Below are 98,152 nucleotides of genomic sequence, written 5' to 3'. Positions count from 1 at the left end.
CTTGCCAAGGTTGAGGTCATCGGTTCGAACCCGATGTATCGCTCCAAATTTTGTAGTGTTGATTCATTTTGACATTAAGATGGTGTTTTACTTTTCAGTAATCGGCATCGCAATAAAAAATTGCGTGCCCTGGTGGTGGAATTGGTAGACACAAGGGATTTAAAATCCCTCGACGTTCGCGTTGTGCCGGTTCAAGTCCGGCCCGGGGCACCATCTATTTGATTATTACCTCGCTTGGTATTAATCAAAAGAGTTGTTCTCTTAAAACACTATTGAAGGCGCCTTGGCAGAGTGGCTATGCAGCGGATTGCAAATCCGTGGACCTCGGTTCGACTCCGGGAGGCGCCTCCACTATTCAAAGTTGAAAGGCCAGCAGAAATGCTGGCCTTTTTGCTATCTGAAATTCTAAACCCTCATGCTATGTTCAAACTTCCACGTATGCTCTCTAATCAGTAGCACCACTAGGAACAAGCTATATCAGATCACTTTTGTGCCGGTCTTTTCCTTATGTAAACCTATCATTTGCTAAACAACCAACAGCATCTGTTAACCAATTGCGCCGTTTGTGAGTGGAATGAGTGGGGAATGGAAAAGGGCGACTGTCTTTTGCGTCATTAAATTCTTCATATTTATACATAGTTGCTTATGATCCTGTAACGCTTTCATGAGTTATTACACTTATTATGACCACAAATGAAAATGATTGTCATTTACTTGTGTTACTGCTAACCTATTGTGAAACTTTACAACATCTTATCTAATGCACGAAAGTGTATATAAAACCCCGCTAAACCTTATTAAACCTACGGTTATTCGTTTGCTTCGTATGATAAATTAGCAGATCTACCTCTTTTGCCCTACCCCTTTAGGGTAGTTCGATTTCGTAATTGATTTACATCATATTTTCATTTTCTTTCATAATTCATTATTCGCTCAGTTAAGAAATATATAACCTTCAGGAATTCTTATGAGCAAGATGAAGCTAGTCGTAATCGGTAACGGGATGGTCGGCCATCGCTATATCGAAGATTTAGTCGAGAAGACAGACGTTGCTAACATGGACATCACAGTCTTCTGTGAAGAGCCTCGCGTAGCCTATGATCGTGTACACCTTTCTTCTTACTTTTCACACCATACTGCGGACGAACTTTCTTTAGTTAAAGAAGGCTTCTACGAGAAACACGGCATCAACATGCTGATCGGTGAGCGTGCTATTAACGTTAACCGTGAAAAGAAAACAGTTTACTCAAGTACTGGTCGTGAAATTCAATACGACAAGCTAATCCTTGCTACAGGTTCATACCCATTCGTTCCGCCAATCAAAGGTAACGAAGGTAAAGACTGTTTCGTTTACCGCACAATCGAAGACTTGAAAGCTATCGAAGCAACCGCTAAGAATTCTAAATCTGGTGTGGTTGTTGGTGGTGGTTTGCTTGGTCTTGAAGCTGCAGGCGCACTAAAAGCTCTTGGTGTAACCACGCACGTTGTTGAGTTTGCTCCAAAGCTAATGGCTGAGCAGCTTGACCAAGCGGGTGGTAACCAACTTCGTCAAAAAATCGAACGTATGGGCGTTAACGTACATACAAGTAAGAACACGCTTGAGATTGCTCCTGAAGGCACTGAAGCTCGTAACGTAATGCGCTTTGCAGACGGTACTGAGCTAGAAACTGATTTCATCGTATTCTCTGCTGGTATTCGCCCACAAGACAAACTTGCTCGTCAAATGGGGCTGGGTATTGCACCACGTGGCGGTATCGAGATTAATGATCACTGTCAAACGACAGACAAAGACATCTACGCAATCGGTGAGTGTGCGTCTTGGAACCAAACGTTCTACGGCCTAGTGGCTCCTGGTTACAAAATGGCAACGGTAGCGGTTGACCACGTTGTTGGTAACGAAAGCACATTTGAAGGTGCTGACATGTCTGCGAAGCTTAAGCTTTTGGGCGTGAAAGTAGGCTCTATCGGCGATGCGAACGGTCGTACTCCTGGCTGTAAGAGCTACGTTTACCAAAACGAAGAACAAGAAGTTTACAAGCGTCTAATCGTTTCTGAAGACAACAAGAAGCTGCTTGGTGCAGTAATGGTTGGTGACACGTCTGACTACGGTGATCTTCTACAGCTTATGCTGAACGAAATCGACCTACCAGAACACCCAGATGCATTGATTCTTCCTGCTCATGCTGGTGCTGAAAAGCCAACACTTGGCGCGGATTCTCTTCCTGAGTCTGCTGTTATCTGTTCTTGTTTCGATGTGACTAAAGGCAAGATCGCTCAAGCGGTTGCTGAAGGTCACCACACAATCGGTGATATCAAAGCAGTAACAGGCGCAGGTACTGGTTGTGGTGGTTGTATTCCACTAGTGACTTCAGTACTAAACGCTGAACTTGCTAAAGCTGGTGTTGAAGTGAAGAACGACGTGTGTGAGCACTTTGCATACTCTCGCCAAGAGCTTTTCCACCTAATTCGCATCGAAGAAATCAAAACGTTCGATGAGCTATTAGAGAAATACGGTAAAGGCTACGGCTGTGAAGTATGTAAGCCTCTAGCAGGTTCTATCCTTGCTTCTTGCTGGGGTGAACACATCCTTAAGCCTGAATTAGTGAAGCTGCACGATACCAACGACAACTTCCTAGGTAACATGCAAAAAGACGGTACTTACTCTGTAATCCCTCGTATGGCGGGTGGTGAAGTAACACCTCAAGCACTAAGCGTTCTTGCTGATGTTGCTGCTGAATACAACTTGTACACCAAGATCACAGGTGCACAACGTATCGGCCTATTTGGTGCTCAGAAAGATGACTTACCAGCAATCTGGAAGAAGTTAATCGCTGCAGGTTACGAAACGGGTCAAGCTTACGCAAAAGCACTTCGTATGGCGAAAACATGTGTAGGTTCTACTTGGTGTCGTTACGGCGTTCAAGATTCAGTTGGCCTAGGCGTGATGATCGAGAACCGTTACAAAGGCATCCGTACTCCTCATAAGATGAAGTTTGGTGTGTCTGGCTGTACTCGTGAGTGTGCTGAAGCTCAAGGTAAAGATTTAGGTATTATTGCGACTGACGCAGGTTGGAACATGTATGTATGTGGTAACGGTGGTATGAAACCTCGTCACGCAGACTTACTGGCAAGCGACCTAGACCAAGAAACGCTAATCAAGTACATCGACCGTTTCATGATGTTCTACATCCGCACGGCTGCGCCACTACAACGTACTTCGGTATGGATGGACAACCTAGAAGGTGGTGTTGATTACCTACGTGAAGTGATTGTAGACAACAAGCTTGGTATCAATGACCAACTTGAAACTGACATTGCTGGCCTAGTAGATAACTTTGCTTGTGAGTGGACAGACACTATCAACGATGAAGCTCAACTTAAACGCTTTGCACACTTCATCAATGCTGATGACCGTGATGAAAACGTTGTGTTTGTTGATGATGGCCGTGAACAACACCGTCCTGCGACATTCACTGAGAAACACCCTGAAGCCATTACTTCAAAGCATCAGGGCGACATCATTCACGTAGAATCTGTTTAAGGGGAGACGACATCATGGCATTTACCAAAGTTTGTAAGATCGAAGACATTATCCCAGGTACAGGTGTTTGTGCGTTGGTTGGTGGTGAGCAAGTAGCTGTATTCCGCCCAACGAAAGCTGAAGAAGTATTCGCGATTAGCAACACAGACCCTTACTTCCAGTCAAACGTGTTATCACGTGGCTTGATTGTTGAGCACAAAGAAGAGCTTTGGGTAGCAAGCCCACTTAAGAAGCAACGCTTTAACCTAGCAACAGGTGTGTGCATGGAAGACGAGAACTTCAACGTGAAAGCGTACAAAGCTCGTGTTGCCAAAGGCGCTGTAGAAATCTCTGCTTAATCTTCGGATGAGTAAGATTTGATAGTTCAAGGGTTCTAGTTCTCGATATTGCCTTAACTCGGCAACTAGAGCCTTTTCCTATCCAATTTTAACTTTTAATTTAAACTTTTTAAGGACAACCTTATGTCTCCTGATTACAAACCAGCTGAATTCGTTCAAACGATGATTGATGTGGGTGAAGCGAAAACGAAAACAAGTACTCGCGATCTTCTGATTCGAAGCACTATGGCTGGTATCATCCTTTCTCTAGCGGTTGTTGTTGCTATTACAGCAATGGTTCAAACCGGTATTGGCCTTGTTGGCGCACTTGTGTTCCCAGTTGGCTTCGTCATTCTAAGTGTAATGGGTTATGACCTAGTAACTGGCGTATTCGGCCTTGCACCTTTAGCGAAATTCGACAACCGCCCAGGTATTACTTGGGGTCGTATCCTACGTTGTTGGGGTATTGTTGGTCTTGGTAACCTTATCGGTTCTTTGATTGTTGCTTTCCTTGTTGCAGTATCACTAACGGGTAACTTCTCTTTAGAACCAAACGCTGTTGCTCAAAAGTTCATTGCTGTTTCTACAGGTCGTAGCCTAGGTTTTGAAAACATGGGTATGGACGGATGGATCACGTGTTTCGTACGCGGTATCTTCTGTAACCTTATGGTATGTCTAGGTGTGATTGGCAACATGACTGCACGCACAGTATCTGGCCGTGTAGCAATGATGTGGTTCCCAATCTTCATCTTCTTCGCACTCGTATTTGAGCACACAGTGGTAAACATGTTCCTATTCCCACTAGGTATGATTCTTGGCGCTGATTTTGGTATCGCGACATGGTTGAACTTCAACCTTATCCCAACAATCCTAGGTAACATCGTTGGTGGTCTATTAATGACGTGTGTTCCTCTATACCTAACTCATGCTAAAACAGCTCCTTCTCTAGGCGCTAAGTAATTAGATAGTTCTAGGTTAATGAGCAACTAATAATGTGTGTTAAGCCCCAAGCTGTTGATTTGGGGCTTTTTTGATCTTAACACTCTCTACTTTGATAACCGTGCACCTAAGGCGAGCAATGTGTGCTTGATGATGGTGCAAATGTCAGGGTTTTCCAACGTAATAGATTGTTTTGTTATATAAACTTCTATCTTGATTAGAATTAATCGTAAAGTTTTATGGCAACAACTGATAGTCTAAGAAGTAGGGATATTGGTGATTCATACAACGATGAATCGTCATATAGAATTAAGCTTGAAATATAACAAGCTAACTTTCGGAGCAAAGCATGTCAGAAGTATCGCCATCGAATGTTAAAACAGGAAACACAGGATTTGTTTCATTAGTAGGTGCAGGTCCGGGCGACCCAGACTTACTTACGTTAAAAGCGGCACGAGTGATTCAACAAGCAGACGTGTTGGTTTATGACCGTTTGGTATCAAAAGATATTTTGGCGATGGCTAATCCAGAAGCGGAAATGTTGTATGTGGGCAAAAAGCTCGATCATCACTGCGTACCGCAAGATCAGATCAACCAACTATTAGTGACCAAAGCTCAAGAGAACAAACACGTAGTGCGTCTAAAAGGTGGTGACTCGTTTATCTTTGGTCGTGGTGGTGAAGAGTGTGAAACGTTAGCTGAGAATGACGTGAGATTTGAAGTGATTCCGGGCATCACAGCTGCTGCCGGAGCAACGGCTTATGCGGGCATTCCGTTGACGCACCGTGATCATGCACAAAGCGTGCAGTTTATTACAGGTCACTTGAAGAAAGATGGCGAAGATATTGACTGGCAATCTCTTGCTCAGCACAACCATACCATCGTGTTTTACATGGGCTTGAAAGAGAGTCCGAACATTCAGAAGAATCTACTCGATAATGGTATGCGAGCTGACATGCCAGTTGCGATCATCGAAAACGGTACACGCCAAGAACAAAAGGTGTTTAGAGGTGGGTTACGTGGTTTAGCTGACCTTGCGAGCGTCGCAAAGAGCCCAGCGCTGATTGTTGTAGGCAGCGTGGCTCAGCTCCATGAAAAACTTGCTTGGTTTAACAAACAAGCTTGATCGTTTGACCTTCTAATTGGATCTCTAAGCCACTACTGAGTCCATCAAGAATCAAATACTGCAGCGGCTGCCTTGTCGCTGCATTTCTTGTTGGCGCATCGGCATTTCGTCAATGATATTGGTGATCTGTTTCCAATCTGTTTTGCCACTCCATCGGTGCTTCTCTTTCCCGTCTTTACCAATCAAAACAGCGGTATGTGATCCTTTCGGGATCTCGTAAATACTGGTGACTGCTTCTAAGTTAAACTCTTCTTCTAACCAAGTTGGGACTGTGTAACCACTCTCAGCAATAACCATAATGACGACATCTCGTTCGTCCAATTGACAGTTATTGAGCAACACTTCATTCAGAAACTCTTTAACGATTGAATCTTCCTTTGGAGCGAAATAAATCACACTGCGGTGTGGCAAAGGCTTTGAGTGAGAATAAGCGGGGTAGGCGAGTACTGAATTGATGGTTAAGCTCATGATTATTACCGTGCTGATGGTCAGTAGTTTAAGCAAACTAAACCAGCTACCAGAGTTTGATGGTTGATTTAAAGTTTGCATCGCTTTGGTTGTGTCGATGCTTACGATCGAATTGTGTGTTTGTCGGTGCAGCATTGCCAACCTCCCTTTAAAAACTCTAAGCCTGAGTACGATCTGAACGCTACGTAAAGAAGAAGGTGAAGATCAGAACCACCTAAGAAACGCTCAAAACAAATCCACTTACAATAAGCATAGTTAGGATTACGTAAAGACACTTAGCTTTACGCTAAAGATATTAGATTTACGTTAACGATAGCTGGCAGGTTCATTTTTATTGAGTAAAGCGACTCGCATTTTACAATTGAATAGAATAGGGTATACGGAAAATCTAAAGGTATGAATTTATGGAAAACATAGCAATTTTGGTCGACGTTCAGAACGTTTACTACACGACGCGCGACAAATACCGTTCTAACTTCGACTATAACCAGTTTTGGTATGTTGCCACGGAAGGGCGTAACGTTATTGCAGCTAATGCTTACGCAATCTCAAGCCAAGATCCAAAGCAGCGTCAATTTCATCATATACTTCGTGGTGTGGGCTTTAATGTGAAGTTAAAGCCGTTTATTCAGCGTCGAGATGGCAGTGCAAAAGGCGATTGGGATGTGGGTATTGCGTTAGACGCGATAGAACTTGCTGAGACGGTTGATACGATTGTTTTGGTATCAGGAGACGGTGATTTCGAAATCCTTGTAGAGCGAATCAAAGAGCGCTTTGGCAAGCCTGTTGAAGTGTATGGTGTTCCCGGGTTAACTGCTCAAAATCTTATCGATTCTGCATCAAAATTTGTACCGATTGAAAAAGATTTTCTTCTATAGAGGAAATCGGGCACTTTATAATTGAAATCAATAATAACGATAATTAGAATGCAAACAGTTCTTATTTATCGGTATGTGTAATGTCTCGCGTTTTAGTTGTTGATGATGATATTCAGTTGTGTGAATTACTGGGTGAAGTGTTAGAAAATGAGGGGTATCACGTTGATACTGTTCATTGCGGTGAATCCGCGCTTGAGTTTATTCAATCTCACCCTGTCGATTTGGTTCTACTCGATGTAATGCTTCCGAACCTAAGCGGCATTCAAGTAGCAAGACGTATTTGTCAGCGTTTTGCTACTCCCATTCTTATGCTAACCGCGCTTAACGACGATGCCTCAATGCTCGATGGCTACCAAGCAGGCGCCGACCAGTACATCGCTAAACCTTTCAATGTTCCTGAGCTCCTGACTCGTATAAAGGTGATTTTACGCCGAGTGGGCTTTGAGCGTCAGAGACAATCTTTAGCTTCCTCTAATCACGGCTTGTGTGAACAACTCTCTCGTTTGCCATTAACTGGCACTGAAAAAGACTTGCTTGATTATTTGGTCAAAAATGACGGTATTGTCGTCTCAAAATCTGATCTGCAAATCCATGTACTCAAGAAAGAATTGTGTCCCTTCGATCGTAATTTAGATATGCATATCAGCAATATACGTAGAAAGCTCGTTCAGGCAGGTTTGTCTAAACAACATATAAAAACCGTTCGTGGTAAAGGTTACAGTTACCTAGAGTCGGTCGGAGCATGAGTAAAAAACTGCTGCGTTGCCCTGATTTTATTGCTAAGCGTAAAGACGGACTCACTTTCCAACTGTTCAGTTACCTGACCGTCATTTTGGTGAGTATTTTGATCCTGCAAGGTGTCGCTGAAAGAGCCTTGATGAAAGCGCTGCTTAAAGTCCCAGAATCGGTAAAAGCGGAAATGCTCGACCTTGCTTACCAAGCGAATGTGTTGATCGAAGAAGGGGACATGGATGAACTCGCGGACTGGGGTAATGCTCAGCAGTATTATCTGTTCGTCATTGATAAAGACAATCGTCCGATCACACATCGTCACATGCACCCACATTTTGAATTTAAGCTCAAATACTTAAGAACGTTAGATCACCAACTTAGTGATCGTGTGAGTAAGCCGATCTTCGGCCTACCACTGGATAACGGTAAAACACTGGTTATCCAACTACCGCACCAGTTTCATCCCGCAAAATCTTTTGCGCCATATTCCTATATGCTTAAAGCATTGATTGCATTGGTCGTATTGTCTCTGTTCTCGATTATCATGGCCAAAAGCCTTCAGCAACCGTTGGATAGATTGAGAGAAGCGAGCCGCAGACTGGCTCAAGGTGACTTCACGGTCAGTGTGGTGTCGGAGTTGAACTCCACCACGCGTGAATTCAACGAGCTTGCACACGATTTTGATTATATGACCTTTGAGATTAAATCTCTGGCTGAAAAGCAACGTTGTTTGATTCGTGATGTCTCACACGAGTTAAGAACACCATTAGCAAGGCAAAACCTCGCACTACACCTGCTGCGCAGCAAGGTTGATGATAAAAGCATTGGTTTGCTAGAACGAATGGAAAATGAAACAGAAGAGATGAATAAGCTGGTGGGTGAGATACTTGAATTTAGCCGCTTAGAAACCTCTCGCTATGACTCCAAGTTAAGTTTAATGCACCTTGAGCACTATTGTTCAATGTTGATCGCGCAGATGCAAAACGATTTAAAACCGAATCAAACTTTGATTGGTTCCCTAGAGACGCCGATATCAATGGTGAACGTTGATGAGAGGCTACTGCTTCGAGTCATTGGTAACTTGGTCGGGAATGCCATTAAATACGCGGGTGAGAACGCTCATGTGGTCGTGACGACATACGAACAGGTAATGGATAGACGTTACAGTGTAATATCTGTAGAAGATGACGGTGACGGTATTCCTGATAACAAGATTGCAGGTATATTCGACCCGTTTACTCGTATTGAATCAGCAAGAGACAAACGGTCTGGTGGCTACGGTCTGGGCCTTGCGATTGTTAAAGAAGCGATGGGTGTGATGAATGGACATGTAACTGCTGAGAATAGAGAAGGTGGGGGGCTGAGAGTGAACTTGATGTTCCCAATCGGTGATTAGCTTTCCCTATTGATAATTACCTTAAATTGATAACTGTCCCAACTCAGTAGTACTGACTTAAGCGATACCCAATAAAAACGCCACTGCATCTGCAGTGGCGTTTTTCTTTATGCGCTTTGGTATGGGCTAGGCGTAGCCATTAATTACGCCTTAGCTCGGAGGCAAGAGCGTCAGAGAAACTAGATTATGCCTGTTGGCGCGCTAGCTTAACTTCTTCTTCTTTCTCGCCGGCTGCAGGGTCATTGAAGCGAGACTCATCAAGAGCACCTTCAGACTTCGCCACGATGATAGATACGGCACTATCACCTGTGATGTTTACAGCAGTACGAATCATATCAAGAAGACGGTCAACCCCCATGATTAGAGCGATACCTTCAAGCGGTAGACCAACTTGGTTCAATACCATCGCTAGCATAACAAGACCAACACCAGGGACACCTGCAGTACCAACAGACGCCAGTGTCGCCGTTAGGATAACCATTAGGTAATCACCCATTGAAAGGTCGATGTTGTACGCTTGCGCGATAAACGCCGTCGCAACACCTTGCATGATTGCAGTGCCGTCCATGTTCACAGTTGCACCTAGTGGTACTGTGAAAGAAGCGACTTTGTTGTCTACGCCCATACGGTTCTTAGCCGTTTCCATAGTTACTGGAATTGTTGCGTTCGAAGATGCTGTTGAGAATGCAAACATGATTGCATCTTCCATCTTACGTAGGAACGTAATCGGACTAAGACCTGTGAATCCTTTAAGCATCGCACTGTAAGTCACCAAGCCATGCAACAGCAGGGTACCAGCAAGCACTAAGAAGTATTCTGCTAGGTTCCAAATTGCACCTAAGCCAAGGCCAGAGAACAGTTTCGCCATCAAGAAGAATACGCCGTAAGGAGCAAGGTTCATTAGTAGCGCAACTAGCTTCATGATCACTTCGTTTAGATCAGAGAAAACTGCAGCGATACGTTCACCGGGTTTGCCCGCTGCACTGATTGCGATACCAAACAACACTGCAAATACGATAACTTGTAACGTTTTGCCCTCAGCCATCGCCTGAATAGGGTTGGTTGGGAACATGTCGATGATTACTTGGCCCAGAGAAGGGGCATCCGCTGATTTGAAAGAGCTCGCAGCAGTAAGATCCGCACCAGCTCCAGGTTGGAACAGGTTACCGATAGTTAATGCTAGAGTGATGGCAACGGCAGTAGTACCGATATAAAGTGCAAGCGTTTTGCCACCCATACGGCCAAGAGTTGATAAGTCTTTAAGAGAACTTGTACCGCACACTAGTGAAACGAAGACTAGAGGCACAACAAGCATTTTTAAACTGGCGACAAAGATTTGTCCGCCCACTTCAAAGAGTCCGTTAACGATGTAGTTGTTAACAAATCCGTTGTCTGCAAAAAGGGATTGAATGGCGAATCCCGTTAATATACCTACGACCATACCGAGGATTACTCGACCAGTCAGAGACATAGGTTTCTTGGTATTCATTTAGAACACTCCTTATTATTTATAACTTTGATACCTTTTCAAAGTGAGCAGGAGATTAGCAGTCGGATAATCAATTCGAAAAACAAAAAATGAGTTTGGAATTATAGATGTGATCAAAATCACTGATAATTGTGTAAATTAAACAAATAAAAACAAAATAATTCACTATTAATTTACATCTATCGAGGTTTTTATACATAAATTTGTCGTTTCAAAGGTAGTAAATAAGAAGAGATGATTTTCTTATCAATCTTCACGTCTTCAATTGACTGAACAAATACCGTTGTTTCAAAAAATTCGGTGAAGATAACCAGTCGATTTACGTCCATGAGCCTTAATTATTTGTATTGAATGGTTTTGTTGAACTCCTCAAATATGACTCACCGACAGGCCTTTACAAAACTTTACGAATGCAAAGAATGTAAATTTAATGCAAATGGTAATAGTTATCACTTATATTCACTCCCGAAATAATTCAGTGGTACCGGCAACGGTTCAGCGAACACATCGAATAAATAACAAAGTGTTCGTCTAAAAGAATAAAAGCGGAGTAAAGGACATGTTTTCAAAGAGCCCATTGGCTTTAGTGATCGGCGCAGTATTAGCTTCACCAGCAGTATTGGCAGAAACAGTAAAAACAGACGAGCATATGGTTGTTGAAGGTCGTGACTACGGTTATAAAGCCGACACGAACACAACAGCAATGCGCATGGAGGCGACTCAATTAGAGACTCCGGGACAAGTTTTAGTAATCGATGAGCAAATCATCGATGAACAGCGTGCAACAACGCTTGGTGACGTGCTTAAGAATGACGCGAGTGTAAGTGCTGGCGGTACAAGCCGTAACCGTGAACGTTTCTCTCTACGTGGTTTCTCGGTAGAAAGCTCTTCGGGCTTCCTTAAAAATGGCCAGCAACATTGGTCTCACTACCGTCAACCAATCGAACTGCTAGAGCGTGTTGAAGTACTAAAAGGACCTTCTGGTCTTCTTTACGGTATTTCTGCACCAGGTGGTTTGATCAACATGGTAAGCAAAAAGCCAACTTACGATACGCAAGTAAGTGTTAGCCAAGATATTGGTTCTAATGACCATTCTCGTACAACGGTAGACGTAAGTGGCGCTTTGAACGACGCTGAAACTCTACGTGGTCGCGCGATTCTATCTAAAGAAAGCTACGGCTCTTGGAGAACTTATGGTGACGGAACTGAACCACAAACAGAACGTTTTGTTGGTGGTGTATTCGTTGATTACGATGTAACTGAAGACGTGACAGTTTCTGTTCATTACGACAAAACTAACGACGAAGGTAGCGTAGATTCTGGCGCTTTATACACGCTAGACGGCAACCGAGTAGGTAGCGACAAGCACATCTGGGATGCACAGTGGTCACAGATCGAGAATGATGTTGAGAACGTTGGTTTTGATATTGCTGCTAACCTGACTGATACATGGTCATTAAAAACAGGTTTCAACTACCAAGATTTCGAACGTATTGATATGGAAAGCTACCCAAGCTTTTCAAATATGAATCCTGATGGTACGGGCACCGTGACTCAAGGCGGTAACTACCGTCATGATAAATGGCGTTTCAGAACGGCTTACGTTGATCTAACAACAACCGCTGATCTTGCGGGCGCAGAGCACCAACTATTATTCGGTGCTAATTGGTTAGGCTACAGCTATTACCGTGGTATGGATCGTTTCAGCAGCGGCGAATACGCGCCAGATGCAACGGTACCAGCACCGTCAGTGGGTCCAACATCGCTAGGCAAGATGAGCACTTACGATACTTGGGGTTTCTACATTCAAGATCTGATTACTATCAATGACGAATGGCAAGTTCTTGCGGGCGCTCGTTTCGACCGTAAAGTAAGTGATGGCGTTGCAGAAGAAAACGTAGCACCTAAGCTTGGCCTGATTTACCACCCGGCATCAAACGGTAGCATTTACGCTTCTTACTCTGAAAGCTTTGAACCACAAGGTGTTGTCTCTAGCGGTAGCCGTAACTACACCAACGATGGCGAACTTCTTGATGCCGCGACGGGTGTTTCTTACGAAGTCGGTACTAAGTGGGAGCTGATGGACGAACGTCTATTCGTTTCTGGTGCGGTATTTGATATTACCCAAGAAAACATCTCAATGGATGTAGAAGACACTTCATCAGGCGATTGGACGAAGACACAAGGTGGCGAACAAGTTCACCGTGGCGCTGAGTTAGCAGCGCAAGGCTTTATCTCCGAAAAATTCTCTATGTCTGGTTCTGCAATGTACTTAGATGCTGAAATCACGAACCATGAAACGTATGAAGGTAACCGTCCAGTTGACGTACCTGAGTTTGCAGCAAGCGTTTGGTCTACCTATGCAGCAACAAACGAAGTTGATGTGAACCTAGGTCTTATCTACGAAGGTTCTCGTTACGGTGACAGTGCGAACACTTTCAAGAAAGATGGCTATGCACGTGTAGATATGGGTGCTGCATACACGCTTAAGTACGACGATTCTCTTGATTTCGTAGCGCGTCTAACAGTCGAGAACGTATTTGATAAAGAATACCTAGCGGGTGGCGGTTCAACATCTTCAAACCACCAATTTGCTGAAGACGTAGTAATCGGCGAAGGCCGTAACTACATGGCGACTTTACAGGTAAAATACTAATTTGTTAGTAGGGTACTATTGTTAGCCTAAATACTAAGGGGAAAGTTTCGGCTTTCCCCTTTCGTGATTCTGCTATTCAGTAAAATATCCCTAGTAATGCGAGTGACTTTTAATGATAATGAGAGTGCTTATCAATAATAGTATTTATCAATAAAATGTATTTGACCTTCTTCTATAGTAAATGACTACAATTATGAATCTTTTAAAAACTAGCCTAGCGCTTGCCATCAGTTTGGTTGCAACGTCTTCTATGGCAAACAGCTTGGATCAAGCTCAATCAATTCAAAACAAGACCAATAACGCGTCGGCTTCGAGCCAAAAGGTTATTGATAAAAGCTCACAAGCGACTTTAATGCTGCAAGCTGAGATTGAGCGTCTGCAAGAAGAAGTTAAAAACCTAGAAATCTATCACGATCACCTTGCTGCATTAGTTGAGAGCCAAAACCAAGAAGCTCAAAGCATTGAAGAGCAGATCGAAGAAATCAAATACACACGCCAAGGTGTTGTGCCATTGATGTATCAAATGATCGATGGTCTTGAACAGTTGGTAGAGAAAGACGTGCCGATTAAGAAAGAACAGCGTCTAGAAAGAGTAGAAAAGCTACAAGCAATGATGACTCGTGCTGACGTAAGTGACGCTGAGAAATACCGCCGTATCCTAGAGGCATACCAAATCGAGATGGACTACGGCATTAAGTTGGGTGTTTACCAAGGTCGTGTCGCATTGGCGAGTGATAAAACAATCGAGGCAGATGTTCTGCACCTAGGTCGTATCTCTTTGGTGGCTCGTAACCTAAATGGCAGCCAATATTGGTCTTGGAATCAAACACAAAATCAGTGGCAAGAGCTAGATTCTTCAATGAAATCTGAGCTAGATAAAGCTTACGACATTGCAAGCCAACAAGCGGCGCCAAGCCTAATTACTTTACCTGTTTCTTTAACTGTTGCGGAGGTTAAGTAATGAACTTAAAGCCATTAGCAGCATTGCTTTGCATTACATCACTTTCATTTTCAGCTTTCTCTGCATCAGATACGACGGCTCAGCTCGTTAATAAAGCAAAATCAGAGAGTCGAACTCAAGCTTCTCACAACGTAGTGCGTGAAGCTGATTTCAAAAAGACAGAACAAGAACTGAAAGCGATCAAAGCTCAGCTTGAAGCGAAGCGTACGTCTATCCAAGGTGCGACAGATGTTCTGACTCAAACGTTCAGTGATAACGAAAACAAGCTTGCTCGCTTAGAAGAGAAGCTGCGTTTAGAAACCGGTAGCTTAGGCGAGCTGTTCGGTGTCGTTCGTCAAAACGCAAAAGAACTCGGCGCAGAGCTTAGCTCAACCGTGAATAGTGTTGATCGTGCTGAACACACTGCAACTGTTGATCAAATCATTGATGCTAAATCACTGCCTTCAATGCCACAGCTGACCGGTTTGTGGATGAGCATGGTTGAGCAGATTCAAGCGAGTTCAGAGCTTAGCAAATCTCAAATTGCATTCATTAATGGTGAAGGCAATACAAACAAGGTTGACGCTTACCGACTAGGTTCGATTGGTCTTGTGACAGAGCAAGGCTATGTTAGCTGGAACACTCAGCGTGAAGATGCGATCGCTTACCTTAAGCAACCACAAAATGGTCCAACGTTAGCGTCACTTTCTTCGTTAGCGAATGGTGAAGTATCTAACGTGGTTGTCGATCCTTCTCGCGGGTTTATGCTAGAGCAATTAGCACTTACGCCAAGTTTAACTGACCGTCTACAAGCGGGTGGTGTGGTTGGTAAAGTGATTCTTGGCCTACTAGCTATTGGTCTAATCATCGCATTAGTTCGTGGTGTCTCTCTTGCTATCGCACGCCAGAAAATTCGCGCGCAACTTAAGAACCCTGAGCAAGCGGGTGATAACCCACTAGGTCGTGTTCTTGCGATGTACAACAAGGAACAAAACCAAACGGTTGAAGCGTTAGAGTTGCGACTTTTAGAAGCGGTAGTTGATGAGCAGACTCACCTAGAGAAAGGTCTATCGATGCTTAAGCTATTGGCGGCACTAGCACCAATGTTGGGCCTTTTAGGTACAGTAACCGGCATGATCGAAACATTCCAAGTGATCACTCAGTTTGGTAATGGCGACCCTAAAGTTATGGCGGGTGGTATCTCGATGGCGCTTGTAACTACGGTACTTGGTCTGGTTGCGGCAATGCCTCTTCTACTGGCACACAACATTCTTAGCACTCAAGCAGAAAACATTCGCAATATTCTTGAGAAGCAAGGTATTGGTCTTGTTGCTGAGCAGGCTGAAAAGACCGTTGAATCAAACGCTGTTGTTTCACCAGTTGGGACTGCTGCGTAATGGATATTTTGTCGGCTTCTCTATTACCAGCGAGTTGGTTAACGAGTGACTGGCTGCTGTCTTTATCAAGCTTTATGGAGCAGGGCGGTTTCGTCCTGTGGTGGCTAGCGGCTGTTGTCCTAGTGTATTGGGTGCTTGTGGTAGAACGTGTGCTTTATCTTGCGTTCTACTTTCCTAAGCAACGCCAAGCTTGGATAGCGAAATGGCATGAAAGAGAAGATCACTCTTCTTGGCATGCCAAAGCCATTCGTGAAGGTTGGTTAGGGCAAGCGAGTATCTTGCTTAACCAAAACTTGAATTTTATTAAGCTGTTAGTCGCTATTTGCCCGATGTTGGGCTTGCTAGGCACTGTAACCGGTATGATCTCTGTTTTTGATGTTATGGCGACACAAGGCAGCAGTGACCCTAAATTGATGGCTTCAGGTATCTCGTTAGCAACACTGCCAACCATGGCAGGCATGGTTGCAGCGTTAGCGGGCATGTTCGTTCACGCTCGCTTAGCGAAAGTATGTAACCGCTTAGAATTGAAATTAGAAAAATCTTTAAGGAGTCAACGATGAGACTCGGTCGACGTCATTCTAAAAACGAAGAGGCTCAAATAGACCTTACTTCGATGCTTGATATTGTCTTTATCATGCTTATTTTCTTTATTGTGACCAGTTCATTTGTTCGTGAGTCAGGGGTGGAAGTCAATCGCCCACAAGCTTCTAACGTAGTAAGCCAAAAGGATGCAGGCATCTTTGTTGCGATTACTTCTGCAAACGACATTTTCATCGACAAGCGTGTCGTAGATGTTGAACGTGTCCAAGCGACGTTAGAGCACTTGTTGCTAGAACAACCTGATGCTTCTTTGGTTATTCAAGCGGATGAACACGCTTACAACGGTACTGTTGTTAAAGTGATGGATGCCGCGAAAGGTGCAGGTGTTAAAAACATTGCGCTTGCTGCTGATAAGCGATGATCTTGGAGGATCTTCATAAATGATTCGCCTATTTCTTGCTTTACCGCTAGCGGGCGCGTTGGGCTTAGCGCTGTTTTCTTTCATGGCTTGGATGGTCGATAATGGCCACCAACGTTCACCAGACGATAGCGAGACGTTAAGTTTCAACATGGTAATGGTGGAACAAGAACAAGAAGTTCAAAGAAGACAACGCGCAGTCCCTGAAAAACCAGAAATGCCAGAGCCGCCACCGGAAGCGCAAACGTCTCAGTCACAAGCTGAAGTTACGCCTCTGAATTCGATGTCTTCTTTGCCTTCATTGGATTTGAACACATCCATTGATGGCTTAGCGATTAACGCACCGACATTCTCTGATTTTGGGTCAAACCAACAAGCAATGCCTTTGTATCGAGTAGAGCCTCGTTATCCAGCGAAAGCGCTTAAGCGTGGAGCTGAAGGGCATGTGATTATGTCTTTTACTATCGATGAAACGGGACGTCCAATTGACATTCAAGTCACTGACGCAAACCCACGTCGTATGTTTGAACGTGAAGCGATGAGAGCACTTAAAAAATGGAAATATCAACCGAAAGTCGTCGATGGAAAAGCGATAGCTCAGGTTGGTCAAACCGTGAAACTAGAGTTTAAGTTGGCAAAATGATGAAACATATATGGATATTAGTGGGCTTGTTGTTAATGCCCCTTACAACACAAGCGCAAGAGCTATCTCAATATACTGCCATTCGTGTTCAAAAGGCGCATAAGCTTGCTCAAGATGAACAGGTTAAACAGGCGATTGATGTACTCGCAGGCTTGGAGCTTTCTAAAGGTTACGACAAAGCATACGTAGCTCGTATGTTGGGTGTGTTTTACTGGCAAGATGGCAAAACTGACGCGGCGATTAAGCAGCTCACTTATGCCGTCGATACGAATTTGTTAGTCGATGAGCAAGCTTGGATAACGAAGCGTATGCTGGCTGATTTGTTGTTGAACGATCAGCAGTTTAAAAACGCGCTTCCGCACTACTACGAGTTAGTGAAAACAGCGCCTGAAAAGGAAAAGAAAGACACGCTTTGGATGCGAATTGCACAAGCTGAATACCAAATTGAAAACTGGTCGAAAGTCCTAGTGGCCATCGGTAATCACGACAAGTTCAATTCAAAACCAGAGTTATCACCTCTATCGCTAAAACTGGGCGCACAGCTTCAGTTAAAGCAGTGGAAACAGTCGATTCCTACACTGGAAAGCTTGATTGAACTTCAACCCGAGAAAGATAACTGGTGGCGTCAACTGGTTGGTATTCAACTTAGGTTAGATCGTAATCGTGATGCATTGAACACGTTAGCACTGGCTGATCTACAAGGTGTTGAGCTGAAGAACTCAGATCGCCGCTTGTTAGCGCAGCTTTACGCGAAACGTGGCATTCCAGAGCGCGCAGCACAAGAAATTAGTAAGTTAGATGATGCGAACAGCGATGTTCAACTTCTGGCTGAGCAAGCAACCTACTGGCAGTTAGCGAAAGAGTGGGACAGTGCTATTGAAGTGTGGACGTTAGCGTCTAGAAAAGACACGCAATATCATTGGAATGTGGCTCAGTTACTGGTTCAACAAGGTTACTACGATCGTGCTCTGGTTGTTTTGGATAAAGTGAAAGACAAGAACAAGCAAGCTGATGTTGCTTTAGCGAAAGTACGTTCATGGTACAAGCTAAAGAATCTTGATAATGCTCTTGCTCAAGCGAAACGTGCGAACAACATTGAGCCTTCTTCTGAAGCAAAAGGTTGGATTAAATATCTGACTCAGCTAAGAACAGTGAGTGATAACGGCAACGTCTAACCTCTGATAGCAATACAGAAGACAAGAGAAAGTAATATAGAGAAAAGGGTGTCATTTGATGGTTCAAATGACACCCTTTTTAATTTTGGCGGTTAAAGCTTTTTGAACTTTATCGTTCCAATGCGGCAGTTAAGGCTCGCACATCGTGCCGCTGGACGTAGCACTTTGAATCACGCCGCTGGTATCAGCAACCCAATTAATGGTGCAGTCACGATAAGGGTTTTTGAATGCGTGTACTGTATAACCATTGTCTAACGGTTTCTTGGTTTCAATCCAAGCATAGTTTCGAGACGCCCAAAAACTGATAGGGCGTGACCGTTCGGTGAGATAACGTTCTTGTACATCGGTTATGTCTGAACCGATGTATTCTTGAATATGTTCTTCCGTGCTGATTATTTGGCTAGTGCACGCCGTCACTAGCGCAGCAAAAGCCAAAACAAAAATACGCATTTCAAATCCTTTTAAGCTTCATTAGCTATCATCAAACCAGTGATCAAATAGTCCCAACTTTCTATCCTTAAAGCTACGACTGTTACCTTAAACCCATCTCAATCAAGCATGTTGAGATTGAGCTTTTTTGAGCTTTGACCCTGTTATCAATAACCTCTAATAAAACGAATCAAATCCCTTTAGTACACGTTAGCAAGAATATGCATACAGTTCGATTACTTCCCATGTAATGTTATGTAAATTTTCTTACGCCGCTCGGCAAACGTAAACAATGTAAATTGAATGCCAATACGAATGATTATCAACTAAATTGTCGCCATAAAATTTATAGGTATTGGTTTGTATGTCGTTAAAAAGTAGGGCGGTTCAGTCATGGTCTCGTCGACTTCATGTTTATATTTCTATGGCTCTTCTGTTCGTGGTTCTTTTCTTCTCAGTGACAGGTATAACCCTTAACCGACCTGAGTTATTTGAATCAAGCCAACCCAATATCCAACGCTCTACGCTAACGCTTCCTACTAGTTTATTTACGATCCAAGACGGCCGTTTAAAAGCTGACGAGACAGCCTTTGAAACGTTTCTGTTTGAAGAAGCTAACCTCTCCGGCGTTCCTTCAGGTTTGGACATCTACGCAGAGATCGAAGACGGTGAGTTGCTCATCGGTGAAGTGTCTATGGACTTCAAAGGACCGGGCTACAACGCTTCCGTGTTTGTTGACGTTACGTCTGAATTTGTAGAAGTCGAAACCACGAATTACGGCGTTATCGCATTGTTGAACGATCTGCATAAAGGTCGTAACAGCGGTGAAGTATGGAAATGGTTTATCGATATCACTGCGCTACTGATGATCTTCTTTGTGCTTACTGGCGTGTGCTTACTGTTACCTAAGAAAAAAACACTCAATACCTCCATTAAATGGACGGTGTTTGGGTCTGCAATCTCACTTGCTATCTATTTTGTCGCCGTACCTTAACCCTTAATTAGCTTGATGAAGTGGGTTGATGAATCAGCTTGAAGAACGAATTAAAGGTTAAACGGATTTAAAAGGTTGTTAAACATGAAAAAAATGAACTGGAGCAAGGCGCTTCTTGCTTTATCTCTTTTGCCAAGCCTAGGTATGGCACAAGCGATTCCTGATACGGCAAAACTTGATGTGAGCTTCGAGCTTCCAAAGATTGATACCTCTATGTATGCGCGTCCCTATGTGGCGGTGTGGGTAGAGAACAGCGAACGAAAGTCAGTGAAAACCATTGAACTTTGGGTCGGTAAAGATGAATGGCTGAAAGATCTACGCAGCTGGTGGAGAAAGGTTGGCCGTTACGATCGTGTTCTTGTTGACGCTGTGACATCCGCAACGCGTCCAGCTGGCAAGTACCGTTTCGCTTGGGATGGTAAGAGTGATGATGGCCAAGCACTAGAACAAGGCGAGTACACGGTTCATATCGAAGTGGTTCGTGAACATGGTGGCCGTAACTACCTTCGCCAAAAAGTATCACTCACAGATTCAAACGTATCTTACGAATTAAAAGCAACGGAAGAGACGGGTGAAATCACCCTGAACTACATCGCTAAATAGTAAGTGCGAACAGTAAAACCAAGCTGAACAGAATAGACAGTCGTCATCGTAGGCTCAGATAGAGCGACACGGCTAACAATTATAAATAATGGAATTGAACATGATGAAACAGACAAAAATCAAAGCACTTGCTCTAGCGGGTGTGATGGCATTCGGCCTAGCAGCAACGACAACGGCACAAGCTCACCCACGTTGGATTTTGCCATCTCACTTCACTGTATCTAAAGAAGGTGGTGATTGGCTAACGTTCGACGTTACTGCGTCTCATGGTACGTTTGTTTTTGATAAGCCTGCTGGTAGCGAAAATGCTCATGTCATCATGCCTGATGGTCGCAGCGAGCGTCCTAACTTTGTTATTCGCGGGAAGCGTCGTTCAATCTTCGATTTCTATTTTGAAGAAGAAGGTACGCACAAAGTTGCGATTAACAACGAGCCTTCTTACTACACGCAATACAAAGCTGGCCGTCGTGATACCGTGAAGTGGATTAAAGCGAACAAGGCTGAGCGTGACTCAGTTCTGCCTGAAAAATCACGTGACGTGGTAACGCAGATCAGCTTCACTCGTGCAGAAAGCTACATCACGGTAGGTAAGCCAACGGATTCAGTGTTCAAAATTGAAGGCAAGCTTCTAGAAATGAAGCCTGTGACACACCCTTCAGATATCGTTGAAGGCGAACCTGTGACATTCCAGTTCTTCTACAACGGTGAAATCCAGAAAGACGTGAAAGCGGAGATTACTCGTGAAGGTACGCTTTACCGCAACCACCAAGAGCAGATTGATGTGGTGAGTGATGAGAACGGTGAAATCACGTTTACTCCAGACGTAGCAGGTCGTTACGTAATGAAAGCGAACTACAAAGGTGAGTTGATTGACAACCCACTGGCAGACAAAGCAAGCGCGAACGTTCACCTAACGTTCGAAGCGCTGCTTCAATAGTCTGTGATATCGGGGCTAGATCCCTGATTAAGAATCAAAAAAACTTAAGGGCTCATTTGAGCCCTTTATCGCTCAGTTTACTTCTGAGAATTTGCACTGTGGCTAGGGTACGAACCATGACAATAAAAACAAAACTTAACGCTTTAATGACTCCTTGCTTAGCATTGGGACTTGGTTTCGCTGCATTACCTGCGCAAGCACACTTTCCACTGATGAGCTGCTGGTTTGAAGGTAAGACTGTTGCTTGTGAAGCGGGTTATTCGGATGGCAGCAAAGCGATTGATTACGCAGTTGAGATGTACGATTACGAAGACAACTTGATTGCAAAAGAGATGACAGATAAACGTTCTATCGTTGAATTCCCACATCCTGACACTGAGTTCTACCTTGTGTTCGATTCAGGTCATGAGTTTCCAGTTGAAGTTGATGTTGTAGAGATCAGTGAAAAATGATGATTCAAAGCGTACGTGCTGATACGGGCGGCAGAGAGGGCAAATGGGTAGGACTGATCATTGTGTTCATCCTTTGCTTTGCAACTGTCGCAATCCCATTTAATCAGGCTGAATCCCACGTTAAAGCAGTGCTTGATCATCAAATTCTAGTGACTGATGTTGAACAAGAAAACTTGGCGATGCTATCAGAGCTGCGTTTAGCGCATGAAGAAATCCGTGACCTGCGCATGGACTCAGATGGTGAATGGCCGAGTGTTGCATCACTTAAAGATGAATGGGTTGCCCCGTTTGTAGAAGATCAGAGTTGGAAGCGCAAAGGTTCTCATGCTTGGGTACTGGACGAGCGTGGTTATTACTTTTCTACTCCAAGTGAACAAGCTACGCCTACCGATCATGGTTTTGCGGATTCCTTTATTTTAAATGCGAACAGCGTTTCTCCTGAAATCTGGATCTTCTTGGGCGGTGTAGCGAAACAGCCCGCTACTTTTGACCAACACACGCTAGAGTCTACGGGTTGGAAAATGGTCGTGAACGAATCAGAAATTGAACAGCATCATGAAAGCGATGCTCACTAATAATAAGAGAATTACTATGCGAATTATGACTCTGTTCATGTCGTTATTAGCGGTGTTCATGGCACCCAATGCATTGGCAAAAGAATATAAGATCGACAGCAACAAGCTGACGATTGGTATCACGCTTCAACCTTACTACAGCTACGTAAAAGCAGTAGTAGGCGACAAAGTGAACATCCTTCCTTTGGTTGATGCCGGCTTTAATCCGCATAACTACTTGCCACAACCGAACGACTTGAAGAGATTGAGCCAGATGGACGCCATCGTGGTAAACGGTATTGGTCACGATGACTTCGCGCTTAAAGTGATTTCAGCCGCGCAACGTGATGACCTAGTCGTGATCGAAGCAAACAAAGAAGTGCCTCTACTTCCTGCTCTTGGTCAGTCTGTTGGTCAAGGTGCCGTTAACCCACATACCTTTGTTGGGCTTTCGACAACAATTCAAAAGGTTTACACCATCGCGAGTGAGGTCTCTAAGCTCGACCCTGACAACGCGGCTTTTTATCGTAAGAATGCACGTAAATACGCAAAGCAATTTCGCTTTATGAAGCGCGATGCGATGTTGTCATTAGGTGAGTTAGATACTTCAGGTATGAAGGTCGCGACTACACATAATGCTTATGGCTACATCCTTCAAGAGTTTGGTGTGGATGTTGCGGCAGTAATCGAGCCTGCACACGGTGTTGAACCAAGTGCTAGTCAACTGCAAGAGACGATCGAGAAGATCCGCGCATCAGGCATTGATGTTCTGTTTTACGAGTTAAACATGCCAAACCGTTTTGTTGACACAATTGAAGCGGAAACAGGCGTTCAGCTTTATCGTTTTTCTCACATGACGCACGGTGAATATGAAGACGATAAAGTCGAAGTTGAGATGAAGAAGAACCTAGAGACGTTAATCGAAGCCATGAAATTTGCGGCGGCGAACCAAGCTAAAAGCGGGAACGCATAATGTTAGGTCCATCAATCTCAATTAATAAACTCGGTCTGCAATACGATAACAACGTAATTCTTGATGATATCTCGCTCGAACTTAAGGCGGGCGAGTGCCATGTAATCATGGGGCCAAACGGCGGTGGTAAAACCTCTCTGCTACGCTCTGTTCTTGGTTTGACGCCTTTCTCTGGGCAAATCAATATTCATTGGCCAGAAAAGCCAAGTATCGGTTATGTTCCACAAAAAGCGACCTTCGAATCGAGCTTGCCTTTGACGGTCATGGATTTCGTGTTGCTTAACCAAACTCGAATTCCGCTATTTTGGCGTCGTAAGTCTAAGCAATTGGATCTTGCACTCGCGCAATTGGATCGAGTGGGTATGGCGACACGTAGCGATCGCCGTATGGGACAGTTGTCGGGTGGTGAGCAGCAACGTGTGTTGTTTGCTCAAGCGCTATTGGATAACCCAAGTCTATTGGTGTTGGATGAACCAACGACCGGTATGGATGAACAGGGCGTTCGTTATCTTGAATCGCTGATTCGTGAATGTGTTGACGAGGGTCGCACGATCCTTGCGGTTCACCACGATGTAACCGCAGTACGTCGCCTTGAAGCCAATGTACATGTTGTGAATCGATTCTTGGTTGATAGTGGTCCACACGAACAGGTACTACATCCAAGTAAGATTGAAAGCTTATTCCAGCATTACAGCAGTGGTGCTGCGATGAACAAACCGAAGGAGGTTGCGTAATGGATTGGCTACGACAACTTGCCGTAAGTGGTGTTGAAGCGGGTTGGTTATCTGGCAGCTTCATGTATGCGTTCATGGTCAATGCACTGGTTGCTGCATTGTTACTGGGCCCGTTACTAGGTGGCCTGGGTACTTTGGTGATTGCTAAGCGTTTGGCTTTCTTCTCAGAAGCCGTCGGCCATGCAGCGTTAACCGGTATCGCTATTGGTGTTTTGCTTGGCGAGCCACCAGAAAACCCAATTATTGGTCTGTTTAGCTTCTGTATGATCTTCGCGCTGCTTCTTCACTTTGTAAGAAACAGGACCAACGTTCCATACGATACCTTAGTGGGTGTTTTCCTTGCGCTAGCGTTGGCTGTGGGTGCGGCGTTACTGATGTATGTTGCTCGTAAGATCAATATCCACATGCTTGAAAACGTACTGTTTGGCTCGATTCTTACGGTAACAGACCAAGACTTAGCGATTCTCGCAGGTAGTTGCGCGATCATCATCTTGCTCTTGATACCGACATTCAACCGCATTCTCCTGACTTGTATCAGCCCTGATATAGCTAAGGTTCGTGGTTACAACACCAGCTTTTACGATTACTTGTTTGTCATGATGATCACCTTAGTGACAATTGCGGCCGTGAAGATCGTAGGTGCAGTTCTAGTGGGTGCGTTATTGTTGATTCCAGGTGCGACCGCTCGATTGTTAACTAAACGTATGGGGAGCTTTGTTCTCTTGTCGGCATTACTCGCAACCATCGCATGTTTGGTTGGAACCGTGTTGCCTATGGAACTCAAACTGCCAGTGCCATCGGGCGCTTCAATCATCATCGTTTCTGCAACGTTTTTCCTAGCAGCAACGCTATACCGAATTGTAAGAAAGGCGTAATCATGACTTGTTTAATGAATCGTATCGCTAGCTCAGTAAAAGCAACGGCTCAAGTGAGTGTACTTGGTAGTGTATTAATGGCTGGTTCTGTGATGTCACTGAACGTGAATGCAGAAGACATCCTAACCAGTACACCTGTGACTTATGCATTGGCGACAGAGCTAACCAAAGGCACGGACATTACGACCGAATATCTACCACCTAAGCGCTACGGTATTGACCGTCTGCCGAATTGGTTTGGTACCAAGGGTGCGAGTAAAGTGCTTCAATCGGGTGAAAAGGCGACCGTTGCGGTAACGTTGTCATCGATCTGGCAAGCCGACCCTACGTTTGTATACGCAAGACAAAGCAATATCCGTTTAGTTGAGGTTGATGCCGCTCAAGCGATTACACCGCGTGCACAAGGCGTTGCTGCGCTTACATTGTCGAATGGTGATGTGTCTAAATACGCATGGTTAAACCCGACCAACTTAACACGTATGGCGGCGATTGTGGCTGACGACTTTAAGTTGTTGTGGCCTGCGCAAGCTGAAACGATTGATAGCAACTTACAACGTGTGATGTTGGATGTTCGTGAACTGATCAACAAGCAGCAAGCAGTATTGCTCGACAATGACGTAGATTCAGTATTGTTGCTTTCAGAAAGTTTGGAAGATTTCGCTTCAGGTAGTCAACTGTTTGTTGAAGAGCGTATATTCAAAGCTGAACTGGAATGGACAGAGCAGGACAAAGCCAAGCTTAAAGAGATGTTTTCGGAAGATGATGCTCTATGGTTAGTTACAGCGAAAAAGCCAAGCAACTTGATTAAATCATTGGTACCGAATGAGCGTATCTTGGTAGTGGATTCTGTTGATCGTTGGGGCAGAGCGGGAATCAACGCAAAAGCACCGTTTGCCCGTTGGGAAGTGCAGCCATTCAAAGGCTAACCAGCGCGATTAAAAATGGTAGGATCAAAAAAGCAGCCCAATTTGAGGCTGCTTTTTTGTTCTTGTCTGTTGGCTCTGAAAAGAGTGTCAGACAAGAGGACTGCGAGTATAAACTTACTCTGCAGCTTTTGTCTCTTCAGCTTCAACAGTTGCTTCTACTGAACCTTCAGCTTGCTCTTGAGCTGCTTTCGCTTGTTCTTCAGCTTCCATTTTTGCACGGTCAGCTTTAGAGATGTAGCGAGGCTTGTTGCTACTATGCAGTTTAGAATTCGCCTGTTTCTGCTTCTTTTTTAGAATTTGATTGATTTTTTTCTTACGGTTCATTGCTGCATAGCCTTGTATTTAGTTTAGGCGGTGGAGGATAATCATTTTAGCTCTAGAACTCAATATTTACATGGTATTCAGCAAGGAAAATATCACTATGCAGTCAGTCGAGACCGAACGTTTAAGATTAAGAATGATCACACCTCAAGATGCGGCGTTTATTCAACGACTATACAGCTCAGAAGATTTCCTGCGTTACATTGGTGATAAGGAAATCAACAACACTGAAAAGGCTGTCGAGTACATTGAAAACAACATTCTTAAGATGCATGAAGAGAAGGGTGTCTGTTTGTTGATGGTTGAAATCAAAGAAACTTCAACGCCAATTGGTATCTGCGGATTAATAAAAAGAGACACCTTAGCGTCGCATGATATTGGCTACGGGTTTGCTCCTGAGTTTTATGGTCAAGGCTTTGCCCAAGAAGCCGCGGAGGCGATAATTGAACAAGCTAAGCAGAATGCTGATATCGATCATTTAGTTGCCATCACTACCTCTGATAACATTCGAAGTATCACACTACTGACTAAGTTAGGCTTTGTGTTCGAGCGAGTTGAAGATGTGATAAGCGAAAGCGTTAATCTCAACCTGTACGGTTTCTCATTAGGTAATTAAAACATGTTCCAACATAACAATATTCTACAAGGTGAGCTCGCAACGGAGTACAAAACCGTTATTGCGATGGTGCACATCTATTGCAAAGATCACCACGGTGAAGTTCGTCAGAATAACGCGTTATGTGAGGAGTGTGAGCAACTGTTGCGTTACGCCGAAACACGACTGGATAGATGTCCTTATGGCGAAGCAAAACCGACCTGTAATAAGTGTCCGATTCATTGCTATAAACCAGACCCGAAAGAGCAAATGCGATTGGTGATGCGCTATGCCGGGCCAAGAATGCTACTTAAGCATCCGATATTAGCGATTCGACATCTGATTCATGAGAAACGGAAAGTGCCTGAAAAGCCGTTGCCGAATGTGTCGAACCGCCATATCCGAATGAACAAGAAGTAAGTGGCGCTTTAAAGTAATTTCTAAAGAAATGCAAAAGGTCTGATTTCTCAGACCTTTTTTATGTAGATACGTTTTATCTAAGTTTGAATATAGCCAGGTAACTGAAACTTACGCCGCTTGAGGCTCTTCGTAGGTCACCGTTAGGTTGTTGATCCAGCGTCGGCTCAAGTAACGGTGTGAACAGATGGTCAATTTCACGACTTCTTCTACCAACATTAGACCATAGATGTATTTAAAGTCCCATTCAGCGACAAACGCGCCGTAAACACATACTGGAATGCCCACCATCCACATCGCGATGAAATCCATGCGAAGGCAGAACGCATTATCACCACCAGCACGAATAATACCGTTAATGATCACCATGTTGAGCATGCGAATCACGACCGCAAAGCACATGATCATCATCGCAGGTGAAGCAAGCGGGTATAAAGCGTCTTTGGTCAGGTTTAACCATGACAGAACGTGCTCTTTACCCATAAACAATAGCAAGCCTACAACCGCACCAAAACCAACCACGGCTTTGATGAACGTCAGACCCATACTCATAGCGTCATCAAACTCATCACGACCGAGTGAGTGACCAAGCAACACGGAACACGCTACAGAAATACCAAAGAATATCGAGTAACACAGCGACTCAAAAGGCGCGAGCATAGAGAACACAGCAAGTTCCGTTGTGCCCATGTGACCGAAGATCATTTGGTATGCCATAGTACCCATTGCCCATAACACGGCATTCATCGTTAGTGGCAAAGCAATACGACGGTAAGATAGCCACAATGATGGACGATGTGGTGAGCTAGGCGTGGTTAACAACCAATGTTTACGCATGCGCATGTAGCTATACATCAAGCCGACTTGAATTGCGCGAGCGAGTGTCGTCGCTAGTGCTGCACCTGCTACGCCCATAGCGGGAATACCAAAGGCACCTTTGATTAGAACGAAGTTAAGCGCAATGTTGAGTGCAATGGTCACCGCGCCTAATAGTAGCGGGGTTACGGTGTCACCTGATGAGCGCATGCTTGCTTCTACCACGACCACAATGTGAGTCAGCAGAAGGACAGGGAATCCATACCACAGGTAAGTCGCGCCAAGTTCAATCACGGTTTGATCGCTGGTCTGCAACATCATTAAAAACTGAGAACCAAGAGTGATGATTGCAGTAACAGGCAGCAGAACTTTTAAGCCAAACACCATTGCGATAGATGATACCGTTCGCGCGCTTTTTCGGTCGTTCTTTCCCCAGTATTGAGCGACTAATGTTCCGTTTGCTGAGGCCAACCCTGCCATAATCATAATAGCAACGAAGTGCCATTTTGATGCAATTCCCACAGCCGCAGCTGCTTCCATACCATAATCACTGACCATTAATACGTCAGCAAGGGCAAGAATAGCGACAAGCGCACTTTGTAAAGCAACAGGTAAACCCAGTTTAACGATACGAGGTAAGATGCTCTCTGGCTTGTTATTCATAGATGAGTTAGGGTTGATGTTAGTTGTCATAAGCTCTCCGATTTATGGCAGAACTATAGTGATTTGAGCGAAGTAACAACATGTTTAAAAAACAACAAAACCTGTGCGAATCCGTCATTGATTCAATGAGACCAAAATCAACTTGGCATGATGATGTTTTTCTCGCTGAACAGTGCAAAGAACGTTTTTTGACCGTTGAAGATATTCCAGAGATGAAAAGCTTTGGTGTCTATATGGGCGGCATGGCGAAGCTATATGATGGCTACTGGGTTGAGCGCGAATCCGTTAATGTTCATACGTTGATTTTCACTATGGAAGGTGGCGGCATTCTAACAACCGCAACATCGGTCCAAGCGATTACACCTTATACACTCGTGGTGCTTCCTGCTGAAACCCCATTTCGTTTTGAACTCGATCCTCAATATAATTATTGGAAAATGGCGTGGATGCTGACGCCTGACACCAAGCAATGGCAGCACATAGCAAGTTTAGGACAGGGGATTGTGCCTTTTGGAGAGTGTGAGCAGATCTGGTCATTAATGAACTTGGTTTACTTTGAGATAGGCGGTAGAGCCAGTTACCGTAAGTTACTCTTGAGTGAAATTATCCGAACATTGACGGGGTTTGAGCCTAAGTCGACCAGCACCACTGCACGTGTTCAAGCGCTCTATAACGAAATTGAAAGTAGTCTGCATCAGCCATGGACAGTGGCAGGGATGGCTGAAAGAGTGTTTATCAGTGAAGAGCAACTCAATAGAGTCACCAAGACGCTATTCAACCTCTCACCACGCAGTAAATTGATTCAATTACGCATGGACAAAGCCACCAGTCTACTGAAATATCAAGATTGGTCAGTTTCTATGATTGCTAATCGCTTAGGCTACAAAGATCCTTATAACTTTTCGCATCGTTTCAAAAAGCATTTCGGTTTGTCACCCAGTCAATATCGAAAGAGCCATCGACTTCTTGGTTAGCCTTGCACGATGAAATGAGAAGTGTGGGAGAAGAAGGTTACATATAGGCATGAGTTGAAAAGAGCCCTTCGCTTAGACATAAAGTCTGAACTCGGAGCCCTAATGACACGCATCTAGTGTCTGTCTATTTAAGCTTACTCGCCTGCAATCTGTAGGTGAGAGCGCTTTAGGCTAGCAATCAACATGTAGATCGTTGTAGCAAGTAGAGACGCGAACAGGTAAGTGAACAATCCTGCTTGTGAATCCATAAAGCTGTCTGCAACGATTGGTCCCGCAACAGAACCGATGCTGTAGCAAAGTAGCATGATTTGAGTCACTGACACCAAGTAGCTTGGGTCAAGGTTACGGCAACCTAAGTTAATCGCGATTGGGTATAGCGCAAATGTGGCCATGCCTAATACGAACAAGCTCATGCCTAGTACGTAGAAATCGTGATTGATAGTCAGCACACCAATGCTTGCAACCCCTAGCAGGCAGAACAGAGCCATTAATAACACTTGTCCTACGTGGTGAGATAACCAAGTCACCATCGGCTGTACAGCCATACCACCCATGATAACCAAAGCCATCAAACCACCAATGTCTTCGTGTGCAATGTTACGTTGAGCAAGTTCAACTGGCATCAAGCCGTAAATCGCACCTAGCGTTAATCCGGAAACAATGCAGCCAATTAGCGCGCTGTGGCTTAATTTGCTGATCTGCTTTAAAGACAAAGATTGCGCATCGTGGATCTGTGGTGGAGTTGCTTGTCCGTACATCAGCACAATGATCGCACCAAACAGAAGGGTGAACATTGCGATGAAAGGTACGCCACCAGTAATACCTAAGTAACCGATACCAAGCTGACCAACTGCAGAACCGCCGTACAGTGAACACATGTAGATAGCGAGACGTTTTGCGCGTTGTGACTCGTCACCGCTCATTAGCCAAGACTCTACAATCACGAAGATACCTGCAACCGCCACACCAGCCACAAAGCGAGCTAGTAGCCATACTGCTTGGTGTGGGATCAATGGCAATACAAGGATCGTTGCGATGAACACACTCAATGCGATGACGAACGCATCTTTGTGGCCAACACGCGCAATGGCACGTTCAATCAATAACGTACCAGCCAGTAGACCTGCATAGAATGCACTCGCCAACCAACTCGATAGATCTTTGTCTAAGCCATACTCAGACAGCATTAATGGTAATGAACTCATTAAGTAGCCTGAAGCGATCGCGTAAAAAGACAATGCAATAACAGGAACAGTTATGCGAGTTGTTGGTTGGATGTTGTCCAATGCAGGAGCCTCTGATAGTAAAAGAAACGATGAATTTTCCGCGACTATGGGGGAGAAACTGAATTGGGTAAAACAAATAAAAATGGTCGTTAAGATAAAAGAAATTTATCGACCAACTAAACTAAAATACGGTTGCGATATTTGGTGGTTTGGCGAGATTTTATGCGGGCAAAAAGTCGTTAAGCCGTTGTTCATTGGTGGTTTAATTTAGAAAAAGATTGCAGCGTGATTGTCTTTTTATGATTTGGATTGAGTGGGATTTTAAGTGTTAGACCGTTTCTTTACGGTATTGACGTGGCGAGTTACCACTCCACTTACGAAAGGCATGACGAAAGTTAGCGCTATCAGAAAAGCCAACTCGTTCAGATATCTCTTCAAGACTCATTCGAGTTGAAGAAAGGTAGTGTCGAGAAAGGTGAAAACGAACGTGGTCCAGTATCTTCTGGTAGCTGGTATCGGCTGCTTTCAGGTGACGACGCAGAGTTCGAGAAGACATGCCCAGTTCTGAAGAAATGGATTCTATAGAAGGGTAACATCCTGGCCTTTCAATCAGCATCTGAGAGACTTTCTCTTTGAGGCTACTGGGTGCACTGACTTTTGCCAACATGTCATCACACGATTTTAAGCACATCTGTAAAGTGATGGGGTTGGCGGTAGGAAGAGATGAATACAAGGTGGTTGCGTCGAACTCCCATTCAAGCCGGTCACTATTGAATTCAACCGGGCAGCGGAAAATCTCTGTGTATAGATCGCCGTATTCAGGTTTTGGATAGGGGAAGCGGATCACTTGAGAAGGAAAGGGCTGCTGTAAGACCTCTTCGCACAAACTGTGTATCGCCGAGAACCAGTATTCACAACAAAAGGGCAGTAAAGAATCGAGTTCGATAAGTTGCTCTGCGCGAAAGTAACCAATGTTGTCTTCTACAGACATGGTTTTCCTGAGGACAGGGCCAGCAAGTTGCAGATACTTAAACCCGATTAAAAAGGCATCGAGTAGTGTTTCGCTGCTAAACACCGCATAACCGAGCACGCCGAAATCGCTGAACCTCGCTTGTTGGCCAACTTTAAGCCCCAATCCGTCTTCGTTGGAATTCGCTAACGCATTACTGAACACAGCAAGCTTTTGCGCCAAAGTGATGTGTGTATCGGGTGTGTTGAGTTGGAGAGCATCGATGTTACTTCCTTCGAGCAACTCTTCGATACTGAGAACAGGCGACAGGTAACGATGCAGCAACTGAAGATCCAGAATGCCGAATGCTTGCATGTCGGGTTCGTAAACTGCGGTGTATTCCATAAGCTGCCTCTTGTTGAATATCGATATCTTAACCGAACTTTTAACATTTACGCCTGTTGCTTGTTCTCACTTTCGCAAGCTTGTTCCAAATTTTGGTTTATGTGTGCAAGGTTTTATTGTGCTAGCGCAGGCTGTGTCCGAATATCACCGGTTTTTGTCTTTTTGAAACCTGTTCGAAATGTTATCGAAATGTTGTAATTTATTGGGCTGCACATTGGAGCGTCTCAAACATTTTGCTCAATAACGACTCTTATCTACATGACACACCAATGTGCAGGCTCGTGATGACAAGAAAGAGACTTATTACAACGATTAGAACGTCTACGGTGACCGTCACAAACAGGTCTAAGCCGCACAAGGAGATCATGGATGCACAATCTTGCTGTTAATTTGGAGCGTAGCGCTTCGCTTTTTCCAACTAAAGCCGCTCTGCGTATGGGATCGGATGAAATCAGTTTTTCTCAGTTAGAACAACTTTCTGGAAACGTGGCTGCTAACTTGAAAAGACTTGGGTTGCAGAACGGAGATAAGGTAGCGTTGTCATGCCCGAACGTGACTTACTTTCCGATAGCCTATTACGGGATTCTAAAAGCGGGTTGTGTAGTCGTGCCTTTGAACGCGCTATTAAAGGCGGGAGAAGAGTCTTCTGATAGTTTAGAAAACACAAGCAAACGCTCTGAACAGGTTAAACACAGCTTGAGGTTAGGTGTTTCTGGCGGTGCTTCTATGCCGCTTGAGGTTATACGACAGTTTGAATCTCGTTTTGAATTACCAGTCTTAGAAGGTTATGGGCTCTCGGAAACGGCGCCGGTTGCGACCTTTAATCATATTGATGGCGATCGTTTATCGGGTAGTGTCGGTCAGCCTTTATGTGGCCACCTCATCAAGATTACTGATATACAAGGCAACTCTGTCGCTATGGGTGAACTCGGCGAAGTCTGCATTAAAAGCCCAAGTGTGATGAAAGGCTATTATCAAAGGCCAGAGGCGACAGCTGAATCTATTCGTGATGGTTGGTTCTTAACGGGAGATATCGGTCGCGTCGATGAGCATGGCAATTTGTTCATTGTTGACCGTGTTAAAGACATGATTATTCGTGGTGGGTACAACGTTTATCCACGTGAAGTCGAAGAAGTGTTGATGTGTCACCCCGATGTCGAAATGGTCGCGGTGGTAGGCGAGCATCATGAACATTTAGGCGAGGAGATCCACGCGCATGTGGTTCTTCACGAACATACGCAATGTGATAGTGCCGCCTTGATAGCATGGTGTCGTGAGCAACTCGCCGACTACAAATACCCGCGTAAGGTATTCATTCGTAAAGCCTTACCCATGACAGCAACCGGAAAAATCTTGAAGCGTGAGTTACACCCACTAGAAATAGCGGAGATGGCAAATGGATAGTTATGATTTTATTATTGTTGGCGGTGGTTCAGCTGGGTGTGTGATGGCTTCTCGGCTGTCGGAAGATCCTGATGTGACGGTTTGCTTGTTAGAAGCGGGTGGTAAAGACACCAGCCCATTCATTCACACACCCGTTGGCGTGGTGGCGATGATGCCAACCAAACTCAATAATTGGGCATTCGAAACGGTTGAGCAGCCGGGTTTGAACGGTCGTAAAGGCTATCAGCCTAGAGGTAAGACACTTGGCGGTTCTAGCTCTATCAATGCCATGATGTACGCTCGTGGACATCGCTATGACTACGATAGATGGGAAAGCTTGGGCAATGCTGGCTGGAACTATGAATCCTGTTTGCCTTACTTTAAGAAAGCAGAAAACAACGAAGTCCACCAAGATGAGTTCCATGGCCAAGGTGGTCCTCTTAATGTGGCCAATCTTAGATCGCCAAGCCCTATGTTGGAACGTTATTTAACGGCGTGTGAATCGATAGGTGTACCTCGCAATGAGGATATTAACGGCGCTGCTCAGTTTGGGGCGATGCCGACGCAGGTAACACAGCTGAATGGTGAACGATGCAGTGCTGCCAAGGCTTACTTAACGCCAAACCTTTCACGATCGAATCTCACGGTCGTGACTAAAGCCACCACACATAAGGTTTTGTTTGAAGGCAAGAAGGCGATTGGTGTTGAATATGGTTCTAGCGGAAAGCGTTATCAGATACGATGCAACAAAGAAGTGATTCTTTCCGCTGGCGCGTTTGGTTCTCCCCAATTGCTGTTACTGTCTGGTGTCGGTGCTCAAACTGAACTAGAGACACATGGAATCGAACAGGTTCATGAATTACCTGGAGTGGGCAAGAACCTTCAAGATCATATCGACTTAGTACATTCGTATAAATGCAGTGAAAAGCGTGAAACTTTTGGTATCTCGCTGCAAATGGCCTCTGAAATGACCAAAGCCTTACCACTATGGCACAAAGAACGCCGCGGTAAAATGAGCAGTAATTTTGCAGAGGGAATAGGCTTTCTCTGTTCCGAAGATCATATCGCTGTACCGGATTTAGAGTTTGTATTTGTGGTCGCTGTTGTAGATGACCATGCTAGAAAAATTCATACCAGTCATGGCTTTACCTCTCATGTCACCTTATTGCGACCGAAGAGCTACGGCACCGTAACGCTCAATAGTAATGATCCCTATGATCCGCCTAAGATCGATCCTGCGTTTTTCAGTCATCCTGAAGACATGGAGATCATGATTAAGGGCTGGAAGAAGCAGTATCAAATGTTAGAGAGTTCCGCGTTTGATGATATCCGAGGCAATGCTTTCTACCCTGTGGACGCCAGTGATGACAAGGCTATCGAGCAAGATATTCGCAATCGTGCAGACACTCAGTATCACCCGATCGGGACCTGTAAAATGGGACCTAGTAGCGATTCTTTAGCTGTGGTAGATAAAGATCTCAAAGTTTATGGATTGGATAATTTGAGAGTCATTGATGCTTCTGTGATGCCGACACTGATTGGGGCAAACACCAATGCACCAACCATTATGATTGCTGAGAAAGTCGCAGATCAAATCAAACAGCAATACGGGTTTGGCAAGCAAGAATCTAATATTCAAGCGAAAGGCGAAGCTGTAGTTTTATTCAAGAAGTTAAGTGATAACCATAAATAAAACAGTAGGTTAGATAGTCTTGATTTGGTAAGACTCTCTAACCTATTTTTGTGTGCTTACTTAGAATTAAGTAATGCTAAATCAATAGCTTAACCAATAGTATTACTTAGTTAGTGCTTGATTAAGCCACTGATCAAATAGACCTTTTGGCAGTGCACCGTTAATCGTATCAACACGTTGACCGTTCTTGAACACCATCACCGTTGGGATGCTTCTGATTTGATACATAGCCGCCAGTTGCTGTTGAGCTTCGGTATCAATTTTAACAAATCGAACATCGCCAGCGCGCTCTTTAGCGACATCGCTAAATACAGGTGCGAAACCTACACATGGGTTGCACCATGTCGCCCAAAAATCGACAACGACAGGCTGTGAACTGTTCAAAATTGATTGGAAATTCAGTGACGTACCTTCGATTGGTGCACCGTCTAGAAGTGCGTTTTTGCACTTACCACAAGTAGGGCTTTCTGAAATTCTTTCTGAAGGAACTCGGTTTACGCCACCGCAAGAAGGGCAACGTGTGTTGAATGTAGACATAACTTTCTCTTTTTATTGCGTCTCCGTGCCTAACGCGATTTACGAATCATGTACGGAACGCTTATACTGTTTAAAACAAGAATAAGATACTCAAATAAAAACAAACAATAAACAGGTAAATGATGACAAAATTTTACGCTGAAATTACGGGCTGGGGAAAGTGTCTGCCACCAGCCGTGCTATCCAATGATGATTTAAGCACTTTCATTGATACGTCTGACGAGTGGATTCGTACTCGAACTGGTATCGAAAATCGTCGTATCAGTCATGTAAATACCTCTGAGCTAGCGACCGTTGCTGCTCAACATGCAATGGCGTGTGCTGGTTTAACAGCCGAAGATATCGATCTTGTGATCTTAGCGACGTGCAGTCCAGACTCTCTTATTCCAAATACCGCGTCTAAAGTTCAACAGAACTTAGGCATCAAGAGCGCAGCAGCTTTTGACCTTAATGCAGCGTGTACAGGCTTTATCTACGGTGTTGAAACAGCAACTCGATTGATTCAAGCGGGCAACTACCGCAATGCGATCGTTGTGGGTGCAGAGCGTCTTTCATTCTTCATCGACTGGACCAAGCGTGATACTGCGGTTCTATTCGGTGATGGCGCTGGCGCTGTGGTTTTATCGCGTACTGAAGAACAAGTGGGTTTACAAGAAGCTCAAATCGGTTGTGACGCAGAGGGCCGTGACATTCTAGCAGTACCAAAATTCGGTACGTCTATGGACCGCTTTGCTGCTGATAACGGTTACTGGGATTTTGATTTCGTTGGTAAAGAGATCTTCAAGCGTGCAGTGAAAGGAATGGGCGCTGCAGCACATACAGTATTGAGTCGCACTGGCATCTCAACTGAAAACATCGATGTTGTGATTCCGCACCAAGCGAACATCCGAATTATTCAAACTCTGTGTGATATGGCGGGCATTGAACGTGAGAAAGCGTTTGTGAACATTCAAAACTATGGCAACACGTCGGCTGCGACTGTGCCAATTGCATTGTGTGAATCGTTAGAGCAAGGCTTTGTTAAACCGAACTCAAACATCCTTGTGGCGGCATTCGGTGCCGGTTTAACTTGGGGGGCAGGCCATATTAAGTGGGGTAGCCGTGTTGATCCGTTAGGTCAATCGGACGCTAAGCTTCCAGAAGCAGATAGCTCGGCATTAGAACTTCTAGAGAAAGCCATTTTACACTGTAAAACGCGTCCTAATTCTGAGAATGAGTAGCAGCATGGCGCAAGTTCGTTTTATGACAGAAGCCGACCTCGATGGAGCGGCTTTAGTTCACCAAGCTACTTTTGTTCGACAGCAAAACTCAAAAAATTGGTTACAATGTAACTTAAATGCTGCGCCACGCTTTCTTAACTTTGTTGCTGAAAGCGATGGCGAGATTGTCGGCTACATTATTTGGGTTCAAAAGAGTGGGTTTAGGCCTGAAGCTGTTTTGGAGCTAGAACAACTTGCTGTGTTACCGAGTGCTCAGGGGCAAGGATTGGGCAAAAAGCTGATTCTAGACTCTTTGCCTCAAGTGAAGCAGAAGCTATCAGAGCAGGGCTCGACACTAAAACATGTATTAGTGACCACCAGAGCAGATAACTTTGCACAAAAGCTCTATCAGTCGACATTGGGCGCTCAAGTCGAAACCACGATTTCAAACTTTTACTCAGCCGATGAAGTGCTTATGATAGCTCGCAATGTAGGTGAACGAATCTGATCGCTGAGTTCTTAGAACCATTATTATCAGCGGCATAACTCGATTAACGTTTTATTAGGGGCTTCTGTGGCCCTTTTGTTATTTCTTAGGAAGTATTTTGAAGAAAGTTTTAGCAATTGGCTACGTTTGGCCAGAACCGAATTCATCGGCGGCTGGCAGCCATATGATGTCTCTTTTACGTCTATTTAAGAGACAAGGTTGGTCAGTTGAATTTGCAACACCCGCTCAAGAAACCGAGCACATGATTGATCTCTCTGAAGAGGGCATCACAAGCCAATCTATACAGTTAAATTGCGATAGCTTTGACGATTACATTGAAGAGCTGCAGCCCGATGTTGTGATGTTTGACCGTTTTATGATGGAAGAGCAATTCGGCTGGCGCGTCGAGAAGGTATGTCCCAATGCCTTTAAGCTACTGGATACTGAAGATTTACAATTCCTACGCAATGCTCGACATGAAGCTGTTAAGAAAGAGACAGAGTTAACGAAAGAGCACCTGTACAGTGACTTGGCGAAACGTGAAATCGCTGCAATCCTGCGCTGTGATCTTTCGTTGATCATCTCAAGTTACGAGATGGAATTGCTCCAATCTGAGTTCAATATCGATCCAAAACTATTACATCACCTGCCGTTCATGGTTGATCTCAACACGTTGCCTGAAAGTACGAAAAGCTTTGAAGAACGTAAGCATTTCATGACGATAGGTAATTTTAGACATGCGCCTAACTGGGATGCAGTGCTTCAGTTACAGAAGATTTGGCCGAAGATTCGTAAACAGTTACCTGACACTGAACTTCATATTTATGGATCGTATCCGCCGCCAAAAGCAACCGCTTTGCATAACCCTAAAACTGGCTTCCATATCAAAGGTTGGGCGAAAGACGCTCAAGAAGTGATGGAGCAGGCTCGTGTGTGTGTTGCACCTTTACGATTTGGCGCAGGCATTAAAGGCAAGTTACTTGATGCGATGAAGCTACAGACTCCGAACGTGACCAGTGAAATCGGCAGCGAAGGCATGTTGCCACAAGGAGAACTGCAATGGCCAGGTGCGGTTGCTGATGATATCGACGAATTTGTTGAAGCTGCAGTTGCCCTTTATAAAGATGAAGAGAAGTGGCTTAAGGCACAAAGCCGATGTCATTCAATCCTTGAAGCGCACTACGAGCAGAATAAACTGGGCGACACATTGATTGAGCGATTGATTGCGTTAGAGTCGGATCTTGAATCTCATCGACTGGATAACTTCTTTGGTTCGATGCTCAAACACCACAGCATGGCGAGCACGAAGTATATGTCCCAGTGGATAGCTGAAAAGAACAAGACTAAGTAGCTTACATAATACAACCAATACAACCGAATTAAATCATAAGCCCTTAGGTTAACGCCTAGGGGCTTTTTTCATGCAGGGCGCTTGTTAATTCCAGACTTACAAAACGACACATACTCGCAGTACATTAGCATTGACTAATTTATATTTATTAGTAAACTCTAATTTATAGGTTGTTATGAGTTTATGATGTTTGTGGATAGGAGAGGTTTGTGCTTAGTTTGATTCCTTGGGATGCTTTTTTCGGCGGCATGTTGTTAGGCGTGTCGGCCATTGTTTTAATGTTGGGGATTGGTCGAGTTGCTGGCATTAGTGGCATTGTCAGCCGATTATTGCCAACTGGCACCAGCAACAAAGAACGTAAAGATGCGGATACAGCAAACACCGAAAAACACTGGCGTATCGCCTTTGTTGTGGGAATGGTCGCAAGTGGTTGGCTATTAATTCCGACGGGCTACCAACTTCCGCAGTTAGAAGAGATGAATCTCGCTTTAGTGATTATTGCTGGCCTTCTGGTGGGCTTTGGTACTAAAACAGCGAACGGTTGTACTAGCGGGCATGGCATTGTCGGAATGGCGCGTTTATCTAAACGTTCTATTGTTGCGACCTGTGTATTTATGGGTGTGGCAATCGTAACCGTGTTTATCAAGAATCTGACTGGCTTGGGGGCATAATGAAAAACGCTTCATTTACTATCGTTATCGGTTTGGTCGCAGGTATTCTTTTTGGCTCTGGCATGATCATCTCAGGGATGGTTGATCCTGAGAAGGTACTCGGCTTCTTAGACATTACCGGTAACTGGGACATTAGTTTGGCATTCGTCATGGGTGGCGCGCTATTGGTCTTTGCACCGTTTTATCATCTGGTCATTAAAAAGCGCGCTAAAGCCATCAATGGCGAGCCGTTAGATAGCCGTAACAATCCGTTGATAGACAGAAAGCTGATTCTTGGATCTACAGCGTTTGGCTTAGGCTGGGGGATTGCAGGCTTTTGCCCAGGCCCTGCGGTAACCAGCCTAAGTGGCGGCAACCCGACGGTGTGGGTGTTTATGATAAGCATGCTGGTGGGAATGTGGCTGGCGGATCGTATGAACAAAACGTGTTAGTAGCAAGCTTATAGCTGATTACATTGGCTTTGACGTTATCCGTTCTGAGCTGACCAAGCATAGAGGTTGACTCGCTTTCAGCACGAAAGTCAGTCAGCCTCTTTCTATATTTACTGTTTCTATTATTTTCAGCTATCTACAATCTGCTGTTATCTAAAATCTACTATTTAATAGTCGTTGAAACTGGACAGTGGTCGCTGAGTTTGTAGTCCAGAACATCTTGTGTTTCAAATACCTTCTGCTTTGCAGGAGAAGCATTTAGCGACTCACTCACCACAATATGATCAATAACAGAGCGGAACTGATGTGTGCGATAATTGTTGCGGTTAGAGCGTACCTTACAATCTGCACGGGTCTTTCGTGTCGCTAACTGCGCATCAGTATATTGTGATAACTCTTTCCACATCCAATCTCGTGAGTAAGCGAGGTTATGGTTAAAGTCGCCAAGAATGGCGTAGTCTTCGTTATTGCGCTCTCTTTGCTTTATCCACTTGTTCAGTTGCTGAGCTTGCTCTTTTAAACGAGAGCAATCGCGGTTGGACTTATACGCTCCGCTACAACCTGCCTTTAAATGCACAGACAACATGTGAATGGGTTTAAAGTTTGTTTCTACAACGATATAGCTGGCAAACCTAAGTTTACTGTTGGATGTGGTTTCAAGCGGAAAGTCAGCGTAGTCGGTGAGGGCTACTCCTTTACGAACTGCAAATCCCGTGTATTGGTTCACTTCTTTAAATTGGCGGTTGCTGTTCTTAGATAGCGCCCGGTCAGACATCAATATCTTGTATTGATCACCAGCCACACGCTGAATGGCATTTACGTTATCGACTTCTTGAAACGCAACCACGTCTGCGTCTAAGGATTGAAAATAAGTTGCGAGTTTGTCGAAATCAGCTTGATCACGTTTGTCAGAAAACTTATTCACAGCCTCGTTGGTTGATAACCATTCGATATTCCAACTGGATATGGTCAAAGGTTCAGCAAATGTCTGGCTACTGAGTAAGCAGCCTAACATTATCCAGTTTTGAAGTCGTTTCATGCCAAATATCCCTAATTTTGTCTGCCAATATTGATGAGCCGTTATCCTACAACACTTACCAAAAATTCAACTCTTTTTAGGAGTTTTTTTATTGTTACATTGTTTCTTTTCGACTTGAGAACTAGCGTAATAATATTGAATTGATCTTAGTCAGCGTTCTCTTTTTATTGATCCAAATCAATACTCAAAGTTGGTGGTTCTCGTTAAATACGCCACAATATCTAGTGTTAGTTAAACGATAAATCGCTCTATATAGTGTGTTTGTGGATAAGTCTGTGAATACCTCAAGAGTAAGGAGAAGTGGTGAAATCAATCGTAATCAAGCGTGATGGCTCAAGAGCTCCATTCAGTAGAGATCGCATCCAAGCTGCAGTGGAAGCAGCATCAGACAAAGCCGATAAGGAAATTGCTATTTATGCACTGAATGTGGCATTAGCAGTTGAGTTGAAGCTCGAAGACTACGATGAAGTTCATATCTCTGAAATTCAAACCATGGTCGAGAACGAGCTAATGCAGGGACCATACAAGTCTCTGGCTCGTGCCTACATTGAATATCGTCATGACCGCGACATCGCCCGTGAGAAGCAAAGCGCTTTAACGCGTGAGATCGAAGGTTTGATCGAAGAAAGCAACGTTGATCTAATCAATGAAAACGCGAACAAAGATGGCAAAGTAATCCCAACTCAGCGTGACCTGCTGGCGGGTATCGTGGCTAAACACTATGCGAAAACTCACATTTTGCCACGTGATATCGTACATGCTCACGAATGTGGTGATATTCACTACCACGATCTAGACTACGCACCGTTCTTCCCAATGTTTAACTGCATGCTTATCGATCTGAAAGGCATGTTAACGCATGGCTTCAAGATGGGTAACGCGGAAATCGACACACCTAAGTCTATTTCTACGGCGACAGCGGTAACCGCGCAGATCATCGCGCAAGTGGCGAGTCACATCTACGGCGGCACAACGATTAACCGCATCGATGAGGTTCTTGAACCTTACGTTATGGCGAGCTACGAGAAGCACTTATCGCTAGCGAAAGAGTGGGACATTCATAGCCCAGAAGCTTTTGCTATCTCTCGCACAGAGAAAGAGTGTTACGACGCGTTCCAATCTCTGGAGTACGAAGTAAACACGCTGCACACCGCTAATGGACAAACACCATTCGTGACGTTTGGTTTTGGTTTAGGTGAAAGCTGGGGCTCGAAATTGATTCAGCAATCAATCTTGAAAAACCGCATTGCAGGTTTGGGTAAGAACCGTAAAACAGCCGTGTTCCCTAAACTGGTATTTGCGATCAAAGATGGTTTGAACCACCAGAAGCAAGATCCAAACTACGACATCAAGCAATTAGCGCTAGAGTGTGCGTCTAAGCGTATGTACCCAGACATTCTTAACTACGACAAAGTAGTAGAAGTGACAGGGTCATTTAAAACTCCTATGGGTTGTCGTAGCTTCTTGAATACTTACGAAGAAAATGGTGAGTTGATTCACGAAGGCCGTAACAACTTAGGTGTTGTTAGCTTGAACTTGCCACGTATTGCGATTAACGCAAAACAAGATATGGCTCAGTTCTACGAACTGCTTGATGATAAACTCAAGCTGGCTCGTCGTGCATTAGAAACTCGTATTTCTCGTCTAGAAAACGTGAAAGCGCGTGTTGCTCCAATCCTATACATGGAAGGTGCGTGTGGCGTTCGCTTGAAAGCAGACGACTCTATTGCAGACATCTTCAAGAACGGCCGTGCGTCTGTTTCTCTTGGTTACATCGGTATCCACGAAGCAATGACTGCGCTTTACGGCACAGACGTTCACTTGTACGACGACGGCGAAATGCGTGCTAAAGCGCTTGAGCTAGTGGAGTACATGAAGCGTGAAGTAGAATCTTGGACCAAAGAGACAGGTTATGCATTCAGCCTATACGGCACACCAAGTGAAAACCTATGTAGTCGTTTCTGCAGCATCGACACCAAAGAGTTTGGTGTGATTGATGGCGTAACAGACCGTGGTTATTACACCAACAGCTTTCACTTAGACGTGCAGAAGAAAGTGAACCCATACGACAAGATCGATTTTGAGATGCCTTATCCTGAAATCTCTAGTGGTGGTTTCATCTGTTACGGTGAGTTCCCGAACATGCAGAAGAACATCGAAGCACTAGAAAACGTATGGGACTACAGCTACACACGTGTTCCTTACTACGGTACAAATACGCCGATTGATGAGTGCTACGAATGTGGTTACAACGGTGAATTTGACTGTACTAGTAAGGGCTTTACGTGTCCTAAGTGTGGCAACCATGACTCAACCAAAGTATCGGTAACACGCCGTGTTTGTGGTTACCTTGGTAGCCCAGATGCACGACCATTTAACTTCGGTAAGCAAGAAGAAGTTAAACGCCGAGTGAAGCATCTTTAGTAAGCTCTAAGATTATTAGCTAGCTTATTTAGAAGAGCTACGTTTCAAGAAATATGATTGGTATCGGCGTTATGTCGATACCAATTCTTTCGTTTCAGCTTTTACAACACATCTTCTCAAACTATTAAGTAATCACGAGTTTTCAATACTGCCTTATGAATTATCACCAATATCACCCAATCGACGTTGTAAATGGCCCTGGAACACGCTGCACTTTGTTTGTGTCGGGTTGTGTACACCAGTGTCGCGGGTGTTATAACCAATCGACGCAAAGGTTGGACTCCGGGCATTTGTTTACTCAAGAGCTGCAAGACCACATTATCGCTGATCTCAATGATCCACGAATCAAGCGTCGTGGCTTGTCGCTTTCAGGTGGTGATCCTCTTCATCCTGCAAATGTATCTGAAGTGCTTAAGCTTGTTCAGCGTGTAAAAGCAGAATGTGAAGGCAAAGACATCTGGATGTGGACGGGCTACGAGCTCGACGAACTCGACGAAAAGCAGAGGCAAGTACTTGAATATGTTGATACTTTGATTGATGGTCGTTTTGAGCAAGATAAAGCGGATCCAATGTTGGATTGGCGTGGTAGTTCAAACCAAATTATTCATCGGTTCCGACTCTAGTAGACTTTCGTTAGTTAACGTCAACCTACATTAGTGCAAATTAGTAGCCTCAGCTTCTCTGTTGAGGCTTTTTTATTTTATGACGTTCTAAATTTGTAAATTGATTGAATATTGAACTATATGGAATAGGGAATATTAGATTGCACCAGTCTCAACTAGAGTTATCTCCTAAAAATCAAAACTTTGATGAATTTCTGTTTCTTAAATTGTAAATAAAATGATAACTTGGAGGCCATTACTTGAATTTCAAAGGGTTGTGACTTTCATGTTTTCACATCTACCAAAACCAACTTTAGATCCAATTCTATCTCTTTCTGTTGCTTACCGCGGCGATACTCGTACTGATAAAGTCGACTTAGGCATTGGCGTTTACAAAAACGATCAAGGCGAAACTCCGATCATGAAAGCCGTTTCTATGGCTCAAGATATCGTTGTTGAAACGCAGAAAACCAAAGCTTACGTTGGCCTAGCAGGCTGTGAAGAGTTTAACCAGAGCATGGTTGATCTGCTGCTTAAAGGGACTTCTGCAATGGATCGCGTAGCTGCGATTCAAACACCGGGTGCAAGTGGTGCACTTCGCATGTTGGGTGACTTAATGAAAGTTTCTCAACCAGACACCACGGTTTGGATTTCAAACCCAAGCTACGTTAACCACAAACCGGTGATGGAAGCGGCAGGCTTAAAAGTTCGATATTACAATTACTTCAGTCCTGAAACGAAGCAAGTTGATACTGCAAGAATGTTGGATGACCTTTCAAAAGCGGGTCCATCAGATGTGGTACTACTGCACGGTTGCTGTCATAACCCAACGGGTGCGGATATCGACTTTGAGGCGTGGCAGGAAATTACCAAACTATCGCAGAAAAATGGCTTCTTGCCGTTCGTTGATATTGCTTACCAAGGCTTTGGTGATGGCTTAGAAGAAGACGCAAAAGGTCTTCAACACATGGCTAACAACGTCGAAGAGATGTTGATTACGACATCTTGCTCGAAGAACTTCGGTTTATACCGAGAAAGAACGGGTGCCGCTATCGTGATTGGCAAAAACAGCGAACACGTTGGCAATGCTAAAGGTAAGCTTCTAACGCTTGCTCGTTCAACTTACACAATGCCGCCAGATCATGGTGCAGCTTTGGTTAAAACAATTCTTCAGAATCAAGAGCTAACCTCGATTTGGAAGCAAGAATTGAGTGAAATGCAGCAACGTTTGTTAAATCTGCGCCAAAGTTTATGTGATGAATTGCGAAATACTTATAACACGTCACAGTTTGACTTCATTGAAAGCCATAAAGGCATGTTTAGTGTACTAGGCTTTAAAGAAACTCAAATGAATCAATTACGTGAAGAATATGGAGTCTATGGTGTTGGTGATGGACGCATCAATATCGCAGGCCTTTCCGAATCTCATATTCCTTATGTAGCAAAAGCGATAGCAAACGTTTCAAAATAGAAGGTGACTGAATGTATAATTGGAAAGCGATTGTAGTTTTAATGCTAAGTGGTGGCCTGTTTGCTTGTTCGGCTACAACTCAAGCTCCTGTTGAGCCAGAGCAAAAGCCTCAAATCGAACAACCTGTTGTGGATGACTCTTCAAAAACTGACGCAACAGAAGGCGAGAAAGTAACGGAACCTACTGAGAAGCCTGAAGAAGTAAAACCAACTGAGCCGGAAGTAAAACCTGCACCTGTTGAAAAACCAGTAGAGAAGGTTAGAAAAACAAGTGACGGCAAACTGATTCTTGGTGAAGAAGAGTGGGTGTTTGTTCCTGGTTTAAAAGAAGCGTTTAAAGCACGTGTCGATACCGGTGCAACAACCTCTTCAATCAGTGCAGTTGATATTGTTGATTTTGAACGTGACGGCAAAGACTGGGTTAAGTTCAAGATTGAACACGACGGAATTACAACTGAAGAGATCAGCTTACCAGTAGAACGCTGGGTTAAGATCAAGCAATCAAGCGCAGAAGGCACACAACGACGCGCTGTGGTTGTAGCTTCGATTCAAATTGGCGATCTAAAAGACAAAACTGAATTTACGCTAGCCGACCGAACGCATCTTTCTTTCCCACTTCTGTTGGGTAGAAGCTTCTTTAGAGATGTTGCGGTTGTCGACGTGAGCAAAAAATACGTTCAGAAGAAAATTACTAAATAACAAGTTCTGCTCGTCATCAAAGCTTTTCGTTTTGAAGAGCTATAGTTTCAAAGGTGACGAGCTTAAAAGACTTTTAGTGTTGATAAATGAAATCCCTACCAGTTCTGCTGGTGGGGATTTTTTTATTTACACCCCATAACGTATGAAAAGCATCTAAATGGTCTATGTTTACTATTCGTTTACTGTTTAGCCTCGACAACGTGATCGAGATCTCTATATAATCCGCGCTTCGATTTTTGTTTAATCCATACTTTCGTACTTCTTATTTAGGTTCTTGAAATAGCCTAATAATTATCTGTCAGTACACGCTTAGGAATTAGTTCTTTGATATCTACCGCGAACATCACAATGCAATTTGGCGCAGAGCCGCTGTTTGAAAACATCTCTGCTAAATTTGGTAACGGCAACCGTTATGGTTTGATCGGCGCTAATGGTTGCGGCAAATCAACGTTCATGAAAATCCTAAGTGGCGCATTAACGCCAAGCTCGGGCAACGTTTCTATCACTCCAGGAGAAAAACTGGGTGTGCTAAGCCAAGATCAGTTCGCTTTCGAACAGTACAGCGTTATCGACGTTGTGATCATGGGCGACAGAAAACTTTGGGAAGTAAAACAAGAACGTGACCGCATTTACTCTTTGCCAGAAATGAGCGAAGACGACGGCATGAAAGTCGCAGAACTTGAAAGTGAATTCGCGGAAATGGATGGCTACACAGCAGAAAGCCGTGCTGGCGACATCCTAATTCAAGCGGGTATTGAAGAAGAGTTCCATTTCGGCTTGATGCAGCAAGTAGCTCCAGGTTGGAAACTGCGTGTGCTATTGGCACAAGCTCTGTTTGCAAACCCAGATATCCTGCTTCTTGATGAACCAACCAACAACTTGGACATTCACACGATCAACTGGCTTGCTGAAGAGCTAAACCAGCGTAAATGTACAATGATCATCATTTCGCACGATAGACACTTCCTGAACTCTGTGTGTACACACATGGCAGACATCGACTACGGTGAGCTACGTGTCTACCCTGGTAACTACGAGTACTTCCTAGAAGCATCTGGCTTGATTCGTGAACAGCTTTTAGCAAGCAACGCTAAGAAAGCGGCTGAAATCAGCGAGCTTCAAGATTTCGTAAACCGTTTTGGTGCTAACGCATCTAAAGCAAAACAAGCAAGCTCTCGTGCCAAGAAAATGGATAAGATCACGCTTGATGAAGTGAAATCATCGAGCCGTATGAGCCCATCTATTGATTTTGGCGAAGGTAAGAAACTACACCGTCAAGCGCTTGAACTTCAAGACCTTGGTCACGGCTTCGATGGCGAAACATTGTTTGCCGGTGGTAACTTGCTGCTTGAAGCGGGTACTCGTCTTGCGGTTATCGGTGAGAACGGTGTAGGTAAAACCACGCTGCTACGTTGCCTAGTTCAAGAGCTAGAGCAAAACGAAGGTATCGTAAAATGGTCTGAAAACGCATCTGTAGGCTACTGCCCACAAGATAGTACGTCTGACTTTGATAACGACCTGAGCATCTTCGATTGGATCTCACAATGGCGCACAGTGAAGCACGATGACCTTATGGTACGTGGCATTCTAGGTCGCCTATTGTTTACTGCTGACGATGCGAACAAAAAAGCGCGTAACTGTTCTGGTGGTGAGAAGAACCGTCTGTTATTCGGCAAGCTAATGATGCAAGACATCAACGTGCTTGTAATGGACGAACCAACCAACCACATGGACATGGAAGCAATCCAAGCCCTGAACGACGCGTTGAAGGTTTACACTGGCACGCTTATCTTCGTAAGCCATGACCGAGAGTTCGTTTCTTCATTAGCAACACACATCATCGATGTAAAAGATCAACAGCTAGTGAGCTTCCAAGGTACTTATGAAGAGTACTTAGATCACCAGAAAAAGATGCTGATGGTTAGCTTATAAAGCAAGTCGCTGGCTCAGGTCGTGAACGACTAAAAGCCAGCGAAACTAACAAACAAAAAAGCCCCGAACATTAATATGTTCGGGGCTTTTCTATGTAATACGTTTAGCTATTTATTACTCAGTAATTGAAATCTAGATTAGAATCCGAATCGAGCCGACATTAAGATTTGGTGGCCATATGTGCCGTTATTGCGCATATCAAGACCAACAGACAGTTGATCAGTTGAATGGAAACGAGCACCGATACCCAAAATTGAACGAGTGTCATCGTTGTCGATCAGTTGACCAAGGCGTGCGTTAACTTCAACGTTTGCCATTAACCAAGCTCTCAAGCCAAGGTTAATTTCTGTTTTGATGTGGTTATCGTCATTCCGTTCAATGTTGTGCAGTAACATTTGGCCAGTAACGTCAGCAAATTGACTGATTGGGCCGTTGAATCCCATACCTACCGCTGCATCCCAATCACTTTCAAATTCTGAATCGATACGAGCAACAAAATGAGAGTTCTGAGTGAACATTGTTGTGACTTCACCACCGAAAGTACTTGGGCTAGTACCCATGCGCAGCTCGAATGTGTTGTAGTTAAAGTTGTTTGCAGACGCAGAGAATGAACACAGTGCAGCGAGTCCTAAAAGGACAGTCTTATTCGTGCAACCTAGCATGGTGACTCCATATAAATTGTATTTTGCGGCAGTATAATACAAAAAAGCTTGCAATATGCAGGCCAATTATTTGAAGTCGGTATTTTTATATTAATCGCTTATAGAACCTGGATGTGGTCCACTTCGATTTCAGGTGTCTTACCACCTTCATATTCACCGAAGATACGAACTTTTGTATCAGCGGTCAGTGGTTGTGCTAGGCGGATATCATCATCCAGTTCGATTTGAATTTCACTCTGGCCATCAGAGAAGACAAACGTGTCATTCTTAAGTTGACGAACGATCTTGCCATCCACAATTGCTTCTTGCTCTGCGAACATGCTTGTGTCGGCAAGTAGTGTCGCAACAGAAACGGTTTCAATTGGGCCAGTATAAGCAATAGCGCTTTCGTGCTTGTTGCTGTTGTGGTCACTAGCCATTGCGAAAGTAGGAGCAAGGATAATAGTAGATGCGATAGCTAATACAGTTTTTTTCATGGTGAATCCCTTAATGTTGTTTTTAGTAGAAACGTTTTTCTGAATTTGAAACGTTTCTTTTCGTTAGTACGTTTTTTGTTGAAGCGCCTGTTATCGTTCACAAGCTTCGTTTCGATGGAGCTATTAAACAACACTGGGGTTGAATCCAGAGTGAGTAACACATTCATTTTCCATTCATTTTATTGAGCATCTACTCGGCAATGACGTTAAGATGGTCGCAGAGAAATATTGCCCACTGCTATAAATTGAAAATTAAGAAATTAAGAAATTAAGGATTTAAGTACAAATGCGAGCACCATTAAGTGCCCTTATGGTTCAAGGGACAACGTCAGATGCCGGAAAAAGTGTTTTGGTGGCAGGTTTATGCCGTGTTTTGGCAAGGAAAGGAATCAAAGTGGCACCTTTTAAGCCACAAAACATGGCGTTGAACAGTGCTGTGACAAAAGATGGTGGCGAAATTGGTCGCGCTCAAGCGGTTCAGGCGCAAGCTTGCAATATAGAGCCAACCGTTCACATGAACCCTGTATTGTTAAAGCCTAATTCAGATACCGGCGCGCAAGTGATTCTGCAAGGCCGAGCGCTGAGCAACATGGAAGCGACGGGTTATCATGATTACAAGAAAGTGGCGATGGATACAGTTATCGATTCGTTTGACCGACTTTCTGAAGAATATGAAAGCGTGATGATTGAAGGTGCGGGGAGCCCAGCCGAAATCAATCTTCGTGAAAATGATATCGCTAACATGGGATTTGCTGAGAAAGCGGACATCCCTGTGATCATCGTTGCTGATATTGACCGTGGTGGCGTTTTTGCGCATCTCTACGGGACATTAGCTCTATTGTCTGAATCTGAACAAGCTCGTGTAAAAGGCTTTGTGATAAATCGTTTTAGAGGCGATATCGCACTGCTTCAATCTGGCCTAGATTGGCTAGAGGAAAAAACCGGCAAGCCAGTCATTGGTGTTTTGCCATATCTGCATGGTTTTAACTTAGAAGCGGAAGATGCCATTACCTCTGCTCAAGAGTCTTACGGAGAAGCTAAGCTTAAGGTGGCGGTGCCAGTGCTAACCCGAATCAGCAACCATACAGACTTTGACGCGTTAAGATTGAATCCTTCGATTGATTTACGTTATGTCGGTAAAGGCGAACGTGTAAACAATGCTGATTTAATTATCTTGCCGGGTACAAAGTCGGTAAGAGCAGATTTGGATTACCTAAAAGAACAAGGCTGGGATAAAGATATTCAACGCCACCTGCGCTTAGGCGGCAAAGTGATGGGTATCTGCGGTGGCTACCAAATGTTAGGTAACATCATCCACGATCCTGATGGCGTTGAAGGGGAACCCGGCAGCAGCGAAGGGTTAGGGTATCTGGATACTGAAACGACCCTTACACAGCAGAAAACCTTAACCAACGTACGCGGCACCATGACGCTGGATGGCAAAACAGCACAAGTAAAAGGTTATGAAATCCACGTAGGTAGGACTGATGTCAAAGAAACAGCCTTACCGGTTCAGTTAGAATCTGGCAGCCTAGATGGCGCTGTGAATCAAGATAACTCGATTTTTGGTACTTACTTGCATGGCGTATTCGACAACAGTGATGCGTTGTCGCTTATTTGCGAATGGGCAGGAGCCAACGATGTGACCGCGATTGACCACGAACAGCTTAAAGAGCTGGGTATTAATCGAATCGCTGATGCCATCGAAGAGTACTTAAATCTTGATCTGCTTTGGCCAGAGTTAATTGGCCAGAGTTAACAGCTTAAGCCGCCATTTAGAAGTTAGCTAAAGAACTTAAACGAACAATAGATAAGTGATAACAATGAAAAAGCGAGTCTTCCTTTTAACCATGGCTTTAACTTCGGCATTGAGTTCTAGTCATCTTTTTGCTGCGGAAAAGCTACGAGTTTACGCTGCATCGTCGATGACCAATGCGGTTAATCTGTTGGTTGAAGAGTTTGAGAAAGACCATTCTGTCGATGTGATTCCTGTGTACGCGAGTACATCGTCTTTGGTGCGACAAATCGAAAGAGGAGCACCAGCAGACATTTTTATCTCGGCAAATGAGAAATGGATGACGCATTTAGTCGATCGTAAATTGGTTTATAGTGACAATGTCACAAACCTATGTGAAAACGAACTGGTGCTGATTGCTCCTAAAGAGACATCGGTAACGTTAGACCTATCAAAAGGTGAACAATGGGCTAAACTTCTTACTAATGAAAGGCTTGCAGTGGGTAACACCATGTCGGTTCCTGCTGGTATCTATGCAAAAGAAGCGTTAGAAACGTTAGGTGTATGGGACGATGTGAAAACTCGATTGGCACCAAGTAACAATGTTCGTATGGCCTTAGCCTTAGTCGAGCGCAGTGAAGCTAAGCTTGGCATTGTCTACAAAACGGATGCGTTGCTTTCTAAAGAAGTAAACCTAGTGTCGACCTTCCCATCAGATCTGCACACACCAATACGTTACCCTGTAGCGAAGTTGAGTGATAAAGTTGTGGCAGAAGAGTTCTATACTTTCCTAAAGAGCGAAAAAGCGAAAGACACCTTGAACAGTTTTGGATTTGAAGTGCGTTAAATGATGTATTTATCGGAATACGAATACCAAGCCTTAATGCTGAGCTTAAAAGTCGCTGGGTTTGCAATCTTATGGCTTATCCCTATCGGTATTGGCTTAGCATGGCTACTTGCTAAGAAACAATTTGTAGGTAAGAGCATTGTTGAGAGTATTGTCCATTTACCTTTGGTACTTCCACCTGTGGTTATTGGCTATTTACTGCTAGTGATGATGGGCAGGCAAGGTATCATAGGTTCGTGGCTCAATGACGTGTTTGGTATTGTATTCAGCTTTAGCTGGAAGGGCGCGGCACTCGCTTGTGTGGTTGTGGCGTTGCCGCTGATGGTTCGCTCTATTAGATTGAGCCTAGAAACCGTAGACAGTAAGCTTGAAGAGGCGGCTGCTACATTAGGCGCTTCACCTCTTCGTGTGTTTTTCACGATCACTTTACCCTTGATGATCCCAGGGGTCATTACCGGCACCATGCTTTCATTCGCAAGAAGCCTAGGGGAGTTTGGCGCGACCATCAGCTTCGTTTCAAATATTCCCGGTGAAACTCAAACCATTCCTTTGGCTATGTATACTTTTATTGAAACCCCTGGCGCTGAAATGGAAGCCGCGCGTTTGTGTGTCATTTCTATTGTGATAGCGCTGGGTTCATTGATGCTATCTGAGTGGCTCAACAAAAAGTCAGCACAACGCTTGGGAGGCAATGCATGAGTGCTTTGATCCTCCAATATCAACAACAACTTGGTGAAACGTTCTTTGATATCGACTTGGAATTACCAAGTAGCGGCATTACGGCAATTTTTGGTCGTTCTGGCGCGGGTAAAACCTCACTTATCAATGCAATCAGTGGCCTTAAACAGCCCGATAAAGGTCTGATCAGCGTATCTGGAACCACACTGTTCGATAGTGAAAATGGCATTAATTTGCCGACTCACAAACGCAACGTCGGTTATGTGTTCCAAGAGTCGCGATTGTTTCCACATATGAAGGTGGCAGCGAACCTTAAATACGGTATGAAAAGCGTCGATCAAGCGCACTTTGAGCAAATAGTCTCGCTGTTGTCTTTGGGTTCATTGCTTGACCGATACCCAGCTCGTTTGTCTGGCGGTGAGAAGCAACGTGTGGCGATTGGCCGCGCTTTGTTATCAAAGCCGAGCATTTTGTTGATGGATGAGCCTTTAGCGTCTCTCGACTTGCCTCGTAAGCGCGAAGTGATGCCATTTCTGGAAAACTTATCCGAAACCGTCCAAATACCGATCATCTATGTCACTCATAGCCTCAATGAAATTTTACGCTTGGCAAATCACCTTGTGATTATTGACCAAGGCAAAGTGATTTCGTCGGGTGTGACGGAAGAGGTTTGGGCATCGAGAGCCATGCAACCTTGGCAATCTTTCTCAGAGCAAAGCTCGTTGTTTGAAGCGACATTAGCGGAACACAATGACGATTATGCGCTGTCTCGCCTGATGCTAGGAAAGTCGACGTCGTTATGGGTTCAGAAAGTATCGAGTGAGCTTGGTACGACAGTGAGGCTGCAAGTTAGGGCAAATGATGTCTCTATCACGCTAGAACGGCCGAAAGGGACTTCTATACGTAACATCCTTCCAGTGACCATTAAAAGCGTAGAGACGCACCAACAAGGCACAAATAAGCAGAGTGTCGAGGTCGAGCTAGAGTTAGAGTCTGGGTGCTACCTATGGGCAACCATTACATTGTGGGCGCTGGATGAGTTAAATCTAGAAATCGGGCAGCGTGTTTACGCTCAAATTAAAGGTGTGAGTGTCGCTCAAAGAGATATCGCGGTAACGCATTAAACCTGAGAAGGTTTGCTTTTCGATATTGTCGCGATACTGCCTGTTATAGGTTCTGAAAATTCGGTCTTGATTCCATGATTGGATACATGCGTCATTTTTATACGGTATAACTGCCAGTTTTGCGCCACACTATATGAGTGTTAAAGCATATGATTTGTCGAATCATATGAACATTAGCAACAAGAACATACAGACGTAACGATCGACGAACAGAAAATAGCGGATATAAAAAAGCCGCGTGTTTAAAGAAACATGCGGCTTAATTCTAAGTAGTACTGTTAGCGCTTAGCCTAGTTTAGGCGACTAGCGACTTACTTAGTAAAAACTTCTTTGAAATCACGCTTCAAGATTGCATCACGACGAGCTTTCTTGATTTGTTTAACCATGTCTTTTACACAGTTGTGTAGAACTTGGTCTAGCAGTTGAGCACGGTACTCTTCTTTTTCTTCGTCAGACATGTCTTCTGGAAGTTTAAGAGTAGGGAACTCTTCCATCACGTTAACACCAGCGAAAGCTTGGCTAACTGAGATTAGAGCGTGGAACTGCTCGAAGTTGTCTAAAACATTTTGTGCGCTTGCTGGAAGACTATCCCAAGCTTCGCGTACTGCTTCTTCAGACACTTCGTGAATAGAAGTAACCATAAAGTGCATCTCTTTTGGTACGCCATCAAATTCGATAACTTGACGAAGTTCTGGTGAGATGGTGGTTAAATCGATTTCTTGTTGTTCGTTGTTTGTAGCGTCTGACATAGTATTTCTCTTTAAAAAGAAACAATGCTAAAAAGATCTGTAAAAAAGTCAATATAATATAGAGATTAGGGCATGATTTAAGCCCAAATTTGAGCTACTTTGAATATTCGACACTAGATAAAGGTGATGTGATGATAGAAAAGGGATCTTCAATGCGCATATTGCTGGTTGATGACGTTCAACTAGACAGGATGCAACTTGCTATCCGACTCAAGCAACTGGGTCATATTGTAGAAGCTGTCGGTAGCGGAAAAGAAGCCCTGAGTGTTTATTCTGATTTTGATCCTGAACTCGTGTTACTTGATATCAGCATGCCTGATATGGATGGTTTTGAAGTGGCGAATGAGGTTCGAAGCCGATTCCCAGAATGGGTTCCCATCATCTTTCTTAGTGGTCACGAAGAACCTGAGATGATCGCAAAAGCGATTGACGCTGGTGGCGATGATTACCTGATCAAGCCAGTAAACAAGGTTGTTTTGAATTCTAAGCTGATTGCGATGCAACGTATCGCGCACATGAGACGAGAGCTAAAACAAAGCACAGCCAAACTCGAAGAACTGAACATCCTTCTGCAGCAACAAGCCAACGAAGATGGCCTGACCAAATTGTATAACCGTCGATATATGGATACTAAGCTTGAAGAGAGCATAGCGTGGCACGGAAGACGTAATATATCCATGACAGTCATACTTCTAGATGTAGACTTCTTTAAGCCTTACAACGATAATTATGGTCATATTCAAGGGGATAAGTGCTTACAAGGGCTTGCTAATACCTTGAAACAGCTGTTTGTTCGTGCGGGAGAATTTGTAGGTCGTTATGGCGGTGAAGAGTTTGTTCTGATTCTTAGCGACACAGACAGTGAAGGCGCTAAGGTACACGCGACTCGAGTTAAAGAGGCATTGCATGAGATGAACTACGCTCATGAACACTCAACGGTATCGGATAGAGTGACAGCGTCACAAGGTGTGTTGTCATTTGTGCCAGAAGGTGGCGAATCTATTGCGTCTATTTACGAAAAGGTCGATCAAGCGCTTTATCAAGCGAAGCAAAGTGGTAGAAATACCTTTGTACAACGTAACATTTTGGAGCTTGCGCGTTAGTTGGCGAGCTCTTTTAGATATTTGAATTTATACTTCTAATAGCGTTTGAGCTAGGAAGTGCTTTAAGTGATAAAAGAAATGCCACATTCGAAGTCATTTTCTATGACTAACACATCTTGGACGCTTGCGGTTCCTCTATTTTTTACCGCTTTGGCGACCACTGTTAATGCCAATACGCTATCTGATCTTTTTCGAAAGGATCTAGAGCAGAGCTTTGCCACCAGTGTATTGCTCAACGACACCGATGTTTTCACTTTTGGTATCAATAACTTTGACCCCAATAAAGTGTTTAGTTTGGACAATGAAGACATCGGTTCGAATGATTCGGTAAGTCGTCGCCAAAACATCACCTCCCTGAGTTTGCCTTACACATTTGAATTACCAAGTTACATCGAAGACAACCATCAAGAGGTGACGCTACGCTTGTCTGCATTGCGAATCGAGAACGATGTCGAGTACGCGGCAGCAAACAGAAACGATTTTCAAAAAGAGTCGGTAGTGTCTGGCTACGTCGAATTCGCGAATGTGTCCCAGCTAGACGAATATTGGAGCTTCAGCTCTGCAATCGGTAACCACATCTCTTACTACCGCAATGATTATGAATATCGCGCTTCGTTGCTAAAGCCTATTCAAGACCAACTGGATGGCGTATATCTCAATACTGATGCTTGGGCTTACATCATCGAGCCTAAAATCAAGCTGATGTACGAAGATAAGAATGACTGGGGAAAGTATAAATTGAGCACCAGTTGGCATTACTTTAATGGCATCGGCTGGGGCGAGGCGAATAATGGCAATGTCGGTCATCCTGAAGGGTGGTATATCGCCAATGAAGCCAAGGTTTTCTATGATCTCGTGCGTTGGGATAAGAACATCACTTCGATGTACTCGAGTATAAGACGAATTGATATTGGTGGTGACACCGTGGCATCTATGGGCACCACATCTTACTACGAGGGCAGTGTTGGTTGGTTGCTTAACCCAAACCTGTTTAATGAGTGGGTCGATAACGTGGGAATAGGTTTTACGATTAACTACGGAAGTAGCTTAAAAGGTGGCAGCTTGGTTATATTCTTCAACCAAGATTAAGCTCTTTTTTCCAGTTAAGCCCATACGGCCTCAAATCAATGAGGCTCGTTGAACTTGGAAGTGATAGTTATTGAAGCAGATCGCTATTAATGGCTTAAGCTATTTAGATCTCTAGCACTCAATATCTTTCGCTATCAACTATTGTTAACGGTCAATACACAGTTTGTTTCGACCGGTTTCTTTCGCTTTATACAGCGCTTGGTCAGCAAGCTTCAACACCTCTTCAGGATGTCTGGTGGTTGTACTGTCAGACAATCCAATACTCACCGTCACATTCACCACTTCCGATGGTTTGCCGTTCTTACCACGCTTTTTCATCCCCACTTCATGATCGTCAGGGCGCTCGTGACTATTGCGAATCGTCATGTCGTAGTTTTGAACCTCGGAAATCAGAGCTTGAAGGTGCTCTTTAACTTGTTCCGAATGTTTGCCTTTGAAGATAATCGTGAACTCTTCACCACCATAGCGATAAGCTTTAGCGCCGCCTGTGGTTTCTCTCAGAATGCGTGCCACCAGTTTTAACACATCGTCCCCAATGTCATGTCCGTAGGTGTCGTTGAATTGCTTAAAGTGATCGATATCGACCATCGCCATCGAATACTTACGCCCCAAGTGCTTCATATCGACTTCTAAGGCGTGTCGACCTGGAATGTTAGTCAGTTGGTCATTAAAGGCCATATCATGACTAGCAGACATCACATAGACGATGATCAACGTGCCTGACAGCGAGAACATGGTGCTCGAGATGTACTGAATATCGAAGAAGATGAACGTACAAGAAGAAAGCAGGATAGCGCTATAAACCACAACATCGATAGAGCGGTTATACACCAACACGAGAATGGCAGTAAGGCCAAGCAAGCAAAGGCTATACAGCACTAAAACAAAAGGCAGTTTGGAGAAGTCTCTGACAATAAATAGAAGACCATCACTCCATGATTCAAAACCGCCGGCATGGAAGTGAGAGACGATCAATTGTGCCCACACCATAAACAGAACAAGAACGATGGCGTAGAGCAGCATCGACTTTGAGTTTACGCCGTTATCAGGGAAGGCATAAACAAGTAAGCAAGTGACAGGTACTAATGCCGCAAGTAACGAGAGCTCTAATAGCGTTGTGCCAGTATTGAGAGGCGTTTGTAAGCGAACTTGGATGATCAGATAAGCGACAAGCATGGTCACCGATACCATCGCCATTCGACCTTGTCTGAACGTATGGCATAGCAGAACCGCAACGCTCAATAAAATGTAAGGGAGGTTGCTAGCAAACCCTAAATTTGAGTCCGTCACGAGAATGACGTTGTCCATACCAACGAGCAAAATTGTTAACAGGACTAAAGGGAAGCAAAATCGAAACATGCTCGACGTTACAAAAGATGATGCCATTTATGTGGTGAGCCTAACTATATTGATGATCTTATTATTTAATACTATGCGTAGGATACGGTTAAACAAGCGATTGCCAAGCTTTTTACCTAAATTAGAGCAAAAACATAGTCATAGGTCGCTATTGGTGCAATCATTTTTATATGTATTTTGAGTTGCTATTAACCTTAGAACGAACTACACAGTATATATGAGAAATTAATTAGTCGTTATAGATACTTAACAAAATCTGCTCTGCTGCTCTTACGTTGGCGCTGTCACTTAAAGGGCTTGATGATCAGTTATCATTGAGTGACCTTTTCATTAAGCGACGAAGATCTGTAATGAAGTCAGAGTAAGATTAAATAATACCTAAGTTTCAACTATGGACAGTAAAACCTATAACTGAGTTATAGAAAGCTATTAGGAATTGCATGGTTTCAAGTGACTTTAGAAACGACTGCGACTAGAAAAACCGCTACAAATGGAGGTGTGGTATGCAAATTAGTGTTGATGTACATAACTATATGGAAACTCTGGTCGGTCATGTATTGGCTACCGAGGAATATGTGTCTAGTTATACCAACGAACAGTTGGCCGATCTCGCGTGCTTGGCTTTGGGCCAGCTAAAACCTATCTATATTCGTTTTGATATCGATTTTCTGTCAGCATTGCCAGAAGACAAATTGGTGCTCTATAAACGCAATAGTGAGATCGCGGTCAAAAATGCAGAAAGTATGATTATTGACGATCGAAGACGTGAACGTGACGACAATGTGCCTGTTATATTTAGTCAACACAATTTTGACGATGACGTAGAATTGCAATGGTATGAAAAGCCGTTGTTGAACCGTAAACAGTCATGATAGTTTAGGGTGAATACGGTCATTTAAGGAGTAAAAAAACGTGGGATTCTTTTCTAGATTATTTGGTGGCAAAGAAAAAACCGAACAAAAAGTAGAGATTGAGCCAGTCGAATATAAGGGTTTCAATATCTATCAAGATGCCATTGCAGAATCTGGTCAATACCGTGTTGCTGGGCGAATCGAGAAAGAATTCGATGGTGAAATCAAAACTCACCGTTTTATTCGTTCAGATGTTGTTTCAAACAAACAAGATGCCGATGAATTGATGCTCAAAAAATCGCAGATGTTCATCGACCAAATGGGCGACAATATATTTAGCTAACCAATTAGGGTTAGAATTGATGTTGGTCATAATTTAGAGAGCTTTCAGTGTATATGCTGAAAGCTCTTTTTAGTTTTATGGATAAAGAACAGCTAGTGAGTTGTTATTAAAAGGATTATTTGCAAGTGGTTTGACCTCTTGGTTCGAGACGGTCGTCATTTATCCGAATGAAGCGCTCAAATTCCGTCCAAATCGTTATAAGTAATAACTTTTCCTGTTCTTTGAACAAAACGCTTGAAGTATTAGTTGTCGTTAGATACAAACGAATAAGTCATTCGTGCCAATAGTCAAGGAATAGCTATGCAAATTGGTGTACCAAGAGAAACGCTCGCAGGTGAAACGCGAGTCGCTGCTTCGCCGAAATCGGTAGAACAGCTTCTAAAATTAGGATTTGAAGTTTGTGTTGAATCACAAGCAGGTGCGTTAGCAAGTTTTGAAGATGCAGCTTATGAACAAGCTGGAGCAAAAGTTGTCACCGCAGATGAAGCTTGGAAATCCGATATTATCTTTAAAGTTAACGCTCCGATCGTTGACGAGTCTAAAAATGAAATCGATCTTCTTAAAGATGGCGCAACATTGGTCAGCTTTATTTGGCCTGCTCAAAATCCAGAGTTAATGGAACAATTGTCCAGTCGTAACATCAACGTGATGGCGATGGATTCTGTACCACGAATTTCAAGAGCTCAGGCGTTAGATGCATTGAGTTCTATGGCAAACATCGCGGGTTATCGTGCTGTTGTTGAAGCGGCGCATGAGTTTGGTCGATTCTTCACGGGTCAGATTACGGCTGCGGGTAAAGTTCCGCCAGCAAAAGTACTGGTTGCAGGTGCTGGTGTTGCTGGCCTAGCGGCAATCGGCGCTGCGGGTAGCTTAGGTGCAATCGTTCGTTCATTCGATGTTCGTCCTGAAGTTAAAGAACAAGTTGAGTCGATGGGTGCTGAATTCTTGGAAGTGGATTTCAAGGAAGATACCAGTGCTGGTGACGGCTACGCAAAAGAGATGTCTGAAGCATTCAATAAGAAAGCGGAAGAGCTTTATGCAGCTCAAGCAAAAGACGTTGATATCATCATTACAACGGCGCTGATTCCAGGTCGCCCGGCTCCGAAGCTGATTACCAAAGAGATGGTAGACAGCATGAGTGCAGGTAGTGTGATTGTAGACCTTGCGGCGGCCAATGGCGGTAACTGTGAATACACGGTTGCGGATCAAGTCATTACAACGGCTAATGGTGTGAAGGTGGTTGGTTACACTGATATGGTTGGTCGACTGCCGACTCAATCATCTCAACTGTATGCAACGAACCTAGTTAACCTTCTGAAACTGCTTTGCAAAGAGAAAGATGGCAACATCAAAATCGACTTTGAAGATGTTGTTCTGCGTGGTGTTACTGTGGTTAAAGAGGGCGAGGTCACTTGGCCAGCTCCACCAATTCAAGTTTCAGCTCAACCACAACAAGTTAAGCCAAAAGCGGCCAAACCAGAGCCTAAAGTTGAAGAACCTGTTTCTCCAATTAAGAAAGTGGCGGGTATGGCGGTAGCTGTTGGTGCATTCGCTTGGGTAGCTTCGGTTGCTCCAGCTGCGTTCTTATCTCACTTTACCGTTTTTGTTCTCGCTTGTGTGGTGGGTTATTACGTAGTTTGGAATGTAAGCCATTCTCTGCATACGCCTTTGATGTCCGTGACTAACGCGATTTCAGGCATCATTGTAGTAGGTGCACTGTTACAGATCGGGCAAGGAAGTGGCGTCGTCACGTTCTTATCATTTATTGCCGTATTAATTGCAAGTATCAATATCTTTGGTGGCTTTACCGTGACCAAACGTATGCTTGAAATGTTCCGTAAAGACTAAGGAGTAACAGATGTCTGAAGGATTAGTACAAGCAGCTTATATTGTTGCTGCTGTATTTTTTATTATGAGCTTGGCTGGGTTATCGAAACAGGAATCTGCGCGTGCAGGTAACTATTACGGTATCACGGGTATGGCAATCGCGTTGATCGCAACGATCTTTGGCCCTCACTCTGCTGGTATTGTGTGGATCATCATTGCTATGGTGATCGGTGGTGGTATTGGTATCCACTACGCAAGAAAAGTAGAAATGACTGAAATGCCAGAGCTGGTTGCAATTCTGCACAGCTTCGTAGGTATGGCTGCAGTACTTGTAGGTTACAACAGCTACATCGATCCACCTGCTGCTGTTTCTATCAACCCTGCAGATATTCATGCAGAGCACGTTATCCATCTAGTGGAAGTGTTCCTTGGCGTGTTTATCGGTGCGGTGACGTTCACGGGTTCTATTGTTGCGTTTGGAAAGCTTCGTGGCGTTATCTCTTCGTCTGCATTGAACATCCCTCATAAGCACAAGTGGAATCTAGCGGCTATCGTAGTTTCTACACTACTGATGATCATGTTCGTTAAAGCGGACGGCAGCATGTTCGCGCTAATGGTGATGACGCTTATCGCATTCGCATTCGGTTACCACTTAGTGGCATCGATTGGCGGCGCAGATATGCCAGTAGTTGTCTCTATGCTTAACTCGTACTCTGGTTGGGCAGCAGCAGCGGCAGGTTTCATGCTTGCAAACGATCTGCTTATCGTAACTGGTGCATTGGTTGGTTCGTCGGGTGCGATTCTGTCTTACATTATGTGTAAGGCGATGAACCGCTCTTTCATTAGTGTTATTGCTGGTGGATTCGGCCAAGAAGTGGTTGTGTCTGATGGCGATGAAGAGCAAGGTGAACACCGCGAAACATCAGCTGAAGATGTGGCTGATATGCTGAAAAACTCTAAGTCAGTAATCATCACTCCTGGATACGGCATGGCAGTAGCTCAAGCACAATACCCAGTGCATGAAATCACTGAGAAGCTACGAGCGCAGGGCATTAATGTTCGATTTGGTATCCACCCAGTTGCTGGTAGGTTACCGGGTCACATGAACGTACTGCTTGCTGAAGCGAAAGTGCCTTACGATATCGTTCTAGAAATGGACGAAATCAACGATGACTTCGATGAGACAGATACTGTATTGGTAATTGGTGCGAATGACACCGTAAACCCTGCAGCACTTGAAGATCCAAACAGCCCAATTGCTGGTATGCCAGTACTTGAAGTTTGGAACGCTCAGAATGTTATCGTATTCAAGCGTTCGATGAACACAGGTTACGCCGGTGTGCAAAACCCACTGTTCTTCAAAGAGAACACGCAGATGCTGTTTGGCGATGCTAAAAAGAGTTGTCTAAGTATCTTAGAACATCTATAGAGATCACCTCTAAACAATCTGTAACAACTCGATAAGGAGCTCATTTGAGCTCCTTTTTTTATCTTACGAAAGCGACTCTATGTGTGATCTCAGTTGATACGAAGTTGACGAAGCCTGATGCAAAACTTGTCGCAATTGAGGTTTGGCTTGCCAATCAGCCTACTAGTACGTATGTACAATGTGGCCGTAATATATTGGCCTTTATCTCTGTAGCTCGCCATTCTCAATGTTTTTCATGCGGTTAAAAATTTATCTTTGATAGCGAATGGTATATATTTGGCTGATCTATATGAATTTGCGTTGGTTTGTGATCATCAAAAGAACATTTACTCTTCTTATCGCTACGTTGTCTGTGTCTGCAAACGCATTTGCTGACTCTTTACCTGAGCGTATCGATAATTTCACCAAACTCTTTGATCATGAAACGGCAATCGAATCTTACGATATTCGAGTGCTACAGGCTGATTATCCAACACGTTTGATCATGCCGTCTTCTATGCTGCCACAAACAGCAGAGTACCCGTTAAAAGACATTCAGCGCTTGTACCAGTTATCAAAAACCTGTAGTGGTAAACTGCCGTTAAGCCCTTTGATTACTGAGCCTTTAGTTTTTACTCGTGCAATGTGTAAAGGCACCAAGCTTTCTGACCGTTGGTTTAGCCGTAGTGGTTTGATTCACCCTGGCGGCGGTTCTTATGCGGCACGATACGTTGAGAAGTACCCAGAAAAATTCGACTCTCTGAAGCGCTTTATGCATATTCAAGAGCGACCAAACACCGAACACGATGAACTACTGTCTCGCTTGCAACAAATGGATAGCGAAGCAATCACCGCGCTGTTAGCGGGTGCGAGTATGTTTGTTGAGCTTGATGAGATGTGGGTAAAACGCGGCTACAGATATTACCTGTATAAAAAATCAGTCTGGAACGAAAATGCCACGCTTGCTGGGTTATCGTTTAGCTTGTCTTCAGAAGGTAAAAGCTGTTTTGTCCAGCGTGGTAATGTGTGTTGGGAAATAGAAGATCATTCAGAGCTTCTGCAAGTCGCCATGTTTATCTTGGTTATTGCCAACATCATGCTTGTCTTAGGTTGGGCGGTTTACCGTTGGAACAGTAAGAAACAAGAGATGAAGAGCCGCATGCTGGTGCTTCAAATCCTAACGCACGAATTAAGAACGCCGATTGCAAGTTTGTCATTGACGGTTGAAGGGTTCAGACGCGAGTTCGAACACTTACCAGAATCAGTATATGATGAGTTTCGTAGGCTGTGTGAAGATACACGCCGTTTAAGACAGTTGGCAGAAGCAAGTAAAGACTATTTGCAATCAGACAACCAACCGCTCGCAACAGAGTGGGTACCAAGCGTTGAAGAGTGGCTTCAATACAAAGTTGAAGAAGAATTTGCACCGGGTATTGAACTCCGTGTAAACAAAGATATTGCTGCAAAAATAAACGTATATTGGTTAGGAACGTGCATCGACAACCTGATCAGAAACGCCGTGAAATACGGTGTCGCACCAGTGATACTAGAACTGAATACTTCTGACAAGAAGCTGACATTCAAAGTTATAGATAATGGAGACTTGTCCCGCAAAGATTGGGGGCAACTAAGAAAGCCATTCGTAAGTAAGAGTGGACTCGGTTTAGGTCTGACGATAGTGGAATCTATGGTCGGAAAAATGGGCGGTCACATGACGCTTATCGGCCCCCCAACAACATTTATTTTGGAGATACCTTGTGAAACAGACATTGCTTCTCGTTGAAGATGATAAAAATTTAGCTGACGGTTTATTAGTTAGCCTTGAGCAAGCTGGATATGAATGTTTGCATGCAGAACTGATCTCTGAAGTTGAAGGCTACTGGGAACAAGCGGACCTAGTGATTCTAGACCGTCAACTTCCTGATGGTGACTCAGTAGATTCACTTCCAGGTTGGAAGAAAAAGAAAGACATCCCAGTTATTTTGCTAACGGCTCTCGTCACAGTAAAAGACAAAGTTGCGGGCCTAGACTCAGGTGCAAACGACTATCTAACTAAGCCTTTCGCTGAAGCTGAATTGTTTGCTCGAATTCGCGCGCAGTTACGCCTGCCTGATGCTGAAGATCAAGATGCATCAAAAGTGATGGCTCAAAATCTAGTTATCGATAAAGCGACACGTGAAGTGTTTTTCAATGAACTGGAAGTCACCCTAACGCGTACTGAGTTTGACCTACTGCTATTTTTGGCAAGCAACCTTGGCCGTGTATTCACTCGTGATGAGCTGCTTGACCATGTATGGGGTTACAACCATTTCCCAACAACACGTACGGTAGACACGCACGTTCTGCAACTAAGACAGAAACTGCCGGGTCTAGAAATCGAAACGCTGCGTGGCGTTGGTTACAAGATGAAAGCGTAATGAAAAAAGCCTTACTTCCACTATTAATGTTGTCTTGCGTGGTGAATACCGCGCAAGCTGCGGATTGGTTTAAGAGTAGTGATACTCTAACTCAAGTTCATAAACACCTGTTGGATAATGACTTACCTCAGATGTTTGATTCACTAGTGGAAGTTTGGCAAATCAACTCTTCTCAATCACGAGAAGATCACCTCAATGAGCTGTTCGATCAAGCATTGAACAAAGATTGTGGTAAAACCCTCACCAGAAAAACACTCCCAGATTGGATCAGTTCAGTCGTCGTTAAAAGACACATCATTCAAAGCCCTGGCCGAGATACTTTTCGCGTATCGATTGATGTTGAATCCGAAAACAACATTCAAGATATTACCTTCGAGAAATGGGTCGATAAGATTGTTTCATCGGACAGTGAGCTAACCAAAGACAGTGAAGTGGTAAACAACGCATCGGTGAGCCTATACCGCAAGCGTTACAATTTAGCATCTCAACTTGAGTCAGGCCTGTATCGTTTAAGTGTGAAAGGCGATGGCGGTAATTCATGGAGTACTTGGATTATTCTTGGTGACGTTGCTTTTCGTCAGCAAGTTCGTTGGGCATCAAAAGACACGTGGCGAATCGATAAAAAAGAACTACTCAATCCTTATTGTCCGCTCCCTAAGCTCGAAATCGGTTTGTACGATTACGTTGATGAACACTATGAACAGGTCTGGGGCAAGAGCTACGAATCTGATTATCCAATGAACCTTACTGGTGAAGAACTTCCTAATGATCGCTATGTTTTAGCGGTTTCAATGGTGCATTCACGCTGGCAAGGCGACATAGCGATAGAACAAGCACAAACTATCAGTAAAACTTATGATATTTCTAGCGAAGAAGAGTTAAAGTAATTTAAAATTGTGCCGTTAACTATGTAAGGGATCTAACAAAGATAAACGGCATGAAAAAAACTACAAAACTACTCGCAGCGTCAATTGCATTCGCCAGTCTTCCTCTTTCAGCAGCAAACTACGCCATTGAAGCGCGTGGTGATGCGATGGGTGGTGTTGGTGTTGTTTCAGCAAACTTCCTAACTGCTCCATTCTATAACCCAGCACTTGTTGCGATTTATCGTCGTAATGATGACATGGGAATGATCACGCCAAGTTTTGGCGGTAATTATAATGACCCTAATAACTTAGTTGATGATATCGATAATTTAGTTGACAGCATTGAGTCAGGTACTGTGACTGGTTCTGATCTAGATGCTCTTAATGGTGATAGCCTGAATGTTGATTTAGGTGGTGTTGTAGCATTCGCTCTACCAAATCAGTATATTGCAGCAAACGTATTTGCAAAAGCATACACTGAATCATTTGTAACCCCTGATACATCTAGTGACGCTGCTAATAGTGACTTGGTTAATGCTGAGTTAACTGCTGTTAAAGCTGTTTCTATTGGCATTATGGAAGCTGGTATATCATTAGCAAAATATCAAACGTTCATGGGACAACATTTGTCGTTTGGTATTTCTCCAAAACTCCAAAGAATCTATACGTATAACTACATTGCCTCGGCACAAAACTACGATCTAAGTGATGTTCGAGAAAACGACACCGCGGAAACTACATTTAATATTGATGCAGGTGCGCTTTGGTTTTACGGCCCATTTAGAGTGGGTTTTTCTGCAACGAATATTATAGACCGTGAGATTGAAACTAAATCCGTTAGCCAACAGCTAACAAGCAGCACAGGGGCTACAAGAACAGTAACATCGAGTCATTCTTATAACCTGGGGCCGGTCTACACTGTTGGTGCGGGGATCGTTTCTGATTACTTTACGTTGAGTGTTGATTATGATTTGAATGAAGCAGAGAAGTTTACTTCGTTCGAAGACAACGAACAGATGATTCGTGTTGGTACTGAAGTCGACCTGTTACGTCAGCTTAAGCTAAGGGGAGGGTATTACAAGAACCTGGCTTACTCTGATTCAGAAGGAACAGTGACAGCTGGTGTTGGTATCTCGCCATTGAACTTGTTTCAGCTAGATCTAAGTGCTAACTACACGAATGAAAATGCAATGGGTGCATCCATCAATTTCCTTGCTAGTTACTAACAGTCCTTATATAGTTCTGCTCCTAAATAAAGGAGCAGAGCATGCTAAACGACTTACCAACCCTTTCTCACGAAGAACAACAGAAAGCTGTTGAACGAATTCAAGAAATGATGACCCAAGGCATCAGCACAGCACAAGCTATCAAAATCGTTGCTGAGCAAATCCGTGAAGAAATGAGTAATAAAGAAGAGTAGGGCATCAGCCCTTCTTTTTTAATACGATAGTGCACTATAACTAAACATATTACCCTCTAGTATATTATCTCGTACATACCTACTCTTTAGTTTCTCTAAATCCCGACCTGTCCAAAACTCTTAAATACTTTTTATTCAACAAGTTACGTCAGAGTAATTAACTTCTCAGGCTTTACTTGGCTTTGGGTTGTAATTAAATTACAGCAAGACCTGAAAGTAAAACAATCACCACTTTGGGTGTCAGCATTTGTGTCACCACGCCTAAGTCATTAAATATATGGCGTTTTTTACGGCTAGTGACGTTGTGACTTGTATTTTGAACGGATGAGAATCCATGAATGTTCAGAAGCAGACAAATGAGGATTTCATCGAAGAACAGGGCGAGACAATCCACAGCGGTAATGTTCAAAACCGATATCGCGAATGGCTTACCATCGCTTAGAGCAAGCTTCGTTGCCACATATGTGCTTTACAGAATAAGTATTTAAAAAGCTTACGAGGCGTAAGGTGTTGTGTAGAAGTCGATTAAGGAATGCGGCGCGTATCAATTTGAGAATGCTAAATTGATGTGTTTTCTATTGGGGAATGATAAGTCTAAGCGATAGAACTTGTTAGAAATAGGGTCGCTTTGAGCGCTGTAGTTGTCGTCGTGGTTACGTATGTAGAATCGAAACCTTGGCTCCTCTTGACCTTCATATTCTATATTGATGGTGACCGAATCGAACGTTGAGAGATCGAGCCCTTTATTTTGGGTCGATATAACGAACTCAATTTCACAGAAGGGTAAGCTATAGGTTTGTTCGAAGTCACACTGTAACTCAATTCCATCTTCTGACTTATGTAATGAGCCTACGGTGCCACCATCGTGGTCTCTGTCCGTATTTACGCGCGTAGGCTATCTGTCAGGTGTGATGATGTAGTTCTTATCCATGAGCGTATTAAAAGAGATCAACGACACTAGCGTGATTGCTAGGCAAAAATACGCGCCCAGCGACAGATATATGCCTAAATAGCGTTGTTTTTGTTCGGTATTTATACGAAAGGTAACGTTTTTAAGGGGATAATAATTTAACTGTGTAAATATACAGTTATTATTTGGGTTCTTTATTTTGTGTTCCATAGGACCAAGCTTTACCTGTACAGCTAGCTACAGTGTCACTTTACTTATTGATTACATGTGTCGATAAACATTATAAGCTTTCTAATCTCAGGCGGTAACACCATTGCGACTTCAAAGCAGGCATATCAGTTAGAGAAAACAAGTAAAGAAAAACTAAGCGCAATGGGTTTAAAGTAACTCTTAGGTTTATTACCAAAGCTACCTAAGTCCAATTGAACGTAATTTCAGGGCAAACCGTGATTATGGATCTCTCAAGTATCGGTGTTGTGTACCAGCAATAAGTGTAATGAATCTATGCAAACTGAACACAAAGTACTAACTCTAGAGAGAATCGTTAAGAAGGTTTGAAAAATCTGTGTGCGGGTCTACATAAGACACACGAACTATATTAGTTGATGGATTTAAACGAGAGCTAAGCATGTGCAGTTGATAAGAAACATTGGTCGCGTGTGTGAAATCTGGAATAGAAACAACAGCAATGCTTACAAGAATTGCACACAGCGCAGCGAACCGTTAGTGCAAACAGAGAAGTGGCATATAAGTTAAACCAGACGGACAAAGTTTCGCGTCAATTAGATTTTCTGAATGAAGATTGAATTGTGTAGACGCTGGCCGTACATATAATTATTAGATTTCAAATGCGATAAGAAAACTCTGAACGGCGCAAGAAGCGTGAGAGTCAGTTGGAACAAGGATTTTAAGGACAAAAGATGAGAATACTACCTTTAGAATTAACTACACGTATTATTAACTGCGTATTATGCCTGTTTATGTTCAATTAGTTACACTAATGTTTAAATTAACACTATGCATTTGATAGACAACTTATAAGTCACTCACAAACTTAAATATTTGTATATATGAAGCTCTTATGAAGATTGTCACTAAACCCTACGAAAAATATGATTTTCGTCCCATTTATAAGAATGAGACAAAGATCACATGAAAAATAAGTTAAAGGACGAGCTATTCAATAACGGCCTATACATCAACCAGATTAATGACTTGTTGCTGTGGCACTTCGACGGCCACGATGAAGCGGCGGAATACTTCGGTGTAACACCTCAGACGGTTAAGAACTGGATCAGCAAGGGGAATTGGCCGTTGTCGGTGGTTCGCTTGCTTCTGGTGATGCATAGGGGATATTTACCCACGTCTAAGCCGTGGCGAGGTTTTAAGATTCGGGGTGATGTGCTTTACACTCCCGGAGGGCGAGAGCTTACAGCGTTTGATTTGATGGAGTTAGATATCAAGATGAGTCTTGATATGACTTCGAATGTGATTCAGTTTAGGCGAAAAAAAAAGAGACGATTTAAACTTAAAAAGCAGGGCACATGCCCTGCTATTTCTTAAGCTTAATGACTACTGCGCCAGCTATGACAGCGACAACAGACACGAGGATAATGGTTCGCTCTGTTACGTCTATTTTCACTGTTACGGGTTCTGGTGTGTTCACATCGACCGCGAAGTTAGTTGGAATGTTCATCCTTTTTTACCTCCAGAACGGTTACACGGTTGTTTAAGCCGGTTAATAGTTCGGTTGTCTTCGATAGGTTGCTTTTGAGTGTGTTTAAGTTAGACCACATCAGCCACGCAAGGATCACAATCTGAGGGGTTAGTCCCCATTCTCGCAATATGTTGATTAGTTGAAATTCCATCCGTTAACCTGCCTTTTCTATAAGCCGCTTTGAATCTTTCACTTCATCGCGTACGACTTCATAAACGCCGACAACTACGGGAACGGCTGCACCAATCACGCCACCAAGTTCTAAACCTTGGTCGGTAATTTCTGCGCTGAATAGGTTTCCATATCCAAAGAACGCGGCAACGGTCGAAAGTAAGAGTGTTAAGCCTTTTATTGTTGATGGTTGTATTTTCATTGTTCTAGCCCTGTATAGGTACGTTGATTAGTGGGTGATATTTGGCGTTCATTGTGCCGCCTTGATACCCGAAGATTTTCAGCATTAACGGGTAATACTGGTCAATTTTCCAAAGTGTCGCGCTTGCTTCTGGGGTGAGGGTGTAATCATCATTCAGATAGCTGTCACGAATCATTAAGGGGGAAAGCTCCACCGCTTCCCAACCGTTTAAGCCGGCGGTTAGGTCACTGAGTAGTTCACCTACGGGTTGTGTCGCTTTGCTGGCTGTCTTCTGCAGGTGTGTACCTATCTTTTGTGTTAGATACCAAACAGTTAAGCCACCAACCACGACAAAACCTAAGTCAATTAGACGTTTTTCAAGCTGCGGCGATACCGTCATAAATCACCTTATCGCTATAGGGTTGTTGGCCGTTTTCGTGTGCAATGATCACTTTGATTAATGCGGCCTTGTGTTGTTCACCTACAGGAACATGACGCGAGACGTTCAGTTCTTTTTCTGCATGCTTGATATAAGACTCGGTGTCATTCTCTACTGGTGGTGCCCATCTTGAAATAATGGTTTCAAGTGTGTTGATACCGTGAGAATTGGAGTAGGTGTTAAGGATTCGAGCTATCGCACGAATGCCGTTTTCAGGCTTATCGAATGTGATAAAACGCCCATCGTTTCCGGTGCGACCTTTCCACGGTGTGCCGTTGTCTTCAATGTTCCCTGGGTTGTTGTTTCGGATACCACGCGGCTTTTGTGCCTGGTCTAGTATTTTTCCCATATCAAACGTCCCGTTGTTGCTGGATGGAAAAGGGAAGTTATCAAGCGAATAGTTGTTTATATCGCTTGATTGCTTCCGGTAAAGGTAAAGCAGTGCGCCGGCTGCGGCTGCACTAGCTAACAGTAAGATCTGGTTGCGGGTCTGCATCGGCTATTTCTCCGCGCTGCTCGGCTTGGTCAATCCCAAATTCACTCCAAAAACGGTGACCGCGAGGGACTGTCCATTCTTGGCCGTTGGTTGGGTGATTACAGATAACTGCGTTTTTGTCTTGGTTTGTGTATTTCATGCTAGAGCCTCGCGTCTGCAATATAACCATCAATATAAGAAGAGGTAGACGAACTACTCATATGAAACTTCGTTTTATTAAAGTTTTTACCCGTATAAGCCGTATCCACCTCGCGGTCAGCACCTGCACCAATACCTGATACGTTAATCATTAGCGCGGGAGTAGCATGCATTTCACATTCAAAAACCACATCAGCGTTATACCAAGTACTACTGTAAGCATGCGTGTACATTCTATGCTCAACCCTTTGATAAAAGCGCTTACACGGTGTTAGTTCATCAGATGATTGCTGATAGATGGGTAAGTCTTCAGACTCTGCCAAAATCAAGCGAGTGAACTTTGAGTTATTGCCAAACACTTCAAACGTGATATAGGGCTGGTCGTCTGATAATTCGCTATCTGTACCGCCGTTAATACGAATGGCTGGATTACCCAAAATCGAGTCCATATTGCCTTTGATAGTGCGGCCAATATCTAGGTTATTGGGTACTAGTTGAAGAATTGAGCCGCTAATCAGTCGGAACCCGTCAGCATCACGGTACACTTCGGCACCAGCTGCGCCAGCTTTCCAACCATCACAAAAATATTGACCGGCACTTAATACACCGTCACTTTCGTTGGCTTGGTTAATCTTGCCGCGAGGGTTAATCAGTAGGTTTTCACTACCGCCACCGTTAGCCATATTTAAAACTTGATACGTCACTGTCATTAGTTAATTTCCTCAATGATTCGAACGTCTACAGTGTCACGTTCGAAGTTCGGACTGATTTGGGCGTAAACCGCCCCCTGCACATCGAGCTGTAAAGGAACGCCAACTTCAACCGGCATTTTGTCATTCATCGAAGTACTTAACGCGCCGATGTAAATCTCACCGCTTAAAGGCTTTATTGTTAAGCTTCGGCGGTTGCGGTTAGCTTCAATCAGCATCTTTTCGCCTTTGACGACTTGAACCATTCTCGACTTGATTTGTGTTGCTCCAACTGGAGTTAAATCGGTTCTAGCTCGGCGCATATCGGCAAAGCCAGAATAGAACTCAATAGCCGTTTCAAATTCGCTGCTAATTTCAATGTTGAAATAGTCACGGTCGAACTTGAGTGAATCACCAACGGTTAGATCAACTTCTTCGCTCCAAGTGTCATCGATGCCACGAAAACGAAGGTGTACTTGTGCGCCGCTTAAAAGCTGAAAGATTCGCCCTTGGCCTGTGAATGTGTAAATGGTCGGTCTTGCTATTACTTTGTTAATCGCCATGGTTACACCTACTTTTTAAAGGCAATGATTGCGACAGCTACCGCGATTGCAACGGTGGTGTACATCATGTTCTTGTTAGCGTCTCGCGCTGTAGCTGCGTCACTATCAAGCGATAAGTTCTTAGCCACACCTAAAGCGGAATCTGTTGCTGTTTCGGCTGAATCCATCGCTTCACGGCCAAATCGAAACGCTTCATCTAATACGCCCGAAAAATCACCCATTACACCGTCTGCAAAACTAAGAGCTTTGTTTGTCGTCGATAAGTTTGAACTCATCGCCTTATATGCTGTGTTTTGGTTTGATGATATTGCAGCCTTTGAAACAGCTTCATTAATATCTAAAGCTTCTTCACCAAACGAAAAGGCTTCTTTGCTGTTTTCAAACATCGCCTCTAACGCTTTATTGACTGCGCCCCCGTCAGTCATGTTAATGGTCGAATTTTTGATACCCGACATCACATGCCCCGACATATCACCATTGAACGCCGCGCTGTTACTTTCGTTATTGGTGGTCGTGTTGTTGGTTGTTGCGTTCGAACTCTTGGAACTACCGCCCATTAATCACCATCCTTAATATGAATTCTCCACCGCGCTTTTCCGCGAGTTGGAAATCACATCCATTTGAATTTAAAAAGCGTTGTTCACCACGCCTTTTTGTATGAACTCGAATTGAACGGGCTTTGATTTGCTTGGCTAACTGGATAATGATTTGGCTTGCGTTCTTGAGCTTGTGAACCCCATTGAACGCGATCACAACCAATTCTTTATCTTCTGTTCTCACTAGCATGTAAGCCCCGTCTAGATGGAAAGCAAAAGCACGACCTGCTTCTACTTCTGCGCTAGGGTCGTAACCGTCTAGCGCATCAAGTAGGTGAGGGCGTGCTAATTCCCATGGCATCGAGTAAAAGTTATTTCTTCGACTGATACACATAAAGCCCCACAGCGACCGCGCCGGCAATCAATGCCCAACTCGGTATCCCGTTATTCGAACCGAAGTTATAAGAGGCCGCACTAAAGCCGTTATTGTTTGTCGTGTTGCTTGTACTGGTTGCGGTAGATGGTCCGGCGCTTCCGCCTTGTAAACCACCGCCACCTGTCAAACTTGTCATAGCTCCAAACATGCAGCCCCCTAGCTTTTAGCGATCAAAACTGCGCCAACCAAAACCACACCACCTAACACAAGGTAAGTCACCGGTACACCAGCGACATTAGCAGCCGCTGGTACTGGTGTAGGGGCAGGGTTAGGCTCTGGTGACACAACTTCGGGCGTATTGTTTACTTGGTTCTGAGAAGTACCGGCAAAGTCTGCACCTTGCTGAATCGCTTCATATTGAAGCCAGTAATTCATGCCCGTTTCGAACATATCGCCGCCGCTGTTCATCAAGCTACCTAAATCCATGTAGCCCCCTTACAGCCCTTGCTGAATATCTAGGTACTCGACCAACACGTTAAAAGCTGTTGCTTCCGTGAGATCCATACGGATTCGGAAATCTTGAACACCTGCAAGAACTTGAGCCTGTGCCGTGTCGTTCTCTTTGATGAAATCAAGCGTGAATTTGCCGGTAGTTGGGACGCGGCCAGCGTCTTTTTGGATCTTCGCTTCGAGTAGCTTCTCAGCTTGGAAAGCGATATTGCCGTCGACTTCTAGCTCTGCGTGACTCACCTTGTCTGTCATTAAGTGAATAGCAGCGATACGAGCTGACGCCGGTGTCGGCAGTTTATCCAGTTCATGAACGCCCGAAGTCGCGTAACTCACTGGGTAAGACTTCAACTTAGTGATGTAACCCATCGGCGCGTCTTGGCCTTGTAGCGCATGCGCTTCTAGTTGTGGGTTCGTTGCGGCTGCATCGATATCAATGCGAAGTGCTAGCGTAGAAATATCGGCAGTACCTAGCGCAAAAGTACGTTGTTGAAGTAGGTCGTCTAGCTCTGGACGTGCGAAGTGAAGAACGATAAAACCGTTTTCTGCTTTACCACGGTTAAAGTGACCGTTGATAGTGTCTAGCTCCACACCGTCTTTATGCGTTTGGAATACTTTGCCGTTCACTTCCATGCGAATGTTTTTCAACTGCGCAAGGGTCACGTTCGTGTATTTCAAAATGATTTGGTGATAAGAAAGACCACGCGGTAGCTCTAGCGTAGCGGTAGAACCTGCGGCTACATTAGAAATAGACGGTAGTTTTTTTAAACGTCGTGCCATTAGAAAATTCTCCTATCTAATGAAATTTAAATAAGAAAATCGCTTAAGGATTGACTACGTTTCGAACCGGATCGATTCGGTTAGCAACGGCCATTGTGACCAGCACAATACCGGCAGTAATCAGATATTTTTTCATGGTGTAACTCCGTGTTAATAAAAGCTCAAATGAGCAAGGACACGGCAATTAAACGGGGTTATTTAGAATGGTTTACAAACACTTATTTGCAATGTGTTTGGAATACATTTGAAAGGTTTCAAAAAAGAGCCCCGATTAACGGGGCTTTTTGCTTGCTGTCCACTTTTTACCGACTTGCAGTATGTGTTGATACTCTTCGAGTCCGTCTATTACTTGCCATGGTATGCCGGTTAAGTCTTCTAAATATTTAGCTGACTTCTTGGTTTTCTGCATCATAATCACGCAAGTATGACAGTTATCAATGATGGTCTTCGATACGTCTTGGCCACGTTGAAAGCAGTTGATGGTGTGAATGCCATATTTACGGCTAACTGTAAGCAGCTTACGGTGATACGGGGTGGTCATTTGTGTTGTCTTGCTGTTGTCGGCCAGTTCTTCACACACCACCTTTAACGGGTGGGAGTGGTGGCCGTCACCGGCAGCCCATGCCACTTTGCAAAACAGATCCAAATCTTCCCACGTGGTCACATGCCTTGGTTGCCAAATGATTTTGAAACCTTGCTTTGTTTTGCGGCCAGCAAAGAGAGCCGCCGCAAAGGTTTTAATATCATGGTAAACACGGCACTTAGAACGCGCCACTGTGCCGCTGTAGTCGCCTTGAGGGTCATAGGCTATCAACTGGTCATTTGGCTTAATAAGCGTGTTCTTGGTGTGGTAGGTTTTACCGCTACCACTCATGCCAGAAATCCAAACGTGACCATTTTTTAAGTCGTTGTTTGGGTTCTTAGGCTGCAATAGGTTTTTCCTCTGCTAGATCTGGTTTCTGCTCCGGTTCTTGTTTCGCTTTAAGGGCTTCAAGCTCTCGCAGCTGCTTAACCTGCATGTAGCCACCAAACGCCAAAGAGCCAACCGCAAACAAGGCGATCATTTCTTCTTTGTAAGGTTCTAGCCATTCAGGAAGCTGACCACCATTTTTAGCCAGTGCCGGCGCGACTGCTTCGGCTGTGGCTTGTTTCTCAGCATCGCCCAAAGAGAAAGCAGGGTGAGCCATTTGTTTTGTAATCGCTTCGACCGTGTTTAGCAGCATCAAAGCGGTGGCTGTTGCGCCTTGCATATCGAGCGCATCACTGGCCGTTTCGGTTGCATCATCGGTAAACGTTGCGCTGTCACTCTCAAGTGATGCGATAAATGCAGCTTCATCTTCGCTGTAGGTTGGTACTTCTAGTTCTTCAACATCCATTTTAAAGCTCCCACTTCAATTTCATAGGCTTGTCACACTTAACGCACTTTTTAGGACTAGGGCGCAAAGACTTATTAAAAATCACAGTTAGCGATTCACCACACTGACATTCGAAAACAGCATGGCCGCGTTTGCTTGGTGCAATACTAGGTCCCCCCATGCTTACCCCCGAAGACTTAACAGGCCAAACACGCCAAGAACGCCAGCAATCACCCATGGGGCTTTGCTGCTTTTTTCCTTTGGTGGTTCGGTTGGTTTCGGTAGCTTGAATGTTTCAAGCTCGGCTTGTGCTTCTTCTTTCGACTTGTGGTTAGCGAAAGAGGCTTGAACGGGTTCACCGGTGCGCTGGTCTAAACCGCAATTACATTTGGCATAGAGAAAACGCGCCCGCTTTCCTTGGCCTTGGAAGATGGATTTTAAAGATAGGCACTTTTTACAAGCTCTAAAGCCGATCGGTTCTCGTGTATCACTCATCGGTTGCGGCCTCCGTAGCTTGAGGGGCTAGGGTAGACAGCTGCTTTTCGAGCTCTTCGAGTTTCTTTGCTTGGTCTTTAATCAAGCGGCCTTGGATACGGCACAATTGAAAAGATTGGTTGAGAGGTTTTAAAAACGTTCCAAACCCTAGAGGGGGTTTAGCGTTGAGGTTTTCTAGATACTCACCTAATGCGGTTTCTAGCTGTTGGTACTTTTCTAATAATAGGCTCATGGCTTGTTATCCTTAACTGACGTTATAGAAACAAGTCTTAGAGTTTTTACGAATCATCGGATAGGAATTATACAGTATTTAAAATAATCATGTTGCATATTTGAAATGACAGCTCTCAAACTCTCGCCTTTCCTTCCTGCCAGAATCATCGCGTAGCGATAGGCTCTTAGAATCACGTCCAACTAATCCCCACCCGTAGAATCACCATTCTTTTGTTGTGTATCGTCCACAGGCACACAAGGCCGCAAGTCGCTTGCGACTAAGAGAGGCCGCTTCATTAACTTATCCCCGAGTTTCGAGGGGGTAAAAGCATTAATACCATTACTATCCTTAATATCATGGTTCTAGTCGAAGACTATGAGGGCTAAATAAAAGGAGTAGGAACTAATAGTAAGAACTAGGAGTAGTTTAGATCCATATATACGCGACTTTTGCACAGGCCAAACGAGATCGAGAGAATACCAATCTCAAGCGGTTAAAAAATAACCTACTTGTGGATAAGTTAGAGTAAAATAAGCGGTTAGAGTGGCGAGAATGAGCCAGTTTTGGCCGTGAATGATGCTGAGAGATCGCAAATAACGCCAGTTAAGGCGCATAGAGAAGAGTTTGGTCTATTGTGGTATTGGGACTGGGTTTTTAGCTTCTACCGCTTCTTTGCGGCGTTTGCGTAGCAGTGTGATAGGGGTTTGAATGTATTTCACAGGACGACCAATGCGGTTAGCAAAAGTCTTAAGCCAACGTTTAGACGCTGTCTTGGCTTCTTTGTACTGTTCAAAGATACCGATATCGTGAAAATAAGCGTCTGTAACACGCTTGATAGACGCTAGGCCGCGCCATTTTTGCAGGTTGTCTTTGCCGGTGTAGGTTTCTCTAGGCTGTTTGGATGTGATCCAACCTTTGTTAAACGCGAACTTAACGCACTGCTTAACACGCCAGATAGGGAAATCGCAGATATCAGCAATGTAGCCCCAAGAACGTAGAGCAAAGCCGTCCTTTGTAGCTACACCAATCTTATTCGAGCTTAGGCACATTTCGTTTACTAGGGCTTTCATTACGATCGCAATATCACGAGCAAAGCTCTTACGAACGCCACGGCCATTAGCCGTAAGGAATGCTATAGAGCTAGATGGGCATTTAACAATCTTATCCAAAACAGAACGATTAAGAGCCGCCAGTGGGCGGTCTTTACGCTGCTTTTTGGTTAAGTCGTACATACTCATGGTGGGTTAAGCCGCCTTATCAGAAGCGGTAAGCTTATCTAGCTCAGCATTCGCTACATTGAAGAAGTCGATCACTTCGTTAATGTTGTCATTGAGGTAAATGCCAGAAATAACAAAGCTTTTATATTCAAGCTCAGTTTTAGTAGGGTTTCGCTTCACGTAAATTGGTTCTACACCTTTCTTGTAACCATCTAGGTGAATTTCTAATGATATGTGATTTACGTATCCTGAATAATCGCATCGCACGTCGTGCTTAGTAGTCTGGGTGAGTTCGATTGCGCGGTACATTAAATCTACGGCTAGGTTGCGGACTTTGCTTTGTTGGCGTGGAGTTTTACTTTGATTTGACATGGTGCTGATCCTTTTTTTATAAGTCTGGTCAATACTTAAAGCCTTGGAACATCACTTGTTTTCAGACAGCCCCCGTAAAAGCTTCGAATCAATTAGGGGGCTTAAAGGATGTTCGTAAAGTCTCCCGACTTGACGAGATAGATTAAAGAGCATTTGCACTTTGATGGCAACCGTATTGTCCAGCGTTGGCATGCGCTATACTCCAGTCAGGAGGTGGAAAATGATTACAACATTAGAACTTTTGAAACGCATAATCCTAAAGCACAAACTGTCTAGCGACCGACAAGTTGCAAAATTGCTTGATATCAGCCACACATCAGTTCAGAACTGGAGAAAAGGCGGTGTTATGAGTGATGATATAGCCTGTGAAGTGGCAGAAATGTTGGGATTGGATGTAGATTTAACGCTACTGTCTATTCTTGCTGAACGATCTAAAAATGACCGTGTAATTGAAGCAATCGAGAGACTAACCGAAGATAAAAAAACAGCATAATTTGATAGGCAAAAAGTAAGGGTATCTAATTGATTTAATTAAAAAAGATGCCTTTATTTTTTGCCTATCTCAGTGCGTATTATATTTGTTATGTTAAATGGATTTTGATGTTTATAAGGCAGGTATCTTTGTGTGATGCCCTGCCTTTGTATTGTGCCGATATTCTCTAATTTATACTGTGTATTTAACCAAACTGACTATTTACCATAAAATACCTAATAACCAGTGATAATAATCTTCGATTTTAACCCTGGTATTAGTTAGAGATTAACCGCCAGCAAATTTAACTTTGTAGCCTTTCTTTTCAAGGTGCGCTTTGATCTTGTCGCGCGCGTCACCTTGAATTTCGATGTTGCCATCTTTTACTGAGCCACCGCAGCCGCAAACTTTCTTGAGTTCTGCTGCCATTAGTTTTAATGGTGCGTCATCTAGGTCTAAGCCAGTTACGACAGAAACGCCTTTGCCTTTACGGCCTTTGGTTTCTTTTTGGATTCGAACGATACCATCGCCTTTAGGACGTTGGACTTTCTCTTCTTCAGGCTTAATGCGACCTGTTTCTGTTGAATATACTAGGCTCATAATTTACTTCTTTTGTTGCTCTGCTTTTTGTTTTGCGAGTAAGTAAGCTTCTATATGGCGTTGGATTGCAACCTTGCCGCCTTTGATTAAGCGACCGTTAAACATGCAATACCACGCATTAGGCTCACCGGTGTCATTCTTGATTTGGTAGCCGTTGAAGTTTTCAGTCGAGCCACCAGTTCCTCTCGACTTATTTAATGACATGAATTCTTTTGGATCAATAATAGATGCGGTATCAATCCACCAATCAATACTCTTTTTCACGGCTGCTAGGTTGCCCTGAATAACGTTGTTTTTTAACTTAGCACGCCAAACTGTGTTGTTAGCATCTATCGATTGAAGATGGACGCTTCGGTAAATTGAATTAGCCATATCTATTAATCATCTTTCTGTTTTCACTGCATTAATCATAAGTATACTAATAATGATATCAAGCATAATATGGTAAAACACCTGTCGAGGTATGGTAATTTGAGAAAAAAAGTCCCTATTTTAACTGACTCTGTGATAATTAATTCATTTGTTGAAAAATTAAACAGCAACGCGACAATAGAAATTATAGATGAGTTGACAGGATTTCAATACTCTCGCAATTCACTGTTGGGCATTTACAGTGATTGGAATCGCTATCATGCGTTCTGTACCAAACATCGTATTAACACACTTCCCGCATCTATAACCGCTGTTCGTCGTTTTCTTGAAACGGAGTCTAACGATAGAAAATACGCATCGCTAAAACGTTACACTGCAACGCTTAGCATGTTACATACTGTGTTGAGCTTTGCTAACCCGATCAAGCACAGGCAAGTTCGCTTTACCCTACTCCACTTACAATCTCAAATGGCCGGTGACGCTAAACAAACCAATGCTATGACATCTGTGCATCTCACTGATTTGAATACGTTACTCTCCCATGAGAAAGCAAACCTGAAAGAGATCAGAGACATTGCTATTTATAACGTGATGTTCGAGTGTGCTTTAAAGCGCTCAGAGCTTAAGTTGTTATCGATGAGTGATGTTGAGTACGTTGAAGATCATTACCAAGTAACAGTCAAAGATTCGGCTTATCAGTTGTCACAAATAGCCAGTGTTGCACTTCAACGTTGGCTTTCGTTTACTGGTATACAAGATGACTTGCCAGTATTTCGTGCGATAGACAAGCATGAGAATATTGGTTTGCAGCCTTTAGATGATTCGTCCATCTATAGGATATTGAGAAGAGCTAGCGACTTACTTCAACTGCCAGAAAATCACCATTTCTCTGGAAATTCGATTCGTGTTGGTGCTGCACAAGAGTTGTCGAAACAAGGTCTTAAGGTTAGAGAGATTCAGGACTTTGGTCGCTGGCTTAGCCCTGCCATGCCAGCCCAATATGTGGGTTTCACGGGAACGGCTGAGAGTGAGAAGATGAAGTTTAAGGCGCTAATACCTTGGCAATAAACGGTTCGTAATTACTTGGATATTGTTACTTGGATATAAGTTGTGGCTAAATGATAGATTCGTAAAAAACGGCTAGCTTTAAAAACAAAAAGTGCCTTGGCGAAAGCTTAAGGCACTTTTGGGTTCAGCTCTAAGTGAACGAAAACGAGTTAGAAACCTAAGAAAGGCTTGTTCTCACGCAGTTTTCTAAGAACTGGCTGAATTTGTGGCCGTCATGCTCAACCATTTTAGGGAACATGGAGATTGGCGTCATACCTGGGAAGGTGTTGACTTCGTTCAGGTAGATTTCGTTGTCTTGCGTTAAAAAGAAGTCGATACGAGACAAGTGACGAAGCTTCATCTGGGTGAAGACTTTTCGTGCGCTGTCTGCAATCAATTCACGCTGTTCGTCAGTTAAATTACTTGCTTCAACTTCAGTGATCGAGTGGCTGTCTGCACTGTACTTCTCTTCGTAAGAGTAAAATGCGCCATTCGGTGCAATCACCTCACCCGGCTTGCTGATGTGTAGCTCGCCATCGATTTCATAAGCAGCAATTTCTAGCTCTCTAGGCACCACTGATTTCTCAACCAATACTTGGTCCGAGAAAGTGAACGCCTTGTTGATAGCCTCGCTTAAATCTTCTACTTGGTTAACTTGGTAACAACCTACAGAAGAACCTTGACGAGCCGCTTTCACAAACACTTTACCCCACTTTTCAAATGCTTGAGTTGCTTGTGAGTGAGCTTGATCATTGTTGTCTGATAAGAACAGGTACGGCGTGTTTGGAATACCAAGTGCGTCGTACCAAAGCTTTGACGTGATTTTGTTAAAGCTGTTGTTGCTTGCTTCTGGACCACAACCTAGGTATGGAATTTTAGCCATTTCAAACAGTGATTGAATGTCACCTGTTTCACCTGGGAAACCGTGTATGCAAGGCACAATGAAATCGACTTTAGATGCTAAATTGTCACCGCGTAAGGTTTGGTCGTTAATATCAAGATAAACCAATTCACCTGAATCAAGACACCAGCCTTCGTTCTTAATTTCAACTCTTACAACGTTAAAATCTGCAACGCTATTAAGTTGTTCAAAAAGGTAATTGGCTGAAACTAAAGATACTTCATGCTCTGAAGATCCACCGCCGCAAAGTAGAAGGATGTTTGTGGTGTTCATGGGTAAATTCGGTCCTTGAAACTAGGAGTACTGACTTCAATGATAAACAAAAGTCGAGATAGGTACAGTGTTTTGATTGTTAAAATTGCGTTCGAAAGATCGAGCGATTAACTATTAAACAAAACAGCGAGTCTTAAAACAAAAGGAGGAGCATTTGCCCCTTCTTTATGAATCAAAACTTAGTTCAACTTGTTAAGCGTTGGGTATTCAGAGTTCTTGATGTCATCAATGCTCTTAACGAACGGCTTCAAGTTTTGGAAAGTGTTCGGCAGTGTTGAGATTGCCTTTTTAGCTTCTAAGCGTGTTGCGTAGTCACCATAAAGTACCGTGAACCACTTAGTGCCGTTAACCATTTTGTAGTTTTCCCAAACTGGTTGAGAAGTCGTAGGTAGCATTTTCACGAAAGAATCGACTTTACTTTGGCTGCCAACAGCAACAACTTGAACTGTGTAACCAAAACGTTGGTTCATGTCTTGTTGTTTCTTGGTTGGGCCTGTCACTACTGCAACTGGCTTAGCTTTAGTCGTTTGAGCGACTTTCTGTTCAACAGGTTCGGTTCTGATAACGTTGACAACATTTTCTTCAACAACGCTTGTTTGCTCAGATTGAGATACAACTGGAGCTTCAACTTTTGCCGTTTTGTACTCTTCTTGATAACTATCTGAAGTGACATTGGTAACGTAGTCGTCAGATACACACGCAGCCAAGAGCAGTGGCAAAGTCACAATTGCAAATTTTTTCATGGAAAGCTCTATATCCTTAATAATAATTACTATAAATCATGCCGATACGTCGGTTTAGAATCAAGTTAACTTTGGGATTATACACCATTAGTGGGTGACCTATTTCACAAACTTTATGCAGTGTTTGCTTATTCATCTGAATTCGGTGAATTTGCCATCAACCTGTGAGTGCAAAGTAAGTTACGATGAACTTACGTGCATTGCTAGGATATGTCTATGAATCATCTTGATCCCCTACTTAAACCCCGTTCAATCGCTGTTGTTGGTGCTTCTCAACGAGAAACACGCGCAGGATATATTGTTATGAACAATTTGTTGCATGGGGATTTTAAAGGTGCGGTGATGCCGGTTACGCCGAAATATGATTCAGTGGCCGGTGTGCTTTCTTACAAGAACATTTTGTCGTTACCGATTGTTCCTGACCTCGCAATCTTGTGTACCAATGCGACCCGTAATGTCGCTATTTTTGAAGAACTGGCTGAGAAAGGTATAGCCTCTGTCATTGTGCTTTCTTCAGACATGCAGCAAGAAAGCGATAATGGTGAGACGTATGATGAACGATGCCTAGCGATTGCCAAAAAGCACAACATTCGAGTGTTGGGTTCCAATAGTTTGGGGGTGATTGTTCCTTGGTTAAATTTGAACGCCTCATTCTCTCCAGTGACAGCATTACCCGGTAAGATCGCCTTTGTTTCTCAGTCGGCAGCTGTGTGTACCACTATTCTCGATTGGGCTAATGACAAAGAGATCGGTTTTTCGGCGTTTATCTCTATAGGCAATGGTAGCGATATCGAATTCTCGGAGTTATTGGATTATCTCAGTACCGACTCTCACACCGAAGCGATATTGCTTTATGTAGACAGCATTACTGATGCGAGGCGCTTTATTTCTGCAGCGCGTGCGGCTTCGCGTAACCGACGAATTTTGGTGTTGAAAGGCGGTCGAACGGCGAAAGGCAGAGCCGCAGCAATGGCTCACACTGGCGGTGCCGACACATTAGATATTATTTATGATTCCGCAATCCGACGCAGCGGCATGCTACGAGTTAAGAACTTACATGAACTGTTTGCTGCGGTAGAAACACTGACTCATTCAGTACCATTGCGAGGCGAGCGCTTGGCTATTGTTACTAATGGTGGCGGCCCTGCGATTATGGCTGTGGACACCCTATTTGACCGCGGTGGTAAGCTCGCAGAGTTTTCAGAAGAGACACTTGATAAGTTGAACAAGGTTTTGCCATCGAGTTGGTCTCATAGCAATCCTATCGATATTGTCGGCGACGCTGGTGATCAACGTTATATCGACACTATAAACATCTTACTCGATGGCGATGAAGCAGACGCGATTCTTATCATGCACAGCCCTTCAGCGGTCGCACATTCCGCTAAAACGGCAGAACGAATTATTGAAGCGATTAAGAAGCACCCTCGCCACAAGCGCTTTAACATCCTGACGAATTGGTCTGGTGAGCTAACAGCAAGGCCCGCACGAAAGCTGTTTACCGAAGCGGGTTTCCCAACTTATCGGACCCCTGAAAGCTCTGTGGTCGCATTCATGCACTTAGTCGAGTACAGACGTAACCAACGTCAGTTAATGGAAACGCCGACCACTGCAGAAAAAGTACACATTGAAGATCTAGCAGATGCGAAAGGTTGGATAGAAAGAAAACTACTGGATAAAGATACAGTTAGCCTAGATACTCACCAAAACAGTCAGTTTTTCAAGAGCTTCAACCTCGATGTGTTACCAACTTGGATCGCTTCTGACCCAAGTGAAGCGGTACACATCGCTGAAACGATCGGTTATCCCGTCGCAGTAAAATTACGTTCGCCGGATATTGCACATAAGTCAGACGTACAAGGCGTGATGCTCAATTTGCGAAACAGCAGTGAAGTTGCCAATGCGGCTCAGGCAATTCTCGATCGTTCTCAATTATCCTTCCCTACAGCAAACATCCACGGCTTGTTAATTCAAGGTATGGCTAAGCTCGCGGGCGGCCAAGAGTTGCGTATTAAGGTTACAACAGACGAAACCTTCGGCCCAATCATATTACTTGGACAAGGTGGTTCGGAGTGGGATGAGTCGATTGATGCCGCAGCTGCTTTTCCACCGCTCAACATGACACTGGCGCGTTACTTGATTATTCGAGCGATAAAAAGCGGCAAGATTCGTCTACAAAAACTCCCTAACCCCATCGATATAGAAGGTTTGTCTGAGTTATTGGTACGTATATCGCAAATGGTAGTGGATTGCCCTGAAATACATGATTTGGATATCCATCCAGTACTGGCCAATGGTGACAAGTTCACGATATTAGATGCCGATATCATCTTGAAAGCGTACGAAGGCGATCCACAGGAACGTCTTGCGATTCGCCCTTATCCGGTCGAGCTTGAAGAACGTATCCAGCTAAAAGATGGAACCGAAGTGTTGTTACGTCCTATTCTTCCCGAAGATGAACCGCTTCATGCTGACTTCATTAACCGTGTGTCTAAGGAAGATCTCTATAAGCGTTTCTTTAGTGATGTCGGTGAATTCAATCATGAGGCGTTGGCGAATTTCACTCAGATTGATTTCGATAGAGAAATCGCCTTTGTGGTCGTTCGCGAGGAACAAGGCGTTCCAGCGATCATCGGCGTGTCCCGTGCGCTGATTAACCCTGAGAACACAGACGCCGAATTCGCAATATTGATTCGTTCTGACCTTAAAGGTGTTGGTCTAGGTCGCATTCTTATGACCAAGGTTATCGATTACTGCCGTGCGAAGCAGACCAAGCAGATGTCGGGTATGACGATGCCAACTAATAGAGGGATGCTGACACTAGCTCAAAAGCTCGGTTTTAAGCTAGATATCAGTTTTGAAGATGGTACTGCAGATATGGTGTTACCGTTACTTTAACGCCCATGTCTTTTTAAGATGTTGGATACACCAAGACTTGGCGTCGCCCATTTTGTTGCGTCGCCAAGCCATAACAATATCGATCGGTTGTGGTTCTGTACCGGAGATCTGCTGTAGTACGCCAGATTCAATCAAAGGTTTAGCGACACTATTCGGTAAGGTGCCAATCCCTAGTCCTGATGTCAAAGCCTCTACTTTCGCAGGAAAGCTTGTCACGGTTAAACGTGGCTGTTTCTCTAGAATATTGATGCTTAGTGCTGGCTGATCGCGTGCGGTGTCTGCAATGACAATAACCCTGTAACTTTCTCTCGCCTTCTGATCGAATTCACCAGAACGCTTGTGAACATAGTGGCTTGATGCCGCGACCCACACCATCTCCATTTTACCAATTACGTCACTTTTCATATCGTTTGGAATTGTATCGAGCTTAGGGCATATCAATAAGTCAGCACGACCATCTGTGAGAGATTCCCAACAACCCGCTAAGATTTCCTCTTGCAAACGAACGCGTGTTTTACTGATTTTTCCTAGTTCATCTACCAGTGGGAAAAAGTTAGCAATCGGGATAATGCCATCAAAGGCGATGGTCAAATCGAGCTCCCAACCATTGGCTAGAATGCTTGCCTCGTTAACAAGACGTTCTGTAGCTCCAAGAATGATTCTACCTTGCTCAAGTATCAACTGACCCGCTTCCGTGAAATTTGCACGGTGGCCTGAGCGGTCAAAAATCATGATGTCTAGATCTTGTTCAAGCTTCTGTATTTGATAGCTGAGTGATGAAGGCGCTCTGTCCATTTCATTGGCCGCGGCGGCGAAACTTCCACGTCGGTCGATGGCGTCTAGGATGTGTAACGCTTCAAGTGTTATTGGACTATGCATAGCTTTCCTACTTTATAAATGAGACTTGAATCACAAAAACAGAAGCATTCAGGCTGTGAATGGAACTGTAAAAGTCTTTTTAATACAGATATTTAAGAGTATTAATTATGAGTTAGTTGATAAAATTGAAAATTATTTAAATGCAAATAATAGTAATTATCATTTAGATCCAATATTATATTTCGCAAATCAAGATAATACTATGGAACTAAGGTAACTATCAGATGTATAAGCAATCCCTGCTCTCTGCTTCAATCGTTTTAGCGCTTTCATCAACATCAGCCTTTGCTGAAGATTATGCCCTATTTGACGAGGTTGTTGTATCTTCGACTCGTACTAATCAACAACTTGAAGATGTTGCTGCGTCGGTAACTGTGATTAACGATAAAGATATCGAAAAAAACATGGTTACGGATGTAGAAGACTTATTTAAGTACACACCAGGTGTCACGGTGACTACGAATTCTCGCCAAGGGATTCAAGGTATTAACATTCGTGGTATGGAAGGTAACCGAGTAAAGGTTATCGTTGATGGAGTATCACAAACTAGCCAATTTACTCCAAGTGGTACTCAGTCATATAACTTCATTAACTCTTCACGCATTGATGTCGATACGGATATGTTGAAGTCTGTCGAGATTGTTAAAGGTGCGGCTTCTTCTCTGTATGGTTCTGACGCGATTGGTGGTATTGCTGCGTTCGAAACAAAAGACCCGAGTGACTTTTTAAAAGACAAAGACTTCGGTGGCCACGCGAAGTTCAACTACTCTTCATCTGATAATACCTTTAGCGAATCGGTTGCTTTAGCAAATCGTATTGGCGACCTAGAAACGTTAGTTGCTTATACTCGCAGAGACGGTGAGCAAACTGATAACTTTGGTACACCTGATGAGCAAGATACTCAGAACAACAACTTGTTGGTTAAGCTTCAGTACCAATTAAACGAACAACACCGTTTAGAGTTTTCTGGTAACTTCATTGAGAATTCTGGTGATACCGATTTAAATAGTGCAAGTTACACCGACTACACTGGCGAAGACACAACTAGCCAACAGCAAATCGGTATCAAACATATTTGGGATGCAGACCTAGCGTTTGCAGATACTATTACTTGGCAAGCTGACTGGCTGAGCAAAGAAGAGAATGGCGTAACTAATCGTACTTCTAATGGCGGTATGTTCCTACCTCCGGCAGGTAATGTTCAGAAAAAGGACTATATCTACGAGGATGAAGGTTATCAATTTGATGTGCAATTCGATAAGTTCTTCATGACGGGTAATGTAGAAAACTACTTTATCTATGGCGCTTCATATTCGGACAAAGACATTAAAAACGTTAATAACGAATATAACTCCATCAGCGCAGACCAAGTTATTTTCTACATCCCTGCCGCATCTGAAAGAAAATATGGATTCTTTGCTCAAAATGAAATGACGATCGGAAATTGGATGATTACTCCGGGTGTTCGTTTTGATGGTTTTGAAACTGATCCAGGTGATACAAGTCAAAACCCAAGTGGTAACCCAGAAGAGTCTTATGCAAAATATTCAGACTCAGCTGTTACCGGACGTTTGGGTACAACTTACACGCTTAATGATGAAAATAAGATCTTCGGTCAAATCAGCCAAGGCTTTAGAGCTCCTGATTTCCAAGAGCTTTACTACTCATTTGGTAATCCTGCTCACGGTTATTTGAATGCCCCTAACCCTGACTTAGAAGCTGAAGAAAGTATTTCATACGAGTTAGGTTGGCGTCATAACACAAATTATTCATCAAGCGAAATCGCTATCTTCTACAGCGATTATGATAACTTTATTGATAACGTAGCAGTTAGTGGCTCAGCCACTCCGGCCGATCCAACAATATATCAGAATGTAAACATTGATGAAGCCGTAATTAAAGGTATCGAAGCGTCAAATACACAGTCTTGGAATAGCTTCATGCCAGTGAAAGGTGTTAGTACTCGTGTTTCTGCAACGTATACTGAAGGTGAAGATGGCGAAGGTAATCCTCTTAACAGTGTAAACCCTTGGAACGCTGTCGTTGGTTTTAACTATGATGCTCCTTCAGCACTATGGGGTACATCACTTAACATAAGCTACACAGCAGGTAAGAAGTCTAGTGATATCAACAGCGATGGTTTGAATGATGAAATTCTACCAATTGATTCAGCAACTGTAGTTGACCTAACAGCATACTACTTGCCGATGAAGGATCTTACGCTTAGAGCAGGTCTCTTCAACGTTACGGATGAAGAGTACTACTCGTGGAATGACGTTCGTGGATTCTCACAAGAAGATAAAGATTACACGCAAGCAGGTCGTAACTGGTCAATTACAGCTAAATACGAATTCTAACTCGTTAGAAAACTTAACGACAGAATCTGATACAGCAGAAACTAAAAAGCCAGCTTAATTGCTGGCTTTTAATTTATTTCACTAAAAAATTGTATAAAAAAGGTAATAAGTGAAATTACTTCTCTGCCATCTCTTTTTTAACCATTACTGCAGCAGCAACGATGAAAGTGATGATTAGGCCTAGTTCCATGATTAACTCCAAAGAAAATTAACATTAAACATATAATTCGCGAGCATAATAACACAGCGGATACAGAATGATACTTTTTAACCACTAATTTACTTTTTATTCGATTAAGATCAAAAAAGATGCCCGAAAGCATCTTTTAATTTTTGAATCATTCACGAAACCACTAGGTTAACCAGGGAATCCATTCGGGTTTGTTGACTGCCAGCGCCATGTATCTTCGGTCATTTCAGCCAATGTGCGGCTTGCATTCCAGCCCAGTTCTTTCTGAGCTTTAGCTGGATCTGCCCAACACTCTGCGATGTCACCAGGACGGCGTTCAACTAGCTTGTAAGGGATCTCTTTACCGCTTGCTTGTTCGAATGCTTTAACCATGTCTAACACACTTGAACCGTTACCCGTACCAAGGTTGTAGATATGAAGACCGTCTTTGCACCCTACTTTCTCAAGCGCTGCGATGTGGCCATCAGACAGATCCATTACGTGGATGTAATCGCGAACGCCAGTCCCGTCTTTTGTTGGATAATCGCTACCAAATACAGATAGGAATTCACGGCGGCCCACTGCTACTTGAGAGACAAATGGCATTAGGTTATTTGGGATACCTTGCGGGTCTTCACCTAGCTCACCACTTGGATGTGAACCTACAGGGTTAAAGTAACGCAGCAGTGTAATGCTCCAATCTGGATTAGCTTTTTGGAAATCGGTTAAGCACTCTTCAACCATTAGCTTACTACGACCGTAAGGATTGGTTGCGCTTGTTGGAAAATCTTCTGTGATAGGCACACTCGCAGGATCGCCGTAGACCGTTGCTGAAGAGCTGAATACTAAGGTTTTCACACCAGCGTCACGCATTGCATCAACAAGAACTAAAGTGCCGTTTACGTTGTTGTCGTAGTATTCAAGAGGCTTTTCCACAGACTCTCCGACGGCTTTCAGACCAGCAAAATGGATAACCGCTTCGATGTTGTGTTGCTTCATAGTTTCAGTCAAAAGCGCTTTATCACGAACGTCACCTTCAATGAAGTTGGGACGAACGCCCGAGACTTTTTCGATGCGCTCTAGAACGCTTGGTTTGCTGTTGTACAAGCTATCAAAAAGTACAGGTGTCATACCTGCGTTGATCATCTGGATACTTGTATGGCTACCAATGTAACCCATGCCACCTGTAACTAAAACATTCATGCTTAGCAGACCTTTTAATTAAAAATATTCAACCTATCACTTATGATACAACAACTTAGGGTGAGCTCACAAACACCGGTGCCTATTTACCCTCACGAGCGAACACAAACTGACCTTTTCCTTTGCGTTTCGCTTGGTACATAGCCTCATCAGCAACCTTTAGAATCACGTCAATATCACGCTCTGAGCCATCAACTAAATTGATACCTAAGCTCGCCCCAACATGAAGTGAACGCTGTTTATAATTCACTTCTTGCCCGATCAGATCCAACAATCGCTCGGCTAACTTCGCTAATAAGACTTTGTTTGTCTGTTTAATAATAAGAACAAATTCATCACCCGACAAACGTGCAACCAAATCCCCCGCTCTTACCTGAGATAATAACCGGTTTGACACTTCTTTAAGGATTTCGTCACCCGCATCGTGACCATAGTTGTCATTCACTTCTTTGAAGCCATCCAAATCCAAGTAAATAACCGCAAAATGCTGATTTGAATAGTGGCTCGACGTGACAACATCATCCATAACCTTATACAGCTGCGCTCTATTCGCTAACCCGGTTAATGCATCGTGATGAGCCAAGTGTTCGAGTCTTTCCATCTCTTTAACGTTGGATAAATCAGACAGCGTTAATACCATATCAAACTCGTCTTTCTCGTTGTCTGAGGCAATTCGATTCACTTTGACAAACATTGGAACTAACGTGCCGGACGCGCTTTTCTCCCACACTTCGCCTTGCCATTGACCATAGTTGTCTAACGAACTGCGAATTGTCGGCATCAATGATGAAAATTGCTGCCACGAAAATACTTCAAATGGTGTTTTGCCCACCAGCAGATCAGAGTGATAACCGAGAAGTTGTGTGATCGCCGGGTTAACCATGGTTATCACATTGGATGAGTTGAGCACGATCAAGCCGTCTTTACTGTTTTCGAAAACACCCGCAGCAATACGTTGGCGACTCATGGCCGTTTCTATGTCGGTGACATCTTGGATTGCATAAAGAATACGACCATGTTTTGTCAAAGAACGACTGCTCACACGAAGCCAGCGTTTTGATTGAAAGAGATCGGTGGTTTCCAGCAATTCGTCATTAAGTTCAATATTGGCATCAATAACATCTTGTAAGTAACCCGTTTGCTTGGTCGCGATCAACTCTTGGATCAACAAATTCTCAAGAAAGGCTTCCGAGCATTTAAAAATATCCCGAGTAGCTGCGTTCGCATGAAGAATGAGCCCTTTTTCATCCACCACCAACAAAGAGTGCTGAACGGTTTCAATGACCTCATTTGCGAATGATTTTTCTTCTTGTAACTTGTCTAACGTAAAATTGATTTGGTTATCGCGATGTTGAAGCCTTTCTAACATGGTATTGAAAGCTCGAACCAGATCGCCGATTTCATCGCGGTTCGTTACGACTAATTTAGGCTGCTTCGAACGACGCTCAACAAAGGCTTGCATCGCCTCATTGAGGTCAAACATCGGTTCGATAATCAAGCGTTGCACCAATTTGACCACTACTCCGCCTAACATCACCAGAAACAACAGGTAGACGACCGCAACCTTGAAAATATTCGTTAAGATCGAATTAAACGTCTCTTTCGATATTGTTACTCTCAAGTTCGCGATCACTGCGCCATCCAGTGTCACTGGAACGAGCAAGAAGATGAAATGCTCAGAGATGGCAAATTGATGATCGGCGATATCGTCTAATTCTTCTGCGTTTGGCCTTGGAACCAGAGTGTTGCTCACCTGATAGCTGGCAAAAAGCTGTTCTTTGATGTCATAGAGCTTCACTCTAACAATATCTTTATCTGCGACGAAAGCTGACAATATTTCCTGAGCCGATGACTTGTCTTCAAATAAAATCGCGGCTTGCAAGTTATAAGCAACACCTTGTGCTAGCACTTTAACACGCTGAATAAGACTCTCTTTCTCTCTCTCAAACGTGACAGTGTAATTTACCGATTGGATCGTTACAAAAGTGACTGCGATGAAGATGATAATGGGTAATATCAGCTTGTTTTTAATCGATATGTTATTAATGAAAGACAACATTATTGGCCCTCCACTATAGCGATTCGTAACAGGTTCGAGCCAATGACGTAGTCACCGCGCCTTGCGTTCTCTAGATTGATCTTAGGTTTGAGCTTATTATCGATGTGCGTGAGTTCAATGATTCCACCTAAGTCCGTAAAGTTAGGGATATCACTGATTGTCACAGTATGTGGCGAGTGCTCTTGACTAAGAAATTGGTCATTTTTACGGTCAGACAAATACGTAATATCACACTTAGAAGTAATCGACTGTTGAACTCGGATAGCGAGCGAACGAATAGATTTCCCCTCGGTAATTGACGTTAGCACTTGGCTTACCTTTTCATCGCCAATCACACAAAAGTTCACAGCGTTCATTGAGCTTTCATCATTCCAACGTATAAAATTCGCAATTCTAAAAAGGTACACCGCTTTCACTTCATAAGGTTTGAAGCTAGCAGCTGAGGTGTTCAACGGCACAATAAGCATCGTTAAAGCCGCTAAGCCTAGTTTAGATAAGCCGAGCTTAATGCGGTGCTTAAGCCATTTAGAATTCATGAGAGATCCTCACAATACGGACTCTTGGTTGACACAAATCTCGGTAAGTTTTTGTGTCACTTTCGAAGCCGTTTCCATTTCGACATCTAACATAGACAACTCTTCAAGGCTCATCGACATCAGCTGGTCTAGAGAGTTTTCTTGAGCAGAGACAAAAACAGGTATCGTTAATGCTAGTCCTAAGCAAACCTGGCGGGATATCATGTGCTCACCTAATATACAGATAGATATTAATCCTTTAATCAATAGTTCAACTATATATGAAATGCCATACTGGCAAATCTACGGTGTCGAAAGTTTGAGTTAGGTCACTGTTTATTTATGGTATTTATAAGACCGTCATTACTTACCTCAACGTAAAGGATTAGCACCACGTGACAACGAAGATTTTGCTTAATTGCGACATGGGAGAAAGTTTCGGCAATTGGAAGATGGGCGATGACGAGTCGGTCATGGAATGGGTCGATATGGCAAACATCGCTTGTGGCTTCCACGCGTCTGATCCGCACGTTATGTCCAAGACGATAAAACTGGCGCAGCACTATCACACCCAAATTGGTGCTCATCCCGGTTATCAAGATCTCGTTGGTTTTGGTCGCCGTTCTATTCCACACACCATGGACGAAATCAGTGAGCTGGTTTGTTATCAAGTCGGTGCATTACAAGCCCTTTGCCGCTATCACCATACCACTGTTGGCTATGTGAAACCTCATGGCGCTCTTTATAACGATATGATGGCAAACATTGATGTGTTCAATGCGGTAGCCCAAGCCGTCGCTGAGTTTAACATCCCGTTGATGATTCTCTCTTCATCAGACAATCAACAGTATTTGGATATTGCTGACGACCATGACTTGCCTCTCTTGTTTGAAGCGTTTGCCGACCGTGCTTATTTAAATAACGGACAATTAGCGCCACGTACTCAAAAAGGCTCGGTTTACGTCAATCAAGACGATATCTATAACCAAGTTATGCAAATCATTAACTATGGCTCGGTTACGACTTTAGAGGGCGAAAGACTGCCTATTGAAGCTGATACTATCTGTGTTCATGGTGATAACCCTCAATCCATCGCATTAATTAGAAAAATCAGACAAGACCTCAACGCTTTTAATTAGTATGAAGCGTGTGATTGGTATGACGCATGGTCTAATCGCTCGTGAGATCTAATTGATTTGTATTGGCTTGGACACGGAAGTGAGACACGCCAAGTAAGCTAAAAAAGGCAAGATAACAAACGTATGGAAACGAAATGACGACGAATCAGATTGAATTCAATATAGCGCCAGTCGCGGAATGCAGCGTTTTGGTGACCTTGACGCTATCGCCTTCAAATAATCAATCTAGCGCCGAATATGCGCAATACATAGCTCACTTTTCCGATGCCATTCGCCAAAACTTAGCATCGGTGTTGATGAATGTGACACAGGCTTACCAAACAATATTGGTCGATTACCTCCCTTATCGAATATCAGAACAGCAGCTCATTGAACAGCTCAATAATTTGTTGAGTCATGCTCTGTCGTCCTTTTCTAGTGTTAGTAAAACTCGCGATACGATTGAGCTTCCTGCCTATTACTCACCAGAAACGGCGCTCGATTTAGACCGATATCAAAACAAAGGCCTGTCGCTCGACCAGATAATTCAACATCACACCTCACAGACATACAGCGTCAGTGCGATTGGGTTTACGCCTGGCTTTGCCTTTATGTCGGATGTGGTTAATGAGCTTGCCTTGCCCCGTCACTCCACACCCCGCTTAATTGTGCCCAAAGGCAGTATCGCCATCGCGGATACGAAAACAGCTGTGTACCCTTCGGATTCACCGGGCGGTTGGAATATTATTGGCAATTGCCCACTTCCGTTGTTCGATCATAGCCAGTTGAAGAACGCCGATATCACGCAAAGACCACTGTCTCTGCTTAATGTTGGTGATACCGTCCGTTTCATAGCGATTTCAAAAAAAGAATTTGTAGAGTTGGGTGGAGGCATCGTAAATGGCTAAGACAAAAACTAAACCAACACTGACAGTGATTAAGCCCGGCCCGTTGAGTTTGATTCAAGACTTTGGGCGATTTGGTGTTGCTCATCTTGGATTAACGCAAGGTGGACCGGTTGATGACTACTCTTATAGCTGGGCTAACCATCTATTGGGCAACCCAGTCAACCAAGCGGCGTTGGAAATCACGCTTGGGCAATGTGCGTTGAGAATCGATTTTGATTGCGAGATGGCACTATGCGGGGGTGATTTACAAGCGAAACTCGATGGTAAACCACAGGCTAACTGGAGCACTTTTCAAGCTTTTAAGGGGCAAGTTCTCTCATTTGGTTTGCCTAAAAATGGTCTAAGGGCGTATTTAGCCATTAAGGGCGGTTTCGATGTTCCATCAACTCTTGATAGCTGCTCTACAGTCACTCGTGAAAAGATTGGTGGATTAACGCAAGATGGCGAACCATGCCAGCAAGGGCAACAAATCGCTTTTACCCAACACCAACTCTCTCATCCATTTAAAGCGTTGAGTGTTACCTTCCGATACACGCCTGATTACAATCTACCCGTGAACCTACGAGTGATTGAAGGCTATCAAAGCGAGCTATTCTCCGAGTCAGCAAGAGAGATTTTGTATAACGCGCAGTATCACGTTGACCAAAACTCTAATCGGATGGGTTATCGACTCAGTGGCGAGCCCGTAGACTCGCCTGACATTTCGCTATTGTCAGAAGGCATTGCCCTAGGTGCGATTCAAATTCCACAAGATGGACAGCCTATCGTGCTGCTTAATGATAGACAGACCATAGGTGGTTATCCGAAGATAGGATGTGTCGCCAGAATCGATTTACCACGCTTGGCGCAAGCAAAACCTGGACATGCGATATCGTTCAGCAAGGGCGATCGCTTGGGCTTACAAGATGTTTGGTGCCAATGGGCTCAGTTTTTCGGCTATTAGTTTTTGCGATGTGTTATGTGCTAAATGCTATGTAGCTGAGAATAATCAACTAGGAAGATGTCATTTAGATGAGGTTCGGTATCTAAGCAGATGTTGAAATGAAGATTCGGCTTACCTATTACAGTAAGCCGAATTGAAGAAATTAAACGCAGTCGATGATGATAGACTAATTATAGGCTATTAAGCGTGATCTTGACCTGACACCTTGGCAAGCGCTTCTGGGTATCCACGTTCTTGTGTCAAATCTATCGCTCTGTTTTCAATATCATTTAGATTAAGTGACATTGTCACTGAGTGTGTGTCTTCAATAGATGCCGCCTCTGATACATCAAACCATTGCTCAGCGACCTTTTGTGCCGCTTCTAATGTTGAAGAAGCTTTTACTACTTCAAGTCGAGCATAGCGATCCCCACAGAATGAAACGTCTGAAGCTCTTAAGCTTGGATCGGTTCCCGGAATCTGTTGTGCACCAAACAAAGGTTTACCACCGACCAATGCAGAACTGAAACTTGGGATGAACTGAGACATATGCGTTATTGCCGCGCGAGTTCTTAATTCAAGCTGATCTTCACTCCAACCCGATACGATTTTCTTAAGCAGCTTCGAAGGCAACTGTGGCTGTGACGAGTCTGTTGACGATGAAACAAGCCCACCCTCAAACAGAGTAATCCCTTCTGTCATGCCGTGAAGTTGGAACACACCATCAGCATACGGCGTTAATTGCGCCATGCCTTGCGGTGTGCCTCTCGGGCCATGGAAGATAACTTCTGGCCACTCTTCCTTACATTCTTGCGAATATGGCCACTCTGTAACGTATGCAGCTTTAAACTCAACAAGTCTTTGCTGCTTAGAGCCAACAAAGTCATCTACGATACCCGTTTCAAACCCACTCGCATTAATCAAGTAATCGGTCGTTAGTTGGCAGCTTTGGTTTTCGGCATCGGTATAAGTCAAAGACCAACCTTGACCTGTCGACTCAACAGATTGTAATCGGCTGTTGGTTAACACAGTACAGTTAGCTTGTTGCCCCAAAGAGAGTTGAGCGGTCGCAGAAAGTCGGAATACGCTCCAGCCATACTCTTGGACCATCGCAACAGGATACTTTAGGGTCTCTAAATCCGTATGCTTGGCGAAAGGAATACACCAATCATCAAGCGATGTTGGTTTCAGAGGCTGTGTTTTCGCAGAAAGTGCTAATAAATCTTCTTTGCTGTACAGCTTATAATACTCTTCCGGATCACCGAGCACTTGGTTGCTTTTATCTTGTTTAACAAGATCGGCATAAGCGCTTTTGATTATCTTGAGACGAGGAAGCAGATCCAACGGCTCTCCACCATCACTGTGCGGAACGGCGATGATTGTCGGACGAATATTGATCGTATGAGGGAATAAGCGGACGGTATCAATTGACTGTGTGAGCAATTGAAGACACTGCTCTACAGAAATATCTCGATACAAATTGCCGCCAGCGTGCAGGTGGCAAATTGGTGGACCATTAACCAAACTCGGCCCTTTTTCTAAGATAGTGACCTTAAAACCCAACTCACTAAAGTGAATCGCGCTCGTTGTTCCGGCAATACCACCACCAACAATGGCAATAGAAGGTTGATTTGTATCCGTTTTGTTGTGGTTCATCGTGTTCTGTAGAATAAGATTAACTGCCTCTATTCTACTTTTGTTCTGCGATGAATTAAAACACATTTTTATCAAGGTCTTAGATAGGCGGGATTTAATATCTATGTAAAAAACATAAATAATCTCTTGACTCAATAACTCCAGATAGGGTTTTAAAGGTTATTCTAACAGTCAAATTTGTCCTAAGTGACGCCACATAAAGGCTGCCTCAGTACTCTTAAAACATAGCGGTTAACTTATCCCTAAAGTTATCCACCGTTTTTGTGGATAACTGTTGATAACGTTCTTGCTAAGTTGCGCAAACCCTTTGTTTACAGGGACTAACCGCTGTTCATTAAATCGGCATTATTGGGTAATTAGTTTTAAAAAATGCTAAAACAGTGGAATCTAAGGTGCGATATTTTTTACTTATGCTACCGGTTGGTTAAATAAAAAACGGTCTAAAGCGACGTATTATAAATAGTGCATGACTAAGTATAAATAATCTCACTTTTAGACCGTTTTAAGCGCTTGGCTAGATCTCGCTAACGACTA

At 43.7% G+C, this 98,152-nt stretch carries 105 protein-coding genes, 2 tRNA genes and 1 pseudogene (1 of these 108 running past the window's edge); 64 read left to right on the top strand and 44 right to left on the bottom strand.

Going from position 1 to position 98,152, the window contains the following annotated elements; all coding sequences use genetic code 11:
• The first annotated feature begins 126 nt into the window (after positions 1-126).
• The 6 genes from AB6D06_RS12125 to cobA all read left to right on the top strand — a co-directional run bounded on the left by AB6D06_RS12125 (position 127) and on the right by cobA (position 5,923).
• Positions 127-213: transfer RNA gene (locus AB6D06_RS12125), tRNA-Leu, on the top strand.
• A 64-nt stretch (positions 214-277) separates the two neighbouring features.
• Positions 278-351: transfer RNA gene (locus tag AB6D06_RS12120), tRNA-Cys, on the top strand.
• 616 nt (positions 352-967) lie between these two features.
• Positions 968-3,541, top strand: coding sequence for a nitrite reductase large subunit NirB (gene nirB / locus AB6D06_RS12115; protein ID WP_017071488.1), 2,574 nt, complete (start codon positions 968-970; stop codon positions 3,539-3,541).
• 14 nt (positions 3,542-3,555) lie between these two features.
• Positions 3,556-3,879 (top strand): nitrite reductase small subunit NirD, encoded by a 324-nt coding sequence (nirD, locus tag AB6D06_RS12110; RefSeq protein ID WP_017069123.1) that lies wholly within the window; start codon positions 3,556-3,558, stop codon positions 3,877-3,879.
• 123 nt (positions 3,880-4,002) lie between these two features.
• Complete coding sequence (locus AB6D06_RS12105) at positions 4,003-4,818, top strand: formate/nitrite transporter family protein (RefSeq protein ID WP_017062558.1); 816 nt, start codon at positions 4,003-4,005, stop codon at positions 4,816-4,818.
• 328 nt (positions 4,819-5,146) lie between these two features.
• Entirely contained in the window at positions 5,147-5,923 is a 777-nt protein-coding gene (cobA, locus tag AB6D06_RS12100; RefSeq protein WP_372110315.1) for a uroporphyrinogen-III C-methyltransferase, read from the top strand.
• A gap of 51 nt (positions 5,924-5,974) precedes the next feature.
• On the opposite strand, the gene AB6D06_RS12095 is transcribed toward cobA, so the two are convergent.
• On the bottom strand, positions 5,975-6,472 hold the full coding sequence (locus tag AB6D06_RS12095; protein ID WP_050546503.1) for a DUF4174 domain-containing protein: 498 nt from the start codon (positions 6,470-6,472) through the stop codon (positions 5,975-5,977).
• A 323-nt stretch (positions 6,473-6,795) separates the two neighbouring features.
• Here AB6D06_RS12095 and AB6D06_RS12090 point away from each other — a divergent pair, with 323 nt between their 5' ends.
• The 3 genes from AB6D06_RS12090 to AB6D06_RS12080 all read left to right on the top strand — a co-directional run bounded on the left by AB6D06_RS12090 (position 6,796) and on the right by AB6D06_RS12080 (position 9,397).
• On the top strand, positions 6,796-7,269 hold the full coding sequence (locus AB6D06_RS12090; protein ID WP_010429860.1) for an NYN domain-containing protein: 474 nt from the start codon (positions 6,796-6,798) through the stop codon (positions 7,267-7,269).
• 80 nt (positions 7,270-7,349) lie between these two features.
• Positions 7,350-8,015 (top strand): response regulator transcription factor, encoded by a 666-nt coding sequence (locus AB6D06_RS12085; RefSeq protein WP_017062555.1) that lies wholly within the window; start codon positions 7,350-7,352, stop codon positions 8,013-8,015.
• Positions 8,012-9,397, top strand: coding sequence for a sensor histidine kinase (locus tag AB6D06_RS12080; RefSeq protein ID WP_017064547.1), 1,386 nt, complete (start codon positions 8,012-8,014; stop codon positions 9,395-9,397). The genes AB6D06_RS12085 and AB6D06_RS12080 overlap by 4 nt, the downstream gene beginning before the upstream one ends.
• A gap of 184 nt (positions 9,398-9,581) precedes the next feature.
• Here AB6D06_RS12080 and AB6D06_RS12075 read toward each other — a convergent pair whose 3' ends face one another.
• Complete coding sequence (locus tag AB6D06_RS12075; RefSeq protein WP_017062553.1) at positions 9,582-10,886, bottom strand: dicarboxylate/amino acid:cation symporter; 1,305 nt, start codon at positions 10,884-10,886, stop codon at positions 9,582-9,584.
• A 559-nt stretch (positions 10,887-11,445) separates the two neighbouring features.
• Here AB6D06_RS12075 and AB6D06_RS12070 point away from each other — a divergent pair.
• The 7 genes from AB6D06_RS12070 (at position 11,446) to AB6D06_RS12040 (ending at position 18,655) form a co-directional block, all read left to right on the top strand.
• Positions 11,446-13,542 (top strand): TonB-dependent siderophore receptor, encoded by a 2,097-nt coding sequence (locus AB6D06_RS12070; protein WP_372099401.1) that lies wholly within the window; start codon positions 11,446-11,448, stop codon positions 13,540-13,542.
• 193 nt (positions 13,543-13,735) lie between these two features.
• Entirely contained in the window at positions 13,736-14,503 is a 768-nt protein-coding gene (locus tag AB6D06_RS12065) for a DUF3450 domain-containing protein (RefSeq protein WP_372099399.1), read from the top strand.
• Positions 14,503-15,879, top strand: a complete 1,377-nt coding sequence (locus AB6D06_RS12060) for a MotA/TolQ/ExbB proton channel family protein (RefSeq protein ID WP_017062549.1) — start codon at positions 14,503-14,505, stop codon at positions 15,877-15,879. Before AB6D06_RS12065 ends, AB6D06_RS12060 begins: the two co-directional genes overlap by 1 nt.
• Positions 15,879-16,439, top strand: coding sequence for a MotA/TolQ/ExbB proton channel family protein (locus AB6D06_RS12055; RefSeq protein ID WP_372099397.1), 561 nt, complete (start codon positions 15,879-15,881; stop codon positions 16,437-16,439). The genes AB6D06_RS12060 and AB6D06_RS12055 overlap by 1 nt, the downstream gene beginning before the upstream one ends.
• The gene (locus AB6D06_RS12050; protein ID WP_004739212.1) at positions 16,436-16,840 is read left to right on the top strand and encodes a biopolymer transporter ExbD; all 405 of its coding nucleotides are present in this window, start codon (positions 16,436-16,438) and stop codon (positions 16,838-16,840) included. The genes AB6D06_RS12055 and AB6D06_RS12050 overlap by 4 nt, the downstream gene beginning before the upstream one ends.
• 19 nt (positions 16,841-16,859) lie before the next feature.
• Positions 16,860-17,480, top strand: a complete 621-nt coding sequence (locus AB6D06_RS12045) for an energy transducer TonB (protein WP_008219721.1) — start codon at positions 16,860-16,862, stop codon at positions 17,478-17,480.
• Positions 17,477-18,655 carry a tetratricopeptide repeat protein gene (locus AB6D06_RS12040; RefSeq protein ID WP_372099393.1) on the top strand — a complete coding sequence of 393 codons (1,179 nt, stop codon included), beginning with the start codon at positions 17,477-17,479 and terminating at the stop codon, positions 18,653-18,655. The genes AB6D06_RS12045 and AB6D06_RS12040 overlap by 4 nt, the downstream gene beginning before the upstream one ends.
• A 129-nt stretch (positions 18,656-18,784) precedes the next feature.
• Here the strand turns inward: AB6D06_RS12040 and AB6D06_RS12035 are convergent, their stop codons facing one another.
• On the bottom strand, positions 18,785-19,105 hold the full coding sequence (locus AB6D06_RS12035) for a hypothetical protein (protein WP_017067850.1): 321 nt from the start codon (positions 19,103-19,105) through the stop codon (positions 18,785-18,787).
• Positions 19,106-19,448: 343 nt separating this feature from the next.
• On the opposite strand from AB6D06_RS12035, the gene AB6D06_RS12030 reads away from it, so the two are divergent.
• From AB6D06_RS12030 to AB6D06_RS11990, 9 genes are all read left to right on the top strand, one after another.
• A complete protein-coding gene (locus tag AB6D06_RS12030; protein ID WP_372099392.1) occupies positions 19,449-20,078 on the top strand; it encodes a PepSY-associated TM helix domain-containing protein in 630 nt (209 codons plus the stop codon).
• Positions 20,079-20,162: 84 nt separating this feature from the next.
• Positions 20,163-20,681, top strand: a complete 519-nt coding sequence (locus tag AB6D06_RS12025; RefSeq protein ID WP_372110311.1) for a DUF2271 domain-containing protein — start codon at positions 20,163-20,165, stop codon at positions 20,679-20,681.
• A gap of 100 nt (positions 20,682-20,781) precedes the next feature.
• Positions 20,782-21,618, top strand: coding sequence for a DUF4198 domain-containing protein (locus AB6D06_RS12020; protein ID WP_102387602.1), 837 nt, complete (start codon positions 20,782-20,784; stop codon positions 21,616-21,618).
• Between the two features lie 116 nt (positions 21,619-21,734).
• Positions 21,735-22,070 carry a hypothetical protein gene (locus AB6D06_RS12015; protein WP_017062543.1) on the top strand — a complete coding sequence of 112 codons (336 nt, stop codon included), beginning with the start codon at positions 21,735-21,737 and terminating at the stop codon, positions 22,068-22,070.
• On the top strand, positions 22,067-22,645 hold the full coding sequence (locus AB6D06_RS12010; RefSeq protein WP_372110309.1) for a DUF6162 family protein: 579 nt from the start codon (positions 22,067-22,069) through the stop codon (positions 22,643-22,645). Before AB6D06_RS12015 ends, AB6D06_RS12010 begins: the two co-directional genes overlap by 4 nt.
• A 16-nt stretch (positions 22,646-22,661) precedes the next feature.
• A complete protein-coding gene (locus AB6D06_RS12005; protein WP_017062541.1) occupies positions 22,662-23,597 on the top strand; it encodes a metal ABC transporter solute-binding protein, Zn/Mn family in 936 nt (311 codons plus the stop codon).
• Positions 23,597-24,331 (top strand): metal ABC transporter ATP-binding protein, encoded by a 735-nt coding sequence (locus AB6D06_RS12000; protein ID WP_372110307.1) that lies wholly within the window; start codon positions 23,597-23,599, stop codon positions 24,329-24,331. Before AB6D06_RS12005 ends, AB6D06_RS12000 begins: the two co-directional genes overlap by 1 nt.
• Positions 24,331-25,206: a metal ABC transporter permease gene (locus tag AB6D06_RS11995; protein WP_372097989.1), complete on the top strand. Its 876-nt coding sequence runs from the start codon at positions 24,331-24,333 to the stop codon at positions 25,204-25,206. The genes AB6D06_RS12000 and AB6D06_RS11995 overlap by 1 nt, the downstream gene beginning before the upstream one ends.
• A gap of 2 nt (positions 25,207-25,208) precedes the next feature.
• A complete protein-coding gene (locus AB6D06_RS11990) occupies positions 25,209-26,132 on the top strand; it encodes an ABC transporter substrate-binding protein (RefSeq protein ID WP_372110305.1) in 924 nt (307 codons plus the stop codon).
• Positions 26,133-26,246: 114 nt separating this feature from the next.
• Here the strand turns inward: AB6D06_RS11990 and AB6D06_RS11985 are convergent, their stop codons facing one another.
• Positions 26,247-26,456, bottom strand: coding sequence for a DUF2986 domain-containing protein (locus tag AB6D06_RS11985; protein ID WP_017060973.1), 210 nt, complete (start codon positions 26,454-26,456; stop codon positions 26,247-26,249).
• A gap of 97 nt (positions 26,457-26,553) precedes the next feature.
• Here AB6D06_RS11985 and AB6D06_RS11980 point away from each other — a divergent pair, with 97 nt between their 5' ends.
• On the top strand, positions 26,554-27,069 hold the full coding sequence (locus AB6D06_RS11980) for a GNAT family N-acetyltransferase (RefSeq protein ID WP_136978234.1): 516 nt from the start codon (positions 26,554-26,556) through the stop codon (positions 27,067-27,069).
• A gap of 3 nt (positions 27,070-27,072) precedes the next feature.
• The gene (locus AB6D06_RS11975) at positions 27,073-27,468 is read left to right on the top strand and encodes a nitrous oxide-stimulated promoter family protein (RefSeq protein ID WP_017060975.1); all 396 of its coding nucleotides are present in this window, start codon (positions 27,073-27,075) and stop codon (positions 27,466-27,468) included.
• Positions 27,469-27,576: 108 nt separating this feature from the next.
• On the opposite strand, the gene AB6D06_RS11970 is transcribed toward AB6D06_RS11975, so the two are convergent.
• The gene (locus AB6D06_RS11970; protein WP_136978233.1) at positions 27,577-28,974 is read right to left on the bottom strand and encodes an MATE family efflux transporter; all 1,398 of its coding nucleotides are present in this window, start codon (positions 28,972-28,974) and stop codon (positions 27,577-27,579) included.
• Positions 28,975-29,024: 50 nt separating this feature from the next.
• Between AB6D06_RS11970 and AB6D06_RS11965 the strand changes: the two genes are divergently transcribed.
• Positions 29,025-29,918 (top strand): AraC family transcriptional regulator, encoded by an 894-nt coding sequence (locus AB6D06_RS11965; RefSeq protein WP_017060977.1) that lies wholly within the window; start codon positions 29,025-29,027, stop codon positions 29,916-29,918.
• A gap of 134 nt (positions 29,919-30,052) precedes the next feature.
• Here AB6D06_RS11965 and AB6D06_RS11960 read toward each other — a convergent pair whose 3' ends face one another.
• On the bottom strand, positions 30,053-31,204 hold the full coding sequence (locus AB6D06_RS11960) for an MFS transporter (protein ID WP_029235229.1): 1,152 nt from the start codon (positions 31,202-31,204) through the stop codon (positions 30,053-30,055).
• On the opposite strand from AB6D06_RS11960, the gene AB6D06_RS11955 reads away from it, so the two are divergent.
• A complete protein-coding gene (locus AB6D06_RS11955; RefSeq protein ID WP_017060129.1) occupies positions 31,176-31,415 on the top strand; it encodes a hypothetical protein in 240 nt (79 codons plus the stop codon). The genes AB6D06_RS11960 and AB6D06_RS11955 overlap by 29 nt on opposite strands.
• Positions 31,416-31,472: 57 nt before the next feature.
• Here the strand turns inward: AB6D06_RS11955 and AB6D06_RS11950 are convergent, their stop codons facing one another.
• Positions 31,473-32,498 carry an AraC family transcriptional regulator gene (locus AB6D06_RS11950; RefSeq protein WP_372110303.1) on the bottom strand — a complete coding sequence of 342 codons (1,026 nt, stop codon included), beginning with the start codon at positions 32,496-32,498 and terminating at the stop codon, positions 31,473-31,475.
• A gap of 369 nt (positions 32,499-32,867) precedes the next feature.
• Between AB6D06_RS11950 and AB6D06_RS11945 the strand changes: the two genes are divergently transcribed.
• Together AB6D06_RS11945 and AB6D06_RS11940 are read left to right on the top strand one after the other, a co-directional pair.
• Positions 32,868-33,902 (top strand): AMP-binding protein, encoded by a 1,035-nt coding sequence (locus AB6D06_RS11945; protein ID WP_372110301.1) that lies wholly within the window; start codon positions 32,868-32,870, stop codon positions 33,900-33,902.
• Positions 33,895-35,574: a GMC family oxidoreductase gene (locus AB6D06_RS11940; RefSeq protein ID WP_017060126.1), complete on the top strand. Its 1,680-nt coding sequence runs from the start codon at positions 33,895-33,897 to the stop codon at positions 35,572-35,574. The genes AB6D06_RS11945 and AB6D06_RS11940 overlap by 8 nt, the downstream gene beginning before the upstream one ends.
• A gap of 102 nt (positions 35,575-35,676) precedes the next feature.
• On the opposite strand, the gene trxC is transcribed toward AB6D06_RS11940, so the two are convergent.
• Positions 35,677-36,111 (bottom strand): thioredoxin TrxC, encoded by a 435-nt coding sequence (trxC, locus tag AB6D06_RS11935; protein ID WP_372110299.1) that lies wholly within the window; start codon positions 36,109-36,111, stop codon positions 35,677-35,679.
• A 122-nt stretch (positions 36,112-36,233) separates the two neighbouring features.
• On the opposite strand from trxC, the gene AB6D06_RS11930 reads away from it, so the two are divergent.
• The 5 genes from AB6D06_RS11930 (at position 36,234) to AB6D06_RS11910 (ending at position 40,250) form a co-directional block, all read left to right on the top strand.
• Positions 36,234-37,331 (top strand): ketoacyl-ACP synthase III, encoded by a 1,098-nt coding sequence (locus AB6D06_RS11930; RefSeq protein WP_372110318.1) that lies wholly within the window; start codon positions 36,234-36,236, stop codon positions 37,329-37,331.
• 22 nt (positions 37,332-37,353) lie between these two features.
• Positions 37,354-37,818 (top strand): GNAT family N-acetyltransferase, encoded by a 465-nt coding sequence (locus tag AB6D06_RS11925; protein WP_029235379.1) that lies wholly within the window; start codon positions 37,354-37,356, stop codon positions 37,816-37,818.
• A gap of 97 nt (positions 37,819-37,915) precedes the next feature.
• The gene (locus AB6D06_RS11920) at positions 37,916-39,148 is read left to right on the top strand and encodes a glycosyltransferase (RefSeq protein WP_017067865.1); all 1,233 of its coding nucleotides are present in this window, start codon (positions 37,916-37,918) and stop codon (positions 39,146-39,148) included.
• A 209-nt stretch (positions 39,149-39,357) separates the two neighbouring features.
• Complete coding sequence (locus AB6D06_RS11915; RefSeq protein WP_010429747.1) at positions 39,358-39,819, top strand: YeeE/YedE family protein; 462 nt, start codon at positions 39,358-39,360, stop codon at positions 39,817-39,819.
• Positions 39,819-40,250: a YeeE/YedE family protein gene (locus AB6D06_RS11910; protein WP_016787649.1), complete on the top strand. Its 432-nt coding sequence runs from the start codon at positions 39,819-39,821 to the stop codon at positions 40,248-40,250. The genes AB6D06_RS11915 and AB6D06_RS11910 overlap by 1 nt, the downstream gene beginning before the upstream one ends.
• A gap of 163 nt (positions 40,251-40,413) precedes the next feature.
• Here the strand turns inward: AB6D06_RS11910 and AB6D06_RS11905 are convergent, their stop codons facing one another.
• Positions 40,414-41,289 carry an endonuclease/exonuclease/phosphatase family protein gene (locus AB6D06_RS11905; protein WP_017064569.1) on the bottom strand — a complete coding sequence of 292 codons (876 nt, stop codon included), beginning with the start codon at positions 41,287-41,289 and terminating at the stop codon, positions 40,414-40,416.
• Positions 41,290-41,592: 303 nt separating this feature from the next.
• On the opposite strand from AB6D06_RS11905, the gene nrdD reads away from it, so the two are divergent.
• The 5 genes from nrdD (at position 41,593) to AB6D06_RS11880 (ending at position 48,416) form a co-directional block, all read left to right on the top strand.
• Positions 41,593-43,713 (top strand): anaerobic ribonucleoside-triphosphate reductase, encoded by a 2,121-nt coding sequence (gene nrdD / locus AB6D06_RS11900; RefSeq protein WP_372110297.1) that lies wholly within the window; start codon positions 41,593-41,595, stop codon positions 43,711-43,713.
• 155 nt (positions 43,714-43,868) lie between these two features.
• The gene (nrdG, locus tag AB6D06_RS11895; protein WP_017064571.1) at positions 43,869-44,336 is read left to right on the top strand and encodes an anaerobic ribonucleoside-triphosphate reductase-activating protein; all 468 of its coding nucleotides are present in this window, start codon (positions 43,869-43,871) and stop codon (positions 44,334-44,336) included.
• 265 nt (positions 44,337-44,601) lie between these two features.
• Positions 44,602-45,786, top strand: a complete 1,185-nt coding sequence (locus AB6D06_RS11890; RefSeq protein ID WP_017060118.1) for an amino acid aminotransferase — start codon at positions 44,602-44,604, stop codon at positions 45,784-45,786.
• Between the two features lie 11 nt (positions 45,787-45,797).
• Positions 45,798-46,484, top strand: a complete 687-nt coding sequence (locus AB6D06_RS11885) for an ATP-dependent zinc protease (RefSeq protein WP_017069095.1) — start codon at positions 45,798-45,800, stop codon at positions 46,482-46,484.
• A 324-nt stretch (positions 46,485-46,808) separates the two neighbouring features.
• Positions 46,809-48,416: an ABC-F family ATPase gene (locus tag AB6D06_RS11880; RefSeq protein WP_080582218.1), complete on the top strand. Its 1,608-nt coding sequence runs from the start codon at positions 46,809-46,811 to the stop codon at positions 48,414-48,416.
• 137 nt (positions 48,417-48,553) lie between these two features.
• On the opposite strand, the gene AB6D06_RS11875 is transcribed toward AB6D06_RS11880, so the two are convergent.
• Positions 48,554-49,078, bottom strand: coding sequence for a hypothetical protein (locus AB6D06_RS11875; protein WP_017060115.1), 525 nt, complete (start codon positions 49,076-49,078; stop codon positions 48,554-48,556).
• Between the two features lie 98 nt (positions 49,079-49,176).
• A complete protein-coding gene (locus AB6D06_RS11870; protein ID WP_048608277.1) occupies positions 49,177-49,554 on the bottom strand; it encodes a YgiW/YdeI family stress tolerance OB fold protein in 378 nt (125 codons plus the stop codon).
• Positions 49,555-49,840: 286 nt separating this feature from the next.
• On the opposite strand from AB6D06_RS11870, the gene AB6D06_RS11865 reads away from it, so the two are divergent.
• From AB6D06_RS11865 to modC, 4 genes are all read left to right on the top strand, one after another.
• Positions 49,841-51,313, top strand: a complete 1,473-nt coding sequence (locus AB6D06_RS11865) for a cobyric acid synthase (protein ID WP_372110294.1) — start codon at positions 49,841-49,843, stop codon at positions 51,311-51,313.
• 64 nt (positions 51,314-51,377) lie between these two features.
• The gene (gene modA / locus AB6D06_RS11860; protein ID WP_017060111.1) at positions 51,378-52,136 is read left to right on the top strand and encodes a molybdate ABC transporter substrate-binding protein; all 759 of its coding nucleotides are present in this window, start codon (positions 51,378-51,380) and stop codon (positions 52,134-52,136) included.
• A complete protein-coding gene (modB, locus tag AB6D06_RS11855; RefSeq protein WP_017060110.1) occupies positions 52,137-52,835 on the top strand; it encodes a molybdate ABC transporter permease subunit in 699 nt (232 codons plus the stop codon). It abuts the gene before it with no gap.
• A complete protein-coding gene (gene modC, locus AB6D06_RS11850) occupies positions 52,832-53,938 on the top strand; it encodes a molybdenum ABC transporter ATP-binding protein ModC (RefSeq protein WP_017060109.1) in 1,107 nt (368 codons plus the stop codon). The genes modB and modC overlap by 4 nt, the downstream gene beginning before the upstream one ends.
• Positions 53,939-54,249: 311 nt before the next feature.
• On the opposite strand, the gene AB6D06_RS11845 is transcribed toward modC, so the two are convergent.
• Positions 54,250-54,687 carry a DUF3069 domain-containing protein gene (locus AB6D06_RS11845; protein WP_017060108.1) on the bottom strand — a complete coding sequence of 146 codons (438 nt, stop codon included), beginning with the start codon at positions 54,685-54,687 and terminating at the stop codon, positions 54,250-54,252.
• 152 nt (positions 54,688-54,839) lie between these two features.
• On the opposite strand from AB6D06_RS11845, the gene AB6D06_RS11840 reads away from it, so the two are divergent.
• Together AB6D06_RS11840 and AB6D06_RS11835 are read left to right on the top strand one after the other, a co-directional pair.
• Entirely contained in the window at positions 54,840-55,790 is a 951-nt protein-coding gene (locus AB6D06_RS11840; RefSeq protein ID WP_017060107.1) for a diguanylate cyclase, read from the top strand.
• Positions 55,791-55,868: 78 nt separating this feature from the next.
• Entirely contained in the window at positions 55,869-56,879 is a 1,011-nt protein-coding gene (locus AB6D06_RS11835) for a Solitary outer membrane autotransporter beta-barrel domain (protein WP_029235232.1), read from the top strand.
• A 144-nt stretch (positions 56,880-57,023) separates the two neighbouring features.
• Here the strand turns inward: AB6D06_RS11835 and AB6D06_RS11830 are convergent, their stop codons facing one another.
• Positions 57,024-58,265 (bottom strand): GGDEF domain-containing protein, encoded by a 1,242-nt coding sequence (locus tag AB6D06_RS11830; protein ID WP_065584948.1) that lies wholly within the window; start codon positions 58,263-58,265, stop codon positions 57,024-57,026.
• A 476-nt stretch (positions 58,266-58,741) separates the two neighbouring features.
• Between AB6D06_RS11830 and AB6D06_RS11825 the strand changes: the two genes are divergently transcribed.
• The 9 genes from AB6D06_RS11825 (at position 58,742) to AB6D06_RS11785 (ending at position 67,370) form a co-directional block, all read left to right on the top strand.
• Positions 58,742-59,110 (top strand): late competence development ComFB family protein, encoded by a 369-nt coding sequence (locus tag AB6D06_RS11825; RefSeq protein WP_017060104.1) that lies wholly within the window; start codon positions 58,742-58,744, stop codon positions 59,108-59,110.
• 40 nt (positions 59,111-59,150) lie between these two features.
• The gene (locus AB6D06_RS11820) at positions 59,151-59,432 is read left to right on the top strand and encodes an HlyU family transcriptional regulator (RefSeq protein ID WP_004731023.1); all 282 of its coding nucleotides are present in this window, start codon (positions 59,151-59,153) and stop codon (positions 59,430-59,432) included.
• 300 nt (positions 59,433-59,732) lie between these two features.
• Positions 59,733-61,280 carry a Re/Si-specific NAD(P)(+) transhydrogenase subunit alpha gene (gene pntA / locus AB6D06_RS11815; protein ID WP_371720917.1) on the top strand — a complete coding sequence of 516 codons (1,548 nt, stop codon included), beginning with the start codon at positions 59,733-59,735 and terminating at the stop codon, positions 61,278-61,280.
• A 10-nt stretch (positions 61,281-61,290) separates the two neighbouring features.
• Complete coding sequence (gene pntB / locus AB6D06_RS11810) at positions 61,291-62,688, top strand: Re/Si-specific NAD(P)(+) transhydrogenase subunit beta (RefSeq protein WP_017064580.1); 1,398 nt, start codon at positions 61,291-61,293, stop codon at positions 62,686-62,688.
• Positions 62,689-62,977: 289 nt separating this feature from the next.
• A complete protein-coding gene (vxrA, locus tag AB6D06_RS11805; protein WP_065584951.1) occupies positions 62,978-64,450 on the top strand; it encodes a sensor histidine kinase VxrA in 1,473 nt (490 codons plus the stop codon).
• A complete protein-coding gene (vxrB, locus tag AB6D06_RS11800; RefSeq protein WP_009845363.1) occupies positions 64,425-65,084 on the top strand; it encodes a response regulator transcription factor VxrB in 660 nt (219 codons plus the stop codon). The genes vxrA and vxrB overlap by 26 nt, the downstream gene beginning before the upstream one ends.
• The gene (locus AB6D06_RS11795) at positions 65,084-65,971 is read left to right on the top strand and encodes a DUF2861 family protein (protein ID WP_017082176.1); all 888 of its coding nucleotides are present in this window, start codon (positions 65,084-65,086) and stop codon (positions 65,969-65,971) included. The genes vxrB and AB6D06_RS11795 overlap by 1 nt, the downstream gene beginning before the upstream one ends.
• 50 nt (positions 65,972-66,021) lie before the next feature.
• Positions 66,022-67,176, top strand: a complete 1,155-nt coding sequence (locus AB6D06_RS11790) for a conjugal transfer protein TraF (protein ID WP_017069084.1) — start codon at positions 66,022-66,024, stop codon at positions 67,174-67,176.
• A gap of 41 nt (positions 67,177-67,217) precedes the next feature.
• A complete protein-coding gene (locus AB6D06_RS11785; RefSeq protein ID WP_004731009.1) occupies positions 67,218-67,370 on the top strand; it encodes a YoaH family protein in 153 nt (50 codons plus the stop codon).
• Positions 67,371-67,563: 193 nt separating this feature from the next.
• Here AB6D06_RS11785 and AB6D06_RS11780 read toward each other — a convergent pair whose 3' ends face one another.
• Positions 67,564-67,830, bottom strand: coding sequence for a hypothetical protein (locus AB6D06_RS11780; protein ID WP_372110290.1), 267 nt, complete (start codon positions 67,828-67,830; stop codon positions 67,564-67,566).
• An 87-nt stretch (positions 67,831-67,917) separates the two neighbouring features.
• Positions 67,918-68,406 (bottom strand): annotated as a pseudogene (locus tag AB6D06_RS11775) (GGDEF domain-containing protein); the annotation flags it as partial.
• Between the two features lie 1,026 nt (positions 68,407-69,432).
• Between AB6D06_RS11775 and AB6D06_RS11770 the strand changes: the two are divergent.
• Positions 69,433-69,843: a DUF3653 domain-containing protein gene (locus AB6D06_RS11770; protein WP_017112104.1), complete on the top strand. Its 411-nt coding sequence runs from the start codon at positions 69,433-69,435 to the stop codon at positions 69,841-69,843.
• Here AB6D06_RS11770 and AB6D06_RS11765 read toward each other — a convergent pair.
• From AB6D06_RS11765 to AB6D06_RS11680, 18 genes are all read right to left on the bottom strand, one after another.
• Positions 69,833-69,976, bottom strand: a complete 144-nt coding sequence (locus tag AB6D06_RS11765) for a hypothetical protein (protein WP_198594287.1) — start codon at positions 69,974-69,976, stop codon at positions 69,833-69,835. The genes AB6D06_RS11770 and AB6D06_RS11765 overlap by 11 nt on opposite strands.
• Before the next feature lie 175 nt (positions 69,977-70,151).
• Complete coding sequence (locus tag AB6D06_RS11760; protein ID WP_372110287.1) at positions 70,152-70,370, bottom strand: hypothetical protein; 219 nt, start codon at positions 70,368-70,370, stop codon at positions 70,152-70,154.
• A 4-nt stretch (positions 70,371-70,374) separates the two neighbouring features.
• Positions 70,375-70,749: a hypothetical protein gene (locus AB6D06_RS11755; RefSeq protein WP_017112107.1), complete on the bottom strand. Its 375-nt coding sequence runs from the start codon at positions 70,747-70,749 to the stop codon at positions 70,375-70,377.
• Positions 70,727-71,284, bottom strand: coding sequence for a structural protein P5 (locus tag AB6D06_RS11750; RefSeq protein WP_372110285.1), 558 nt, complete (start codon positions 71,282-71,284; stop codon positions 70,727-70,729). Before AB6D06_RS11750 ends, AB6D06_RS11755 begins: the two co-directional genes overlap by 23 nt.
• Positions 71,250-71,423 (bottom strand): hypothetical protein, encoded by a 174-nt coding sequence (locus AB6D06_RS11745; protein ID WP_372110284.1) that lies wholly within the window; start codon positions 71,421-71,423, stop codon positions 71,250-71,252. Before AB6D06_RS11745 ends, AB6D06_RS11750 begins: the two co-directional genes overlap by 35 nt.
• Position 71,424: 1 nt before the next feature.
• On the bottom strand, positions 71,425-72,132 hold the full coding sequence (locus tag AB6D06_RS11740) for a hypothetical protein (RefSeq protein ID WP_372110282.1): 708 nt from the start codon (positions 72,130-72,132) through the stop codon (positions 71,425-71,427).
• Positions 72,132-72,674 carry a hypothetical protein gene (locus AB6D06_RS11735; RefSeq protein WP_372110280.1) on the bottom strand — a complete coding sequence of 181 codons (543 nt, stop codon included), beginning with the start codon at positions 72,672-72,674 and terminating at the stop codon, positions 72,132-72,134. Before AB6D06_RS11735 ends, AB6D06_RS11740 begins: the two co-directional genes overlap by 1 nt.
• Positions 72,675-72,682: 8 nt before the next feature.
• Positions 72,683-73,231, bottom strand: coding sequence for a hypothetical protein (locus tag AB6D06_RS11730; RefSeq protein ID WP_372110278.1), 549 nt, complete (start codon positions 73,229-73,231; stop codon positions 72,683-72,685).
• Complete coding sequence (locus AB6D06_RS11725; RefSeq protein ID WP_372110277.1) at positions 73,221-73,571, bottom strand: hypothetical protein; 351 nt, start codon at positions 73,569-73,571, stop codon at positions 73,221-73,223. The genes AB6D06_RS11730 and AB6D06_RS11725 overlap by 11 nt, the downstream gene beginning before the upstream one ends.
• Before the next feature lie 10 nt (positions 73,572-73,581).
• The gene (locus AB6D06_RS11720) at positions 73,582-73,782 is read right to left on the bottom strand and encodes a hypothetical protein (protein WP_372110275.1); all 201 of its coding nucleotides are present in this window, start codon (positions 73,780-73,782) and stop codon (positions 73,582-73,584) included.
• Positions 73,783-73,802: 20 nt separating this feature from the next.
• Positions 73,803-74,072, bottom strand: a complete 270-nt coding sequence (locus AB6D06_RS11715; RefSeq protein ID WP_372110273.1) for a hypothetical protein — start codon at positions 74,070-74,072, stop codon at positions 73,803-73,805.
• Between the two features lie 9 nt (positions 74,073-74,081).
• Complete coding sequence (locus AB6D06_RS11710; RefSeq protein WP_372110271.1) at positions 74,082-74,873, bottom strand: major capsid protein P2; 792 nt, start codon at positions 74,871-74,873, stop codon at positions 74,082-74,084.
• Between the two features lie 271 nt (positions 74,874-75,144).
• Positions 75,145-75,804: a type IV secretory system conjugative DNA transfer family protein gene (locus AB6D06_RS11705; RefSeq protein ID WP_372110269.1), complete on the bottom strand. Its 660-nt coding sequence runs from the start codon at positions 75,802-75,804 to the stop codon at positions 75,145-75,147.
• The gene (locus AB6D06_RS11700) at positions 75,794-76,249 is read right to left on the bottom strand and encodes a hypothetical protein (protein ID WP_372110267.1); all 456 of its coding nucleotides are present in this window, start codon (positions 76,247-76,249) and stop codon (positions 75,794-75,796) included. The genes AB6D06_RS11705 and AB6D06_RS11700 overlap by 11 nt, the downstream gene beginning before the upstream one ends.
• A gap of 162 nt (positions 76,250-76,411) precedes the next feature.
• The gene (locus tag AB6D06_RS11695) at positions 76,412-76,723 is read right to left on the bottom strand and encodes a hypothetical protein (RefSeq protein WP_102353485.1); all 312 of its coding nucleotides are present in this window, start codon (positions 76,721-76,723) and stop codon (positions 76,412-76,414) included.
• Positions 76,716-76,955 (bottom strand): hypothetical protein, encoded by a 240-nt coding sequence (locus AB6D06_RS11690; protein ID WP_372110266.1) that lies wholly within the window; start codon positions 76,953-76,955, stop codon positions 76,716-76,718. Before AB6D06_RS11690 ends, AB6D06_RS11695 begins: the two co-directional genes overlap by 8 nt.
• A 611-nt stretch (positions 76,956-77,566) precedes the next feature.
• Positions 77,567-78,175, bottom strand: coding sequence for a hypothetical protein (locus AB6D06_RS11685; RefSeq protein WP_372110264.1), 609 nt, complete (start codon positions 78,173-78,175; stop codon positions 77,567-77,569).
• Between the two features lie 6 nt (positions 78,176-78,181).
• The gene (locus AB6D06_RS11680; protein ID WP_372110262.1) at positions 78,182-78,526 is read right to left on the bottom strand and encodes a hypothetical protein; all 345 of its coding nucleotides are present in this window, start codon (positions 78,524-78,526) and stop codon (positions 78,182-78,184) included.
• Between the two features lie 220 nt (positions 78,527-78,746).
• On the opposite strand from AB6D06_RS11680, the gene AB6D06_RS11675 reads away from it, so the two are divergent.
• Positions 78,747-79,019, top strand: coding sequence for a helix-turn-helix domain-containing protein (locus AB6D06_RS11675; protein ID WP_050622403.1), 273 nt, complete (start codon positions 78,747-78,749; stop codon positions 79,017-79,019).
• Positions 79,020-79,286: 267 nt separating this feature from the next.
• Here the strand turns inward: AB6D06_RS11675 and yciH are convergent, their stop codons facing one another.
• Positions 79,287-79,598, bottom strand: coding sequence for a stress response translation initiation inhibitor YciH (gene yciH, locus AB6D06_RS11670; RefSeq protein ID WP_008221404.1), 312 nt, complete (start codon positions 79,596-79,598; stop codon positions 79,287-79,289).
• Between the two features lie 3 nt (positions 79,599-79,601).
• Positions 79,602-79,970, bottom strand: a complete 369-nt coding sequence (locus AB6D06_RS11665) for a DUF3319 domain-containing protein (RefSeq protein ID WP_017060095.1) — start codon at positions 79,968-79,970, stop codon at positions 79,602-79,604.
• A gap of 99 nt (positions 79,971-80,069) precedes the next feature.
• On the opposite strand from AB6D06_RS11665, the gene AB6D06_RS11660 reads away from it, so the two are divergent.
• Positions 80,070-81,038 (top strand): tyrosine-type recombinase/integrase, encoded by a 969-nt coding sequence (locus AB6D06_RS11660; protein WP_102320805.1) that lies wholly within the window; start codon positions 80,070-80,072, stop codon positions 81,036-81,038.
• Between the two features lie 157 nt (positions 81,039-81,195).
• Here the strand turns inward: AB6D06_RS11660 and AB6D06_RS11655 are convergent, their stop codons facing one another.
• Positions 81,196-82,191, bottom strand: a complete 996-nt coding sequence (locus tag AB6D06_RS11655; RefSeq protein ID WP_017064584.1) for a D-alanine--D-alanine ligase — start codon at positions 82,189-82,191, stop codon at positions 81,196-81,198.
• Positions 82,192-82,370: 179 nt separating this feature from the next.
• Positions 82,371-82,934 carry an SPOR domain-containing protein gene (locus AB6D06_RS11650; protein WP_017060092.1) on the bottom strand — a complete coding sequence of 188 codons (564 nt, stop codon included), beginning with the start codon at positions 82,932-82,934 and terminating at the stop codon, positions 82,371-82,373.
• Between the two features lie 216 nt (positions 82,935-83,150).
• Here AB6D06_RS11650 and AB6D06_RS11645 point away from each other — a divergent pair, with 216 nt between their 5' ends.
• Positions 83,151-85,832 carry a bifunctional acetate--CoA ligase family protein/GNAT family N-acetyltransferase gene (locus tag AB6D06_RS11645; protein WP_017069918.1) on the top strand — a complete coding sequence of 894 codons (2,682 nt, stop codon included), beginning with the start codon at positions 83,151-83,153 and terminating at the stop codon, positions 85,830-85,832.
• On the opposite strand, the gene AB6D06_RS11640 is transcribed toward AB6D06_RS11645, so the two are convergent.
• Positions 85,824-86,711, bottom strand: coding sequence for a LysR family transcriptional regulator (locus tag AB6D06_RS11640; protein WP_372110260.1), 888 nt, complete (start codon positions 86,709-86,711; stop codon positions 85,824-85,826). The genes AB6D06_RS11645 and AB6D06_RS11640 overlap by 9 nt on opposite strands.
• A gap of 224 nt (positions 86,712-86,935) precedes the next feature.
• On the opposite strand from AB6D06_RS11640, the gene AB6D06_RS11635 reads away from it, so the two are divergent.
• The gene (locus AB6D06_RS11635; protein WP_017060089.1) at positions 86,936-89,068 is read left to right on the top strand and encodes a TonB-dependent hemoglobin/transferrin/lactoferrin family receptor; all 2,133 of its coding nucleotides are present in this window, start codon (positions 86,936-86,938) and stop codon (positions 89,066-89,068) included.
• A 358-nt stretch (positions 89,069-89,426) separates the two neighbouring features.
• On the opposite strand, the gene galE is transcribed toward AB6D06_RS11635, so the two are convergent.
• The 4 genes from galE to AB6D06_RS11615 all read right to left on the bottom strand — a co-directional run bounded on the left by galE (position 89,427) and on the right by AB6D06_RS11615 (position 93,239).
• Positions 89,427-90,440, bottom strand: coding sequence for a UDP-glucose 4-epimerase GalE (gene galE, locus AB6D06_RS11630; protein ID WP_017060088.1), 1,014 nt, complete (start codon positions 90,438-90,440; stop codon positions 89,427-89,429).
• 82 nt (positions 90,441-90,522) lie between these two features.
• Positions 90,523-92,499 carry a diguanylate cyclase domain-containing protein gene (locus AB6D06_RS11625; RefSeq protein ID WP_372110258.1) on the bottom strand — a complete coding sequence of 659 codons (1,977 nt, stop codon included), beginning with the start codon at positions 92,497-92,499 and terminating at the stop codon, positions 90,523-90,525.
• The gene (locus AB6D06_RS11620; protein ID WP_017060086.1) at positions 92,499-93,035 is read right to left on the bottom strand and encodes a YfiR family protein; all 537 of its coding nucleotides are present in this window, start codon (positions 93,033-93,035) and stop codon (positions 92,499-92,501) included. Before AB6D06_RS11620 ends, AB6D06_RS11625 begins: the two co-directional genes overlap by 1 nt.
• Before the next feature lie 9 nt (positions 93,036-93,044).
• Positions 93,045-93,239 carry a hypothetical protein gene (locus AB6D06_RS11615; protein ID WP_372110320.1) on the bottom strand — a complete coding sequence of 65 codons (195 nt, stop codon included), beginning with the start codon at positions 93,237-93,239 and terminating at the stop codon, positions 93,045-93,047.
• Positions 93,240-93,409: 170 nt separating this feature from the next.
• On the opposite strand from AB6D06_RS11615, the gene AB6D06_RS11610 reads away from it, so the two are divergent.
• From AB6D06_RS11610 to AB6D06_RS11600, 3 genes are all read left to right on the top strand, one after another.
• A complete protein-coding gene (locus AB6D06_RS11610) occupies positions 93,410-94,153 on the top strand; it encodes a 5-oxoprolinase subunit PxpA (protein WP_017060084.1) in 744 nt (247 codons plus the stop codon).
• A gap of 134 nt (positions 94,154-94,287) precedes the next feature.
• Positions 94,288-95,040: an allophanate hydrolase subunit 1 gene (locus tag AB6D06_RS11605; protein ID WP_372110256.1), complete on the top strand. Its 753-nt coding sequence runs from the start codon at positions 94,288-94,290 to the stop codon at positions 95,038-95,040.
• Complete coding sequence (locus AB6D06_RS11600; RefSeq protein WP_171732626.1) at positions 95,033-95,983, top strand: biotin-dependent carboxyltransferase family protein; 951 nt, start codon at positions 95,033-95,035, stop codon at positions 95,981-95,983. The genes AB6D06_RS11605 and AB6D06_RS11600 overlap by 8 nt, the downstream gene beginning before the upstream one ends.
• Positions 95,984-96,163: 180 nt before the next feature.
• On the opposite strand, the gene AB6D06_RS11595 is transcribed toward AB6D06_RS11600, so the two are convergent.
• Complete coding sequence (locus AB6D06_RS11595; RefSeq protein ID WP_017060081.1) at positions 96,164-97,618, bottom strand: FAD-dependent oxidoreductase; 1,455 nt, start codon at positions 97,616-97,618, stop codon at positions 96,164-96,166.
• Positions 97,619-98,149: 531 nt separating this feature from the next.
• Positions 98,150-98,152, bottom strand: partial view of an ABC transporter permease gene (locus AB6D06_RS11590; protein ID WP_372110254.1) — the 3' end only. 2,436 nt of this gene lie beyond the right edge of the window; the window shows 3 of its 2,439 coding nt (coding positions 2,437-2,439); the start codon falls outside the window, past its right edge; it ends in the stop codon at positions 98,150-98,152.

It is taken from the genome of Vibrio sp. 10N.239.311.G01 (genome assembly GCF_041465805.1).
Classification (GTDB): Bacteria; Pseudomonadota; Gammaproteobacteria; order Enterobacterales; family Vibrionaceae; genus Vibrio; species Vibrio crassostreae_C.
The sequence above is the reverse complement of the archived record's forward strand: the minus strand, read 5'-3'. Positions and strand labels throughout refer to the sequence as shown.

Coding starts and splice junctions, on each gene's coding strand:
- AB6D06_RS12045 (WP_008219721.1), top strand. CDS start 16,860: ATGATTCGCCTATTTCTTGCTTTACCGCTAGCGGGCGCGTTGGGCTTA.
- AB6D06_RS12015 (WP_017062543.1), top strand. CDS start 21,735: ATGACAATAAAAACAAAACTTAACGCTTTAATGACTCCTTGCTTAGCA.
- AB6D06_RS12095 (WP_050546503.1), bottom strand. CDS start 6,472: ATGCAAACTTTAAATCAACCATCAAACTCTGGTAGCTGGTTTAGTTTG.
- AB6D06_RS11995 (WP_372097989.1), top strand. CDS start 24,331: ATGGATTGGCTACGACAACTTGCCGTAAGTGGTGTTGAAGCGGGTTGG.
- trxC (WP_372110299.1), bottom strand. CDS start 36,111: ATGTCTACATTCAACACACGTTGCCCTTCTTGCGGTGGCGTAAACCGA.
- AB6D06_RS11725 (WP_372110277.1), bottom strand. CDS start 73,571: ATGCCATGGGAATTAGCACGCCCTCACCTACTTGATGCGCTAGACGGT.
- AB6D06_RS12025 (WP_372110311.1), top strand. CDS start 20,163: ATGAAAAAAATGAACTGGAGCAAGGCGCTTCTTGCTTTATCTCTTTTG.
- AB6D06_RS11980 (WP_136978234.1), top strand. CDS start 26,554: ATGCAGTCAGTCGAGACCGAACGTTTAAGATTAAGAATGATCACACCT.
- AB6D06_RS12010 (WP_372110309.1), top strand. CDS start 22,067: ATGATGATTCAAAGCGTACGTGCTGATACGGGCGGCAGAGAGGGCAAA.
- AB6D06_RS11845 (WP_017060108.1), bottom strand. CDS start 54,687: ATGTCAGACGCTACAAACAACGAACAACAAGAAATCGATTTAACCACC.
- AB6D06_RS11600 (WP_171732626.1), top strand. CDS start 95,033: ATGGCTAAGACAAAAACTAAACCAACACTGACAGTGATTAAGCCCGGC.
- AB6D06_RS11615 (WP_372110320.1), bottom strand. CDS start 93,239: ATGATATCCCGCCAGGTTTGCTTAGGACTAGCATTAACGATACCTGTT.
- AB6D06_RS11620 (WP_017060086.1), bottom strand. CDS start 93,035: ATGAATTCTAAATGGCTTAAGCACCGCATTAAGCTCGGCTTATCTAAA.
- AB6D06_RS11825 (WP_017060104.1), top strand. CDS start 58,742: ATGCAAATTAGTGTTGATGTACATAACTATATGGAAACTCTGGTCGGT.
- AB6D06_RS11790 (WP_017069084.1), top strand. CDS start 66,022: ATGAAAAAAACTACAAAACTACTCGCAGCGTCAATTGCATTCGCCAGT.
- AB6D06_RS11765 (WP_198594287.1), bottom strand. CDS start 69,976: ATGAACATTCCAACTAACTTCGCGGTCGATGTGAACACACCAGAACCC.
- AB6D06_RS11905 (WP_017064569.1), bottom strand. CDS start 41,289: ATGAAACGACTTCAAAACTGGATAATGTTAGGCTGCTTACTCAGTAGC.
- AB6D06_RS11930 (WP_372110318.1), top strand. CDS start 36,234: ATGACAAAATTTTACGCTGAAATTACGGGCTGGGGAAAGTGTCTGCCA.
- galE (WP_017060088.1), bottom strand. CDS start 90,440: ATGAATGTTTTAGTTACAGGTGGCATGGGTTACATTGGTAGCCATACA.
- AB6D06_RS11715 (WP_372110273.1), bottom strand. CDS start 74,072: ATGGATTTAGGTAGCTTGATGAACAGCGGCGGCGATATGTTCGAAACG.
- AB6D06_RS12030 (WP_372099392.1), top strand. CDS start 19,449: ATGTCGTTAAAAAGTAGGGCGGTTCAGTCATGGTCTCGTCGACTTCAT.
- AB6D06_RS11690 (WP_372110266.1), bottom strand. CDS start 76,955: ATGAGCCTATTATTAGAAAAGTACCAACAGCTAGAAACCGCATTAGGT.
- AB6D06_RS12050 (WP_004739212.1), top strand. CDS start 16,436: ATGAGACTCGGTCGACGTCATTCTAAAAACGAAGAGGCTCAAATAGAC.
- AB6D06_RS11655 (WP_017064584.1), bottom strand. CDS start 82,191: ATGAACACCACAAACATCCTTCTACTTTGCGGCGGTGGATCTTCAGAG.
- AB6D06_RS11695 (WP_102353485.1), bottom strand. CDS start 76,723: ATGAGTGATACACGAGAACCGATCGGCTTTAGAGCTTGTAAAAAGTGC.
- AB6D06_RS11645 (WP_017069918.1), top strand. CDS start 83,151: ATGAATCATCTTGATCCCCTACTTAAACCCCGTTCAATCGCTGTTGTT.
- AB6D06_RS12005 (WP_017062541.1), top strand. CDS start 22,662: ATGCGAATTATGACTCTGTTCATGTCGTTATTAGCGGTGTTCATGGCA.
- AB6D06_RS11770 (WP_017112104.1), top strand. CDS start 69,433: ATGAAAAATAAGTTAAAGGACGAGCTATTCAATAACGGCCTATACATC.
- AB6D06_RS11785 (WP_004731009.1), top strand. CDS start 67,218: ATGCTAAACGACTTACCAACCCTTTCTCACGAAGAACAACAGAAAGCT.
- modA (WP_017060111.1), top strand. CDS start 51,378: ATGAAAAAGCGAGTCTTCCTTTTAACCATGGCTTTAACTTCGGCATTG.
- AB6D06_RS12090 (WP_010429860.1), top strand. CDS start 6,796: ATGGAAAACATAGCAATTTTGGTCGACGTTCAGAACGTTTACTACACG.
- AB6D06_RS12070 (WP_372099401.1), top strand. CDS start 11,446: ATGTTTTCAAAGAGCCCATTGGCTTTAGTGATCGGCGCAGTATTAGCT.
- AB6D06_RS11625 (WP_372110258.1), bottom strand. CDS start 92,499: ATGTTGTCTTTCATTAATAACATATCGATTAAAAACAAGCTGATATTA.
- AB6D06_RS11970 (WP_136978233.1), bottom strand. CDS start 28,974: ATGACAACTAACATCAACCCTAACTCATCTATGAATAACAAGCCAGAG.
- yciH (WP_008221404.1), bottom strand. CDS start 79,598: ATGAGCCTAGTATATTCAACAGAAACAGGTCGCATTAAGCCTGAAGAA.
- AB6D06_RS11975 (WP_017060975.1), top strand. CDS start 27,073: ATGTTCCAACATAACAATATTCTACAAGGTGAGCTCGCAACGGAGTAC.
- AB6D06_RS12105 (WP_017062558.1), top strand. CDS start 4,003: ATGTCTCCTGATTACAAACCAGCTGAATTCGTTCAAACGATGATTGAT.
- AB6D06_RS11675 (WP_050622403.1), top strand. CDS start 78,747: ATGATTACAACATTAGAACTTTTGAAACGCATAATCCTAAAGCACAAA.
- AB6D06_RS11760 (WP_372110287.1), bottom strand. CDS start 70,370: ATGAAAATACAACCATCAACAATAAAAGGCTTAACACTCTTACTTTCG.
- nrdG (WP_017064571.1), top strand. CDS start 43,869: ATGAATTATCACCAATATCACCCAATCGACGTTGTAAATGGCCCTGGA.
- vxrA (WP_065584951.1), top strand. CDS start 62,978: ATGAATTTGCGTTGGTTTGTGATCATCAAAAGAACATTTACTCTTCTT.
- AB6D06_RS12085 (WP_017062555.1), top strand. CDS start 7,350: ATGTCTCGCGTTTTAGTTGTTGATGATGATATTCAGTTGTGTGAATTA.
- AB6D06_RS12035 (WP_017067850.1), bottom strand. CDS start 19,105: ATGCGTATTTTTGTTTTGGCTTTTGCTGCGCTAGTGACGGCGTGCACT.
- AB6D06_RS11700 (WP_372110267.1), bottom strand. CDS start 76,249: ATGGATGTTGAAGAACTAGAAGTACCAACCTACAGCGAAGATGAAGCT.
- AB6D06_RS11835 (WP_029235232.1), top strand. CDS start 55,869: ATGCCACATTCGAAGTCATTTTCTATGACTAACACATCTTGGACGCTT.
- AB6D06_RS12020 (WP_102387602.1), top strand. CDS start 20,782: ATGATGAAACAGACAAAAATCAAAGCACTTGCTCTAGCGGGTGTGATG.
- AB6D06_RS11680 (WP_372110262.1), bottom strand. CDS start 78,526: ATGTCAAATCAAAGTAAAACTCCACGCCAACAAAGCAAAGTCCGCAAC.
- AB6D06_RS11595 (WP_017060081.1), bottom strand. CDS start 97,618: ATGAACCACAACAAAACGGATACAAATCAACCTTCTATTGCCATTGTT.
- AB6D06_RS11685 (WP_372110264.1), bottom strand. CDS start 78,175: ATGAGTATGTACGACTTAACCAAAAAGCAGCGTAAAGACCGCCCACTG.
- AB6D06_RS11985 (WP_017060973.1), bottom strand. CDS start 26,456: ATGAACCGTAAGAAAAAAATCAATCAAATTCTAAAAAAGAAGCAGAAA.
- AB6D06_RS11635 (WP_017060089.1), top strand. CDS start 86,936: ATGTATAAGCAATCCCTGCTCTCTGCTTCAATCGTTTTAGCGCTTTCA.
- AB6D06_RS11795 (WP_017082176.1), top strand. CDS start 65,084: ATGAAAAAAGCCTTACTTCCACTATTAATGTTGTCTTGCGTGGTGAAT.
- AB6D06_RS12055 (WP_372099397.1), top strand. CDS start 15,879: ATGGATATTTTGTCGGCTTCTCTATTACCAGCGAGTTGGTTAACGAGT.
- AB6D06_RS11710 (WP_372110271.1), bottom strand. CDS start 74,873: ATGGCACGACGTTTAAAAAAACTACCGTCTATTTCTAATGTAGCCGCA.
- AB6D06_RS11605 (WP_372110256.1), top strand. CDS start 94,288: ATGACGACGAATCAGATTGAATTCAATATAGCGCCAGTCGCGGAATGC.
- pntA (WP_371720917.1), top strand. CDS start 59,733: ATGCAAATTGGTGTACCAAGAGAAACGCTCGCAGGTGAAACGCGAGTC.
- AB6D06_RS11990 (WP_372110305.1), top strand. CDS start 25,209: ATGACTTGTTTAATGAATCGTATCGCTAGCTCAGTAAAAGCAACGGCT.
- AB6D06_RS12075 (WP_017062553.1), bottom strand. CDS start 10,886: ATGAATACCAAGAAACCTATGTCTCTGACTGGTCGAGTAATCCTCGGT.
- AB6D06_RS11735 (WP_372110280.1), bottom strand. CDS start 72,674: ATGGCGATTAACAAAGTAATAGCAAGACCGACCATTTACACATTCACA.
- AB6D06_RS11945 (WP_372110301.1), top strand. CDS start 32,868: ATGCACAATCTTGCTGTTAATTTGGAGCGTAGCGCTTCGCTTTTTCCA.
- AB6D06_RS11755 (WP_017112107.1), bottom strand. CDS start 70,749: ATGACGGTATCGCCGCAGCTTGAAAAACGTCTAATTGACTTAGGTTTT.
- AB6D06_RS12040 (WP_372099393.1), top strand. CDS start 17,477: ATGATGAAACATATATGGATATTAGTGGGCTTGTTGTTAATGCCCCTT.
- AB6D06_RS11840 (WP_017060107.1), top strand. CDS start 54,840: ATGCGCATATTGCTGGTTGATGACGTTCAACTAGACAGGATGCAACTT.
- AB6D06_RS11955 (WP_017060129.1), top strand. CDS start 31,176: ATGCGAGTTGTTGGTTGGATGTTGTCCAATGCAGGAGCCTCTGATAGT.
- AB6D06_RS12065 (WP_372099399.1), top strand. CDS start 13,736: ATGAATCTTTTAAAAACTAGCCTAGCGCTTGCCATCAGTTTGGTTGCA.
- AB6D06_RS11730 (WP_372110278.1), bottom strand. CDS start 73,231: ATGGGCGGTAGTTCCAAGAGTTCGAACGCAACAACCAACAACACGACC.
- cobA (WP_372110315.1), top strand. CDS start 5,147: ATGTCAGAAGTATCGCCATCGAATGTTAAAACAGGAAACACAGGATTT.
- AB6D06_RS11950 (WP_372110303.1), bottom strand. CDS start 32,498: ATGGAATACACCGCAGTTTACGAACCCGACATGCAAGCATTCGGCATT.
- AB6D06_RS11910 (WP_016787649.1), top strand. CDS start 39,819: ATGAAAAACGCTTCATTTACTATCGTTATCGGTTTGGTCGCAGGTATT.
- AB6D06_RS11925 (WP_029235379.1), top strand. CDS start 37,354: ATGACAGAAGCCGACCTCGATGGAGCGGCTTTAGTTCACCAAGCTACT.
- AB6D06_RS11745 (WP_372110284.1), bottom strand. CDS start 71,423: ATGAAATACACAAACCAAGACAAAAACGCAGTTATCTGTAATCACCCA.
- AB6D06_RS11890 (WP_017060118.1), top strand. CDS start 44,602: ATGTTTTCACATCTACCAAAACCAACTTTAGATCCAATTCTATCTCTT.
- AB6D06_RS11740 (WP_372110282.1), bottom strand. CDS start 72,132: ATGACAGTGACGTATCAAGTTTTAAATATGGCTAACGGTGGCGGTAGT.
- AB6D06_RS12000 (WP_372110307.1), top strand. CDS start 23,597: ATGTTAGGTCCATCAATCTCAATTAATAAACTCGGTCTGCAATACGAT.
- nirB (WP_017071488.1), top strand. CDS start 968: ATGAGCAAGATGAAGCTAGTCGTAATCGGTAACGGGATGGTCGGCCAT.
- AB6D06_RS11885 (WP_017069095.1), top strand. CDS start 45,798: ATGTATAATTGGAAAGCGATTGTAGTTTTAATGCTAAGTGGTGGCCTG.
- AB6D06_RS12060 (WP_017062549.1), top strand. CDS start 14,503: ATGAACTTAAAGCCATTAGCAGCATTGCTTTGCATTACATCACTTTCA.
- AB6D06_RS11965 (WP_017060977.1), top strand. CDS start 29,025: ATGTTTAAAAAACAACAAAACCTGTGCGAATCCGTCATTGATTCAATG.
- AB6D06_RS11750 (WP_372110285.1), bottom strand. CDS start 71,284: ATGCAGACCCGCAACCAGATCTTACTGTTAGCTAGTGCAGCCGCAGCC.
- nirD (WP_017069123.1), top strand. CDS start 3,556: ATGGCATTTACCAAAGTTTGTAAGATCGAAGACATTATCCCAGGTACA.
- AB6D06_RS11640 (WP_372110260.1), bottom strand. CDS start 86,711: ATGCATAGTCCAATAACACTTGAAGCGTTACACATCCTAGACGCCATC.
- modB (WP_017060110.1), top strand. CDS start 52,137: ATGATGTATTTATCGGAATACGAATACCAAGCCTTAATGCTGAGCTTA.
- pntB (WP_017064580.1), top strand. CDS start 61,291: ATGTCTGAAGGATTAGTACAAGCAGCTTATATTGTTGCTGCTGTATTT.
- AB6D06_RS12080 (WP_017064547.1), top strand. CDS start 8,012: ATGAGTAAAAAACTGCTGCGTTGCCCTGATTTTATTGCTAAGCGTAAA.
- AB6D06_RS11875 (WP_017060115.1), bottom strand. CDS start 49,078: ATGCTAGGTTGCACGAATAAGACTGTCCTTTTAGGACTCGCTGCACTG.
- AB6D06_RS11665 (WP_017060095.1), bottom strand. CDS start 79,970: ATGGCTAATTCAATTTACCGAAGCGTCCATCTTCAATCGATAGATGCT.
- AB6D06_RS11940 (WP_017060126.1), top strand. CDS start 33,895: ATGGATAGTTATGATTTTATTATTGTTGGCGGTGGTTCAGCTGGGTGT.
- modC (WP_017060109.1), top strand. CDS start 52,832: ATGAGTGCTTTGATCCTCCAATATCAACAACAACTTGGTGAAACGTTC.
- AB6D06_RS11830 (WP_065584948.1), bottom strand. CDS start 58,265: ATGGCATCATCTTTTGTAACGTCGAGCATGTTTCGATTTTGCTTCCCT.
- AB6D06_RS11720 (WP_372110275.1), bottom strand. CDS start 73,782: ATGACAAGTTTGACAGGTGGCGGTGGTTTACAAGGCGGAAGCGCCGGA.
- AB6D06_RS11865 (WP_372110294.1), top strand. CDS start 49,841: ATGCGAGCACCATTAAGTGCCCTTATGGTTCAAGGGACAACGTCAGAT.
- AB6D06_RS11870 (WP_048608277.1), bottom strand. CDS start 49,554: ATGAAAAAAACTGTATTAGCTATCGCATCTACTATTATCCTTGCTCCT.
- AB6D06_RS11650 (WP_017060092.1), bottom strand. CDS start 82,934: ATGAAAAAATTTGCAATTGTGACTTTGCCACTGCTCTTGGCTGCGTGT.